The sequence below is a fragment of the Pseudomonas ovata genome, from assembly GCF_003131185.1.
In the GTDB taxonomy this organism is placed as follows: domain Bacteria; phylum Pseudomonadota; class Gammaproteobacteria; order Pseudomonadales; family Pseudomonadaceae; genus Aquipseudomonas; species Aquipseudomonas ovata.
Window position 1 is genome coordinate 1 of sequence record NZ_QFFU01000022.1, and the last position, 110,023, is coordinate 110,023.

Sequence of the window (110,023 nt, forward strand, 5' to 3'; positions counted from 1 at the left end):
GTAAACCTTTTCAACTTTACTGTCGGGTCGCATCATGGCGGGCGGGCTCCAAAGAAATCGGGAGCACAGCATCGGGCATCAACATTCGGTTTTGAATGTGGAGGTGGTGGAGCGCTTACCCTTCAACAGCATCTCACCACAGGCAGCACCGCAAGCTGTAGGAGTGGATTGCTTTACCACGTTAGGGTTAGCAACCTCGTCCAAAACATTCCAAGTCCCACCAGCCCCAGCCTGTATTTCTTTTGCACCTAGCCTTTCTCAACCTTTATTTAAACGCAGAATCATTATTCAACTGAAAGAAATTATTCTTTTTTCTAAGAAATCGATAAAGTTCTTCGCATACAAACTAGAAGTTTTATCAGAAAGTTCAAGCCTATAAACAGGATACTCCCCATCATTAAGACCATCGTCCGTGGCAAAATAAAATGATTCCCCTGCACCCGGCGGTTCGCAGATAAATAGCCTCTCCTTCCCACACAACCCATTTCGACCGTTAACGATTGACATATAAACGATATCACCCCCCCTTACACTATCAAAATCCATTTCGTAGATACTATAAATCTCCTCCCCAGATATTTCCCCGCCAGAATAACACTTCAGCCACCATTTATAGCTATCAGGCAACTTCAACCCAAGACGAGCTTCAGCTTTATAAATCCACTCATCAGCAATCCCGTCACCATATTCAGCAAACTCAACGAAATCCGACTCTTTAATAAGATTAATGATTCTCGAATAATCCACGCCTAATCACCCCCGCTCCGAGCCCGCAACTTCCAACATTCTGACTGATAAGAGTTAAATTCTTTAACCTACCTTATCAAGGCTTTTGCATTCAAACCCGGAAAAACTTAACCCGCCCCCTTTTGCACCATCAACTTACCCAGGAAAGGTGATCCTCATCTAAATAATATAGTTTCTCAAGCCTTCCTGAAATTTCAGGCAGTTCAAGAAGACATTCTGAAACATATGAAAAAGGAAGTCCACTCCTTAGCTCTTGAGCTCTTGCAGAGTAGTCTGCCCAAGACGGCTCAACCATCCCATTCCAGAATGTAACAAAGGAGCCATCTTCAAGAAGAATGACAGGCTTTAAGTCCTCAACTTCCCCACCGCCATCCCAGTACAGATAGCCTAAGTAACTAGAACCACCCCCCCAACAAAACCAGCGCGAACAATTACTTGAGCGTCAGCACAAATTTCCTTATCAATTAGAGGGCGGACTGTTAGCTCATCTTCTGCAGACTCATCCATAGGAAAGTACCAAACACCAAAACAAGCAAGATCATTAATGCCCAATTCATACATCTGTTTATCAGTCATGCTTGCATACCTATTTAATCAAGTGCTTGATTGAACCAAACAATTCGGGCCGCCCTATATCGCCATAGGCTTTCTGCAATCCCGAGCTTATTTTCCCAGAAGTATACGTAGCCGGCTTACCACCTACCATGGGAGGCAAATACTTACTGATAGCTTTATGCATAGCATCAGGATTCACCTTTCCCGTATGAGAGTACTGGGTAATTAGAGTCGCTGGGTGATCCAGCATGTCATTTTTCGTACAACCCAACATCCTCCCCCAAATATTGAGGCAAGGTGTGATGCGCCTGGAATCCTTTGTTTAATCCCTGAAGCTCTCGATAAGTAGGACTAATTACGTCAGGTACAATCTGGCCTGTCGCTTTTGGACCGTTAGCTCACCATCTCCTTTAAGAAATGCAGCCCACCTTCATCCCGAATCGCATAGGCACTTTCATACTGAAAAGAAAGAATAAATCTACAACTTTTCTCCTCAGATAAAACACTCAGGAAGCGTTTAATATCATCAGAGCTTTCAGCAAGAGAATCAACCGGACAATGAAATGCACCCCTGACTCCCACAGCCCAACCTACACTCACCCCTTCAGTCACAACCTCATCAAAACCATCGCACTCACGAAATACAAAGTAAGTTTTAGAAATATTAAAATTTCCTGACACGCCGTTGCTATCGACACAGAGCTCAGCCCCGAGCTCAGATAGCACCCAAGAAATTTCACTCATGGAAATGCCAGACTCTATTTCAAGGCTCATAGTAATTTTCATTTCGCGACCTCAATCACCTTGAACTCCCCATTCTTCATGATGTATAGCTTCTTCAGACCTTCAACTGGCTTAAGGCTCAAGGCATTTCCCACTTGATTGATAGTTAGAGGAGAGTCAGCCAAGTTGATCACTACACTGCTGGCTTGCTTTTTGACCTTATCATTAACTGTCATCAACACGGAGCCGACACTGCCAGTTCTCGGAGATGCAACATCAGCCAGCTCTCCATTAATTCGTAAATCTGGATTGGCTCCTTTCTTACCAGTATTAGCTAGCTGCTCAACATCATAACCACCTCTAGCAAGACTCTTTGCAGCCTCATTTTGGCGCTCAATTGAGCGAACCATATCTGGACTTGCATTCTTTGGTGGCAGTTCTGGCTCACCCTTCAACGAGCCAATCTTGGGCAATCCGGTAGTGCCGGCCTCAGCATCTGTAATTGCGCTAGCTGAGTTCGGATTCTTCGTGGATACCTCTTTTGGACCAGCGCCACCAGTAGCTTTTGCACCTATGCCATCAAACCCAGAAAAAATCGGGTTTAATCATGTACTCAACTCCAACTCCAGCAAGAATTTTTCGAACTCTTAATACGTCTACAGCCTGTCCAGAAAAAATCCTAAACAGGCCCTGCTGAAGTAATTTTCTAGACTCTAAAAAATTAGACCCAAACACCTCGGACACAGCCATTATATGTGTTTTATTTTTATAATCACCAGCACAAAATACCTCATATACCTCTTCATCAATCTTAATACCAGACATATTTGTAGTAACTAACGACCAGCCACAAACGGAGCACCTTACCCCTTGAGCGCTATTTTCCTCAAAATTTACCAAGCTACCGCCACATAGCTCGCACACAGCTAATGAAATAGCCACTATGGTTTACCTGGATTAAAAATCTTGAACTCACCTTGATTCGATAAGTCCGGAAAATTTGGATTCGAAGGAGATCTCGGAGCGACTACCATTCTTCCATCGCCGTAGGCCCATACCAAGTTAGTTGGAGCCTTCACCGAAACACCCATTTTATTCGCAAGACTCTGAGCAAACCCGGCATCACAAGCTCCAGTATCACAAGATAACAAACGAATTGGCTGCCCACTATAAGCAGGGTTGTTTTCGATAAGTCGAGAGACTACACGCTGATCCGCCATAATAGTTCCACCGGGAGTAACAACTTCAATTTTTTGTGTACTCCCATGAGCGATAACGTCAAAATAACCGTTCGAATCTATATCAGATCTTTTAGATACATTTTTAAAAAATTGATCGGATTCGCCCATAAAATTGGCTGCACCCGGCGCCGCTTGGCCTGCTGCTGCATCAGCACTTGCGCCTTTTGGACCATCAACTATCTTGGGTCAATATTTTTATAAATTTCTCAAATGCCTGAGAGACAGATTCTTTCTCTTCTGGAGAAAGCAATACATTCATAACCTGACCATCAAGAGCACAGTCATATATATCAATACCCACCCAACCTTTAGACCAAAACTCTACAGTTCCTAGCTTATTAAAACCTTCCAACTCTATCCTTTCAAGGTCACCAAAATCTCCATCAGCAAATGATGAGTACTCTAAAGCAAACCCCTTCAAAAGTGGTTTTACGCGTTCATTAAACCAAGTTCCATCCATAATGGTCTCTCACTTCTTATCTAGAACTTCAATACCTTTGATCGCCGGAAGATATTCGCCGCCCTGCTTATTAAGTAAGAACTGCTGAGACTTACCTGCATCAGGGCCAATCATTTTAAACCAGCCATCTTTCCCGCCTTGCAGCAAGCTGTTAGCTGAAACATCAAACTCAACATATACAGAGTCTTTGGGTGCAGCCCCTTTAAAGTCGGCGATGCCATTAGTCGAAATAAAGGTTTGTCCTCCACCGCCCTGCACCACTCTATTTGTATTTTGCATCTGCGCCAGCTCATCAGCGGACATCCACCTTCCTACACGAGTCATACTGACATCGTTGATTACCCTGGTTTCGCCGAGTTTTAACGGAGAACTGACTGGTGCTTTTGGACCACTCACAGCCTTAACCGGATGCGAATACGGCATACCCGCTTCAGCATCTGGCGAGAATAGTGCAGAGCTTGGTGCTTTGCTACCTGCCGTGGCCGGCGAACCCTTGCCTACGTTCGTAACCGTCTGGGGAATGCCCACCGTGGCCATTCCCAATGCCCCCATCACCATATTTCCAGCGGCATTCCAGCTATCACCTTCAACCGCTTGCTTGCCACCTTGAGCAAATTGCAGTGCACCATTGGTCGCTGCAGCTGCACGGATTGCGCCACCCAGCGGACCGGCCAGGAAGTAAAGCGCGGGATTGCCCACTTCCGCAGCCGCCCGCTGATTTGCATCAATGAGCAGCAGACCTTTGGCACTGTCGTAGGTCTTCTCATTGGTGCTTTTATCCCGCCCCAGATATCGGCCTACCGAGCCCAGCTCAGCATCGACCCAAGCCGATTTATCCTCACCAAGGCCTGCATAGGGGTATCCATAGACAGGAACCCGACTGCCATTGAGCAATTGATTGAGATTGATCTGGGCTGCCTGCTCGCCGCCTGCCAAGGTTTGTTCGTGAACATAAACCTGCAGATAAGCGCTCAGCTCTGCCATGTCGTCTTTGGTCAGCAACGCGGGATTGCGTTGATAGGCTTCCAGCAGGTTGTCACTGCGATGGTCTGCACCTTCAAGACCGATCAGTTCCCTGGCTTGTTGTGCTGTGCCTTCCTGTCGGTATTTTTCACGCACTTCATCACGCTGCTTCGCAGAGTGATCACCCAAGAAGTTGTATTGGGTGGCGTTCTTGGCGACCCACGTGGCTTTCTCCAGCGCGCGCTGCGTCACAGGACTTGTTGTTCAGAGGGGGCTGATCGCGCTGTCGGCTAATGATCTTTCAGTTGATGTTTGCCAAGGTAATAAATAATTACACGCCACTGAATAGTGGCTTGACCTGGGTGCCATCCACCCCGCTGCGCACGCTCTCCCTGCTCTCGGCTATCCTGCGCGCATGACTCTATTTCCGACCCTTATCGACCTGCCCCGCCAACTGCGCCACCCTCAGGTGCGTGACCTGGCCTGGGTGATCATCGCGCCGCCGATGCTGGCGCAGACGCCGTGGCCACAGCGCCATCCCTTGAGCGGCAGTGACTGGGTGCAGGCCCCGCAGGCCCTGGCGGATTTTCTGCTGGCCCTGGACCGGGCACCGGCGCCGCTCGAACAGTGGCTGGCGCAGGCGACCACCCAGCGGCTGGGACGCTATTACGAACGGCTCTGGCAGTTTGCGGCCGGGCAGGCACCGGGGGTGGCGATCATTGCCGCCAACCTGCCGATCCGGGCCGATGGCCTGACACTGGGCGAGCTGGACCTTGTGTTGCGTGATCGTGACGGGGTGCACCATGTGGAACTGGCGATCAAGCTGTATCTGGGTCCGCAGGACGGTGACGGCCATGACCCGGCCACCTGGCTGGGGCCTGGCTCCAATGACCGGCTGGACCGCAAACTGGCGCACCTGAGCGGGCATCAGTTGCCGATGTCGGCACGCCCGCAAGGCCGGGCCAGCCTGGGTGAACTGGGGATCGATGAATTCAGTGCCCAGCTGTGGCTGGGCGGTTACCTGCTGTACCCGTGGCCCGGTCAGGCACAGCCGCCGCTGGGGGCTCACCCGCACCACCTCAAGGGCCGCTGGCTGCATCAGCGTGACTGGCCAGCCTTCATTGCCCAGAGCCTGCCGGGCCATTGGCAGCCCTTGCCACGCCAGGCCTGGCTGGCACCGGCGCGTTATCAACAGGTGTGGAGTGCCGGGCAGATGCAAGCCTGGCTGGAACAGCTCGACCCGCTGGCCCCGGCGCAGTTACTGGTGCGCCTGGAGCAGCAGGCTGACGGTGACTGGCACGAGGCCGAGCGGCTGTTTCTGGTGGCCGATGCCTGGCCGGCGCTGGACGACACCGCCCGCCGCCCGCTGGACGCTACAGCCCGCTGATGTACGCCGCCCGGCTTATTTCTTCATGCGTGGCAGCAGCACCGTGAGGATGCCCAGCAGCGGCAGGAACGAGCACAGGTGGTAGACGTAATTGATGCCATGGCTGTCGGCCAGCAGGCCCAGGGTTCCGGCGCCGATGCCGCTCAGGCCGAACATCAGGCCGAAGAAGATCCCGGCGATCATGCCGACGTTGCCCGGCACCAGTTCCTGGGCGTAGACCACGATGGCCGAGAACGCCGAGGCCAGGATGAAGCCGATGATCACGCTCAGCACGCTGGTCCAGAACAGGTCGGCATACGGCAGCGCCAGGGTGAATGGCGCCGCGCCCAGGATCGAGAACCAGATCACCGCCTTGCGCCCGATGCGGTCGCCGATCGGGCCGCCGAAGAAGGTGCCCGCCGCCACCGCGCCCAGGAACAGGAACAGGTGCAACTGCGAACTGGCCACCGACAGCTGGAATTTCTCGATCAGGTAGAAGGTGTAGTAGCTGGTCAGGCTGGTCATGTACCAGAACTTGGAGAAGATCAGCAGCGCCAGGATGATCAGCGAGAAGATGACCTGCCGGCGCGTCAGCCCATGGGTCGCGGCCTGGCCGGACTTGAGCTTGAACAGGGTCAGGTGCGCCTTGTACCAGCGGCTGATGGCCCACAGCAGGCCCAGCGCCAGCAAGGCAATCACGCCGATGAAGATCACGTTGCCCTGGCCGAACGGAATGATGATCGCCGCCGCCAGCAACGGGCCGATAGCGGTGCCGGTGTTGCCGCCGACCTGAAAGGTCGACTGCGCCAGGCCGAATCGCCCGCCCGAGGCCAGCCGGGCAATGCGCGAGGCTTCGGGGTGGAAGGTCGAGGAGCCGATGCCGATCAGGGCCGCAGCCAGCAGGATCATTTCGAAGCTGTTGGCCTGCGACATCAACACGATGCCCACCAGGGTGCACACCGACCCCATCGGCAACACCAACGGGTTGGGATGGCGGTCGGTGTAATAGCCCACCCAGGGTTGCAGCAGCGAGGCGGTTATCTGGAATGTCAGGGTGATCATGCCGATCTGGGCAAAGCTCAGGTCATAGCTGGCCTTGAGCATGGGGTAGATCGACGGCAGGATCGCCTGGATCAGGTCATTGATCAGGTGCGCCAGGGCCACCGCACCAATGATGCGCATGACCAGCGGGCTGGATTGGGGGGTCGTCGAAGCCGCCGCAGGGGCGGATTGGGCGCTGAGCGACATGAAGAATCTTCCATAGAATCAAGTGGCAGAGGCCCTTGAAGGGATGATTACAAAATGTGTCATTCGCTCAAGAGGCGCGCCAATGTGCCATTTTTTGCTATTGAAGCGCCATGTTTTATTGCCGGTTCTGCGACAGGGGGCATCGTCCTTGATGGCCTGCCGCTGCGGTCTGTTGACCGTTTCACGCGATGGAGCGCGCCACCCCGGGCTTGTCCATCGACGGCACGTCATGCAAGGAGATCCGCGAGGTTTCCGGCAGCGCCAGCCCGCCGATCAAGGCCAGCAGCGCAACGGCCACCAGATAGAAGGCCGGGGCCAGGTTGCTGCCGGTGGTCGCGATCAGCCAGGTGGCCACCAGCGGCGCGGTGCCGCCGAACAGGGTGTAGGCCATGTTGTAGGTGATGGCCGAGGCGGTGTAGCGGGTGCGGGTCGGGAAGACTTCCGACAGCAGCGCGGCGGTGACCACGCCGCTGAGCACTGCGCCCACCGCCAGCAGCATCACACCGGCCACGGAAGCGGCGAACGAGCCGGAGCTGGCCATCAGGAATGACGGCAGCACCGCCACGATCAACAGTGCGCAGGTGGTGACAATGGTCTTGCGTCGCCCGACCTTGTCGGAAAATGCCCCGGCCAGCGGGCAAATGGCGGCGGCGAACAGCAAGGCGATCAGCGCCACCAGCAAGGCGGTGGCGCGGCTCAGGCCACCGGCCACTTGCAGGTAAGTGGCGAAATAGGTGGTGAACATATAGAACGACAGCGCCGTCAGCGAGACGAAGGCGCCCAGGCACAGCATGGGCCGGGCTTGCCGGGTCAGGGTTTCCTTCAACGGCGAATGGGCCACGGCGTGCTCGTCGCTGACCGCCTGGAAGGCCGGGGTTTCTTCCAGTTGCCAGCGCAGGTACAGACCGATCAGGCCCATGGGGGCGGCAATCAGGAACGGCAGGCGCCAGCCCCAGCTGGCCATCACTTCAGCCGACAGCGAGGCTTCCAGTACGTAGGCAAAGACCGCAGCGGTGGCAAATGCCGAGAAGGTCGACACCGGCAGAAAGCTGCCATACCAGGCACGCCGGTCATTGGGCGCATGCTCCATGACATAGGCACAGGCCCCGGCGTATTCGCCACCGGCCGAGAAGCCCTGGGCGCAGCGAATCAGGGTCAGCAACACCGGCGCCATTACGCCGATGCTGGCGTAGGTCGGCAGCAGGCCGATCAGGGTGGTGGCGGCGGCCATCAGCAGGATGGTCATGGCCAGGGTGCGCTTGCGCCCGATACGGTCGCCCAGCATGCCGAAGAAGATGCCGCCCAGGGGCCGGAAGGCAAAGGCCACGGCGAACACGGCGAAGGTCTTGAGCAGTGCCACGCTGGGGTCGCCGCTGGGGAAGAACAGCAAGGCAATGGTGGTGGCCAGAAAGCCGTACACGGCGAAATCGAACCATTCGACGAAGTTGCCAATGGCCGCGGCGACGATGACTTTTCTCAGGGTGGCAGGATCGACCTGCTCGACAGCAGTGGTTGTCATGTGGACCTCGGCGCGTTGATCGGGACTGAATCGATTATCCGCAGCCTGCAAGCCCCGCCTCGCTCTGAAAGGGGCGTCGACGTAGTCAAGACCGACATGCTTGCTACATGACAGCCACCGTAGGAGCGCGCTTGCCCGCGACCGAGTGCGCAGCGCTCGCAAAAATTGTGTGGCCGCTGAAAATTTACGACTGCTGCGCAGCCGGTCGCGGTGGTCCGGCATTCCGGCAGAGCGCAGCGCTCGCAAAATTGATTAAACGCCACAATTTTACGACTGCTAACGCAGCCGGTCGCGGGCAGAGCGCGCTCCTACCGCGGTCCTATGGTGGATGCGCGGGTGATCTGGGGCTTATGGGCGGTGGCCTTGCAGGCCGCCGGTGTGGATGAAGATCAGGCGGGTGCCGGGGGCGAAGCGGCCCTCGCTGACGGCATCGTGCAGCGCCAGCAGGGCCTTACCGGTGTACAACGGCTCCAGCGGCACGCCGCTGTGCGCTTCGCACTGAGCCATGAACGCCAGTAGCCGGGCATCGGTTCTGGCAAAGCCGCCGCGGCTGGCGTCGATCAGTTGATAGCCGCTGCCGGCGTGCTCAACCAGTGCCGCGACATTTTCCGCCACGCCATGATCAGCCGGCACCGCCAGCGCGCCGTAGACCGGATGCGCACCGGCCTCGGCGCGCACCAGACCGGCCAGGGTGGTGCCGGTGCCGGCAGCCAGCCACCAGCCGTGATAATCGCGCCAGCCCAGGCCGGCCAGCTGATTGCGCGCCAGGGTCACGATGTCCGCACAGCCGACCGTGCCGGCCAGTCCGCCGCCGCCCTCGGCAATCGGGTACAGGCCGGGATACTGCGCCTGCCAGGGTTGCCAGAAACCGGCCTGGTGACGCTCCCGGTAACCGGCGTAACCCAGCCAGTGCACGTGCATGCCGAACGCTTGCAGGTCCTGCACGGTGGGCGTCTGTTGCGCATGGCCGCGCAGCAGGCCGACGGTCGCAAAGCCGAAGCGCTGGCCGGCGGCGGCCAGCGCGTGCAGGTGGTTGGAATGCGCGCCGCCCAGGCTCATCAGGCCGGTCGCGCCTTGCTGTACGGCGCAGTGCAAGTGTTCGCGCAGCTTGAACCACTTGTTGCCGCTGATCAGCGGATCGATCAGGTCCAGGCGCAGGATCGCCATCTCGACCCCGGCCACGTGCAGCCAGGGCAGCGTCAGCGGTTGCAACGGTGCCTGGGGGTGCCAGGCCAGGGCAGTGTAGATCATGGCAGGTCGGTCGGTGACAGGGCGCGCCAGTCTACAGGTCTACAGGGCCGTCGCCAGTCGTGACCCCTGGTCGATGGCCCGTTTTGCATCCAGCTCGCTGGCCACGTCGGCACCGCCGATCAGGTGCACGCGCTGCCCGCCTTCGACCAGCGCGTCATGCAGCTCGCGCAACGGGTCTTGTCCGGCGCAGATGACGATGTTGTCCACCGCCAGCACCTGCGGCTCACCCTCCCCCACGCGGATGTGCAGCCCGGCGTCGTCGATCTGCAGGTACTGCACGCCGCTGATCATCTGCACCTGGCGGTTCTTCAGGCCGGTGCGATGAATCCAGCCGGTGGTCTTGCCCAGCCCGTCGCCGACCTTGGAGGCCTTGCGCTGCAAGAGAAATACCTCGCGGGCCGGTGCTTCGATCTCGGGCTTGATGCCGGTGACACCGCCGCGTGCCTGCAAACGGGTGTCGATGCCCCACTCTTTCCAGAACGCCTCACGGTCCAGGCTGGTGGAGGTGCCCTGGTGCACGAGAAATTCCGACACGTCGAAACCGATGCCACCGGCACCGATCACCGCCACTCGATGCCCGACCGGGCGATGCTGGCCGATGACCTCCAGATAGCTCAGGACCTTGGGATGCTCAATGCCGGGAATCGCCGGCAACCGCGGGGTGATGCCGGTGGCCAGCAGCACCTCGTCGAAGCCCTGGGCCAGCAGCTCTGGCGCGGTGACGCGGGTATTGAGGCGCACCTCGACCCCGGTGTTTTGCAGTTGGCGGCCAAAGTAGCGCAGGGTTTCGAAGAATTCTTCCTTGCCCGGAATCTGCTTGGCGATATTGAACTGCCCGCCAATCTCGCCGGCCGACTCGAACAGTGTCACCCGGTGGCCGCGCCCGGCCGCCACGGTGGCCGCTGCCAGCCCGGCGGGGCCGGCGCCGACCACGGCGATGCGCCTGGGCTGTTGGGTGGGCAGGTAGTTAAGTTCGGTTTCATGGCAGGCGCGCGGGTTGACCAGGCAACTGGTCAGCTTGCCGGCAAAGATATGGTCCAGGCACGCCTGGTTGCAGCCGATGCAGGTATTGATGTCGGCGGCGCGCCCGGCAGCGGCCTTGTTGATGAATTCAGGGTCGGCCAGGAACGGCCGGGCCATGGACACCATGTCGGCATCGCCTTCGCGCAGCACCTGCTCGGCGACCTCGGGGGTGTTGATGCGGTTGGTGGTGATCAGCGGAATCGAGACCGCGCCCTTGAGGTGTGCGGTGACCTTGCTGAACGCCGCACGCGGCACCTTGGTGGCAATGGTCGGGATGCGCGCCTCGTGCCAGCCGATGCCGGTGTTGATCAGGGTGGCGCCTGCCTGCTCGACCGCCTGGGCCAGCCGCACGATTTCTTCCCAGTCACTGCCGCCTTCGACCAGATCGAGCATCGACAGGCGATAAATGATGATGAAGTCCTGCCCTACCGCCTCGCGCACCCGGCGCACGATCTCCACCGGCAGGCGCATGCGGTTCTCATAGCTACCACCCCAGCGGTCGGTGCGCTGGTTGGTGCGTGCGGCCAGGAACTGATTGATGAAGTAGCCTTCGGAGCCCATGATTTCGACGCCGTCATAACCGGCCTCGCGGGCCAGGCGGGCGCAGGTGACAAAGTCCTGGATCTGCTTTTCGATGCCTTCTTCGTCCAGCTCACGCGGTGTGAACGGGTTGATCGGCGCCTGGATCGCGCTGGGGGCCACCTGCCTGGGGCTGTAGGCGTAGCGCCCGGTGTGCAGGATCTGCATGCAGATCTTGCTGCCGGCGGCATGCACCGCGTCGGTCACCACTCTATGCCGGGCCGCCTCTTCGGGGGTGGTCATCTTGGCCGCGCCCTTGTAGGTCACGCCTTCTTCGTTGGGGGCGATGCCACCGGTGACGATCAGGCCGACGCCACCCTGGGCGCGCTCAGCAAAGTAGGCCGCCATGCGCTCGAACCCGCCGGGCTGTTCTTCCAGGCCGGTGTGCATCGAGCCCATCAGGGCGCGGTTGCGCAAGGTGGTGAACCCCAGGTTCAGCGGGGCGAGCAGGTGCGGGTAGGCGGCGGTGCTCATGGTCAGGCTCCAGCTAGGTCATCACGGAAAGGGGTGGGAGTCTGGGCTCCCTTATCGCTATGTATCGGTATGTATCGCTATGTTGCCCACAGTAAATAGCGCAGTCGCTGCGCTCAATGACCGAAACTGACAACTCACTGATCAGGATGCGCAACCCGGGCTTGGCAAGCTGCCAGCCGCGCCCTACCCTAGTCGGCAACTTTCCAACGGCAGCGGCAGGGCTTCATGCGTAAAATTCTCGGTCTCTGCCTGACAGTGCTGGTCGCGGCCCTGCTGGTCAGCTATGGCGTATGGACCACCCAACGGCCCATGGGTCACTACCTGTCGGACCTGCGCATTCAACTGGTGGCCAACGAAGGCACGCCCGCCGGGCGCGGCAACCTGCTGGGCATCGAGGCCCGGCTGTACCCCACCGACTATCAGGACCTGAACCGCCTGCACCGCAAACTGGCCGCCTGGCTGCAACAGGCCCGGGATCAGGGTTTGCTCAATGACAAGACCCTGGTGGTATTGCCTGAGCACATCGGCACCTGGCTGTACGCGGCCGGCGAGAAGAATCAGTTCTACCAGGCCGACACGGTCGGGCAAGCCATGCACTGGCTGGCCTGGAGCAATCCTGTGCAGTTTTTGCGCGCCATGGCACAGGCAGAAGGCCAGCCCCGGCTGGCGGATGCCTACCTGCGCATGAAGGCCAGCGGCATGGCCCACGACTATCAACAGGTGTTCGGCGGCCTGGCGCGCGAGTTTGGCGTGACGCTGGTGGCCGGCTCCGTGGTGCTGCCTGACCCGCGGCTCGAAGACGGCCAATTGCACATCGGCTCCGGCCCCTTGTACAACGTCAGCCTGGTCTTTGGCGCCGACGGCCAGCCGCTGGGCCAGCCGCAACGCCAGATGGCCCCGGACAATCACCAGCGACGCTACATCAAGGCCGCAGATCCCGCCGCGCTGCAAGTCTTCGACACCCCGGCCGGACGCCTGGGCGTGCTGATCGGCAGTGACAGCCTGCATGCCGACTACTATGCGCGGCTCAACGACCAGGCGGTGCAATTGATTGCCGTGCCGGCCTTCCTGCCCAATCGCGAGCGCTGGAACCAGCCCTGGCGCGACCGCCGCGGTGTCGACCTGCCAGCCGGCAGCCTTACCGAGGCCCAGGCCTGGCGACACCTGACCCTGACCGGCCAGGCCCCGCGCAGCACGGCAAAGGCCGGGATCAGCGTGTTCATGCAGGGTCAGTTCTGGGACCAGAACAGTGCTGGCGAAAGCTTTACCCACGCACCCAGGGCCGTGCCGGCAGGACAACCGGTTGAACAGCGCAGCGACGGTGCCCGCATGATCAATGTGTGGCTGTGAACGCCCCCAGACCGACACTGCGCCTGGGTGACCTGTCGGTGGGGTTTATCCACAGCCTGAGCGATGCCGTGCGCAGTTATGGCCATGACCCGGTCTTGATGCTCGAACAATACGGACTGACGGCAGCCCGACTGGGCCAGGCCGGTGCACGGTTGTCGATCCCGCGCTACATGCACTTGGGGCATGCGGCCATCGCGCTGACCGGCCAGCCCGGGCTGGGCTTGCGCATGGGCCGGCTCAGCCGCCTGCCGCAGCTCGGGCTGGCCGGTGTCACCGCCGCCCAGGCCCCCACGGTGCGCGAGGCGGCGCGCACCCTGCTGCGCTTCGAGCCGTTGTACGCCTCCAACTACCGGGGCCAGTCAGTGTTCGAGGAAGACGCCGAGGGCGCGTGGCTGAATTTTTATTCCATCAGCCCGTACAACGCCTATAACCGTTTTGTCGTCGACTCGGTGTTCAGCGGCTGGCTGGCGCAATTGTCGGCCGTGGCCGGGCAAGCGCTCAAAGCCCAACGCATCGAAATCGAATGCGCAGCGCCGGACTATGCAGGCGACTATTCCCCGCTCAGCGAGCAATCCATCGTTTTCGATGCGAGCGCCAATCGGCTGCGGCTGGAACGTGCCTGCCTGCAGTTGCCCAACCCGGCGCACTGCCCCGGTACGTTCGATCACTTGCAGCAATTGTGTGAACAGGAACTGGAGCGCCTGACCCGCACACGCAGCCTGCGCGAGCGCATCATCGGCCTGTTGGGGCCGCTGCTCAATGGTGGAAGGGAACCGGATCTGGAAGCGGTGGCGACCCTGCTCAAGCTGCCGACCTGGACCTTGCGGCGCAAGCTGAGTGATGAGGGCACGCGCTTTCGGGACATTCTCAACGACACCCGCCGCGACCTGGCGATGGCGTATATCCGCGACACGGAACTGGCGTTCGGCGAGATCGCTTATTTGCTGGGGTTTGCCTCGGCAGAGGCCTTTCAGCGCGCCTTCAAACGCTGGAGCGGGCAGACGCCGGGAGAGTTTCGCCGCCACCAGCGCCAAAGCGCTCGATAATCACAGTTCGGTCGCGTCGTCGGCCGGCTCTACCGGGTCGAGTTCAAAGGCGCGCGATTCAAGCAGTTCTTCCTGGTATTCGTCCATGTGGCTAGCCCTCTTGGCTGAAGTTCTTTTGATCTGCCCTCGTTGTCTTGGGCGTTGGGTGTACTGACCGCAGGCTTGACAGTAAGGTTCGCCGATGAAGAAAAAATGTCAGTTCAGGTAAATATACGTGTCCACAGGCGGACAATTTAGCGTTGCCCTGCACTGTCGAGGTGCATGGCGTCTGCCATGGAACACGATGAAGGCACATTGCTGCTTGACCGGCTTGACGTGCAGCCCCTTCACACCCTACCCTCGCGGTCATGCCTACATTCAAGCAAAACCTCGGCCAGATTATTATTACCGTCATTCCAGTCATGGCGGGTTAGCCGACGTTTGCAAAAAAAACCCGCCCTGGAGGCGGGTTTTTTTCTGCCTCCCGGGTCTCGATACGTGAACCAGGAGTCAGCCATGATCGCCATCCTTCGCTCTATCGCCTCGCCTGCCAGCCCTGTGCGCTTTTCAGCCGTCGCCCTTCGCTCGTTCACTCTGGACAAGGAAACGCCGCGATGAGCCATGACCTGCTGAACCATTACATGCGCAAGATCCTCACCTCGCGCGTCTACGACGTCGCCATCGAAACCCCGTTGCACGGTGCCCGGCAACTGTCCGAGCGCCTGGGCAACCAGGTGCTGCTCAAGCGCGAAGACCTGCAGCCGGTGTTTTCCTTCAAGATCCGTGGCGCCTACAACAAGCTGGCGCAGCTGAGCCCCGCGCAAATGGCCTGCGGCGTGGTCACCGCCTCCGCCGGCAACCATGCCCAGGGCCTGGCCCTGGCGGCCCGCGAGCTGGGCATCAAGGCCGTTATCGTGATGCCCAAGACCACCCCGGAAATCAAGGTCGAGGGCGTGCGCTCACGCGGCGCGCAGGTGGTGCTGCATGGCGACTCGTTTCCCGAGGCGCTGGCGCATTCGCTCAAGCTGGTCGACGAACAGGGCCTGGTCTACATCCACCCCTACGACGACCCCGACACCATCGCCGGCCAGGGCACGGTGGCCATGGAAATCCTGCGCCAGCACCCCGGCCCGCTGGACGCCATCTTCGTGCCGGTCGGCGGCGGCGGGCTGATCGCCGGCATCGCCGCCTATGTGAAGTACCTGCGCCCGGAGATCAAGGTCATCGGCGTCGAGCCGGACGACTCCAACTGCCTGCAGGCCGCGATGGCCGCCGGTGAACGCGTGGTGCTCAGCCAGGTCGGGCTGTTCGCCGATGGCGTGGCGGTGGCGCAGATCGGCCAGCACACCTTCGAGGTCTGCCGCCATTACGTCGACGAGGTCATCACCGTCAGCAGCGACGAAATCTGCGCCGCCATCAAGGACATCTACGACGACACCCGCTCGATCACGGAACCGGCCGGCGCCCTGGGCGTGGCCGGCATCAAGAAATACGTCGAGCAGCGCGGTGTCCAGGGCCAGACCCTGGTGGCCATCGACTCGGGCGCCAACGTCAACTTCGACCGCCTGCGCCATGTCGCCGAGCGCGCCGAACTGGGCGAAGGCCGCGAGGCCATCATCGCGGTGACCATCCCCGAGCGCCCGGGCAGCTTCAAGGCCTTTTGCGAGGCGGTCGGCAAGCGCCAGATCACCGAATTCAACTACCGCTACCACACTGACCGCGAGGCGCACATCTTCGTCGGCGTGCAGACCCACCCGGACCGCGACCCGCGCCACGCGCTGATCGACAGCCTGACCGCACAGGGCTTTCCGGTGGTCGACCTGACCGACAATGAACTGGCCAAGCTGCACATCCGCCACATGGTGGGCGGGCATTCGGAGCGGGTCAGCGACGAGCTGGTGCTGCGCTTCGAGTTCCCGGAGCGGCCGGGGGCGCTGTTCAACTTCCTCAACAAGCTGGGCGGGCGCTGGACCATCTCGATGTTCCACTACCGCAACCACGGCGCCGCAGATGGCCGCGTGGTGGCCGGGCTGGTGGTGCCGGAGGACGAACACGACCTGGTCAAGGACACGTTGCAGGAGATTGGCTACCCGTATTGGGACGAGACGCATAATCCGGCGTACCGGCTGTTTATGGGGTAGAACCGAGTCGCGACCGTGGGTCGCTATAGAAATAACTGAGCGACCCACGGTCGCGAAAGGGCCGGGGCACACACTGAATCTGTTGCGCCTGATCGTGAGTCTTCGCGACCGCTGGTTGCTCCTACGGGGAACGTGACACGGTGGTGTCTGCAGATTTTTGGCACCTGTAAACGCGGCGAGGGTCCATGAAGATATCCCCTTCCGGACCTGAACGTCATGCCTGACGCCATCGCCGCCGAACAGCTTCCCAGCGACCTGCATTATGTCGACGACAGCCAGCCTGGCTTCAGTCGCAAGATCCTGCGCGGCAAGTTTGCCTACTTCGACCTGGACGGCCAGCGCATCCGCGACCAGGCCGAGATCGAGCGCATCAATGCGCTGGTCATTCCGCCCGCCTACACCGATGTGTGGATCTGCGCCGACCCTCGCGGTCACCTGCAGGCCACTGGCCGCGATGCGCGAGGGCGCAAGCAGTACCGTTACCACCCACGCTGGCGGGAAATTCGTGACCAGGACAAGTACACGCGCATGATGGCGTTCGGCTCGGCACTGCCGAAGGTGCGCAAGCAGCTCGAAGCGCAGATGGGCGTGCCCGGCATGGGTCGCGACAAGGTGATCGCGGCCGTGGTCATGCTGCTTGACGCCACCCTGATACGTATCGGCAATACACGCTACGCACGGGATAACCGTTCGTTCGGCCTGACCACCCTGCGCAACAAGCATGTGGACATCAAGGGCAGCGAGATCCTGTTTCAGTTCCGGGGCAAGAGCGGCGTCGAGCATCAGATCAGCATCAAGGACAAGCGCATGGCGCGCATCATCAAGCGCTGCCTGGAGCTGCCCGGCCAGAACCTGTTCCAGTACCTGGACGAAGACGGGCAGCGCCACGCCATCACCTCATCGGACGTCAACGCCTACCTGCACACCCTCACCGGCGCTGACTTCACCGCCAAGGACTATCGCACCTGGGCCGGCAGCGTCATGGCCCTGACCACCTTGCGCAAGCTGGACTGGGAGCCGGAAGCCGATGCGAAAAAGCACATCGTCGAGATGGTCAAGAACGTGGCCAGGGAGCTGGGCAACACGCCGGCGGTGTGCCGCAAGTGCTACATCCACCCGGCGGTGCTGGAAGGGTTTGTGCTGGGCCAGTTGGCGAAGCTGCCGCGGGTGCGCAAGCGCCAGGGCCTGAGTGCCGAAGAGGTCGCCTTGACGGCATTTCTCCAGCAACTGCACGAACAGAGCCTGGCGCAGAAGGGCTGACGCGGTTACGGGATCGGCATGGCCTGGATCGGTTCCGACGGCGGCTTGTTGGACGCAGGTTCCGTGGACAACGACTCGATGACCGGCTGTTCGGCGGCAGGTGGCTCTGCCGCTGGCTGAACCTCTTCAACGGGCGCCTGGGCCGGTGTTTCGACAGCCTCGACCTTGATCGACTCCGACTCCACAGGCGCCGCCTGCGGCTGACTGCTCACGTCGGTGGCCGGTGAATCGCTGACAGCCGCCGGCGCGGGCGTTGCATCAGCCGGCACCACCGCCGGGGTCGCCGGAGCCGACAGCGCCGCCGGTGCGGCAGGTACGGGCGCGGCAGCCGGAGCCGGAGCCACTTCAGGCACGCCCATGTCCGCCTTGGGTTTCTCGACGATATGCGCCGCCTGCTTGACCTCGGCCGGCAGGAAGTTTTCCACCAGGCCGAAGAAGCGCTCGTAGAACTTGTCTGACGCCACGGTTTCGCTGGCCACCTTGACCATCGAGTCGTCGGTGGAGCCGATCGGCATCGACACCGACCCCAGCACGCCGACGCCCAGGCTGGCCGAGGTGTTGGTTTTCTTCAACGCGTAGCGGTCCTGCAGAGCGTTGGCGAACATGCTCGAGGTACCAGGACTGGAGTCATCGGCACAGACCACGTTGAAGCTGATCTCGATATGGGTGTCGCCGGTCTGCTGGAAGCTCTTGCGCCCGCCGATCATCTTCGGGTCGTTGCTGGTGATGATGTAGCCCTGGCTGAGCAAGGCGCGGCGCGCCGCTTCGCAGGACGCTACGTCGCTGGCCGGGTAACTGCGCGAATACGTGCCGGCATCGTCGAAATGCTCGTGATCGTAAAGCGCCTGCTTCTTGGGAGACGTGCAGCCGGCAGCCAGCAGCAGGGCAGTCACCCAGCAGGCGGTGCGCACATTCAGAAAATTGACCATCGAGGATCCTGGAGAGAGTAGCGACAAGACGACAAAGCAAAAGAGGCGCCAAGTCTGCAACAAGGCAGGCAGAGGATCAACGCAGAGTTGGCATGGATGACGATACATTTTGTGTTTCATCAACCTTCGCGACAGACGTACCCGTCACTCGACGCTTGCGCATCAGAAAGGTGCAAAAACACCAGGCAATAAAAAAGCCACCCTGAGGTGGCTTTTTTATTCGCTTCAAGGAGTTCAAGGCCTTGAAGCTTTGTATGGCGCAGCGGACGGGACTCGAACCCGCGACCCCCGGCGTGACAGGCCGGTATTCTAACCGACTGAACTACCGCTGCGTATCGCTTGTGACGCTTACAACACTTTAATCGGCCTGAAATAAACTTTCGGTAGTTTGCATCACTGCCTGACTGATCAGCCCTTGGGCTTTTCAGTCCCGGACCCGGCGAACCCGGTCTGGATGATATGGCGCAGCGGACGGGACTCGAACCCGCGACCCCCGGCGTGACAGGCCGGTATTCTAACCGACTGAACTACCGCTGCGCATTCAGGACTTTCACCCTGGTTTTGAAACCTTGAAGACCCTCGTGAAACAGCCTTCAAACTCAACGATGGTGGGTGATGACGGGATCGAACCGCCGACCCTCTGCTTGTAAGGCAGATGCTCTCCCGGCTGAGCTAATCACCCTTTGCTTCGCTGAGGCCGCGAAATTTACGCACCTACAGAACCTAAGTCAATACCCTGATTGAAGTTTTTTAAAATCTCTCCAGATCAGAGCGCTTTTACCTGTCGCTGACAACTTGCCGCTTGCCACTATTCTACGTAGACCATCTTGCGGCTCATGCCGCCGTCGACCACGAACTCCTGCCCTGTCACGAAACCGGAGTTGCGCGACAACAGCCAGGCGACCATGGCCGCTACGTCTTCAACGGTGCCGACCCGGCCAACCGGGTGTTGCGCATGATCGGCATCGGCCAGCGGTTCGGCACGCCGCACGGAGGGATCACGGGCATCGATCCAGCCGGGACATACGGCATTGACACGGATCTCCGGCCCCAGGCTCATCGCCAGGGCATGGGTCAGGGCCAGCAGGCCACCCTTGCTCGCCACATAAGCCTCGGTATCAGGCTCGGACTGATGCGCACGGGTCGAGGTCAGGTTGACGATGCCGCCGCCGTGGGCACGCAGGTAAGGCGCACAGTGCTTGGCCAGCAGCATCGGACCACTGAGGTTGACCGCCAGCACCCGGTTCCAGCGCTCCAGGTCCAGGCTTTCGAGTGTGCCGTTGTGCGCCTCGGACACCGCCGCGTTGCACACCAGCGCATCCAGACGCCCGAACTGGCGCAGCACCTGGGCCACGCCGCCCACCACCTGGCTTTCACTGGCCACGTCCATGCAAATGAACAGGGCATTGTCACCCAGGCTTTCGGCGACCCTGGCACCGCGCATGCGGTCCACGTCGGTCAGCACCACTTGCCAGCCCTCGCTGATCAGCCAGGCGGCGATGCCCAGGCCGATGCCGCGAGCGGCCCCGGTGACCAGCGCCACCCGACCGTTGCTGTTGCTGTGGACCGGCAGCGTCCAGTCACTCACAAGGCTGCCAGCCCGCGTGCCAGGTCAGCCTGCAGGTCGGCCACTTCTTCCAGCCCGACAGCCACACGGATCAGACTGTCAAGGATGCCCGCCGAGGCGCGCTCCTGAGGCGACAGGCGACCATGGGAGGTGGTGGCCGGATGGGTGATGGTGGTCTTGCTGTCGCCCAGGTTGGCGGTGATCGACACCAGTCGGGTCGCGTCGATAAAGCGCCAGGCGCCCTCCTTGCCACCCTTGACCTCGAAACTCACCACCGCCCCGAAGCCTTTTTGCTGGCGCTGAGCCAGGGCGTGCTGCGGATGGCTCTTGAGGCCGGCGTAATGCACCTTCTCGATGCCGTCCTGCTGCTCCAGCCACTCGGCCAGGGCCTGGGCGCTGGCGCAATGGGCACGCATGCGCAGGCTGAGGGTTTCAAGGCCCTTGAGAAAGATCCAGGCGTTGAACGGGCTCAGGGTCGGGCCTGCGGTGCGCAGGAAACCGACCACTTCCTTCATCTGCTCGCTGCGACCGGCAACCACGCCGCCCATGCAACGGCCCTGGCCGTCGATGAACTTGGTGGCCGAATGCACCACGACATCGGCGCCCAGTTTCAGCGGCTGTTGCAAGGCCGGTGTGCAGAAGCAGTTGTCGACCACCAGCATCGCGCCCTTGGCATGGGCGACTTCAGCCAGCGCGGCGATATCGACCAGTTCGGCCAGCGGGTTGGACGGTGATTCGACGAACAACAGTTTCGTGTTGTTCTTGATCGCCGCATCCCAGCCGGCCAGTTCGGCCAGCGGCACGTAGTCGACTTCGACGCCGAAGCGCTTGAAGTACTTTTCGAACAGGCTGATGGTCGAGCCGAACACGCTGCGCGACACCAGCACATGATCGCCGGCGCTGCACAGGCTCATCACCACAGCCAGGATGGCGGCCATGCCGGTGGCCGTGGCCACCGCCTGCTCGGCGCCTTCGAGGGCGGCAATGCGCTCCTCGAAGGAGCGCACGGTCGGGTTGGTGTAGCGCGAATAGACATTGCCTGGCACTTCACCTGCGAACCGGGCGGCGGCATCGGCCGCCGTACGGAACACATAACTGGAGGTGAAGAACATCGGATCACCGTGTTCACTCTCCGGCGTGCGGTGCTGGCCGGCACGTACGGCCAGGGTATCGAAGCCTGCGCCGTCCAGATCACTGTCCAGGCGCCCTGCATCCCATTGCTCAGACATGCGCGTATTCCTTGTCGCAATCAGTTGTTGTACAGATCGATGATCGCACTTACGGCCTGGGTCTTGACCTTGGCCGCGTCGTTGCGCGCATCTTCGATCCGGTTCAGGTAATGCTCGTCGATGTCGCCGGTCACGTATTTGCCATCGAAGACCGAGCAGTCGAAATTGTCGATCTTGATCTTCTTGCTGCCGCTGACCGCTTCGATCAGGTCGCTGAGGTCCTGGTAGACCAGCCAGTCGGCACCGATCAGGTCGGCCACTTCCTGGGTGCTGCGGTTGTGGGCGATCAGTTCGTGGGCGCTCGGCATGTCGATGCCGTACACGTTCGGATAACGCACAGCAGGCGCCGCCGAGCAGAAATACACATTCTTGGCGCCGGCTTCACGGGCCATCTGGATGATCTGCTTGCAGGTGGTGCCGCGCACGATCGAGTCGTCGACCAGCATCACGTTCTTGCCGCGAAATTCCAGCTCGATGGCGTTGAGCTTCTGGCGCACGGACTTCTTGCGGGCCGCCTGGCCGGGCATGATGAAGGTACGGCCGATGTAGCGGTTCTTGACGAAGCCTTCGCGGAACTTGACGCCCAAGTGGTTGGCCAGCTCCAGCGCCGCCGTGCGGCTGGTGTCAGGAATCGGGATGACCACGTCGATGTCGTGCTCGGGACGCTCGCGACGGATCTTGTCGGCCAGCCGCTCACCCATGCGCAGGCGCGCCTTGTACACCGAGATGCCGTCGATGATCGAGTCCGGACGCGCCAGGTAGACGTGTTCGAAGATGCACGGTGCGTACTTGGGGTTCGGCGCGCACTGACGGGTGTAAAGCTTGCCGTCGTCAGTGATGTACACAGCCTCGCCCGGTGCCAGGTCGCGAATCAGGGTGAAGCCCAGCACGTCCAGAGCCACGCTCTCGGAGGCGATCATGTACTCCACACCTTCGTCGGTGTGACGCTGGCCGAACACGATCGGACGAATGGCGTCCGGGTCACGGAAGCCGACGATGCCATAACCGGTGATCATCGCCACCACGGCGTAGCCACCACGGCAACGCTTGTGCACGTCGGTGACGGCCGCGAAGATGTCTTCTTCGGTGGGCTGCAGCTTGCCGCGCACGGCCAGCTCGTGGGCGAACACGTTGAGCAGCACTTCCGAGTCGGAGTTGGTGTTGACGTGACGCAGGTCAGACTCGTAGATCTCCTTGGCCAACTGCACGACGTTGGTCAGGTTGCCGTTGTGCGCCAGGGTAATGCCATAAGGCGAGTTGACGTAAAACGGCTGGGCCTCGGCCGAGGTCGAGCTGCCCGCTGTCGGATAGCGCACATGGCCGATGCCCATGTGCCCGACCAGACGCTGCATATGACGCTGCTGGAACACATCGCGCACCAATCCGTTGTCCTTGCGCAGGAACAACCGGCCGTCATGGCTGGTCACGATACCGGCAGCATCCTGGCCGCGATGCTGCAGGACAGTCAGCGCGTCATAGAGCGCCTGATTGACATTCGACTTACCGACGATTCCGACGATGCCACACATGCGACACAACCCCTACTTAATGGAACTGGATTTACCAAGCACGTCCTGCGCCGCTTCCGGCGACAGGACCTGCTCCTTGAACGGTAGCTCAGCAGGAATGCTGATACCGCTGGCGGACCACTGACCGGACATCCCGAGAACCAGGTTTTTCGACCAGTCAGCGACCATGAGAAATTGCGGGAGCAGACGCGATTGCTGCCACCATTGATCCTGTTGCACCGGCCCCAGGCTCATCAGCCCGACGGCGATGACGACCAACAGGCCACCGCGCGCGGCACCAAAGACCATGCCCAGGAAACGATCGGTCCCGGACAGCCCGGTGACGCGAATCAGTTCGCCGATGAGAAAATTGACCATGGCGCCTACCAGCAGGGTGGCGACAAAAAGAATGACACAACTGGCAATGATGCGCGCAGAAGGCGTTGCGATGTAGTCAGCCAGGTGGTGGGCCAGCCCCGCGCCGAACATCCAGGCGACCGCACCTGCAATGATCCAGGTCAGCAGCGACAGGGCTTCCTTGACGAAGCCGCGCTTGAGACTGATCAAAGCGGAGATGGCGATAATCGCAAGAATCGCCCAGTCAACCGGAGTAAATGACACGTTGCAGCCTGCAGACGGATAAGGCGGCGCATTTTAGCAGAGCGCTCGGCCCTCGGTAAGCTGCGATTATCGGTGCAGGGATTTTTATCCAGAACGGACCAGGAAACTGGCCCGTATTACGCAGAAATGCAGGAGAGTCAGCCGCGCTCAGGCTGGAAGCGCACCACGATGCCCTTGAGCTTTTGCTGCTTGTCGAGCTGATCGCGCAGGCGGTCGGCCTCGGCACGCTCGATCAGCGGCCCGACGAACACCCGGTTGACCTCGCCTGCAGTGCGGATGTAGGCGTTATAGCCCTGGGCACGCAGGGTCTTTTGCAGGTTGTCGGCATTGGCCCGGTTCGACAGGCTGGCCAGTTGCACCGACCAACTCACCGACAGGCCGTTGGCATCGACACCACTGGGCGCCGCCGGTTTGGCGGGCGTGGTCGCCGGGGCCGTGGCGGCAGGCACCGAAGCGGTGGTCACAGGCGCCGGGGTCGGCTTGGCAGCGGGCGCAGGCCTGGGCGCCGGTGCGCTGGCAACCGGTGCCGATGCTTGCGCAGAAGCGGTGGGTGCCGGTGCAATCGGCATCGACGGCGGCGCAGTGCCAGTGGGCGCATTATCAACCAGCGCCTCCTGCTGCTCAGGCACCGGGACCGGCTCTACCTGCAAAGGCTGCACCGCCGGTGCCTGGGGGGCTGCCGGGGCGTCGACCTGCACCGAACGGGTCTCGTCCTGGCGGGTAAACAACATCGGCAGGAAGATGACCGCCAAAGCGATCAATACCAGCGCACCCACCATCCGCTGCTTGTAAGCCTTATCCAGAAACGCCATGTGCAGCTTCCTCAATCCTCAATCGGTGTGCCGGGCCAACCACGCCAGCGCCTCGGACACACAATAAAAAGACCCGAACACCAGGATCTCGTCATCGGCTGTCGCCTGCACGCACTGTGCTTGCAGCGCCTGCGCGACATCCTGATAAGACGTCACATTCGCGCCAAGGTTCTGCAGGGTCGACTGCAATTGCACGACCGGTCGGGTACGCGGCGTCGGCAAAGGCGCCACCGCCCAGTGCCGGATGCTGCCCTGCAACTCACCCACCACGCCCTCAAGGTCCTTGTCGGACAGCAGGCCGAATACGGCCAGGCGCCCGGCAGACAGCGGTCGCTGGGCCATGCGCTGCGCCAGGAAGCGGGCAGCATGCGGGTTGTGACCGACGTCCAGCAGCAACGTGAGGGGCTTGCCCTGCCAGCGCACGACCCGCCGATCCAGCCGCCCGACGATACGCGCATCCCTCAGCGCCTGACGCAATACATCAGCCTGCCAGGGCAGGTCGAGCTGGGCATAGGCCTGCAAGGCCAGGGCGGCATTTTCCATCGGCAGGTCGAGCAAGGGCACCTCACGCAGTTCAAGCGGGTGCCCTGCCCGGTCACGCCCCTGCCAGTGCCAGCCCCGCGCCTCGATGCTCAGATCGAAATCGCGGCCGCGCAGTGACAACGGACACGCCAGCTCGGCAGCACGCTCAAGCAATGGCGCCGGTGGATCGAGATCACCACACAGCGCCGGCACACCGGCGCGCAAGATCCCGGCCTTTTCAAATGCCACCGATTCGCGGGTGTCGCCCAGCCAGTCGGCATGGTCCAGCCCGATGCTGGTCACCAGCGCCAGATCGGCATCGACCAGATTGACAGCATCCAGGCGCCCGCCCAGGCCGACTTCCAGTACCACGGCATCCAGTTGCGCCTGCTCGAACAGCCAGAACGCCGCCAGGGTGCCCATCTCGAAGTAAGTCAGGGTGATATCACCACGCGCAGCCTCGACAGCGGTAAAGGCTGCGCACAACTGTGCATCGCTGGCCTGCTCGCCCTGCACCTGCACACGCTCGTTGTAGCGCAGCAGGTGCGGCGAGCTGTAGACGCCGACCTTCAGGCCCTGCGCCTGCAACAGAGCTGCCAGGAAGGCACAGGTCGAGCCCTTGCCGTTGGTGCCGGTCACGGTAATCACCCGCGGTGCCGGCCGGGTCAGGCCCAGCTGGCGAGCGACTTGCCGTGAACGGTCCAGCCCCATGTCGATGGCCGACGGGTGCAGTTGCTCCAGATAGGCAAGCCAGTCATCCAGCGTGCGCGCGGTCATACGGTGGCCAGGTCCGGCTCGGCGGCAACGGCCTCAAAGACCGGCTTTGGTGTCTTTGGCGACGGCAGGCCCAGCATCTGTGCCAGCAGCCGGGCCATGCGCACGCGCAGTTCCTGGCGCGGGATGATCATGTCGATGGCGCCATGCTCGATGAGGAACTCGCTGCGCTGGAAACCTTCGGGCAGTTTCTCGCGCACGGTCTGCTCGATGACGCGAGGACCGGCAAAGCCGACCAGCGCCTTGGGTTCGGCAATGATCACATCGCCCAGCATGGCCAGGCTGGCGGAAACGCCGCCGTAGACCGGGTCGGTCAGCACGGAGATGAACGGAATGCCTTCTTCGCGCAGACGTGCCAGCGCCGCCGAGGTCTTGGCCATCTGCATCAGGGAGATCAGCGCTTCCTGCATGCGCGCACCGCCGGAGGCCGAGAAGCAGATCATCGGGCAGCGGTGTTCAAGCGCGTAGTTGACTGCGCGTACAAAGCGCTCGCCAACGACAGCGCCCATCGAACCGCCCATGAACGAGAATTCGAACGCCGACACCACGACAGGAATGTCCAGCAGCGTACCGCTCATGGAAATCAGGGCGTCTTTTTCGCCGGTCTGCTTTTGCGCAGCGACCAGGCGGTCCTTGTACTTTTTGCCATCGCGGAATTTCAGGCGGTCCACAGGCTCCAGGTCGACACCCAGCTCATTGCGGCCCTCGGCATCGAGGAAAATGTTCAGGCGCGCGCGCGCACCAATGCGCATGTGGTGATCGCACTTGGGGCAGACATCCAGGGTCTTTTCCAGTTCGGGGCGATACAGCACCGCTTCGCAGGAGGGGCACTTGTGCCACAGACCTTCAGGGACCGAGCTTTTCTTGACCTCGGAACGCATGATCGAAGGGATCAGTTTGTCTACCAACCAATTGCTCATGCTTTGCTTCTCCAGTACCGGTTCGGTTCCAGCACCTGACGCCTGTGCGTCGGGTGCATGCCCTTGACTAAATTCGTGATGTTGGCCGAAACAGACAGCCTGCGGCCGGCGCCTGGCCAGACCCGCCTGCTTTCGACCATGGTATTTACAATCCGGCCAGCGCCCATCAGGACCTGACCTGCTCAATAAGACCTGCCGATGCGGTTCGACACAGGGACAGGCTAATGGACGGCAGCACTTTGGCAACCGTCACATCAGGCCCCACGCACAGCACGCATGAAAGCCCGTACCTTGTCGTGATCCTTGATGCCCTTGCGCAACTCCACCCCGCCACTGACATCCACCGCATAAGGCCTGACCTGTGCAATGGCCTGCGCCACGTTGTCCGGAGTCAGGCCACCGGCCAGAATCACCGGCTTTGCCAGGTCCTCGGGAATCAGGCTCCAGTCAAAGGCTTCTCCGGTGCCGCCCGGCACGCCGGGCACATAGGCATCGAGCAACAGCCCGCTGGCCTTGGCGTATGTCCTGCAAGCGGCGGCGATGTCATCGCCAGGCCTGACCCGCAGCGCCTTGATGAACGGCCGGTGGTAACCGGCGCAGTCCTCGGGTGATTCATCGCCATGAAACTGCAGCAGGTCGAGCGCCACGGCCTCGAGGGTCTCGTTGAGCTCGCACCGGGTGGCATTGACGAACAACCCGACCGTGGTGACGAACGGCGGCAAGGCGGCAATGATTGCCCGCGCCTGCAACACAGTGACCGCACGCGGGCTGGGCGGATAAAACACCAGCCCGATGGCATCTGCGCCGGCATCCACGGCAGCCAGTGCATCTTCCATGCAGGTAATCCCGCAGATCTTGCTTCGAACGGCTGACATGTCGCGAAACCTCAGTCCTTTCGGAAAGTGCCGGATGTTAACAAATGCTGCTGCGATCGTCAGCCGGCAAGGCCAGTGAAGCCGGTGAGAAAATGCGGACCGATGTAACGTTCCGGCAAGGCGAACTCATCGTGGTACTCGACCTGCACCAGGTACAGGCCGAAAGGATGCGCCGTGACCCCGCCATTGCGCCGCACCCGGCTCTGCAAGACTTCCAGGGCCCATTGCGGCGGCCGCTCGCCGGTGCCGATGGTCATCAGGACACCTGCAATATTACGGACCATGTGATGCAAGAAGGCGTTGGCCCGCACATCAATGACAATCATCTTGCCGTGACGGGTCACACGCAGGTGGTGCATTTTCTTGATGGGTGACTTGGCCTGGCATTGCCCGGCACGGAAGGCACTGAAATCGTGGGTACCAATCAGGTATTGCGCCGCCTCGGCCATGCGCTCGACATCCAGCGGCCGGTAGTTCCAGGTGACCTCCTGGCCCATGTGCGCCGGGCGGATCGGGTCGTTGTAGATCACATAGCGATAACGTCGGGCGATGGCCTTGAAGCGCGCATGAAAATGCGGCGGCATGACGCGCGCCCAGGTCACACTGACATCGTGCGGCAGGCTGGCATTGGTGCCCATGACCCAGGCTTTTTCAGAGCGCTCGACCGTGGTATCGAAGTGCACCACCTGACCGCAGGCATGCACCCCGGCGTCGGTGCGGCCGGCGCACTGCAGCGAGACGGGCGTTGCCGCCACCTTGCCAAGGGCATTTTCGAGAATTTCCTGGACGGTGGTCGCACTGCTGAGCTGACGCTGCCAGCCGTTGTAGCGCGAGCCCTTGTATTCGACGCCCAGCGCAATGCGGTAAACGCCCTCGGCAGCCGTTTCGGCAGCCGGGTTATCGATATTGGCCAAGGATTACAGCCTGAGAGGGTTACAAAAAGGGCGGCCATTATAAGGCGGCGGACAAAAGACGCCAGCCGCCCCGATGCATGATGTCAGGTCAGGCCTGCCAACAGCTCCCGCGCTTCGCTTTTCTGCCCTTCGTCACCCTCGTCGACTACTTCGCCAAGAATGTCGCGCGCGCCGTCGGCATCGCCCATGTCGATATAAGCCCGTGCCAGGTCCAGCTTGGTTGCCGCCTCGTCGGTGCCTGAAAGAAAATCGAATTCAGGCTCGTCATCGAAGGCCAACGCATCGTCGCTGGTGAAAGGCGCCGGCTCGTTGCGCGTGAAGGCCTGTTCTTCGAGCGGTGGGTTCTCCAGGCTCTGCGACAGACGATCGAGTTCGGCATTGACGTCGTCGATCTCGGAGGCAAAGGCTTCGCTGGCGTGCTCGGTTTCAATTTCGTCGGCCAAAGACAGGTCGAAATCCTCGGGCAGTTCCAGGTCAACGTTGGCGTGCTCAGGCTCGCTCGCACCCAGGTCCAGCGGATCTTCACCCAAGCCTGCCAGGAAATCGTCCTCGTGACTGAGCACCGGATCATCGTCGGCCAGATCAAGGTCGAAGTCCGACAGATTGTCAGGCTCGGGGCTCACCGCTGACAGCGGCTCGTCCATGACCGGCGTATCGCTGGCACCTGGCGCGTCGTCGAGCAGCAGGTCATCCAGGTCGTCCACCGTGACCACATGATCTTCAGGCGCCGACTCAAGGGCATCCAGGCTCAGGTCAAACTCGTTTTCCAGCGGGTCGACTTCAGCCTCGTCCTGCGCCACGGCTGGCGGCTCAACGACTGGCTCGACCACCGGCGCCTGCTCGGGCTCGTCATCGGCCAGCAGTTCTTCCAGGTACTTGGCATCCAGTTCCGTCGACAGCGCCGCCGTAGTGGCGGCGACTGCGGCGGCAGCGGCAACGGCGGCCACAGGCGCTGCGGTATCGGCCACTTTAGGCTCTACAGGCAATGGCACAACGGCCGGCGCCAGCGCCGGCCCGGCCTCAGCTTGAAGCTTTCCCGCCGCCACCAGCTTTCGTTCATGAGCCGCGAACGCCTTGTGGTTGCCTTGCTCGGCGTAGATTTCCATCAGTTTCAGACGCAGATCGTCGCGCTGCGGCTCTTCTCTGACCGACTCTTCCAGCAGTTCCACAGCCTGGTTCATGCGGCCATAGGCAATATGGATCTCGGCTTGCACCAGAGGATCGGTCGGTCGGTCGCGCGAGGCATTGGCAGCAGCGGCGGCCACGGCAGCCGGGGCCATTTTGTAGCTGGGCGAAGCGACGTCCAGGCCATCGAAGCTGTCGGCCGGCGCATTGAGTTCCATGTCGTTGGTGAACTGCGCTTCTTCGGCCAGGGCACGCGCCATGCGCTTGTGCTTGTCTTTCTCGGCCTTGGCATTGCGACGACGCGCCAGAAACAGCAGCAGCAAGGCCAGGACCAGCAAGGCGGCACCGCCAATCAGGCCAAGCATCACCGGGTTGTCGAGCACGGCCTTGAGCGGATCGGATTCAGGCTCGGCAGCCACAGGCTCCACCGCCAGCGGCTGATCGGCTGGTGGTGTGGCCACCTGGGCTGCCGCCAGGGCGTCTTCAGGTGCAACCTCACCGGCCGGCTTGATCGGCGCACCGGCGGCATCGACAGCAGTGGCCGGCAACGGTGCGACAGCCGGGGTGGCCGGCGCGGCCGGTGCGTTGGCTCCGGCCTGCATCTTGGCCAGTTGATCGTTCTTGAGTTCCATCAGGCGCTGCAGCTTGTCGAGCTGGCTCTGCAGATCGCCCATGCGGCTTTGCAGCTCGGCATTGTCACGACGCGTGGTGTCGAGCGCTTCCTGGGTCACCGCCAGCTTGTTGGCCAGGTCGGCATCGGCCGCCGCGCCTTTCTGGGCGGCGGGGCCGGCCGCGACCAGGCTGAGGTTATCCCTGGCTTCGACCTGGGCGGGGGCTGCGCCTGCACTGGCGCGGCGAGTGGCATCCACCTGACGACTGCCGGCAGGCGTCCTGCGGCCTTCGCGCCAGGCGCGGTATTGCTGGGCCACTTCGGCCACGGCCTGGCTTTGCGGCAAGGCGGTGGCCTGCGGCGCAGTCGGCAAGCGCAAGACCTGGCCTTTCTTGAGGCGGTTGATATTGCCATCGATGAACGCATCCGGATTCAGTGCCTGGATGGCCAGCATGGTCTGTTGAATGGTGCCGCCATTGCGCACCTTCGCCGCGATTTCCCACAGGGTATCGTTGTTGGAGGTGACGTAGCGGGCCGCCTTGTCGGCGCTCGGTGCCGGCAAAGGCGCCTCGGCAGGCGCTGCCGCAGCGGCCGCCGGGGCTTGCGGTGCCGGTGCAGCCACCGGCGGTGTCACCGATGGCAGTTGCGGGGCGGCCGCCGCAGGCACGGCTGCCGGCTTCTCGGCAGGCGCGGCAGCCGTTTCGAATTTGGGCGGGTCCAGCAGCAGGCTGTACTCACGCTGAGCACGGCCATTGGGCCACAGGACCTGTACCAGAAACTTTACGTAAGGATCACGCACCGGCTTGCTGGAAGTAATGCGCAAGACGCTCTTGCCACCGGGATTGATCACCGGGGTAAAGGTCAGGTCACTGAGAAAGGCCTGCCGGGTCACGCCTGCCTGGGCGAAATCGGCCGTCGTGCCCAGGCTGGGCACCAGTTGCGAGGCGTTGATGCCCTTCGCATCCGTCAGCTCGATTTCAGCCAGCAGTGGCTGGTTCAGGGTCGACTTGACCGACAACTCACCAAGCCCCAACGCATGCACCATGCCCGATGACAGTGCCGAAGCTGCAGCGATTGCTACTACCAGTTTACGAACCTGAACCATAGCCCATCCCTTGTTAAATATTCCCCGAAGCTGAAGAACTTAGTTCCGCAATGGGTCTAAAGCGTGTTGTTGCTAGAGTATTTCTGCAAATTACCGACAAGTATCTTTTACACATGGTCTTTTATCAACAATTCACCCAACTGCACAGCATTGAGCGCAGCACCTTTGCGTGCATTATCTGACACAAGCCACAAACCGAGCTGCTTGGGGTCGTCCATCGAGCCACGCACCCGACCAACATAGACCACATCCTGACCCACTGCGTCGCCTACCGGCGTTGGATAGTCACCCGCCTCGACCCACTCGATCCCGGCTGCCGCCTCAAGGCGTTCATTGATGGCCTGCAGGTCGACATCCCTGGCGCCTTGCAGCGAAACGCTGAAGCTGTCGCCAAAAAACACAGGGACCTGAACGCAACTGGCCGCAACCTTCAGCAAAGGCAGACCCAGCAGTTGGCGCAACTCCAGGATCAGGCGTTTTTCCAGGGCCACATGACCGTCGGCATCGGGCGTGCCCACCTGCGCAAGCACGTTGAAAGCCACCTGGCGATCAAAAAAGCGCGGTTCCAGTGGACGGACATTGAGCAATTCGGCGGTCTGGCGTGCCAGCTCGCTGACGCCTTCGCGGCCCACGGTAGAGACGGCCAGGCAGGCCGTGACATCGACGCGCTGAATGTCCAGCAAATCCTGCAAGGGTGCCAGGACCAGGGCCAGCGCAGTGGCCGACGGACTCGGACTGGCCACCAGGCACGCACCCGACAGGCCCGCCAGTCGTGCCGCATTGATTTCAGGCACCACCTGCGGCGCCTGGTCAGCCGGGAAAGCACCGGACAAATCGACCACCGAGCAGCCCGCTTGCAGCGCACGCGGGGCAAAACTCAGGCTGACGGCGGGACCGGCGGCGAAAAACGCCAGGCGCACGCGAGAAAAATCGAAGGCATCGACTTCACGCACTCGTACGTTCTTGCCGCGAAAGGGCACTGAACTGCCGGCAGATTCGGCGCTGGCGAGCAAATGCAGCTCACCCACCGGAAAATCGCGCTCTTCAAGAATCTGGACAATGGTTTCGCCGACAGTACCGGTGGCGCCAATCACGGCGATATCAAAGGACTGGCTCATGCAAAAACCTCAGGAAAAAACAGGGAGCGGCACTTTACGCGGGCAACGCCTGTCAGGCAAACGAGGTCACGGCTCCAGGCCGAGGCAGAAAAAGGCCCCATGGCTCCAGACACCCAGCCAGCGCTGGCCGTCGATCTCACGCACCACCGCCAGCTCGACCAGTTGGTAGAACACATTGCGATGAATCAGGGCCTCGAGGTTGTCACGCACCAGCACATACGGCGCAGGCTCCTGGGTCAGCGGGTCGGTGTGAACACGCAAGGGATGACCGGGGCCGACTTCGACTTCATCGTCGACGTGGGTCAGCAAGCGCAGGACCTGGGTTTCACCTTCGCCCGTCACCTGCAGGATCACGGCCACGAAGGGTGCGTCATCGACCTGGATGCCGACCTTTTCCACCGGCGTGACCAGGAAATAATCATCACCGTCGCGGCGAATGATCCGGGAAAACAGCCGCACCATCGGCTTGCGACTAATGGGCGAGCCCAGGTAGTACCAAGTGCCGTCGCGAGCGATACGCATGTCGATATCACCGCAGAATGCCGGATTCCACAGGTGCACCGGCGGCAATGCACCACTTTTCGGAATCTGCCCCAGCAGATCGTTAACCTTGCCTGAATCACTCATGATGAGTCCTAACGGGAAAGTCCCAACAGACTGCGAGCGTAGTCTTCCAGGGGCGGACCAAGCAAATCTTCAGGACGGGTATCGTAAAGCGTCAGCAATCCGCCGCGACTGCGAATACGGGCGCTGTCGATCAGATAACGCGTACTGGTTTCAACCAGCATCAACTGGATGACGCCGCTGTCGATGCCCATGCGATCCAGTGCTTCTTCGTCTGCCCACTGATCATAGGTGCCGATCCGGTCGTCAGCCCTGGCAAAACGCGCGTAGAGCAGATAGTGAGCACCGGCACTGCGCGCCTCGGTCAAGGCATCGTCAAGGCCGAGCGGCCCACGAGCACGGCGGACCATGGGAAAGAACTCAACAAAGTTATCGAAGGCCTCTTCAGCCACCACATTGGGGCGCGGGTAAGCCTTGCCAGGCGGCACGAAAGCGCCCTGAGCGATGTAGATGAAGGAGTCGGGTTGCAGGCGAAAGTTGCTGGTGCGCCGGGTCTGGCTATGATCGAGCAGGCCGGCATCGCTGAACTGCTCGCGCACCCCCTCCCCCATGTCACTCACTTTCATGCAACCGCCCAGCGCCACAAGCGCCAGCAGCAAGACCAGGCTACGCATCATATTCCTCCCAGAGGCCGGTGACGAAAAACCGGCGAATGGTCGCCTGATGCAGCTTCCGCGCCATTTCCACCCGGATTGCAGACAGATTCGACCGGCCGCCTTATTTATCGGCAGGATCGAGTGCTGGCTCAGGATGGCTGTCGGCATCACGCTTGCGCTTGTTGCCCATGCGCACGCCAATGTCCATCAGGAACTGGAAAAACCCCTCCTGGTCTTCGAGCACATTGCTCCAGAACGGCGAGTGGTACAGCGCCACGGCGCCGTGCACCAGCGCCCACGCCGCGCAGTAATGGAAATACGGGGGAACGTCTTCAAGCTTGCCTTCGTTGATCCGTCCCTTGATCAGCAGGGTCAGGTGCTCGAAGTTGGACGCGCGGATGCGGTGCAGTTCTTCGACCAGTTCGGGCACCTGATTGCCCTTGACGACCTTTTCTTCAAGACGATCAAACAACCGGTAACGCTGCGGGTCACGCATACGGAATTCGAAATAGGCGCGCGACAGCGCTTCCTTGTCCTTGTCGACATCGGCCGAATGCAGCAGCGTATTCAGGTCGCGCTCATAATCAAGCATCAGGCGCAGGTAGATTTCAGCCTTGGATTTGAAGTGCTTGTAGATCGTCCCTTTGCCGATGCCGACCGCGTCGGCAATCATTTCGACGGTGACGCTGTCTTCGCCCTGTTCCAGAAACAGCTTTAGCGCAGTGTCGAGGATTTCCTGCTCACGACGGCGAAATTCACGGACCTTTCGAGGTTCTTTTTGCATAGTGAGTCAATCTGCAAGGCTTAAATCGAAGCCCGGTATTATGCCTGTCTGGCGCGAAATTGCACGGATCATCCACGCGCTGCGACAGTGCGCAACCGGCAAATCTGCCGGTGTTTCAGCCCACATTCAAGGTGTCAGTGCGCAAAAACCGGCGACGCGCCGCCAATGAACTCCATGTAGCCGGTCACGACGACATAAATGGCGAAGTAGGCAAAAATCAATGCCGAGGCGATATACGACCACTTGAGCATGCGCTCGCCGAGCAAGCGTCCACCCTGGTGGGCCAATGCGCACAAGGCAAACGACCAGCAAAGCCCGGCCATGAAGAACCCGCTCAGAAAAGCCGACGCGCCGCCCAGGTCTGCCCCCTGGCGGGCAATGATCGCCCCACCCACTGCAGCGAACCACAAAATGGCGGTCGGTGACGACATGGCCAGGAAAATGCCGCGAAAGAACAAGGTGCGATTGCTGTCGTTGCCGACACGCTCCGGGGTCTGCAACACCGCCGTGGCCGACATCGCGCTCATGATCATCTTGATGCAGAACCAGGTCAGCACCGCCGTGCCGCCCAGCCACAACACATAACGCACCGCCTCATACTGCAACAGCACCGCCATGCCGGTCATGGCCAGCACCGCATAGGCCAGGTCACCGAAACAGGTGCCAATGCCCAGCCATAAGCCCTTGGAAAAACCACGTTGCATGGCCAGGGTCATCATGGCGATATTGGCCAGGCCAATGTCCAGGCATAACGACAGGCTGAGCAGAAAGCCGTTGGAAAACTCCATTTTTCATCGCCTCACATAAAACGGCACGCCAAAGCGCCCTGAAAAACCGCCCACAAGCGCCGATGAGTGGCCTACAGACCATTCATCAAGCTCTGAAGCGATGGTTTGCTATTCCAAAACTGTTTAAAAAATGATCAAAGACGACTGGACGCCATCGTATCCTCATCAATACTTAAAGCGTTGGTGCGCATTCCCCCAAATGTCGCGCCAGTAAAGGCAACCATGGATGACCCTGCCTTTGTTTTACTCCTAATGGTCTTGAACCCGGATTCCCCCCCCAGAACCCGGGTTTCTTTTTGCCTGCGGTTTACGGCTTGTGCGGCAGGCTTCAGGCCTGCACTCGGGCCAGGGGGAACAAGCGGGCAAAGTTGGCGGTGGTCTGCTCGGCAAAACGCTCATAGGGTTCGCCGCGTAGCATGGCCAGAAACTCGGCCACTTCACGCACGTATTGCGGCAGGTTGGGCTTGCCACGATAGGGAATCGGCGCCAGATAAGGCGAGTCGGTCTCGACCAGCAAGCGATCGGCCGGCACCTGGCGCGCGACATCGCGCAAGGCATCGGCATTGCGGAAGGTCACGATGCCGGACAGCGAGATGTAAAAGCCCAGGTCCAGGGCAGCCTTGGCCATCTCCCAATCCTCGGTAAAACAATGCAGCACGCCGGCCTGCGGCAACGCGGCTTCGCGCAGCAGCGCGAGGGTGTCGCTACGGGCCGCACGGGTATGCACGATCACCGGCTTGCCGGTGACTTGCGCAGCCTGAAGGTGCAGGCGAAACGAGTCCTGTTGCACCTCGGCCGCCTCGGGCTCGTAATGGTAATCCAGACCGGTTTCACCGATGGCCACCACCCTGGGGTGATCCAGTTCGCTCAACAGCCACTGCAAGGCTGGCGCCCCGCCCGGTGTCACGTCCAGCGGATGAATGCCCACCGAACAGTCGACATCGCTGTAGCGCTCGGCCACGGCCTTGACCACGGCGGCGTTGTCGGCACTGACGCCGATGCATAGAAAGTGGCCGACGCCGCGGGCGCGGGCGGCCTCCAGCGCAGCGTCCAGCGACCCCGCGTGCGAGGTCAGGTCAAGGCGATCAAGGTGACAATGGGAATCTACAAGCATGGGCAAGGACACAACTACATCGTGTGGGTGGGACGGTCGGACTTCAGGGCACCGGCCAGATGGGTTTCGATCAGGTTGCGGGCGGTATTGTCACCGTCGCTGAATTGCACACCGACGCCGGCGGCGCGGTTGCCCTGTCCGCCCTTGGGCGTGATCCAGATCACGCGCCCGGCGACCGGGACTTTTTCCGGCTCGTCCATCAGGTTGAGCAGCATGAACACCTCGTCACCCAGCTTGTAGTTCTTGCCCGTCGGGATGAACAGGCCACCGTTCTTGACGAAGGGCATGTAGGCGGCATACAGCACGGACTTGTCCTTGATGGTCAAGGACAGAATGCCGTTACGCGGACCAGGACTGATCGGCAAGCTCATTGCAGCTCCTCAAGGTGACATTCAACGCAGTCTACCCTTGTCCGGGCAAGCCTGCCCACTGCACCAGCAAGGCTTCGAGCAGCAGCACGCGATTGAGATTGGCCTTGCCCATGACCTTCTGGCGCTGGGCCAGTACCCAGTCCTGCATGGCCAGCACTTTGTTGCGCGTCGACTTCTGCGCCAGGTATTGCACCACCTTGCGCATGTCCGCCAGGCCCAGGCCCTCTTCGTCCTGGGTCAACTGGTAGCGCAGCATCAGGTACGACCAGTCGCAGAACCAGTCGAACAGCAGCAACAACGGCACGTCTTTCCAGGCTTCGGCCAACTGGGTCGGTGATTGCTGCTGCTTGAGCAGTTTCTTGACGCCGTCGACCACCAGCGCCCGCTGCTCACTGACGCCCTGGGCCTGCAGCTTGACCGCCAGCAGCGGCGAACCGGCGGCCAGGGTCAGCAACTCGATCCGCAGTGACTCACCGGCATCCGGCAGGGCTGCCTGCAACCAGTCCAGGCTCATGCGCTCGCCCGGCAGGGGGCAGGCCTGTTGCACGCAGCGACTCTTGATGGTGGGCAGCAAACGGCTCGGCTGGTGACTGACCAGCAGCAGCACGGTGTTGCCCGAAGGCTCTTCCAGGCTTTTGAGCAAGGCATTGGCAGCATTGATGTTCATCGCCTCGACCGGCTCGATGAGCACGACCTTGCGCCCGCCCATCTGTGCCGTCTGCACCACGAAGCTCACCAGGTCGCGCACCTGATCGACCTTGATGGGTTTGTCGGCCTCTTCAGGCTCCAGGATGTAATTGTCAGGATGGCTGCCGGCGACCAGCAACAGGCACGACTTGCACTGCCCACAGGCCTTGAGCGCCTCGGGCCGCTGACACAGCAGGTGCGCCATCAACCGCTCGGCCAGGGCCCGCTTGCCGATACCGGCCGGTCCGTGCAACAGGTAGGCATGCGCATGCCGGGGGCGGCCGGCCAGTTGCTTCCACAGCGCATCTTGCCAGGGGTAGGCCTCAGCCACGGCAACGGTCCAGCAAGGCGGGCAGCAGCGCATCGAGCGAGCGCTGGACCTGTTCGAGCGACTGCGCGGCATCGATCAGTTGATAGCGTGCAGGTTCAGCGTGTGCGCGTTGCAGGTAGGTGTTGCGCACCGCCTCGAAAAACGCCCGGCCTTCCTGCTCGAAGCGATCCAGCCGACCCCGGGCCGCTGCCCGCGACAGACCGATTTCCACCGGCAGGTCGAATACCAGGGTCAGGTTGGGTCGCAATGCGCCTTGCACAAACTGCTCGAGAATGGCGATGCGCTCATGAGACAGGCCGCGCCCACCGCCCTGATAGGCGTAGGTGGCATCGGTAAACCGATCGCACAACACGACCGCACCACGCGCCAGCGCCGGGCGAATGACCTCGGCCACATGCTGGGCACGCGCCGCAAACACCAGCAGCAGTTCGGCATCGGCACTCATCACCTCGGCACTGGGCGCCAGGAGAATTTCGCGAATTCGCTCGGCCAGTGGCGTGCCGCCCGGCTCGCGGGTCATGACCACATCGACACCCTGGGCACGCAGCTGCGCCGCCAGGTACTCACGATTGGTGCTCTTGCCGGCGCCTTCAGGGCCTTCTAGGGTGATAAACAGGCCAGTCACAAAAAATCCTTGAGGGTCATGGCGCCACCGGCTCGTCGCCGGACGCTTGTTCAGCCTCGGCAGGATCGGTTGGCGCAGGGGTTGAACCGGTGGCCGGTGGCGCCAGGGGCGCGGGGCTCGACCGGTAGTCGGCGCGGCGCTTGATCTGGTACTCGCGCACGGCGGCATTGTGCTCATCCAGACTGGCAGAAAACACATGGCTGCCATCGCCCTTGGCCACGAAATACAGACTGCGCCCGGCTACCGGGTGCAGGGCGGCGTTGATGGCTTCACGACCGGCCAGGGCGATCGGGGTCGGCGGCAGACCGGCAATCACATAGGTGTTGTAAGGCGTGGGTTCCTTGAGGTGCGCGCGGGTGATCTTGCCGTTGTAGCGCTCACCCATGCCGTAGATCACGGTCGGGTCGGTCTGCAGCAGCATGCCGATCTGCAGGCGGCGCACGAACACACCGGCAATCTGGCCACGCTCATGGGGCACGCCGGTTTCCTTCTCGACCAGCGAGGCCATGATCAGCGCCTGGTACGGATCGACATACGGCAGGTCCGGGGCTCGCTGTCGCCATTCGTCGTCCAGCACCTCTTCAAGGCGCTTGTAAGCCAGCTTGAGCAGCTCGGCATCGGTCATGCCACGCACATAGCGGTAAGTGTCCGGAAAGAACCGGCCTTCGGGCACGACACCCGGATAGCCGAGGCGCGTCATCAGTTCACTGTCGCTCAGGCCCTGCAGGGTCTGCTCCAGCTTGTCCTGGCGCGCAAGTGCTGCACGCACCTGACGAAAATTCCAGCCTTCGACCAGTGTCACGCTGTATTGCACCACTTCCTTGCGTTTCCAGACGCCGAACAGGTCCTGGACACTCATGCCTGGTGTCAGGCGATATTCACCGCTGTGCAAGGGCTGGCCCGCGAGGTTGAAGCGCCAGTACAAGCGCAGCCAGAACGCGCCATCAATGACGCCTTCACCCTCAAGGCGATTGAGCACGCCCGACGGCGTGGAGCCATTGGGCACGTCCAGCAGGCGCTCCTGGGCGACATTCAACGGTTGATGCAAGGCCTGGTTCTGCTCCCAGAGCGCATAGCCGAGCCCCAGGACGACCAGCACCACGGCAGTTTCCAGCAACACCAGTAATTTTCGGATCACGAATCAGTTACCCAGAAGCACGCGCGCAATAGACTGCAGTTTACGGGTGAGCGGTCCGACCGGCCAGTTCAACTGCGCAAACCCACGCACCGGCCAGATGCCATACACGCTATTGCACACAAAGAGTTCGTCCGATTGCTCAAGGTCGGACATCGACAGATCGCGTATATCGACCGCAATACCCAGCGTTTGTGCCTGATCGAGCAGTTCACCGCGCATGACGCCAGCCACGCCACAGCGGCTCAGCGCGGCAGTAAGCAACACGCCGTTACGAATCAGGAACAGATTGCTGTACACCCCTTCGACCGGTCGCCCCGAGGTGTCGCGCATCAGCCCCTCGGCATAACGGGGGTCGCGCCATTCGGCACGGGCCAGCACCTGTTCAAGACGATTGAGGTGCTTCAGGCCGGCCAGCAGTGGCTGCTCGGCCAGGCGGGTCTGGCATTCGAACAGTTGCACGCCCTGCTCGTAATGTCCGGCCGGGTATGACGGGGCAGCGGATCCTTGCAGGATGCGCCGTGCCGGCGCATCAGGCGCCGGGGCATAACCGCGCAGGCTGTCGCCACGGGTCAGGATCAGTTTCATGACCCCTTCATCCAGTCCGGCGGCGAAGCGAACCATCTCGTCCCGCACCCGCGACAGGTCAGGCTCGATGGCCAGCCGTGCGCAGGCAGCCTCGAGGCGCTGCAGGTGACGCTCGAACAACACGGGCCGACCGGCCCTGACGGCAACGGTCTCGAACAGGCCATCGCCGTAGGCCAGCCCCCGACTGGTCAGCGACAGGGCGTCAGCCGGGCAGCCGTCGACCCAGGCTTGCATCACTCGCTGAACCGACGGAACACCAGCGAGCCGTTGGTACCGCCAAAACCGAAGGAGTTGGACAGAACCACGTCGATCGGCAGACGCCGGGCCTCATGGGCCACGAAGTCCAGGTCGCAGCCTTCATCGGGCTGGTCGAGGTTGATGGTCGGCGGCGCCACCTGATCGAGCAAGGCCAGTACGCTGAAAATCGCCTCGACGGCACCGGCTGCACCCAGCAGGTGACCGGTCATCGACTTGGTGGAGCTGACCGCCAGTCGGTAGGCATGATCGCCAAATACGCTCTTGATCGCCTGGGCTTCGGCAAGGTCGCCGGCCGGGGTCGAGGTGCCGTGGGCGTTGATGTACTGCACCTGCTCGGGGTTGACCCGCGCATCACGCAGGGCGTTGGTGATGCAGCGCGCAGCACCGGCCCCACTGTCGGGTGGCGAGGTCATGTGGAAGGCATCGCCGCTCATGCCAAAGCCGACCAGTTCGGCCAGGATGGTTGCACCACGCGCCTTGGCGTGCTCAAGCTCTTCGAGCACCATCGCCCCCGAGCCGTCGGACAGCACGAAACCGTCGCGCTCCTTGTCCCAGGGCCGGCTGGCACGCGCCGGTTCGTCATTGCGGGTCGACAACGCACGGGCCGCGCCGAAACCGCCCATGCCCAGACCGCATGCGGCCATTTCGGCGCCGCCGGCAATCATCACGTCGGCTTCACCGTAGGCAATATTGCGGGCCGCCATGCCAATGCAGTGGGTACCGGTGGTGCAGGCCGTGGAAATGGCGTAGTTGGGTCCCTGTGCACCCAGGTGGATGGACAGGAAGCCGGAAATCATGTTGATGATGGAGCCTGGCACGAAAAACGGAGAAATCCGCCCTGGCCCCTGCTCGTGCATCAGACGACTGCTGTTCTCGATGTTGGTCAGGCCGCCAATGCCCGAGCCCATGGCAACGCCGATGCGCTCACGGTTGGCATCGGTCACTTCAAGCCCGGCGTTACGCACTGCCTGAAAACTGGCCGCCAGCCCATACTGAATAAAAAGGTCGACCCGCCGCGCCTCCTTGGGCGCCAGGTATTGCGTGACATCAAATCCTTTCACCGACCCACCGAAGCGTGTAGTGAAAGCCGACAGGTCAGTGTGTTCGATCAGATCAATACCACTGCGGCCTGCCAGAATGCCTTGCCAACTGCTGGGCACATCATTGCCCAGTGGCGATATCATTCCCATCCCGGTGACCACGACGCGTCTACGCGACACAGGACTCTCCTTCTCTCTCGTTGGCGAAACATCTTCATCGTTTCAAAGAAAAAACCGCACGCCGGTAAAAGCAGTGCGGTTTTCCCATGACAACAGGCAGCGATTACGAAGAATCAGGCCTGGTGGCTGTTCACGTAGTCGATGGCAGCCTGAACGGTGGTGATCTTTTCCGCTTCTTCGTCAGGGATTTCGGTTTCGAATTCCTCTTCCAGAGCCATGACCAGCTCGACGGTGTCCAGGGAGTCAGCGCCCAGGTCTTCAACGAAAGAGGACTCGTTCTTCACTTCCTCTTCCTTGACGCCAAGTTGCTCGGCAACGATTTTCTTGACGCGCTCTTCGATGGTGCTCATACCTAGTTTTAACTCCTAGTGGAAATGTTCAGGCATCTGGCCAGTGGGTAAGTGTATAGAAGAGGTTTTGGCTTTTTCAAGCTTGTCGCACCCCTCCGGCTCCCCACCGGCCCTGTACCTACTGAAAGATTGCAGCTTTATAACGGATTTTAGACAGCTCGTATTACATTTTTTTGAAACGAACCGTCGCAATCAGCTCACATGTACATCCCGCCGTTCACCGGGATCGTAGCCCCGGTCACATAGCCTGCACCCTCGGACGCCAGAAATGCTACTACGTTGGCAATTTCCTGCGCCTGCCCAAGGCGACCCAGAGGAATCTGGGTCAACAGCGCTTCACGCTGGGCGTCGGGTAATTCGCGGGTCATGTCCGTATCGATAAAGCCTGGCGCTACCGCATTCACGGTCACGGCACGAGAACCGAGCTCACGCGCCAGGGCACGACTGAAACCTTCCAGCCCAGCCTTCGCGGAAGCGTAGTTTACTTGACCGGCGTTGCCCATGGCACCGACAACTGAACCAATATTGATGATTCGGCCCCAACGCGCCTTGGTCATGCCACGCAACACGCCCTTGGACAGGCGGTACAGACTGGTCAGGTTGGTATTGATTACGTCATGCCATTCGTCGTCTTTCATGCGCATCATCAGGTTATCGCGTGTGATGCCGGCATTGTTGACCAGGATCAACGGCACGCCCACCCGCGCCTGGATGGTCGCCAGGACAGTTTCGACGGACTCGGCATTGCATACGTCCAGCGCCAGGCCGAAACCTTCGATGCCATGTTCCTTGAGGGTTGCGCTGATGCACTCTGCACCGGCTTCGGATGTCGCCGTACCGACAACCACAGCACCGTTGCGCCCCAACTCCAGGGCGATGGCCTGGCCAATACCTCGGCTGGCGCCGGTCACCAGTGCAACTTTACCTTGCAGACTCATGCAGGTTTCTCCTTATTCAAGCCAGTGCCGCACGGGCGGCAGCAAAGGCATCGGGTGTATCCAGGTTGTAGGTCACCACGCCGTCGGCGCAGCGTTTGTTCAGGCCGGCGAGCACCTTGCCCGGGCCACACTCCACCAATTGGGTCACACCGAGACCGGCCAGGCACTGGATGGACTCGACCCAACGCACAGGCTTGTACAACTGCTCCAGCAAGTCACGCTTGAGCGTAGCCAGATCGGTGACGGCTGCAGCACTGACGTTCTGCACCAGGGCAATGCGCGGCTCCTGCCACTCGATCGCCTCGACAGACGAGGCAAAACGCTCGGCCGCAGGACGCATCAGCTCACAGTGCGACGGCACGCTGACCGGCAGCGGCAGTGCACGCTTGGCACCTCGCGCCTTGCACAACTCCATCGCACGCCTGACTGCCTCGGCGCTGCCGGCGATGACGACCTGGCCTGGCGAGTTGAAATTCACCGCACTGACCACTTCACCCTGCGCCGCCTCGGCACACACGGCGATGACATCGGCATCATCCAGCCCCAGGATCGCCGCCATGCCACCCTGCCCGGCCGGCACGGCCTCCTGCATCAGTTGGCCACGGCGCTCGACCAGCCTGACGGCATCTTCCAGCGCCAGGCTTTGCGCGGCGACCAGGGCACTGTATTCACCCAGGCTGTGACCGGCGACATACGCAGGCACGGCACCGCCCTCGGCCAGCCACACATGCCACAGGGCAATGGAGGCGGTCAGAATGGCCGGCTGGGTCTTGTCGGTGCGATTGAGGTCTTCGGCCGGACCCTCCTGAATCAGTTTCCAGAGGTCATAGCCCAGGGCTTCGGACGCCTGTTCAAAGGTATCGAGGATCAACGGATGCTGCGCGCCTTGTTCGGCAAGCATGCCGAGCGATTGCGATCCTTGACCCGGAAAGACGAATGCGAGGGATGCAGACATGTAACAGGCCCCTGAGTGGTTATCTTCGAAATGAGCCGCCGGCAGGACCGACGACATGATGCAAACTGGCACGACTGAACGGTTTGATGACGCACCCGCAGGCAGCGTCACATTTGCCCGCGCTCGCGCAAAAGCGCCTCAAGCCGCCCGCCAAGACGTTGCGGCAGGTTTTCCTGGACTTGCACCACGGCGCGCTGGATTGCGCTTTGCAAGCCGTCGACACCGGCGGCGCCATGACTCTTGACCACGATACCCTGCAACCCCAGGAGGCTGGCACCATTGTGCCGGGCCGGCGCAAGGTCGCTTTTCAGGCGCCGCAGCAGCGGCAAGGCCACCACACCCGCCATCCGGCCCAGCACACCCTGAGTGAACAAGGCCTCGATCCGGTCGGCAATCATGGTGGCCAGGCCTTCGCTGGACTTGAGCAGCACATTGCCGACAAACCCGTCGCACACCACCACATCCGCCTCGCCCCGGTACAGGCCATCGCCCTCGACGAAGCCGATGTAATTGAGCATCGGTGCCGCCTGCAGCAGCGCAGCCGCCTGGCGGACCTGCTGGTTGCCCTTGATGTCTTCGGTGCCGACATTGAGCAGTGCGACCCTGGGTCGCGGCTTGCCCAGCACTTCGGCGGCCACCGCCCCCATGACGGCGAACTGGTACAGGTTTTCGGCACTGCAGTCGACGTTCGCGCCCAGGTCCAGCAACTGGCAATAGCCGCTGCGGGTTGGAATCGCCCCCACCATCGCGGGTCGGTCGATCCCCGGCAGGGTCTTGAGCACGAAACGCGACAACGCCATCAGCGCGCCGGTGTTGCCGGCGCTGACACACGCCTGGGCATGACCGGCCGCCACCAGCCCGAGCGCCACGCGCATCGAAGAATCAGGCTTGCCGCGCAAGGCCTGGGAAGGCCGCTCATCCATGGTGATAACTTCGCTGGCATGCACAACGTGCAGGCGCGTACGGTCCACACCCTGTTGGCGGGCGATCAGTTCTTCAAGGAGGGGGGCTTGGCCGACAAGGACCAGATGCAGCGAGGGGTTGGCAGTCAGGCAGGCGAGGCTTGCCTTTACAATGCTGCGGGGACCGAAGTCCCCGCCCATTGCGTCGATCGCGATGATCGGAGCGGACAAGAAATTACTCGTCAGCGCCCTTGTCGATCACTTTGCGGCCACGGTAAACGCCTTCAGGCGATACGTGGTGACGCAGGTGAACTTCACCGGTGGTTTTCTCAACCGACAGAGCGCTGGCATCGAGGGCGTCGTGCGAACGGCGCATGTCGCGGGCAGAGCGGGATTTTTTGTTCTGCTGAACAGCCATAATTGATTAACTCCTAAACGTTTGGGTCACGCTTTAACTGCGCCAATACACTGAACGGGTTGGACCGTGTTACCTCGTCCACGCTCGGTTCGGGCTCATCGAGACCCGCCGGTTGCTGGCATTCTTCCGGTTGATGAGCCGGCACAATGGGCAAGGCGAGCAGAAGCTCCTCCTCGATCAGTGCCAGCAGATCCAATGGATCTTCGCCCAGTTCCAGTACGTCATAACCTTTCGGCAACGACTGGGTATTCGCACCCTCCTTCACCACGATGTAGGTACATTCGCTCTGGATCGGCAGGGTGACCAGCTCAAGACAGCGCTGGCAAACCATTTTGACCGCGACCTGCAACTGGGTGTGGAAAACCACCGACCGGCGCTCATCTCGCTCGAAAATGAATTTCGCTTGTACCGTGCCGACACTGTCGGCCAACGGGTCGCACAGCCTCTCCAGATCGGCCAGCTGCACGTTTCCTTCAAGGGAAGTGCCGCGATCAGCCAATTTGCGAGGGTCAACGTGAGGTGGAATCTGGTCATTCAACATAGGCGCAGCATTCTAGGGATCACCCCATGGCATGTCAAAGGAAATTCGGCCTGTCAGCAAGGACCGGCCTTGATTAGAATTCAGCGTTCAATCCTTGGAGAATCGCATGCCTTCCCTGCTTCTTGCCTCCAGCTCGCCGTACCGCCGCGAACTGCTTGCCCGCCTGCGCCTGCCCTTCACCTGCAGCTCGCCCGACATCGACGAAAGCCGCCGACCGCACGAGAGCGCCATCGAGCTGGTGCAACGCCTGGCCCGGGAAAAGGCCCAGGCCCTGGCAGGCAGTCATCCGGACCACCTGATCATCGGCTCCGACCAGGTGGCCGTGCTGGACGAGCAGATCCTCGGCAAGCCCCACACCTTCGAGCGCGCTCTGGCGCAACTGTCGTCCGCCAGCGGCAAACGGGTCACGTTCCTCACCGGCCTGACGCTGCTCAACAGCCGCACCGGCCAGTGCCAGGTCGATTGCGTGCCGTTCAGCGTCACCTTTCGCGAACTGGAACCCGCCACCCTGGCGCGCTACCTGCACGCCGAGCAGCCCTACGACTGCGCCGGCAGCTTCAAGGCCGAAGGCCTGGGAATCAGTCTGTTTCGCAGCACCGAAGGCACGGACGCCACCAGCCTGATCGGCCTGCCGTTGATCCGGCTGGTCGACATGCTGTTAAAGGAAGGCGTCAGCGTGCCCTGATAAAAAAGCCCGACCAGCGGCCGGGCTTTAGCGCAAGCTCGGCCCGGTAAAGCCGGCCCACATGGCCAGGCGCTCGGCGATGCTGGTGCCCAATTTCTTGGAGAACCGGTCGAACGGCGATTCCTGAATCGTATAGTCGACAATGTCCTTGGCCCCGATCACTTCGCGCGCCACATAGCTCGAACTGCCCAGCGCATCGACCAGGCCCAGCCCCACGGCCTGCTCACCGGTCCAGATCAGGCCGGAGAACAGCTCGGGATGCTCCTTGTCCTTGAGGCGATCACCACGCCCCTGCTTGACGCTGGCGATGAACTGACGGTGCGTGGTGGCCAGCACTTCCTGCCAGAACTGCGCCTCATCGGCCTTGGGCGGCTGGAACGGATCGAGAAAGGCCTTGTGCTCACCCGAGGTGTAGGTGCGCCGCTCCACACCCAGCTTCTCCATTGCGCCCACAAAGCCGAAACCGGCCGCAGTCACACCGATCGAACCGACCAGGCTGGCCTTGTCGGCATAGATCTGATCGGCTGCGCTGGCAATGTAGTAGGCGCCCGAGGCGCCCAGGTCACTGATCACGGCATAGACCTTGATGGCCGGCTTCTCGGCGCGCAGGCGACGAATCTCGTCATACACATAGCCCGACTGCACCGGACTGCCACCGGGGCTGTTGATACGCAGGATCACGCCACGGGTATTGGCATCCTCGAAAGCTGCACGCAGGCTGCCGACAATATTGTCGGCACTGGCCGACTCCTTGTCGGCGATCATGCCCTGGATCTCGATCAGTGCGGTGTGGCTGCCCGAGCCCGATACCTTTTTATCGCCAAACAGCGGCATGAACAGCATCAGCGCCGTGAACAGATAGGCAAACGTCAGAAACTTGAAAAAAATACCCCAGCGCCGGCTGCGGCGCTGCTCCTGAACACCAGCCAGCAGGGTCTTCTCCAGCAGCTTCCAGCTCTTGGCGTCTTCCGGCGATCCGTCCCGGTCCTGCGACAGTGCGTTCCATTTATCAGACATGGCTCATCTACCCCTGCTGCAAAAGCGAGTGGCTGCGCTTGCCCAACCAGGCACGCAGTTCGGAAAAATGCTCAATGGCCAATCGTGGCTGGTAGGCACGCAGCGACTCCAGCGACTGGGCGCCATAGCCCACCGCCACCGAATCCATGCCGGCATTGCGGGCCATCAACAGGTCGAAGGAAGCATCGCCAATCATCAGCGAACGCTCGGGCGGCACATCGCAGTGCGCCATGATTTCGTGCAGCATCAACGGATCAGGCTTGCTGGCCGTTTCGTCGGCCGCCCGGGTGATGTCGAAATACTCCAGCCAGCCATGCGCACCCAGCACCCGATCCAGCCCGCGCCGCGCCTTGCCGGTGGCCACCGCCAGGCGGTAGCCCTCCTCGCGAAAGGCCTGCATCGATTCCAGCACGCCGTCAAACAGCGGCGAAGCCACCTGATCCATGGCCATGTAGCTGTCGGCATAGCGCTGGCGAAAATCCAGCAGCGCATTGGGAGAAATGTCCGGATACAGCGTGCGAATGGCTTCGGGCAGGCCGAGGCCGATGATGCCCTTGATCGCCAGCTCGTCACGCACCGGCATGTCACCGGTCAGCGCCGCCTCGCTCATGGCCTGGACAATACGCCCGATGGAATCGGCCAGCGTGCCGTCCCAGTCGAAAATCAGCAGGTCATAGTCACGGCGCACTCAAACGCTCCACGGTCTTGGCCCACATCTCATCGACCGGCGCCTGCAACTGCAGCAGACCACCATCGGGCAGCGGTACATTAAGCATATAGGCATGCAGGAACAGGCGCTTGCCGCCCAGTTCGCGGATCTCACGGGAGAAATCCTCGTCTCCGTACTTGGTGTCACCGGCAATGCAATGCCCGGCATGCAGGGTGTGCACGCGAATCTGGTGGGTGCGACCGGTCACCGGCTTGGCCTCGACCATGGTGGCGAAATCGCCGAAGCGACGCAGCACCTTGAACAGCGTCAGGGCCTCCTTGCCTTCATCATTGACTTCGACCATGCGCTCGCCCGAACGCAGGTTGCTCTTGAGCAACGGGGCGCGCACCTGCTTGCAACTGGTCGCCCAGTTGCCACGTACCAGCGCCATGTAGCGCTTGTCGACCCCGTCGCCGCGCAAGGCTTCGTGCAGGTGCCGCAGCATGCTGCGCTTCTTGGCGATCATCAGCAGACCTGAGGTGTCGCGGTCCAGACGATGGACCAGTTCCAGCTCCTTGGCATCGGGGCGCAGCTGGCGAAAAGCCTCGATCACGCCAAAACTCAGGCCGCTGCCGCCATGCACGGCGATACCCGCCGGCTTGTTGATCACGATCAGCGCCTTGTCCTCATGGACAATCGAGGCCTCCAGGCGCTGCAGCAGGGCCTGTGCCACCGGCACCGGCTCGTCACGCTCAGGCACCCGCACCGGCGGAATGCGCACGATATCACCGGCCTGCAGCTTGTACTCGGGCTTGGTGCGCCCCTTGTTCACCCGCACTTCGCCCTTGCGCACGATGCGGTAGATCAAGGTCTTGGGCACGCCCTTCAGGTACGTGATCAGGAAATTATCAATACGTTGACCGGCAAGTTCCGGCGCAACCTCGACCAGCTGGACGCCGGGGGTTGGGGGGGCAATATTCGTCATGCCGCGAATCATAACAATTTTTTATGGATTTGAAGCACTTAATGATTGCTGCTATAGTCGCGAACGCCGCCAAAAGCGGTCGGACAGCGGACAAACGGTTGACAACCGGCCCTGACCAACGCAATTCACAGGGCGGGAGGCCGCCCTGCAAGGCTCTCGGTGATAACGAAGCCCCCTGGAAATGTAACAAGCGCGCGTGACATGAGGCCTGAAATACGCCGGATCGCTGAGTCGATACTCGCCTTCCCGAGCGAAGAACCCACGGCCAGTTCACAAGGTGCAGTCGCTTCCGGGCGCTTTGAGCGAAGCCTTACGAACAACGCCTCGAGCCATGATGCGCGACCTTCCACGGGAAGATCGCGGTAAATGCCAACCCGCTGCGGATTCTGCGCACGGCAGCACCCGAATTATCAGGGATACGTGTAGGGCGGAGACGCACGACCATCGGACTGTGTAGCAACAACGCTGTTCAAGACGCTTCATCTCGTCCGCTACCGATGGCCGATTCCTCCTCCTGATCAAGCTTTTGCTGGCTGGGTGCCTTATGTCACCACAGCAAACAGGATACGTCGTTGCGACTTTCCGGCCCTGTTGGCCGGAATCTTCGCCAGAAACTGGAGTACCCCGGTACTCCTGACGTGCTCTGACACCGACCGTGAGAAGTCGTGTGTGCCGAACGCCGTTTCCGGCAGCCCGGAAACCGACGGTACTACATGAAAAGAATGCTGATTAACGCAACTCAACCCGAAGAGTTGCGTGTTGCCCTGGTAGATGGCCAGCGCCTCTACGACCTGGACATCGAGTCCGGTGCCCGCGAGCAGAAAAAGGCCAATATCTATAAAGGCCGCATCACTCGCATCGAGCCAAGCCTGGAGGCCGCCTTCGTCGATTTCGGCTCCGAGCGCCACGGCTTCCTGCCCCTCAAGGAAATCTCCCGCGAATACTTCAAGAAAAATCCTGAAGGCCGCGTCAACATCAAGGACGTCCTGAGCGAAGGCCAGGAAGTCATCGTTCAGGTCGAGAAAGAAGAACGTGGCAACAAGGGCGCCGCCCTGACCACCTTCATCAGCCTGGCCGGCCGTTACCTGGTGCTGATGCCCAACAACCCGCGTGCCGGCGGCATCTCGCGCCGCATCGAAGGCGAAGAGCGCAACGAGCTGCGCGAGGCCCTTAACGGCCTGATCGCACCGGCCGACATGGGTTTGATCGTACGCACTGCCGGCCTGGGCCGCAGCAGCGAAGAAATGCAGTGGGACCTCGACTACCTGCTGCAGCTGTGGACCGCCATCAAGGAAGCGTCCCTGGATCGCTCCGCCCCTTTCCTGATCTACCAGGAAAGCAATGTCATCATCCGCGCCATCCGCGACTACCTGCGCCAGGACATCGGTGAAGTCCTGATCGACAGCATCGAGGCCCAGGAAGAAGCCCTGACCTTCATCCGCCAGGTGATGCCGCAGTACGCCAGCAAGATCAAGCTGTACGAAGACAGCGTGCCGCTGTTCAACCGCTTCCAGATTGAAAGCCAGATCGAAACCGCCTTCCAGCGCGTGGTCGAACTGCCGTCCGGCGGCTCGATCGTGATCGACCCGACCGAAGCCCTGGTGTCCATCGACATCAACTCGGCGCGCGCCACCAAAGGCAGCGACATCGAAGAAACCGCCCTGCAGACCAACCTGGAAGCGGCCGAGGAAATCGCCCGCCAGCTGCGCCTGCGTGACATCGGCGGCCTGATCGTCATCGACTTCATCGACATGACGCCGGCCAAGAACCAGCGCGCCGTGGAAGAGAAAGTCCGCGAAAGCCTGGAAGCCGACCGCGCCCGCGTTCAGGTCGGGCGCATCTCGCGCTTCGGCCTGCTGGAAATGTCCCGTCAGCGCCTGCGTCCTTCGCTGGGCGAAAGCAGCGGCATTGTCTGCCCACGCTGCAACGGCACCGGCATCATCCGTGACGTCGAGTCCCTGTCGCTGGCCATCCTGCGCCTGATCGAAGAAGAAGCCCTGAAGGACCGCACCGCCGAAGTCCGCGCCCAGGTGCCGATTCCGGTCGCAGCGTTCCTGCTCAATGAAAAGCGCAACTCGATCACCAAGATCGAACTGCGTACCCGCGCCCGTATTGTCATTCTGCCGACCGATCATCTGGAAACGCCGCATTTCGAAGTGCAGCGCCTGCGTGACGACAACCCGGACGCCAACATCAACACCAGCTACGAAATCGCTGCGGCCGCCGCCGAAGTCGAAGAGGTCGTGCCCCAGGTCAGCGCCACACGCACCCTGGTTCGCCAGGAAGCGGCGGTCAAGACCGCGCCGGCCCGCGCCAACGCCCCGATGCCAGCCGAAGAGGCAGCCCCTGCCCCCGCGCCTGTCGCAGCACCGACACCGGTGCATGAGCCCAGCCTGTTCAAGGGCCTGGTGAAATCGCTGGTCAGCCTGTTTGCCACCAGCAAGCCGGAGCCGGTCGCGCCAGTCGCGGCTGAAAAGCCTGCCGCCACCGAGCGCCCGGCACGCAATGACGAGCGTCGTAACGGTCGCCAGCAGAGCCGTGGCCGCAACAACCGTCGCGACGAAGAGCGCAAGCCACGCGAAGAGCGTGCCGAGCGCGCCCCGCGTGAAGAGCGTGCGCCTCGTGAAGAACGCGCCCCACGCGAAGAGCGTGCGCCTCGTGAAGAACGCGCCCCACGCGAAGAGCGCGCTCCACGTGAAGAACGTGCACCTCGTGAAGAGCGCGCACCACGCGAAGAACGTGCCCCTCGCGAGGAACGTGCACCGCGTGAAGAAAACGGCCAGCGTGAAGAACGCCCGGCCCGCGCCCCGCGCGAAGAACGCAACTCTCGCGACCGCAAGCCGCGTGAAGAGCGTGTGCGTGAACTGCGCGAACCACTGGATGCCGCACCGGTCGCCGCTGCACTGGCAGCCGATGCCGTCGCTGCACCCAGCGCCGAAGCACCGGTTCGTGAAGAGCGCCCTGAGCGCGCACCGCGTGAAGAACGTCAGCCACGCCCACCGCGTGAAGAGCGTCAGCCTCGCGTCGAGCAGGACACCGACACCGCTGAAGAAGAGGCTCTGAGCAGCGAAGAACAGGCCCACGACGATCAGCAGGAAGGCAACGAGGGTGATCGCCCGCGTCGTCGCTCGCGTGGTCAACGTCGTCGCAGCAACCGTCGTGAGCGTCAACGCGATGCCAACGGCAACATCATTGAAGGCAGCGAAGAAGCCGGTAACGATGACAACAGCGACGCCCTGGCCGCCGGCCTGGTCGTAACGGCTGCCGTCGCAGGCGGCGTGCTTAGCGCGCCAGCCGAAGCCGATGCCCATCAACAGGCCGAACGTGCCAGTGATGTTACCGTGCAAACGACCGAGCCTGCAGCAGAGACGGTTGCCGGCAGCACTGAAACTGCAGCGCCTGCCCGGGTGGACACTCAGGCAGCAGTGGCCGAAGCGCCAGCCGCCGACGAGCCTGCCCGCTTTGAAGCGCCGGTCACAGATGTCACCGCCAGCGAGGCGCCGGTTACTCAGGCCCCTGCAGCAGACATCGTTCCGGTAGAAGCGCCGGTGGTTGAACGTTTCGAGCCTGCACCCGCAAGCCCGGCCGTTCCAGACGTCGAGCTGAACACCGAAGCGCCTGCCCCGGTCGTGATTGCCGATGACCAGCCTGCTGCACGGTTCACGCCGACACCCGAGCCGACACCTGAAGTCGAAGCCCAGGTTGAAGCCTCCAGCATCACCGATGCTCCGGCAACCGAATCGGCTGAACTCGTGCCTGTCGCCCAGACCGAGCCTGTCGTCGAAGCCCCTGCTGTCGTCGAGGCACCGGTAGTCGAGACTGTCGCGGTCGAGGCATCAGCCGTTGTGACGCCAGCCATTGAAACCCCGGTGGTTGAAGCGCCGGTCATCGATACGCCTGCCGTCGACGTGCCAGCCCCTGTCGAAGCCCCGGCCCTGCCGGTCAGCAGCTCGGGCCGCGCGCCTAACGATCCACGCGAAGTGCGTCGTCGCAAGCGTGAAGCGGAGGAGCAGCGTCGCCTGCAAGCTGAAAACCAGGCAGCACCTGTGGCGCCGGTCGAGGCCCCTGTCGTCGAAGCCCCTGTGGTTGAAAACGCGGCAATCGAAGCACCAGCCGTAGAGCCTCTGGTCAGCACCGAGGCTCCCGTGGCACAGGACACCGTAGAGGAAAAGGTCGAACCGACCGCTCCTCGCAAGGCCCTGACTGAGGAAGAAACCAGCGAAAGCAAACCGCTGGTCTGATCGACCTCATGAAAAAAGCCCCGCCTGCGCAAGCAGACGGGGCTTTTTTTTGGTCTGTGGTATGACCCGCCAGTTGGCTGCCTCCTTCCCTACACGAGTTTCTTCATGCCCTCCCCCTTGAAAGGCTTCACCGATGCCGACGTCCCGGACCAGTCCGGCAAATGCTTTATCGTCACCGGGGCCAACACCGGACTCGGCTACGAAATAACACGCGTCCTGGCTGTACGCGGTGCACGTGTCCTGCTCGCGTGCCGCGACCCGGTCAAGGCCGAGCAGGCCATGACGCGCCTCAAGACGCTGGCGCCACAGGCTGACCTGGCCTTCCTGCCACTGGATCTCAGCGACTTGCCCAGCATCCAGGCAGCGGCCCGCCAGGCGACAGGCGAACCACGCCTGGACGCATTGATCAATAATGCCGGCGTCATGACACCACCGCTGATGCGGACCCAGCAAGGCTTTGAACTGCAATGGGGCGTCAATCACCTTGGTAGCTTTGCCCTGACAGCCCTGTTACTGCCCAAGCTGGGTGAAACACCTGGCGCCAGGGTCGTGACCACTTCCAGCCTGGCCCACCGGGGCGCCAGCATCGACTGGGAGGACCTCAATGCCGAGCGCCGCTACAGCCGAATAAAGCGCTATGGCGCCAGCAAACTGGCCAATGCCTTGTTCTTTTTCGAGCTTGACCGACGCCTGCGTGCCACAGGGTCGAAGGTGATGGCAGTGGGCTGTCATCCAGGCATCGCCGCCACCGAACTGGGACGTTTCATGGGGCCCATGAAGGTTTTCGGGCCCATGGTGGGGTGGCTGCTCAACACGGCGCAAAAAGGCGCATGGCCTGCATTGCAAGCAGCAACAGCAATAGTGAAGCCAGGTGCTTACTATGGCCCGACCGGCCTGGGTGAAGCCCGAGGCGCCTCAGGCGAGGCGTCACGCTCGGCGCAGGCGCAGGATCCTGTAATGGCGCGACGCCTCTGGGAGCAGTCGATCAGCATGACCGGAATTGATCCCGGCCTGCCGCCTGCACCTTGAGCCTGAAGCTCAATACAGATTAGGCTCCATCTCCAGGCTGACACCGAAGCGCTCGATGACATCGGCCTGTATGCGCTGCGCCAGGCTCAACAACTGCAGGCCGCTGGCCTGGCCATGGTTGACCAGCACCAGCGCCTGCAAGCGATGCACACCGGCATCCCCGTCACGAAAGCCCTTCCAGCCAGCCTGCTCGATCAGCCAGCCGGCAGCCAGCTTCACCTGCTCATCACCTTGCGGGTAAGCCACCAGTTGCGGATAACGCGCCTTGAGGGCTTCGGCCTGGGCAACCGGCACCAGCGGGTTCTTGAAAAAACTGCCGGCATTGCCCAGTACGGCCGGGTCGGGCAGTTTCTCGCTGCGAATGGCACAGATGGCCCGGCTGACATCCAGCGGGGTCGGCTGTTCAATACCCTGCTCGACCAAGCGCTGACGCACAGGGCCATATTCCAGGTGCAGGTGCGCCTGACGGCTCAGGATGAAACGTACGCGCAGAATGATCCAGCGCCCGGCCTGTTGCTTGAACACGCTGTCGCGATAACCGAAGCGGCACTGCTCCAGGGAAAACTCGTGCAACTCGCCGGTTTCACGCTCCAGGGCGACCAGGCTGTGGAACACATCCTTGAGCTCGACCCCATAGGCACCGATGTTCTGCATCGGTGCAGCACCCACGGTGCCAGGGATCAGGCTGAGGTTTTCCAGCCCTGCCAGGCCCATCTGCAAACAGGTCTGCACGAAGGGGTGCCAGGGCTCGCCCGCCTCGGCCTCGACCACCACCCGCTGCGGCTCATCGCTCAGGATACGCACGCCGCGACTGGCCATGCGCACCACCAGCGCCTGCACATCAGCAGTCAGCAACAGGTTGCTGCCACCGCCGATCACCAGCAACGGCACCTGAAGCTCACGGGCACAGGCCAGGGCCTGGCGCACCTCGTCGTCATCATGGGCCTGGGCAAACAACCGGGCCTGGACATCGACGCCAAAGCTGTTGAACGGCTTGAGCGAAACTGCAGGCTGCACATCAAGGCTCATGCGCTGTGCCTCTTCAGAACCCACCTCAACCCTCCAGCAAGCGCCGTACGCGCTCCAGGTCTTCAGGGGTGTCGACGCCCGCCGGCGGTGCCTCGACGGCATCGGCGACATGAATACGCACACCGTGCCAGAGCGCTCGCAACTGCTCCAGCGACTCGGTATTCTCCAGCCAGCACGGCCCCCACGCCACGAAATCATGCAAGAAACCCGCACGGTACGCGTAGATGCCGATATGGCGACGATAGGGTACGCCCTCTGGCAGCACATCACGGCTGGCCGCCAGCGCATCGCGCGCCCAGGGCAGCGGTGCGCGGCTGAACGTCAGGGCCAGGCCGTTGAGGTCGGTCGCGACCTTGACCACATTGGGATTGAACAGGCTGGTGACATCCTCGAGCGGCTCGGCCAGGGTGGCCATGCCGGCTTCGGGGTGTGCCGCCAGATTGGCGGCTACCTGATCGATCACCGCAGGCGGAATCATCGGCTCGTCGCCCTGCACATTGACCACGATGGCATCCGCCGCCAGGCCCAGCTTGCCGGCCACCTCGGCCAGACGGTCAGTGCCGGAGTTGTGATCTTCGCGGGTCAGCAGCACTTCGGCGCCAAAGCCCTGACAGGCTTCGACGATGCGTGCGTCATCGGTGGCCACGACCACACGTTCGGCGCTGCTCTTGCGGGCCTGTTCCCAGACATGCTGGACCATCGGCTTGCCGGCAATGGTCTTGAGCGGCTTGCCAGGGAATCGGCTGGAGCCGAAACGCGCCGGAATCACCACGGTAAAAGGGGCGGTCATTTCTCCAGACGCTCCTCGGCGGTCAGGGTGCGCGCTTCGCTTTCGAGCATCACCGGAATGCCGTCGCGGACAGGATAGGCCAGGCCCGCGCCCTTGCTGATCAACTCGGTCTTGTCAGCGCTGAGTTTAAGAGGCCCCTTGCAGATCGGGCAGGCGAGGATGTCGAGCAGTTTGGTATCCATGAAAGGTCCCGTCATTGAATAAGAAGTGCCAGCCGCTCGTCGAACCAGCTGACGAATGCTGCAGACGGCTGGGCGTCCACAGCCAGGTACCACCAGTCTTCGGCGGCAAAGGAACGGCATTTCACCGCATCCTTCTCGGTCATGACCAACGGCAGTGCCGGTGTGAACGCCAGCGCTTGTGCGTCAAATACGGCATGGTCGGCGAAGGCATGCGGCACAGGCCGCCAGTCTAGCCTTTCGAGGGTGGTGAAGAAACGTTGCGGGTTGCCGATGCCAGCCACCGCGTGCACGGCCTGCCCGGGCGGAAAATGCGCCACGCCGACGCGCTGGCCGGTACGCAGGTTGACCAGGGCCGAAGGCTGGAGGGTAAAGGCGAAACCATCCTCGCGATCGCTCGGCGCACCGTTGTAGAGCAACGCATCGACGCCTTGCAGGCGCTCGACCGGCTCACGCAGGGGACCGGCCGGCAGGCAGCGACGGTTACCCAGCCCGCGAGCGGCATCGATCAACACCAGCTCCAGGTCTCGGGCCAGGCGGTAATGCTGCAAGCCGTCGTCAGAGAGAATCAGGTCGAGCGGTTCGGCGTCGAGCAGCGCCTGCACGGCGCGCCCGCGATCAGGATCGATCATCAGCGGTACGCCGGTGCGCTGCACGATCAGCAAGGGTTCGTCGCCGGCCTCGGCTGCGCTCTGCCCGGCCTGCACCCGCCATGGCAGGCTCGGTGGCCTGGCGCCATAACCACGGCTGACCACCCCGACCTTCAGGCCACGGCGGCGACACTGCTCGATCAGCCAGAGGATCATCGGCGTCTTGCCGGTGCCACCCACTGTGATATTACCCACCACGATAACCGGCACTGACGCCTTGTAGATCGTGCCGTCGCCTGCCAGAAAGCGCGCTCGCTTGTTGTTGACCACTCGCCGATACAGACACTCCAGCGGCCGCAACAGCGCCAGGGCCGGATGCCCCTGATACCAGGCGGCAAGCAAGCGATCGGAAAGCGCCATCAGTTAGCCTGAGCGGCCTGAACGGTGGTCATGCGCAGATGGCTGAAACCCAGTTTGCCGGCCGCATCCATGGCCGTGACCACCGCCTGGTGCGGGGTCTTGCCATCGGCACTGATCGACAGTGGCAGGCTGGTGTCACCGGCGGACTCACGCTGCAAGGCGTCGATCAGGCTGGCCAGGTCATTGCTGGGCAACATCTGGTTGTTCACCGAAAAGATGCCGTCGGCATTGATCGCGATGTCCACCTGCTTGCGAGCGGCGTCGTCGTTCGAAGCCCCGGTCACCGCCTGTGGCAGGTCGACACGCAACTGCGTCTCACGGGTAAACGTGGTGGTCAGGATGAAAAACAGCAGGAGGATGAACACCACATCGATCAAGGCCACCAGATTGATGTCGATGATGTCGCGCTGCTTGCGGCGACGGAACTTCACTTTCTCTTGCCCCCGGTCTTGGCCAGGGACCTGAGATCGACCGGCGCATCGACCAGATCCACTTCGCGGTCGCCCTGCACCACTTCAACCAGGCGGATGGCCTGCTGCTCCATGCCGACCACCAGTTCATCGACCCGGCCTTGCAGGAAGCGATGAAAGAAGATCGTCGGGATGGCGACCATCAGGCCCGAAGCCGTACAGATCAGCGCCTTGGAAATACCGCCGGCCAGGACCACGGCATTGCCGGCCGTGCCGGTGGCGTTGAACGAAGCGAAAATGTCGATCATGCCCAGCACCGTACCCAGCAGACCGAGCAATGGCGCCATTGCACCGATCGACCCCAGGGCACTGAGGTAGCGCTCCAGTTCGTGGATAACGCGCGCGGCGGCCTCTTCGATACTTTCTTTCATGATCTCGCGACCATGCTTGGAGTTGGCCAGGCCTGCGGCCATGATCTCTCCCAGCGGCGAGTCGGCACGCAGTTGCTTGAGCTTTTCGCCATCCAGCCTGTTTTCCTGGATCCACTGCCAGACCTGCCCCAGCAGGTGCGGCGGCGTGATACGGCTGCTGCGCAGCGTCCAGAGGCGCTCAACGATGATGCCGGCTGCGACGATCGAACTCAGAATGATCGGTAGCATCATCCAGCCACCGGATTTGACCAGTTCCCACACAGTGCCGTCTCCCCTGAAAAATTGGCGCCACTCTAACACGACCGATGGCCGGTATCGACGCATCAATCTCGCCAGAAACGCCGCTGCGCACGTACAGCCTCCGGCTCGCCGAACGCCCCCAGGCGCAGACGGATCGCGCCGGCCTCGGCGCTGTCATGAACGCCGATGCCCAAAGCCTTGTAGCGGGCCATGACCAGAGGGTGCGGGTGGCCGAACGTATTGTGCCGTCCGCGGGAAATCAGTACGCCCCTGGGGGCCACGCGCTCCAGCAGACGCCGCGAGGACGAGGTGCGGCTGCCATGGTGCGGCGCCTGCAACCAGTGGGCCTGCAAGTCAAAGTCCGCCGCCAGCAGTGCACGTTCGGCACCGGCTTCGATATCACCGGTCAACAGCAAGCGCTCGCCATTGGCCTCGACACTCAGCACACACGAGGACTCGTTGCTGCTACGTGCGTCTTCCCAGCGCCAGGTCGCGAACTGCACGCCATTCCATTGCCAGCGCTCCCCGGTACGGCATGACTGGGCTGCCAGTGAAGCCGGCAGGGCCTCGGCCTCACCGCTCACCACCCGCTTGACCGGCATGCCACGCTGCACCGCCAGGGCCCCGCCGGCGTGGTCGGCATGCGCATGACTGATCAGCATCAGGTCCAGTTGGCGCACCCCGGCCTTGCGCAGCACGGGCAGCACCACGCGCTCGCCGAGATCGCCTCCGGCCGTGGCAGGGCCGGCGTCATACAGCAGCGTGTGGTCGCGGGTGCGCAACAGGACCGCCAGGCCCTGGCCGACATCCAGCTGCAGCACCTCCACATGTCCGTGCGCAATCCTGTCTGGCGGTGCAAAGACACATAAAAGCAGTAACGGCCAGCCCAGTGGCCGCAAGGGCAAGCCTGCTGGCAACAACAGCAACAGCGCGCCGATCAGGCTCAAGCCCCAGGCCCACAAAGGTATGGTCGCCGGCACCCAGACCGGCACTTGCCCGGCCAGCCAGCCCAGCGCCACGAACAGCATGTGCAAGGCACCGCCGGCCAGCCATAACAGCGCTTCCCCCGCCCCCGGCACTGGCAACAACAGTGTGCCCAGCAGCGCCAGCGGCAAGACAACCAGACTCACCCACGGCACCGCCAGCAGATTAGCGAAAGGCGCACTGAGACTGACCGGCAGGTTCAACGCCAGCAACACAGGCAACAGCCCGATAGCGATCAACCACTGCGCCCGGGTCCAGGCCTGCCACCAGCGCCAGGCACCCAGCCGTGCGCCGAAGGTCAGCATCAGCACGCCCACCGCCGCAAATGACAGCCATAACCCCGGCTGCAGGCTGGCCAGCGGCTCGAAGAGCAGCACCAGGTTGAGCGACACCAGCCAGGGCCACAGCAGCCCCAGGTGTCGAAAGCGCAAGCGCCACAGCAAGACCATGGCGACCATCGCACACGCCCGCCGCACCGGCACCTCGAAGCCCGCCAGCAGCCCATACCCCAGGGCCGCCGCAAAGGCCAGCCCGCATGCCCAGGGCAACCAGGGCCAGGCGCGCGGCCACAGGCCCCAACGCGCCAGCGCAGCGATCAGGAAATACACCGCGCCAGCCAGCAACCCGACATGCTGGCCCGAGATCACCAGCAGGTGCACCGTGCCGGTCTCCTGCAACACCTGCCAGTCGTCACTGCCCAACCCGGCGCCGTCGCCCAGTACCAGTGCCGCCAGCGCGCCCTCGCGCCCTTGTGCATCGACCGCCAACAACCGCTGGCGAATGGCTTCGCGCCAGGCGCCCTGCCCGGATGCCAGTAACTGACCATCGACCACCGTACCGCTCGCACCGATACGCCGCGCCAGCAGCCAGGCCGGGTAATCGAAGGTCCCTGGATTGACCAGCCCGTCCGGGCGCCGCAACTTGACCGCCAGCCGCCAGCGTTCACCACTGCGCACCTGTGGCCCGCCCTGCCAGCTCACCCGGATGCGCTGCGGCAACCGGGCACGCCGTGAGTGAGCGTCCTTGAGCTCGAAACGGACAACGCCCTCACTGGCGCTCGGCAATCCGCTCACCTCGCCCTGCAGCCACAGTGTCTGGCCATCGAGCCTGGGCAACAGCCGGTCATCCAGCGCCCATTGCGCCGACAGGCAGGCCCAGCTCAACCCCAACAGCCATAGCGCCAGCGGATAGGTGCGGTACGGCAACAGCATCAAGGCCAGCACCGGCATCAGCAGCAACAGCCAGCCCGGCGGCAAGGCCGGCAAAAAACGCAGGGTCAACAGACCCAGTGCAAGCGCGACCATCCCTGTGCGCATGAGCATTCCTCAGGCAGAAAAGCCTTACAGAATGGCGGCGAAACACCGGCTGTACAGCCGCAGAGTGTTGCAGCGTTTAAGTAGTAAAAGCCCTGCCTGTATAGGTCCTTTTTCTTACACAGTCCGCAGAAATGCCCGGCTTTTTTCTACGTGCTTCATGGCTAGCCTGCCAGGTCTTTTCGATTCAACGACTGCCAGGAACCCATGCATGCTCGCCACCGATGGTCATTTCAACCTGTACCTCGACACGCTCGGCCATGACTTTCAAGTGCTGTCTTTCGACGGTGAGGAAGCGATCAGCCAACCGTATCGGTTCACGGTGGAACTGGTCAGCGAACGCCCGCAACTGAAACTTGCCTCACTGCTGCATCAAATGGCGTTCCTGGCGTTCGATCGCACCGGGGCGGGCATTCATGGCCAGGTCCAGCGCATCGTGCAACGCGACAGCGGCCAGCGCCTGGCGCACTACAGCCTGACCCTCGTGCCGCGGCTTGACTGCCTGCAGCACCGTATCAACCAGCGCATCTTCCAGAAAAAGTCGGTGCCAGAGATCATCGAGGCGATCCTCAAAGAGCACGGGCTGTTCAGCAACACTTGCCAGTTCAGGCTCGCCGACAGTTACAGCGCCCGGGAATACTGCGTGCAATACGCTGAAAGCGACCTGCATTTCATCCAGCGCCTGTGCGAAGAAGAGGGCCTGCACTTTCACTTCCAGCACAGTCGCGAAGGCCACGTCCTGATCTTTGCCGACCACCAGAGCATGTTCAACACGCTGGACTTTCCACTTTCCTACCACCCACCCAGCGGTCAGCCAGCACAGCAACCGGTGATGCAGCACCTGAGCCTGCGCCTGCAAGCACGCACCAGCCGCACCACACGACGTGACTACGACTTCCAGAAAGCCAGCCGACAACTGGAATATGAGTCCCCTGCCGATCCGGACATCCTGCAGCCTGACCTCGAAGACTATGCCTGCCCCGGTGGCTTCGAGGGTCAAGAGCGCGGCAAGCCGCTGACCCGGCGGGCGCTGGAGCGACGACGCACCGACTACTGCCTGGCCGAAGGCGGCAGCGATCATCCGCAACTGCGCAGCGGCCACTTTGTGAGGTTTGCCGATCACCCACGCCCGGAGTGGAATACCAAGTGGCTGCTGAGCCGTGTCGAGCACCAGGGCAAACAACCTCAAGTGCTGGAAGAAAACGCCCTGGGCACCGACGACCTTGACGGTTTCAGCCAGGGCTACCGCAACCGTTTCACCGCCACGCCCTGGGACACCTTCTTTCGCCCGGCCCTGCGTCATCCCAGGCCCCGCATACTCGGCAGCCAGACCGCCCGGGTCACCGGCCCGGCCAACGAAGAGATCTATTGCGACGCGTACGGGCGGGTCAAGGTGCAGTTTCACTGGGACCGTCATGGCCAGTACAACGAAGCCAGCAGTTGCTGGCTGCGGGTGGCCTCCAACTGGGCGGGCAACGCCCATGGCAGCGTCACCATTCCACGCGTCGGCATGGAAGTGCTGGTGACCTTTCTGGAGGGTGACCCCGACCAGCCGGTGATCAGCGGTTGCCTGCCCAACAGCATCAACCCTGTGCCCTACCCACTGCCGGCCCACAAGACCCGCAGCGTGTACCGCAGCCGCAGCACGCCGCAGGGCACCGGCTACAACGAACTGCATATCGAAGACCGCACCGGGCAGGAGCTGATCTACCTGCATGCGCAGCGCGACCTGGAACAGAAGATCAACAACGACAGCCGCCTGGAGGTGGGCAAGGACCGGTTGGAAACCATCAAGGGCAACAGCATCAGCCAGGTGGAAGGCGAAGCGCAGTGCACAGTGGCGGCTGATCGCAAGACTCACCTCAAGGCCGACGACTACCTGCACATCGAGGGCAACAGCTACACCCGCACAAGCCAGGTGCTGGCCATCGAGGCCGGTCAGCAGGTGCACCTCAAGTCCGGGGCCAACCTGATCATCGATGCCGGGGCCAGCATCACGCTCAAGGCCGGAGGCCAGCACCTGCTGATCAGCGCCGCCGGCCTGTTCAGCAGCAGCCCGATCCTGACCGGCGGCCCGGCACTGGCCGGCATGCCCGCCTTGTCAACGTTACCGGTGCAGGTTGCCGCGTTGCTGACACTGACCCTCAACGTGCAGAAACAAGCTTTCATCAATGCGGCCAACAGCGCAGCCCCCGTGTGCGCCATATGCCAACAGCTCAAGGCGGCCACCGCATGAGACGCGCCTATCTGTTGCTCGACAGCGCCCTGATCGAGAACCTGCCCCGGCACCTGCTGAGCCTGGGCCAGTTCATGCCCTGCCACCCGCTTTACCTGACGACCGACTACGCCGAACTGGCCGATTGCGGACCGTTGCTGGTCCCGGTGGTGCCAGACAGTCCGTTGGCACAGTTATTCAATGCTCAGTGGCGCCTGCAGGCCGGTCTCTGGCTGGAAACCGAGGCGCCGGAACCGGTCTTGCTCGATCACTTGCGCAGCCTGGTGCATGCCAGCCTGGACGGTGATGTCACGACGTTCTTTCGTTACCACGACCCGCGCATCGCCCGTGTATGGCTGCAAGACCTTGCCCCTGCCGAGCGCGGCCGGGTCATGGGGCCTATCCAGTCGATTCGCCTGCCTGCCGAGGACGGCAGCGAGCTGTCGATCATCAACACCGACCCGATGCCAGGGCAGCGCTATGCACCTATTCCCTGGCTGCGCTTGAGCGCGGCACAGCTTGAACACCTCAGCGCGGCGCGGTACCGGCAATTCGACCAACACCTGATCGAGCACTGCCAGCGCTATTTTCCGAATGCACTCAAAGGACTGGACAGCCCCGCGCAATACGCCTGGGCCAAGGCTTGCCGGGACAGCGCCAAACGTCATGGCTACAGCACGAAAGACGAGATCACCCGCTGGGTCAGCCTGTACGCGCTTCTGGGCGCTCACTTCCCCGATGAACCTGTGCCCCAGGCCTACCGCAAGATTCTTGCAACCAGAGGCCGCTCCCCTGCGCAGCGCCTCGATGACCTGATCGACGAACTGACCCTGCAATGGGTCCGCCGCCTGGAGCCCCACGCATGAGCACCGACCCAAACGAAACCGCCCTGCTCAACCTGTGCAATGCCGAGCGCGCAGCCAGGGAGCAGCCCCATGAAGACATCGACAGCCCGGTGGCCGCCTGCCCGGCCAGGCAGGACACGATCTTCGTGGTGCCGGTGCGTTACGCCCTGGCCGAAAAAGCCGCCCGCCACCCAGGCTGCCAGCCCGGTGTCGAAACCAGGTCCCACGCCATGGCCGCCCGCCGACTACGGGGCGGTTACCTCTACCTGTGGCAGGGCAACGGCCCGCTGCAACGCTTTGGCGTGTGCCCGGAAGGCAGGCTGGACCCGGACCCTCTGGATGGCGATGACACGCTGATCCAGTGCGGCACCCTGACAGGTCTTGCCCTGAACAAACACCAGCCGGCCTGGCTGATGTACACCGAATACCCGCTCGACCAGCAACGCTGCGCGGAACTTGCCCAACCGGCCACACGGCAAAGACGCATGCGCCTGATCGACCTGCCGCAGGTCGCCAATCATTTGCAGGCCCCCCATTGCCCGCCGCTGCAGGATGCCGAGAAGGTCATCGCCGAACTGATGCCGGAAACCTTCAGCCGGGGGGCGGCCAGCGAACATCAACGCCGTGGCGAGGCCGAGCGGCGCAAGGCCGAACAACTGTACGACACGATGATCAAGCACCACACGGTTGAAACCGCCAAGGCCTACACCGATGCCATGAACCGGATCAGCACACGCGAGGAGCTCCTCGCCAGGTACCCCGACGCCGACAAAGACCGCCCTGCCCCCGGCCAGTGGAGCGCCCACCCCTGGAATGCCCTGACCACCTACCATTGGCTGCGAGCGGCGAGGCAGGAAGCAAAAGAGCTGTGGGCGGTACTCGCCTGCCTGGACGATGACCTGGGCGTGCTGCGCGACATCGATCACGAACAGGATCATCTGGAAATCAGCCATCAGCAGTGGATCGGTGACAACCAGATCCGCCTGACGGTGGGCGGGTTCGTTCGCAGCTTGCTGAAGGAAGACGGGGCGGAGGTGGCAAACCGGGTCAATTACCGCTTCGCGCCGCATAAACCCAATGTAACGCCTGAACAGGGTGAAACCTTGCTGGAGATCAGTCGCCAGCTGGAGCCGTTACGTGCTGAAAAGGCCAGGATCATAAAATTCAGCAGGGTGCGTACGCAGGCCAGGGCTCAAGCAAGACTGGCCGACATCGACGATGAAATCGAACACGTGAGAGCCCCTATGGACTCGTTCCTGCCCAGGGAAATAGACAAGGACGATCTGGAAAGCGAAGTACGCCGTTATCGCCAGCAGAAAAAGCACAACAACAAGAATGGCATTCTTGACGGGAAAATCGGTGAATACGTCGACCTGCCGACCATGAACCACTGGCTGGACGTCACGGCCCCCGACCATTACCGACACATAGAAGACCGCCAGCAACGACTCTATGCCGACCGTGGTGTCTTCCTGCTCCGCCATGACAGCGGTACATGGTTCGTGAACCATGACGATGCCGGCCACCGCACCTGGCTGAATGAGCTGGCGGAAAGTTGCCTGACGGCCCAATGCATACGCAGCCAGGGCGCCCAACAGTACGCCGACTATGTGCGCAGCAAGGACCCGGGCGCCTTGCGGCAGTTGTTCTTCTCCTGGAGCCCGAGCCTGGAGGCGGCACTCAATAGCGAGACGCGCCTGGGAGAAATACTGGCGGCGCTCAGCGACGAAAACATCGCCAATACCAAAGCCTTGTTATCAAAAATCCTGGGGACCGAAGGCCAACCCGTGCTGGCCCATATGCAGGCCATGGCCAATAACAGCCAGTGGACCGCCATGGTCAATCGACTGAGCCCGGCCGTGCTGCAACTCAAGAGCAACCAGGTGGATCGCCTGAGCGCTACTTGGGTAAGCCTGATGACCTTTGCCCGCCTCAATTCCCAACTGGGCTTTCGCTGGGTACAGCAGCAGAACGTTCGCACACTGGAAGCTTTTGGTCAGAACGTCGATGAAGTACGGCACTGGGCAGCCCGAACCGGTGCTGCAATTGGCAAGGGGCGTGTGGCCGACATCGTCAATAGCCGTGCGGTGCAGGACAGTGGCGGGCTGACGCCGTTGATCGTGTTGATATTGAATATATGGAATGCCAGTCGGTACTTGGCACAGGCCGGGGTTGTGGAAACGATGGATAAGCAGCGTTTTCATGACACCTTGTCGGCAACGCTTTATACGGCAGCCGCATTGGCCGCCGTGGTGGACAATAGAGTGCGCAAAGGCGCAGGTATAACACAATTCAATACACGGTCAGGCACACTACTCGTCCCGCCATTATTTATAGCCATCATTGGATCGCTTTCAGCAGGTGCGGCCTATAGCGAGTTTCAATCTCTAGCATTCCAGATAGAAAGATCCCAAGACTTCGTCGATCCGTGGCTTGAATTTCGAAAGAATATCGTCGGCGCACAAACTGCTGTTTATGCTGCTCAAGCAATAGCCGGTACGTTTTATACGTTCGCCGCCTTCACAGGCCTCATGTCGGCAGGCGCTGCCCTTACCGGTCTTGGCATAGCGCTGGCGCCTATCATTTTGATTACTGCAATCCTGGGTGTGATTTACCTTGTGGCCTCGCTGTTTCAGCGCACGCCACTGCAGAATTTTTTATCCCACAGTTGCTGGTCACATGCCAAGGCCAAAATACCGGGACCTATCGATGGAAAAAGCCAACAAGAAGAGATGAATCATCTGTTGACGCTTATTTATACCCCTCAGATCAGCCATGAACACATTTTCGATTATGCACTGACCGACAGCAGGGATGGCATGAAGCAGCACGCTTATATTTCAGGTTTGCGCATCGACCTGCCGGGTGCGACACCGGAAACCATGAACCTGCAAGTGGCATTGACCGGTGATCCCATCATTTACGACGCCTGGGTGGACAGTCGCGGTAAAACGGCTCTTGGCAGTCCCGTTCACAGGATGCGAGACATCGGCGAGTATTGGTTGAAAGACCTGCGCTGCCAATGGATCCCTCATGAACAAGGCCAGGGCCTGCGCTTGAGCGGGCCGTTTAAACTGATAACCGGCACATTCCTGTCCCTTCCTCGCCAACTGTATCTGCGAGTGAAATACAGCACGCCACTGACAACAATGCTTGAGATAGACCCATATCTAGGAGGCAAACACGGCCTGGCCTTCGCCCTGTCGGCCGACGGCGGTGTCATCCCGTTACGCAGCTCAGGCACACCGGTGCTGGATCAGGCGCGCCTGCATAACATTCGCATTCAGGATAATTCGATGATCTCGCTCCCCAAGGAGAAGCCATGAGCCTTCCTCCATCTGGCACCTGTAAAAAAGGCTTTTTTTCCAGGCAGGATTATCTGGCCCCCCTGCCTTTACCGACAGGACAAAAACCCAGTGACGGTATGCGGATCATCTGGCGTAAAAATGATGTCTTCATGGACATCAGCAACTACAGCATCGGCTCGGGCATCATGATACTTTGGCCTATTATTATTATTTTTTGCAGCCTGGCCTATTTCACGGACGATATTAACTTTCTGATTCTGGGAGCCGTCATAACAGTACCCTCCTGCCTGAGACTGATCTATTTACTCTTTCGTCCCACCCCTCTTCCTATCCGTTTCAATCGGCAACGTCGCGAGGCCTGTTTTTTGAAAAGAAGTGGTGAATACTGGATTGTCCCCTGGGAAAGTGTCGTGGCTGCCGCCACCCAAGCCTCCTCGACCAGCCAAGGTGGAAAGATGACCTACGGCATGCTGGTTGTCAGCCTTGAAAACCCTGACCCAAACGCTACTAAAGACAACCAACACTTCACGATGGGCTTCGGCTGTGGCGGCGGTGAAGCAGCCATGGCGTTATGGGAGTGCATTCGTTGCTACATGGAAATCGGCCCCGACGCGGTCGAGGACCAGACGTTTCAATACAATCGGCCAGGCAAAAATATATTCACCTGTTACAAAGAGGACTTTATCGAATTCGCACACAGACGTGGCTGGGTGCTCGCCTTTCTATGGGAGGGTCTGGTGGGCCTGTTCATCTTCAATTCGTTATTAATCTATGCCGTTGTAAAGTTGAAAATCTCCCCACCGCCCGACCTCGACCACCCCGACATCATCGAATGGTCCAGACCCCTGCCCCCCGAACAATGGGCCAAACCCTCCGCCGAACTACAAGCGGCCCTGGCTGAAATGGGTCTGGAAGCGGAAGTTAAGATATGAATACACCGGCAGCTGGCACCTGTAAAAAAGGCTTTTTTTCCAGGCAGGATTATCTGGCACCACTCCCTGTACCCACAGGACAGACACCCAGTGATTCAATGGGAATTATCTGGCGTAAAAACGACACGTTTCTGGATATAAGCCATTACAGCATCGGTACAGGCATCATGCTGCTCTGGCCGCTTCTCGTGCTTTTTTCCAGTATGGCCTATGCGCTGGACGACATCGCCATCCTGATCATGGGCGCTGTGATAACGGTGCTGCCCTGTTTGATGCTGATCTACTCACTCTTTCGCCCCACGCCTCTCCCCATCCGTTTCAACCGTCAGCGCCGCGAGGCCTGTTTCTTGAAAAGAAATGGCGACTACTGGATCGTTCCCTGGGAAAGCGTCGTGGCCGCCGCCACCCAGGTTTCCTCAACCAGCCAGGGCGGAAAAGTTACCCAAGGCATGCTGTTTATCCGCCTTGAGAACCCCGCCCCAAACGCGACGAAAGATAACCGAAACTTCACCATGGGTTTCGGCTGCGGCGGCGGCGAATCCGCCATGGCTCAGTGGGAATGCATACGTACTTATATGGAGGTTGGCCCTGATGCCGTCACCGACAATACCGCCAGACTTGCTCATACCAAAGGCATCCTGGCCAGTTGCCTGGATGACTTAAAGGACGCAGCTCAGCGCAAGGGTTGGTTCATGGCCTTGCTCTGGGATGGTTTTTTCGGCGTGTTCATTTTCAACACATTGCTGGCCGATCTGCTGGAGCGCTGGAAGCTCTACCCGCTTCCCGACCTCGACCACCCCGACATCATCGAATGGTCCAAACCCCTGCCCCCCGAACAATGGGCCAAACCCTCCGCCGAACTACAAGCGGCCCTGGCTGAAATGGGTCTGGAAGCGGAAGTTAAGATATGAATACACCGGCAGCTGGCACCTGTAAAAAAGGCTTTTTTTCCAGGCAGGATTATCTGGCACCCCTGCCTTTACCGACAGGACAAAAACCCAGCGACGGTATGCGGATCATCTGGCGTAAAAATGATGTCTTCATGGACATCAGCAACTACAGCATCGGATCGGGCATCATGATGCTCTGGCCTCTTGTTATCATTTATTGCAGCTTGGCTTATATGATGAACGATGTCATCGTCCTGATGATGGGGGCTGTCGTAACAGGTTTACCTGGCCTTATGCTGATCTATTCACTCTTTCGCCCTACTCCCCTTCCCATTCGCTTCAATCGGCAACGACGCGAGGCCTGTTTTTTGAAAAGAAGCGGTGAATACTGGATCGTTCCCTGGGAAAGCGTCGTAGCCGCCGCTACCCAATTCTCCTCAACCAGTCAGGGCGGAAAAATCACTCATGGCATGCTGGTTGTCAGCCTTGAAAACCCTGACCCAAATGCTACTAAAGACAACCAACACTTCACGATGGCCTTCGGCTGTGGCGGCGGTGAAGCAGCCATGGCGTTATGGGAGTGCATTCGTTGCTACATGGAAATCGGCCCCGACGCGGTCGAGGACCAGACGTTTCAATACAATCGGCCAGGCAAAAATATATTCACCTGCTACAAAGAAGACTTTATCGAGTTCGCACACAGACGTGGCTGGGTGCTCGCCTTTCTATGGGAGGGCCTGGCGGGCCTGTTCATCTTCAATTCGTTATTAATCTATGCCGTTGTAAAGTTGAAAATTTCCCCACCGCCCGACCTCGACCACCCCGACATCATCGAATGGTCCAGACCCCTGCCCCCCGAACAATGGGCCAAACCCTCCGCCGAACTGCAGGCCGCACTGGCCAGATGGGAAGCCGACCAGCAAGCGGCTTGATCCGGATGGGTCACCGGGCCGAAGACCCGGTGATCCATCACTTGATCAGTGGCGCATGCCGCGGCCGCTGACCAACAGACGAATGCAGAACAGGTACAGCACCACGCTGGCCACGACCATGAAGGCCAGGGCGATGCTGATGCGGATGTCGGACACGCCCAGGATGCCGTAGCGGAAGGCGTTGACCATGTGCAGCACCGGGTTGGCCAGCGAGACGGTCTGCCAGAACGGCGGCAGCAGGCTGATGGAGTAGAACACGCCGCCCAGGTAGGTCAGCGGGGTCAGGACGAAGGTCGGGATGATCGAGATGTCGTCGAAGTTGCGGGCAAACACCGCGTTGACCAGGCCCAGCAGCGAGAAGATCGTCGCGGTCAGCAGCACCACCACAATGGTGACGCCCAGGTGGTGCACTTGCAGGTCGGTAAAGAACATCGACAGCACCGTCACGATCACGCCCACCATCAGGCCGCGCAGCACGCCACCCAGCACGTAGCCGATGAGGATGGTGTGCGGCGAGACCGGCGAGACCATCAGTTCTTCAATGGAATGCTGGAACTTGGCGCCGAAGAAGCTCGACACCACGTTGCCGTAGGAGTTGGTGATGATCGACATCATGATCAGCCCCGGCACGATGTATTGCATGTAAGTGAAGCCGCCCATGTCGCCGATCTGTCGGCCGATCAGGTTACCGAAGATGACGAAGTACAGGACCATGGTGATGGCCGGGGGCAGCAGGGTCTGCGGCCAGATACGGGTGAAACGCCGCACTTCGCGGTAGACGATGGTGTTCAGGGCCACCAGGTTGGGGCGCAATTCGCCGCCTTGCTTGTTCATTGGGCCACCTTCGCCAGATTTTTCTCCACCAACGACACGAACAGCTCCTCAAGGCGATTGGCTTTGTTGCGCAGGCTCAGCACGTCGATGCCCTGCTGGGCCAGTTGGCTGAACAACGCGGTGATGCCTACGTTCTTGTCGACCTGCACTTCCAGCGTATGGTCATCGATCAGCTTGCAGGGGAACCCGGCCAAGTGTGGCGCGGCCGTGTGCGACTGCTTGAGGTCGAGCACGAAGGTTTCCACTGTCAGGGTGCTGAGCAGTTGCTTCATGCCCATGTTCTGCACGATCTCACCGTGGTCGATGATGCCGATGTTGCGGCACAGCTGCTCGGCCTCTTCCAGATAATGGGTGGTGAGGATGATGGTGATGCCCTTCTGGTTCAGTTCGGTCAGAAAGGTCCACATCGAGCGGCGCAGTTCGATGTCCACGCCGGCGGTGGGCTCATCGAGAATCAACAGGCGTGGCTCGTGCACCAGGGCACGGGCAATCATCAGGCGCCGCTTCATGCCGCCGGACAGCGAACGTGAAGGCACATCGCGCTTGTCCCACAGCCCGAGCTGGGTCAGGTACTGCTCGGCGCGCTCCTTGGCCACCTTGGCCGGAATGCCGTAGTAACCGGCCTGGGTCACGACGATGTCGAAGGTCTTTTCAAACTGGTTGAAGTTGAATTCCTGCGGCACCACGCCGATCGAGCGCTTGAGTGCGGCCGGATCGTGGTCCAGGTCGTGGCCGAAGATATTGACCGTCCCGCCACTCTTGTTCACCAGCGTCGAAAGAATGCCGATGGTGGTGGACTTGCCCGCGCCGTTGGGGCCGAGCAAGGCAAAAAAGTCGCCTTCGGCAACGTCCAGGTTGATGCCCTTGAGGGCCTGGAAGCCGTTGCTGTAGGTCTTGGTCAACTGTCGGATGGACAGGGCTGAACTCATAGCTAAAAACGCACCCATCTGGAGAAATAAGGAAGGTCCATGGTGGCCCGATCAAACCATGGTGCTGGGCCGGGCCACCCAAGTACAGACACATTCATTAATAATAAGTATTAAACAGACACAAAAAAGCCCGATGAACCGTAGCGGGCCGTACAGCCCCACCCGTCTTCAGGGTGCCCTTCAGGTCAGCGGCGTCATGACCGCCTTGCGATACGCCGCACGGGCTGTCAGGCGCTCATACCAGGCCTGCAGGTGGGGCAAATCGGCGCGTGCAACAGGCATCCCGAACCAGGCATAGGCAAAGCAGCCCAAGGGGATATCGCCCATGCCCAGCTCATCGCCAGACAGGTAAGGCTGCTGCGCCAATGCAGCATCGACGATGGCCCACAGTTCATTGAGGGCTTGCACACCCTGATCAATTTCCGCCTTGTCCTGCTGTTCGGCCGGAGTGCGCACCAGGCCCCAGAACACCGGGCGAAACGGCCCGGCCAGGGTCGAGCTGGCCCAGTCCATCCATTTATCGGCCTGGGCGCGGGCTTGCGGGTCGGCCGGGTACAGGGCCGAGCCGGCACCGTGAACGGCCGCCAGGTAGCGCACGATGGCATTGGATTCCCACAGGATGAACGCGCCGTCCTCGATCATCGGCACCCGGCCATTGGGGTTCCTGGCACGGTACTGCGGTGTGTCCACCAGGCCGAACTCGCCCCCTGCGTTGAGCGATTCGTAAGGCACGCCGAGTTCTTCGGCAATCCACAGCGCCTTGCGCACATTGGTGGAATTCTGACGTCCCCAGATCTTGAGCATTACGTTCTCCTCCTTGGCAGTTCGGGCAATCACGGCCTGCCAGTCTACCCTGAGAGGGGCACAACGTCCCCGTCGCAACTTCCAGGGTCACGCAGGGTCACTATCGAGATTGCCCGCTGTCGGGCATCCAGCCTTTGATAACGCTCGAGCCGTTGTCATCACGGAGGATTTCTTATGCTGTTGTTGTGGATTGCAGGACTGGTGGCCGGCATTGCCTGGCTGGCCCACCGGCGCATCACACCCATTGCCACGCTGGGCATTGTCGCGGTCTATCTGCTGGCCATGGGCGCCTGGAGCCATGCACCGGGCTGGCTGCTGGTGATCTTCTGGCTGCTCTGGCTGGCCGTGCTGCTGCCGCTGGTGCTGCCGGACCTGCGCCGCCAGTACTTCAGTGCGCCGATGTTCCGCTGGTTCAAGAAAGTCCTGCCGCCGATGTCCGAGACCGAGCGCGACGCCATCGAAGCCGGGACGGTCTGGTGGGACGGCGAGCTGTTCAGCGGCCGCCCGGACTGGAACACCCTGCTGGCCTACCCACCGGCACGCCTGACCGAAGAAGAACAAGCCTTTATCGACGGCCCCACCAACGAACTGTGCGCCCTGGTCAGTGACTGGCAGATCGGCCAGGACATGGACCTGCCACCGGCGGCCTGGGCCCATATCAAGGAACACGGTTTCTTTGCCCTGATCATTCCCAAGGAGTATGGCGGCAAAGGCTTCTCGGCCTATGCCCACTCACAGGTGGCCATGAAACTGGCGACCCGCAGCGGCGACCTGGCTTCCACGGTCATGGTCCCCAACTCGCTGGGCCCTGCCGAGCTGCTGCTGCACTACGGCACCGATGAACAACGTAACCATTACTTGCCGCGCCTGGCGCGGGGCGATGACATCCCCTGCTTTGCCTTGACCGGTCCTTTGGCCGGCTCCGATGCCGGCGCCATGCCCGACAAGGGCATCATCTGCAAGGGCCAGTGGCAGGGCGAAGAAGTCATCGGCCTGCGCCTGACCTGGGAAAAGCGCTATATCACCCTCGGCCCGGTTGCCACCCTGCTCGGTCTGGCGTTCAAGGCCTATGACCCCGACCACCTGCTGGGCGAAGAGGAAGAGCTGGGCATCAGTCTGGCGCTGATTCCGACCGACACCCCTGGCGTCGAGATCGGCCGGCGTCACCTGCCACTGGGCGCCGCCTTCATGAACGGCCCCAACTCCGGCAAGGACGTATTCGTACCCCTCGACTACCTGATCGGCGGTCAGGCAATGCTCGGCAAGGGCTGGATGATGCTGATGAACTGCCTGTCGGTCGGCCGTTCGATCTCGCTTCCGGCGGTGGGCACCGGTGCGGCCAAGTTCACCAGCCTGGTCACCGGCCAGTATGCGCAGGTGCGCGAGCAGTTCAATGTGCCGCTGTCGGCCTTCGAAGGTATCCAGGAAGCGCTGGCCCGTATCGGCGGCAATGCCTGGCTGATGGACAGCGCCCGCATCCTGACCGCCAACGCCGTGGATCTGGGCGAAAAGCCCTCGGTGCTGTCGGCAATCCTCAAGTACCACCTCACCGAGCGCGGCCGCGAATGCATCAGCCACGCCATGGATGTGCATGGCGGCAAAGGCATCATCATGGGCCCCAACAACTACCTGGGGCGCAACTGGCAGACCGCGCCGATCTTCATCACGGTCGAGGGCGCCAATATTCTTTCGCGCAACCTGATGATCTTCGGCCAGGGTGCGATTCGCTGCCATCCGTTCGTGCTCAAGGAAATGGCGCTGGTCGGGCGCCAGGATCAAGAGCGGGCGCTGTACGAGTTCGACGACTTGTTGATGCGCCATATCGGCTTTGCCGTGGGCAACGCGGCCAGCACCCTGATGCTCAACCTGGGCCTGGGGCATTTCGACCGCCTGCCCGGCGACCGGATCAGCCAGGGCTATTTCCGCGCCTTGAACCGCCAGGCGGCAGCCTTTGCGTTGCTGGCCGACCTGAGCATGATGCTGCTGGGCGGCGAGCTTAAACGCCGCGAGCGCTTGTCGGCCCGTCTGGGCGATGTGCTGAGTCACCTGTACCTGGGTTCGGCGGCGCTCAAGCGCTACCACGACCTGGGCTCGCTCCAGGACGTACGTCCCCTGATGCGCTGGGCGATGGAAGAAAGCCTGGGCGAAGCGGAACGGGCGCTGGACGAACTGCTGCGCAATTTTCCCAACAAGTGGCTGGGCTGTGCGCTGCGCGTAATCGTGTTCCCGTTCGGGCGCCGACACAAAGGGCCGAGCGACGCACTGGATGCCGAGGTGGCGCGCCTGCTTGGCCAGTCAAAAGGCGATCCGGCGCTGGAGCAGTTGCTTACCGGCTGCTACCGTCCGCAATCGGCTGACGATCCGGTCGGCGCTCTGCAACAGGCCCACGACCTGCTTCAGGCCGCGTACCCGGTGCGGCGCAAGCTGGCGCATGCGCTCAAGAGCAAGCAACTCACTGTGGCACCCGGCGAGTCGCCGGTGGCCGCCGCTGTGCAGGCCGGCATCCTGCAGGCCAGCGAAGCGCAGACCCTGGAAGAGGCCGAGCACGCGCGGCGCAAGGTGATCGACGTGGACGACTTTGACAAGGAGCAGTTGACGCTGGCCCCCGGCAAGACTCGCTGAACCGGCAAGCCATCGGGTGCTTCTGAAGACGCCGTGCGTTTTTAGAAGTGTCCAATCCGCACAGCGGGCGCGCAGAGCCTTATACTCTCGCGCCCTTTTTTGCCTTTGAGGAATTCATCATGGCCGGCACCATCATCGACCATCACCTGGGCCTGCTGGCTCACCTGCGCAGCATTCTGGTGGCGCTGGGCGAGGCAGAACAGGTGCCTGAAGAAAGCCACGCCCTGTTTCTGGAGCGTTTCGACGAACTGGTCGAGCAATTACCGCAGGACCCGATCGAAAGCCAGTACCTGGGCCAGGACATCATGTGCCAGGTCATCCAGCGCTACCCGCAGATCGCCCACCTGGTGCCGCGCGACCTGCTGTGGTTCTTCGGCGGCGACTGCCTGCATTTCATGCCCGACGATGAAATCGACCTGTACCAGGCGCTGGAAGAACGCCGCTTCGAGGCCGAACAGAACGACGAGCCTTTTGACTGGCTGCAGGAAAAACAGTTGCTGGCCTTGTCGACACAGGGTCAGGGACACTAAGACGCTGCAGCGACGTGGGTTTACTCCAACACTGTTCACTCAGGTGCCTATTGCTTCTGCAGGAGCGACTTTAGTCGCGAAATGGCCAGTAACGTCAGCGCACCTGTAGCGAACCTACCGCCCTCTTCGCGGCTAAAGCCGCTCACAGGTCTAACTGAACAATATTGGGGTTTACTCCAGACCGGCCAGCAGATCGCTGGCCATCTGCTGATGCGCCTCGTCAGACTCTTTGATCACCTGTAACAGCAAGCGCCGCGCCTGCTCGATCTCGCCTTCGTCGATCAGCAACTGCGCCTGATTGATCAGGGTCAGCGGGGCTTCATCCAGGTCCAGCAAGTCGAACTCCATGCCTTCATCGCCGGCAAAGCTGTCGAGGAAGGCATCGTCCAGTTCATCACTGGCGGCCGGTTCGATGATTTCGAGCGCTTCGATGCCTGAAGCGCTCAGGTCGTCAAAATCACTCAGGCCAGAACCGATAAATGAATCATCGATGCGTACTGGCGGCTCGTCGATCATCACCGGCTCGGTCAGCTCGATCGATTCGGGCTCGGTGGTTTCAGGCGCCGACAGATCCCCCAGGAACTGGTCGTCCTGCAATTCGAAGACTTCCGGCAATTGATTGAGATTGGAGGAGAACCCTGGATCGACCTCGACCGGGGGTGCAGCTGCCTGGCGAGCGGCAGGGTTGTCGAAAGGGTCGACCAGATCCCAGTCGGCGTCCATGGACAGGTCGTCGAGGTTGAGCTGAAACTCATCGGGGTGCTCGGGGTTGAGTGCGGCCGCTGCTGTTTCGTCGAGTTGCGCAGGTGCCTGGTCTTGTACCCGGGCGGCCGTGACAGCCACTGCTGCAACGCCCACTGCGGCGGCGATCGGTGCAGCGCTTGCCAGCGGTGCAGGGGTAACCGGCGCCGGCTTGAGTTGTGGATAGCGATTGCGAATGGCCTGGATCTGGTCATCGCCCATGCCGTTGTCCAGCGCAGCCTGGACTTCACGTTCGAAGCCTGCGGTATCGCCCTGTTCGGCCAGCAGCTCGAGAATGCGTACGCGGATGTCTTCGCGCTCGGGTTGTTTGTCCAGCGCTTCACGCAGGATGCCCAGGGCCTCGTTGAAGCGACCGTAGGCGATATAGATACTGACGCCATCGAGTGCATCGGGGGCGGTGCCGGCCAGGCGCCTGGCCGGCGTCGGGTTTTTTTCCAGCACAGGAGACGCGGCCTGGCCCGGCACCGGCTGCGGCGCCACCGCCGGAATCTCGTAGACCGGCAATACGGTCGACTGCGCCGGCTTGATCAGCGGTTCGTCAGGCGCCGATACAGGTGCTACAGGCGCTCTCTGCACCTGGGCATGGCGCTTGCGGCGCAGGTAGACAAGTCCCAGCAATAATAGAATCGCCAGTAATGCGCCCAGTAACAGCGGCAGGCTGAACAGTGGATTGTCCTCGACAGGCGGCGCAGCCGGTACAGCGACAGGCACCGCCGGCGCGGCCGGGACCGGGGCCGCTACGGGCAAAGGCGCAGGCGTTTCAGTCAGGCGTGCCTGTAGCACCGATACGGCCTTGTCCCTTTCAATCAGTTGTTCCTGCAGGCTCTGGTTCTGCGCCTTGAGGTCTTCAAGGCTGCGCGCCAGTTGCTGGTTTTCCAGGGCAGCGCCCGCCAGCTCCGTAGCCGCGCGCTGAACGTCGGCGGCTGCCGCTGCCGGGACAACCGCCGTCTGACTGTCTGGCGCAGGGCCTGCCGGTGCCGGCAGTACTGCCGCATCCGGCACTAGCAGGCTTTGTCCGGCTTTCAACCCGGAACGAGCGCCATCGGCAAATACCTGGGGATTCAAGGCCTGGATGCCGTCGGCCAACTGCGCGGCAGAGACCTTGCTCCCGGCGCCTTGCAAGCGACGTGCAATAGCGCTCAGGGTGTCACCGCGAGCCACGGTGTAGTGCTTGCCCTGCACCGCAGGCGGCGGCGCCACCGGCAGACGTGATGCAGATGCTGCAGCTGTCTGTGCCTTGGCTTCTTCCTGTCGGCTGCGGGTCGCCGCCAGCCCCTGGGGCGAGGTGGCCGGGTCGAGCAACACGGTGTATTCATGCAGCAAGTCGCCATTGGATTGTGCGACTTGCACCACAAAGCTCAGGTAAGGCTCGATGACCGGCTTGCTGGACACCACCTGGATGAAACTGCGATTACCGCGAATGACCGGTGAAAAGCGCAGGTCATTGAGAAAGAACGCACGCTCGAGGCCGGCCTTGGCAAACGCCTCGGGCGAGGCCAGCTTGACGACCAGGTCCTCACTGCTCAAACCGTCGGCCTCGATCAGGGCGATCCGGGCGTTGAGCGGCTGGTTCAAGGCTGAATGCAGGGTGATGTCACCCAGGCCCAGCGCCGACGCCAGGCCCGACCAGGACAACGCTGCCAGCGCAATGGACAATGCCTTCGCAGCCTTGCCGATACGGCCACGAACAATAGCCCTGGCGTCGTTCTCGACCACGACCTGAGATCTTTTCAGCATGCGTCCCCTTCAGGAAACCGGACACGGCTTCTCACGCTTTGAATAAGTGTAATAAGTATGAGCGAGAACCGGCAGGCGTGCCTCAGGTTCTTTCCAGGTTAGCCAGTATGCGGGCGTGCACGTTCATGCACAGTTGCAGCTCGCTTTCATCGATGCCGGTCAGCAGCTCGGCACGCAAGGTATTGGAGATGGCTTCGATCTGCGCGATCAGCGGCGTGGCGCTGTCACTGAGCAGGATTTTCTTGGCGCGTCGGTCTTCCAGCACCGCCTGGCGATGGACCAGACCCTGGCTTTCGAGGCTGTCGAGCAGACGGGCCAGGGTCGGGCCCTCGACGCCGACGCTCTGGGCCAGTTCACGCTGGGTCGGCGCGTCATCGAAACGGGCCAGATGCAGCAGCACCAGCCAGCGGGCCTGGGACAGCCCCAGGCTGGCCAGGCGCCGATCCAGCTCGGCACGCCAGCCGCGGGTCAGTTGGGCCAGTTGCATCCCGAAGCGGTGTTGATCTGTCAGTGGCATGGCAAACTCTTGGTTGAAACAATTGTTAGGCAGCTAAGCATGTTCACAGAAGGGTATCAAGGCTGGGGTAGCGTCCTTTCGTCACCGCCTGTTACGCCTCGAACTCCGATTGCAGGGCCGCCCGTACGCAATACAGGACACCGTCCGGCACCCGTCCGCTGAACTGCGCAGCCACTTCGCCCACGGCGGGCAACTCGCCTTCACCGTCGAGAAACGCATCCTGGATTTCGCTCAACAGGTCTTCGGGCAAGTCCAGCGCCTGCTCCACCGACAGTTGCTGCTTGCCAATGGCTTCAGCCAGCAGGCTATAGACATTCTTTTCCGAACACTGCAATTGCCCGGCGATCTGCGCAGGGGTCATGCCGGCGCGGGCCAGGCTGATCAGCTCATGCCGCAGGTCGGTGACCAACCTCGGCGCTTCGGCCTTGCCGCTGAGCACTTCAAGAAAGGCTTCGCCGTAGCGCTCCAGTTTGCGCGCGCCCACGCCGCTGACCCGGGCCATGTCGGCCATGGAGCCAGGCTGGCTGCGCAGCATCTCCAGCAGGGTCGAATCAGGGAAAATCACATAAGGCGGCACGCCGTGCTCTTCGGCCAGACGCCGGCGCAGGGTACGCAACGCTTCCCATTGCTCGCGCTCTTCGCCGCGCACCAGTTGGCTGGCAGGGCTGGCGCCACTGGTCTTGCTGCTGGTCTGCGGCTTGAGGTCACGACGCAATTGCAGGCTGACTTCACCGCGCAACAACGGCCGGCAGGTGTCGGACAGGCGCAGCCCGCCGTAGCCTTCCAGGTCGATATCGGCCAGACCGCGGGCCACCAACTGGCGGAACAACGAACGCCATTCGCCTTCGGAATGGGCCTTGCCGACGCCGAACACCGACAAACGCTCGTGGCCGAAGCTCTGCACCTTGTCGTTGCTCTTGCCCAGCAGCACATCCACCAGATGGCCCACGCCGTAGCGCTGGCCGGTGCGGAAGATTGCCGACAAGGCCTGACGCGCAGGTTCAGTGGCGTCCCAGGTCTGCACGCCATCGACGCAGTTGTCGCAATGCCCGCAGGGCTGGGGCAGGTCTTCGTCGAAATAGGCCAGCAAGGCCTGGCGGCGGCAGCGGGTCTCTTCGCACAGCGCCAGCATGGCATCGAGCTTGTGATGCTCCAGGCGTTTGTGCCGTTCGTCGCCTTCGGAGCTTTGCAGCATCTGCTTGAGCATCAGCACATCCTGCAGGCCGTAGGCCATCCAGGCATCGGCGGGCAGGCCGTCACGCCCTGCCCGGCCGGTCTCCTGGTAATAGGCTTCCAGCGACTTGGGCAGGTCCATGTGCGCGACGAACCGCACGTTGGGCTTGTCGATGCCCATGCCAAAGGCAATGGTCGCGACCATGATCAGGCCTTCCTCGTTAAGGAAGCGCTTCTGATTGGCGGCTCGGGTCTCGGCCGGCAGGCCCGCATGGTACGGCAGCGCCGGGTAGCCGTTATCGCTCAGGAAGGTGGCAGTTTCATCGACTTTCTTGCGCGACAGGCAATAGACGATGCCGGCATCGCTGCGCCGCTGCGACAGGAACGCCAGCAACTGCTTGCGCGGCTGTTCCTTGGGCACGATGCGGTAAAAGATATTGGGGCGGTCGAAGCTGGACAGGAAGCGTTCGGCGTTCTGCAAGTGCAGGCGGGTGACGATCTCTTCGCGGGTCCGCTTGTCGGCCGTGGCGGTCAGGGCGATGCGCGGCACATCAGGGAACAGTTCGGCCAGTTGCCCCAGTTGCAGGTATTCGGGACGGAAATCATGGCCCCATTGCGAGACGCAGTGGGCCTCGTCGATGGCGAACAGGGCAATCTTCAGGTTTTGCAGGAACGCCAGCATGCGCGGCTGAACCAGACGCTCGGGCGCCAGGTAGAGCATCTTGATCTCGCCCTGGCGGATCCGTACGGCCAGGTCGCGCTGCTGCTCGGCGCTCAGCGTGGAATTCAATGCTGCGGCCGACACGCCCAGTTCATCCAGGGTCGCCACCTGGTCATCCATCAGGGCGATCAGGGGCGAAACCACCACGCACAACCCGTCACGCAACAGTCCCGGTACCTGGAAGCACAGCGACTTGCCGCCGCCGGTGGGCATCAGCACCAGGGCATCGCCGCCCTGGGCCACACGCTCGATGATCGCACCCTGGCTACCCCGAAAACTGTCGTAGCCGAAGATGTCCTTGAGAATGTGTTGAGCCTGTTCGAGCATAAATACCCCGGTTGTCCTGCCACAGCAGGCCGCAGCGGTCGAGTCGCCCGGCCATAAACGCGGCAGTATACCCGACCCTTCGGGGCAAGGGACGCCCGGGACATAAGCGGTCGAATATCAATCCGGGCCACCTCGCGGCTGGCGCGCCGGGCGCTCAGGGCCTAGAATTCAGCATCGTTTATTTCCTAGGTAGTCCGTCCATGTCCTTCGCTGAGCAACTTACCCGCCTGCAAGTCTTCCTCGATGCAGATGATCTGCACGATGAAGCACTGGACTACGTGGCCGCTCATGGTTTCATGACGGCCTTGTCGGTCTGCGCCGAAGAAGTGCCGGAGCGCGAGTGGATCGACGCCCTGTTCTCCGAGCCGCCGCAGTACTCCAGCGACGCACAGCGCGAAGAAGTCGAAACCACACTGGTGCTGCTCAAGGCCCATATCGCCCGCCAGCTGGCATCGGATGAAGAGTTCGAGCTGCCATGTGACCTGGACCTGGGCGACGACCCGGATGACTCCGACCTGCGCGGCTGGTGCATCGGTTTCATGGAAGGCGTCTTCCTGCGCGAAGAAGCCTGGTTCGAACAGGCCGAGGAAGAAGTCAGCGAAATGCTCCTGCCGATCATGGTCGGTTCCGGTCTGTTCGACGAGCAGCCTGAATTTGCCGATATCGCCCAGGATGCCAACCTGATGGACGACATGATCGTGCAGATCCCCGAAGCCCTGACCGCGCTGTTCCTGCTGTGCCAGGCCCCCGACGAGAAACCGGCGATCCTCAAGCCTCGCCACCACTGAGGTGACGCAAGGCCCGCCACGCACCAGCCGCCCTGCGCTGGTGCGCTACGCGCTGCTGGCCGCCGGCTGGCTGAGCGTGGCGCTGGGCATCATCGGCATTTTCCTGCCGGTGCTGCCCACCACCCCCTTCCTGCTGCTGGCTGCTGGCTGTTTCGCGCGCAGCTCTCCCCGTTTTTACCACTGGCTGGTCGATCACCCACGGCTGGGTCCGTGGATCCGTGACTACCTGAACGGCCATGGCATTCCATTCAAGGCCAAGGTCTACACCATCGCCCTGATGTGGGTCAGCATTGGCTTGTCGTGCTGGTTCGTGCCGTTGACCTGGGTACGCATTGTGCTGCTGGTGTGTGCCACGCTGGTGAGCGTCTGGATCCTGAAGTACAAGACCGCGCAGCAACCGTGACGCCCTGGCACAGGGTAGCCCGCATGAAAACGGCATAAGTCTTATGCAAAAACCGTCTGGTGCTGTTGAAAAATTGTTCTTAGCTGTTGTTGCACGCCTGTAACGCCTGGGTTTGAGGCGTTACAGGCGTGCATCACTCCGCTGATCAGCAAGGACCCTCCTCATGCGCGATGTTCCACCACTTTACAGTGCGATCCTGAAATCGCTGGCCGAAGCATTCATGTCTGGAAAGTTTGCTGAATGTTCAGGATCCTGCAGTCGTCACCGAACGACCGGGACTCCCTGCAACAATTCGCTGGTCAATCATGACCAGGCTGCACCCGCCCTGGACAATTCGACATTTCGGCCCTTGCAAGGGTAGGCGTCATCAAGTGGCGAACAGGCTGTCCAGTGAGCGATCCACCAGCATTTTGGCCATTTGCGACAAATGCAGGACTGCCAGGTTCAAGTCGCGATTTGGGCCTTGGCTGGCTTCAATGCCCTCACCTGCAGTCGCGATGATACAGCGCAACAAGTCAGAGGCATGGTTGAGTGCAGCTTCCGGGGTTACGGTATCCATAATTGAAAAGAGGCAGGATGTGGTTGGCTTTAACTCAAGCATGAGCGTTCTCCATAAGGCTTGCGACGGCCAGCATCCTTGTCGACCAGATTTAGCGTCGCGGCGGACCGCGAGCTGCAGACCTTGCGTAGACGGCTACAAAGGCAGCCGACCTGCCGCGACGGGCGCAGATTAGGGAACCTATACGCCAGGTGCAAGGCATCCATAAACTCTAGGACATTTCATGCAAACGAATCGGAAGCATCTGCCAATACTTCCGACCTGACCGTCCACTGCCGCACCGTGTTTCCTGTGCAGGCTACTTTTTCCGGTCTTTGGCAAACGCCGCTTCCAGCGCTTCGTTGAGCGTGCGCAGGACCTTGACCCGTGCCCAGCGCTTGTCGTTGGCTTCCACCAGGGTCCAGGGCGCGATTGAGGTGCTGGTGCGGTCGACCATATCGCTCACCGCCTGACGATACTGCGGCCACTTGTCGCGATTACGCCAGTCATCTTCGGTGATCTTGTAACGCTTGAAGGGAATGGTCTCCCGAGCCTTGAACCGCTCCAGCTGGGTCTGCTGATCAATGGCCAGCCAGAACTTGACCACGACCACGCCAGCCTCGGTGAGCTGTTCTTCGAAATCATTGATTTCGCCATAGGCACGCAACCAGTCGGTGTCGCTGCAAAAGCCTTCGACCCGTTCCACCAGCACTCGCCCGTACCAGGAACGATCAAAGATGGTGAACTTGCCACGCGCCGGAATCTGTCGCCAGAAACGCCACAGGTACGGTTGCGCCCGTTCATCCTCGGTGGGCGCGGCTATCGGCACGATATGGTACTGACGCGGATCGAGTGCGGCCGCGGCGCGGCGGATCGCACCGCCCTTGCCGGCCGCATCGTTGCCCTCGAACACCGCGACCAATGCATGGCGCTTCATGTGCTTGTCACGCAGGTTGCGCGACAGCCGGGCCTGTTCGGCGATCAGTTGGGCCTCGTACTCGTCCTTTTCCAGCGACAGGCTCAGGTCCAGGCTGTCAAGCAAGGTCAGGTCGTCGTCATGCGTAGCGCGTGGCCCCACCGTCAAGGCCTGTGGCTCGACCTGCGGGGTCTTGAGCGCGGCCTGCATGCCTTCGAGCAGCAAGCGACCGACCGTCAGGCTGCGGTAGTTGGCATCCACACCCTCGATCACATGCCAGGGGGCATATTCGCGGCTGCTGCGCCGTAGCACACGCTCGCCGAAGCGCACGAACCGGTCGTAGGTCTTCGATTGCTGCCAGTCCAGCGGGCTGATGCGCCAGCTGTGCAACGGGTCGTCGCGCAGGCTCTTGAGCCGGTGTTTCATCTGTTTGCGCGAAAGGTGGAACCAGAACTTGAAGATCAGCGCGCCTTCATCACTGAGCATCTTTTCCAGCCGCTCGGCACCGCTGATCGCCTGGTCGAGCTCAGGGTCCTTGATCAACCCGTGAACCCGGTCCTGCAGCATCTGGCTGTACCAGTTACCAAAGAAAATCCCCATTCGGCCCTTGGCCGGCAGTTGCCGCCAGTAGCGCCAGGCCTTTGGATGGTCGAGTTCTTCGTCGGTTTTCTGATCGAAGGTACGCACCTCGATCAGACGCGGGTCCATCCACTCGTTGAGCAGCTTGACGGTTTCGCCCTTGCCCGCGCCCTCGATGCCGTTGATCAACACAATGATCTGGCGCTGGCCCTGCTCGTGCAGGTCGTACTGGGCCTCAAGCAAGGCCTCGCGCAAGGCCGGCACCTGGTCCTCGTAGGTCTCATCGTCGATGACATGGCCGATTTCGGCGGATTCGAACATCAGAAACTCCCTTATGCCAACCCTGATTGATAGCGCTTTGCCCATTAAGACCACCAATGGGACAGATGGGTCAATTGCGTTTACCTCCCGAAGTGATCAGCCGGTTAAACTGCAGCGGTTTTTCTGCCTGCCCCGTGACCGAGCCCGACATGACCCGCCCTTTGCACCACGCCCAGATCGTCTGGGATGAACATGGCAACCCCACCTCCAGCGAATTTGGCGATGTGTACTTCGCCACCGGCGCAGGCCTTGAAGAAACCCGACACGTGTTCATGATCCAGAACAACCTGCGCGAGCGCTTTTCGGCACTGCCGGCGGGTGGACGCCTGGTCATCGGCGAAACCGGCTTTGGCACGGGGCTGAATTTTCTCTGCGCCTGGCAATTGTTTAATGAATGCGCCCCGGCGGATGCGCACCTGCAGTTCATCAGCGTCGAAAAATTCCCGCTGAGCCGGACCGACCTGCAACGTGCCCTGGACCTGTGGCCGGAACTGACCGCCCAAGCCGGACCCTTGCTGGCGCAGTACGTGGCGATCCACCCGGGATTCCAGCGGCTGGTGTTCGAAGATGCGCGCGTAACGCTGACGCTGCTGATCGGCGATGCGCACGCGATGCTGACGCAACTGGACGGGCAGATCGATGCCTGGTTTCTCGACGGTTTCGCACCGGCGAAGAACCCGGACATGTGGAACGATGCGCTGTTTGCCGAACTGGCCCGACTGTCGGCGCCACAGGCCACCCTGGGCACCTTCACCAGCACCGGCTGGGTCCGACGCGCCTTGAAGGCGGCCGGCTTTGCCATGAAGCGCATCCCCGGCATCGGCCACAAGTGGGAAGTCATGCGCGGCACATTCGCCGGCTGGCCGGCCGAAACCACACCGCCGGCAGCGGTCAAACCGTGGTTTGCACGCCCACCCCGCCTGCCCGGTGAGCGTCATGCGCTGGTGATCGGCGGTGGCCTGGCCGGCTGCAGCACCGCCCGCAGCCTGGCCATGCGTGGCTGGCACGTCAGCCTGCTTGAGCGTCATGACGCTCTGGCCGGCGAGGCCTCGGGCAATCCGCAAGGCGTGCTGTACCTGAAGTTGTCGGCCCACGGCACGGCCCTGTCGCAGTTGATTCTCAGCGGTTTCGGCCATACGCGCCGCCTGCTGGAGCGCTTGCAGCGCGGTCATGAATGGAATGACTGCGGCGTGTTGCAACTGGCCTTCGATGCCAAGGAAGCGCAGCGCCAGGCGCAACTGGCCCAGGCCTTTCCAGAAGCGCTGCTGCACCGGCTGGATCAGTCGGCAGCCGAGCAGCAGGCCGGCATCGGCCTGGGCAGCGGCGGACTGTTCTACCCTGAAGGCGGCTGGGTGCATCCACCGGCGCTGTGCCAGCAACAGGCCGCCCACCCGAATATCCAGACCCTGCTGCACCATGAGGCGCTTGAACTTCGGCGGGTCGATGGCCAGTGGCAAGCCTGGGCGGGCGCGCAGTTACTGGCCAGCGCCCCGGTGGCGATCCTGGCCAATGCCGCGCAGATCAAAGCGTTCGAGCAAAGCGCTGAACTGCCGCTCAAGCGCATTCGCGGGCAGATCACCCGTCTGCCTGCCACCGACGCCAGCCACCGTCTGAGTACCGTGGTGTGCGCCGAAGGCTACGTGGCACCGGCGCGTGATGGCGAGCACACGCTGGGCGCCAGCTTCGACTTTCATAACCAGGACCTGGCCCCGACCCTTGCAGAGCATCAAGGCAATCTGCACTTGCTGGAGGAGATTTCGGCTGATCTGAGCGAACGCCTCGATGCCGCCCATTTGGACCTTGAGCAGTTGCAAGGCCGGGCGGCCTTTCGCTGCACCAGTCCCGACTACCTGCCGATCGTCGGCCCGCTGGCCGATGGTCAGGTCTTTGCCAGCACCTATGCCGCGCTGACCAAGGATGCCCGCCAGGTGCCATCGCTGCCCTGCCCTTGGCTGGACGGCCTGTACATCAACAGCGGCCATGGCTCACGCGGGCTGATCACCACGCCCCTGGCTGCCGAGCTGCTGGCAGCCTGGCTGGATGACGAACCGTTGCCTGTACCGCGCAGCGTGGCCGAGGCCTGCCACCCCAACCGGTTCGCCCTGCGCAGCCTGATTCGTGGGCCGAAAAGCCAGGCCAGAGGTTAGATTCTGCGCCGATCTGTAACAGACAATTGCAGCAAGACCTTTGACCTGAGCGGTGATTCACCCTACGGTGAACACCTGCACAGTGCTGAAAATGGAGACTTGCATGCTGTTCCGTCAATTGTTCGACAGCCAGACATCCACCTACAGTTACCTGCTGGCCGACCACGGCCAGGCCATGCTGATCGACCCGGTCAAAGAGCACCTGGACACCTACCTGCAGTTGCTTTCGGACCTGGACCTGCAACTGATCATGGCCATCGATACCCACACCCACGCCGATCACATCACTGCGCTGGGTGACCTGCGCGATGCCACCGGCTGCAACACCGGCCTGGGCCAGGAAAGCCAGGTGCCCTGCGCCAGCTTCACGTTCCACGACGGCCAGAGCCTGGCGTTGGGCAGCCGCGAATTGAAGGTCTGGCACACACCGGGGCACACCCGCGACTCCTACTGCTTCCTGCTGGCCGCGCGCGGTCGCCAGCCTGCCTGGCTGTTCAGCGGCGACACCCTGCTGATCCGCGGCAGCGGGCGTACGGACTTTCAGAACGGCAGCGCCCGTCAGCAGTGGACCAGCCTGCAACGCCTGCTGGACCTGGGCGATGACACCCTGGTATTTCCGGCCCATGACTACAAGGGCTGGACCTGCTCGACCATTGGTGAAGAGCGCCGCCACAACCCGCGTCTGCAAGTGGCCAATGCCGAAGAATACGCCGCCTTGATGGACGACCTGCACCTGCCACCGCCGCGCCTGCTGGACGTCGCCGTAGCCGCCAACCGCGCGTGCGGGCAGACCTGACCTGTTCCTTGACCCGAGTCATCCGCCATGTTGCAGGTTGTCGATCTGCTCAAGCACTACCCCACCGCCCAGGGCCCGTTGCAGGTGCTCGACGGCGTCAGCCTGCAACTGGCGCAAGGGGAAACCCTGGCCCTGATGGGTGAGTCCGGCAGTGGCAAAAGTACCCTGCTGCACCTGGTCGCCGGGCTGGACCGTGCCGACGGCGGGCATATCGAAATCGACGGCCAGCGCCTGGACGGCCTCACTGAAGCTGGCCTGGCGCACTGGCGACGCACCGGCATCGGCCTGGTATTCCAGCAGTTCAATCTGATCGGCAGCCTCAAGGTCGCCGACAACCTGGCCTTTCAGGCGCGCCTGGCCGGGCGCCATGATCCGGCCTGGCAGGCCCAACTGGTCGAGCGCCTGGGGCTGGGCGATCTGCTGAGCCGTTACCCCGAACAACTGTCCGGCGGCCAGCAACAGCGCGTGGCCATCGGCCGCGCCTTGGCTTCGCGCCCGGCCCTGCTGCTGGCCGACGAACCCACCGGCAACCTTGACGAAGCCACCAGCGATGAAGTCCTCAAGCTGCTGCTGGAGCTGGTCGCCGACAGCCCCACCAGCCTGTTGATGGTGACGCACAGTCCGCGCATTGCCGCCCACCTGATGCATAGGGTGGTATTACACAAGGGGCGGCTGGTCAGCGCCGGGCCCCGCTGAATGGCCGTGCTCTATTGGACGCTACGCGCCTTGCTCAGTCATTGGCGTCGCCACCCGGTGCAACTGTTCAGCGTGCTGACCGGCCTGTGGCTGGCCACCGGCCTGCTCACCGGAGTACAAGCCCTCAACAGCCAGGCCCGCGACAGCTACCAGCGCGCCAGCCAATTGCTCGGCACGCAACCGCAAAGCTGGCTGAGCAGCCCCTCGGCGGCACCGTTCCCACAGCAGGTGTTTGTCGATCTGCGCAGGGCGGGCTGGCCGGTGTCACCGCAGTTGCAAGGGCGCATCACCCTTAATGGCGAACGCCTGCAACTGCTTGGCATCGAGCCTTTGACCCTCCCTCGCGACCTGGAACTGGCCGGCCAGCGCCAGGACCTCGGGCAGCTACTCGACTTCTTACATCCCCCTGGCGTCACCTGGATCGCCCGCGACACCTTGCAGGCACTGGGCTTGCAGGAAGGTCAGCAACCGGTGACGGACAGCGGCCAGGCACTGCCCCCGCTACGCGGCCGGCCAGATATGGCGCCTGGCGTGCTGCTGACCGATATCGGCCAGGCCCAGCGCGTGCTGGCGATGCCCGGGCAAGTCAGCCGCCTGTTGCTGAGCGCGGATTTCGCGGCGACCCAGCCGACCTTGCCGGACGCGCTGGCCGACCTTCTGGTGCTGCAACACGGTGATGCGGCAGACGACCTGGACCGGTTGACCAAGAGCTTTCATCTCAACCTGGATGCCCTGGGCGCCCTGTCCTTCGTGGTCGGCCTGTTCATTGTGCACGCCGCCATCGGCCTGGCGCTGGAACAGCGCCGTGGCCTGTTGCGCAACCTGCGCGCCAGCGGGGTCAGTGCGCGTTTGCTGATCGGTGCGCTGGTTGTTGAGCTGACGGGTATGGCCCTGCTGGCCGGGCTGGCGGGCGTGATCAGCGGCTATCTGCTGGCCGGCTGGCTGCTGCCGGACCTGGCTGCCAGCCTGCGTGGCCTGTATGGCGCACCGGTGGCCGGGCAACTGAACCTGGGGTTGTCATGGTGGTTAACCAGCCTGGGCGTGGCCTTGCTGGGCGCGCTGCTGGCCGGGGCCAGCAGCGTGTTGCGCGCCGCGCGTCTGCCATTGCTGGCCCTGGCGCGTGCCCAGGCCTGGCGTCAGGCCCATGAGCGCTGGCTGCGCCGTCAGGCCTGGGTGGCCGCCGCAGCACTGGGTGTGGCGCTGCTGGCCTGGACCGGCAACAGCCTGCTCAGCGGTTTCATCATGGTGGCGGCCATTCTGCTCAGCGCCGCGCTGGGCCTGCCGGTGTTGCTCGATGCGGTGCTGGGTACGGCCTTGCAGCATACGCGGTCGGTGCTGGGCCAGTGGTTTGTGGCCGACTGCCGGCAACAGCTGCCGGCCTTGAGCCTGGCCTTGATGGCGTTGCTGCTGGCACTGGCCGCCAGCATCGGTGCGGGCGGCATGACCTCGGGTTTTCGCCAGACGTTCGGTGACTGGCTCGACCAGCGCCTGAGCGCCGAACTGTATGTCACCACCAGTAATGCCGAGCAGGCCCAGAACCTCTACACCTGGCTGGCACAACAGCCAGCGGTCAGCGCCGTACTGCCCGACTGGCAGGTCAGCCTGCGCCTTAAGGGTTGGCCGGCCGACCTGCACGGCGTGGTCGAGCACCGGCACTATCGCGATCACTGGCCCCTGCTGGCCGCCGGCGCCGGCGATGCCTGGCAGCGCCTGGCACAGGACGACACGGTGATGATCAGCGAACAACTGGCACGGCGCCTGGACCTGGACGTGGACGATACGCTCGACATCCCGGTGCCTCAGGGCCGCTGGACGCCACGCATCGTCGGTCTTTACGCCGACTACGGCAACGCCCGCGGACACCTGCTGGTCGATGCCCGGCACCTGTTGCAGCACTGGCCGGCCCTGGCGCCGGGCCGCTTCAACCTGCGCCTGGCCCCTGCCGACATCCCGGCCCTGACCGCACAGTTGCAGACGCACTTTGCCCTGGACGACAGCCGCATCATCGATCAGCAGCAGCTCAAGTCATGGTCCAGCCGTGTGTTCGAACGCACGTTCGCCGCCACAGCCGCACTCAACAGCCTGACCCTGGGGGTGGCCGGTATCGCCTTGTTCATCAGCCTGCTGACCCAGAGCCAGGACCGCCTGGGACAACTGGCGCCGCTCTGGGCGCTGGGGGTTACCCGCCGGCAACTGATGGCTCTGAATCTGGGCCAGACCTGGCTGCTGGCAAGCCTGACCCTGCTGGCCGCCTTGCCGCTGGGCGTGCTGCTGGCCTGGTGCCTGAATGCCGTGATCCAGGTGCAGGCCTTTGGCTGGCGCCTGCCTTCGCACCTGTATCCGGGACAATGGCTGAACCTGACCGCCCTGGCGCTGCTCGCCACCTTGTTGGCCTCGGCCTGGCCGCTGTGGCGCCTGTATCGCAGTCAACCAAGCGACCTGCTGAGGAGCTTCGACCGTGAAAATTGAGTGGTTGGCCCTCCTGTTCGGCGCCTGGTTGCTCAGTGGCTGCGACGACTCTGCGCCAGCCCCGCAAGGCTTTGCCGGGCTGGGCGCACAGACCGGCGACTTTACCGAGGTGACCCCCGGACGCCGGTTTGTCTTCCCCCAGGACCACGCGCCGCACCCGGGTTTTCGGATCGAGTGGTGGTACATCACCGCCAACCTGCAGGACGCCAGCGGCCAGCCCTTTGGCGTGCAATGGACCCTGTTTCGCAGTGCCGGGCAACCCGGTCCGGCCAGGCAGGACTGGGACGACCCGAACCTGTGGATGGGCCATGCCGCCGTGACCTCGGCCACCCGACATTACGCCACCCAGCGCCTGGGGCGCGGCGGCATTGGCCAGGCCGGGGTGACCCTGACGCCCTTGAGCGCCTGGATCGACAACTGGTCGCTGAGCAGCACGCTACCGGCCGACAGCCATGCCGACCCCATGACCCAGGTGCGCCTGCAGGCCAGCGGCCCGGCCTTCGACTACGACCTGCACCTGAGCACCGACCGGCCGCTGGTGCTCCAGGGCGACCAGGGCTACAGCAGCAAATCCGAGCAGGGCCAGGCTTCGTATTACTACAGCCAGCCGTTCTTTACCGTGCAGGGCCAACTGCGGATCGATGGCCAGGACCATGCCGTCACAGGCCAGGCCTGGCTGGACCGCGAGTGGAGCAGCCAGCCCCTGACCGCCGATCAGCGCGGCTGGGACTGGTTTTCCCTGCACTTGCGTGACGGCACCCGGCTGATGCTCTACCGCATTCGCCATGACAACGGCGCACACTACCTGATCGGCACCTGGATCGGCCCCGAAGGCCAGTCGCAGCCCCTGGCGGCCAGCGACATCCGGCTTGAGCCCCTGCAGACGACCGAGGTCGCTGGCAAGGCCGTGCCCACGCGCTGGTCGATCAAGATCCCCGGCAAGCACCTGGCAATCACCACCGAGGCGCTCAATCCCAAGGCGTGGATGGACCTGGACGTGCCGTACTGGGAAGGCCCGGTAACCGTCAGTGGTAGCCAACAGGGCGTCGGCTACCTGGAAATGACCGGTTACTGAGCCTGGCAGTCCTGCTCAGGCCAGAGGGTAGGTACCGGTTACCGAACGGCCTTTTTCATCGCCCTGCGGCAGTGGCACTTCCAGGCGGCGAACCGGCAGGCCCTGCTCATCCACCGCCAGGACGAACGACAGCGTTTCGAGGGTCTGGCCGGGGTCCGAGCAGGTCAGGCGAAAATGCGTGTCTCCCGGCGCGTAAATGTAAGAACAAGGCTGCTCAGGGAAAAATATCCGCCCGCCAACGCCTCCCGGATCAGGCCGCTGGGGCTTGAAGAAAGTGCCCAGCACCCGATTGTCCAGGGCGATCACATGCACGTCGATATCGGGTCCTTTGACTGACCGGGACATCTGCGTCCAGTCAAAGCCATCAGCGGGCCGGACTTCATACAGGTAGCTGGCATTCTCGTACTCCGGATGATTGATCCAGAGTGAAAACACCTTGTGTTCAACAAGCGCCGGAGAGCCACTGGTGTTGATCTGCGACCAGGCGCCACTGCGCTTTTCTACCTGCAAGGTAATGCTGGGTGGCATCCATCGCACGCCGAAGATGTACAGCAAGCCGTCGTGCAACACTTGATGGATATTTGACGAGGTGATTGATTCACCCTCCAGCAACACGGATCTGTTGCCCTGGTAATCCCAGTACTGGACCTCCCCGCGCGCCTTGCACTGATTGACGCTGGTGATCACCGGATGCGATTGCGGCGCACGGTTGATGCGTGAGCCAATGCAGTAAATCCGGTTATCGAGTGCGATGACTGTCTTGAGCGCATGGGTAACGTTGCCCCTGGACAGTTCCATGGACAGCACCGCGTTGTCGCCATCGCATGCACCGCCAGCAAAGTCATGGTTGCCCCAGGCATTCTGCCCCCAGTTGATCAGCGGAAAGTCGAAGCCGGGCACTTGCTCGGCAGTGACCCCGGGCAGGCGCTGCCAGTCCCAGACTGGCTGGATGCCTTCGTACTCCAGGCCATCACGGCTCAGAAAGCAGGTGCCGGCGCCCATGTAATACCCCTTGAGGTTTTCTCCGTTGCCGCTCTCGCAACCGACCGTGCGGGTAGAGACCGCCTTGGCCCAGCAGCAGAACCCTGTCCCCAGATAGGCCAGATAATCATTGACCCAATACAGCCGCGCGCCAAGGTAATGGCGATTGGCTGATTCGTCGCCGCTGGCGCGCCGGGTCAATTCTTCCAGCGCCCGCCTGCCGGGCTCATCGGCGTGAGGCAACAGTGCCTGGACCCAGGCGCTGTAACCGGGGCTGAGGTTGACGCCACGACTGATCGCCCGGCCACACACCTGAAAATCCAGGTGACGGGCGTAGCCCATCCAGCCAATGCCTTGCACCAGCACGTCGATCAACGCCTTCAAGGACGCCTCGGCCAAGGCAAACGCGCCGTTGAGCAGGGTCACGTTCTCGAAGATCCGTGACAGCAGGACCACCCCGTAACTGCCAGCGTACAGCTGGCTCAAGTAACGCTCCTGACGGAGCACATTGTGCTGACTGATGGAATAATCGACGCTGATGCCATTACCGTGCTCCGCCCCGTCACGCGTCACCGGCAGGCACAAGCCGGACAAGGCATCGGCGGCGGCGCGAAGGTAGAGCAAGTACGGGTCACCTGCACCGTTCTTCCAGGCGCACAGGCTCCAACTGATCTGGACACTGGCAAAGTCGGCCAGGTTGGCACCGCTCTGGACATGATCGAACGTGCTGGTGTTCTTCATCGCGTGCGGCACGAAGACGCTCATCAACGCGTGCGCCGGCAGATGCCTGGCCAGCAGTAGCCCGGCAGCACATGCCCGCCTTGCCAGGCCGATCTGTCGTTCCCACCAGTTGCTGGTCTGATAATCCTGCGTCGCATAGAAATCCAGCGCCTGGACAGCACTGTTCAGGTAGCGGGCAGGCGACGGCACCGCTTGTTTGAACAGATAGGCGGCGATGCGCTGGGTCCGCTCCAGATGCGTGGCCAACACAGTCGTATCACTGACCGGCTTGTCGTTGGGCGGATAGACAAGATCCTGATAGCGCCCCTCTGCGAAGCCTTGCAGCCAGCCATCGATCACTTCGGGGGCTGGTACGTTGCCGGCCAGGCGTGCGCCCAGGGTGTCATAGATCTGCGCAGCGCACGCCCGGGTGCTGTCGGACATGACGACTTCCCGCTGCACCTTTAACGTCAGGCCGACAGGCGCCCAGAGGCGATTACGGTAGCTGCTGCCGATCGGCGTGATGGTCTTGGTGTCCTGGTTTTTCTCCCCGGAGCGCAGCAGGCCTGCCCAGGCATTGATGAAGTGGCTCAGGTGCACAGGCCAGGCATAACGCCCGCCCTGGCTGTCGGGCATGCTCCAGGTCAGCTCCTGATAGGTCACCTCACTGTTGGCGCTCGACAGTCGGCACGCAATGGAAGTCCCCGTCGGCAGCGAGCCGATCGAGCGGATTTCACCCAGGTCGGCCCAGCCCGCCAGGTTGCAGGCGGTGGACAGCACCACGCTGGAGGTGGCGCTCCGGGTCCAGAGAGTGTTCAGGTAGGTGCTGAACTGAGGCATGAAACTGCCGTCGACGCTCTGGGTGCCCGCGCGCAGGTATGCGGCTGTGGCGTTGATGTGTCGGGCCAGGGCATGGGGCCAGCGATACAGCCCCAGGTCGGTGGCCGATGGCTCGAACTCGACCGTCTCGATCACGGCTTCAGTCTGGCTGTCGATGACCTTGATGTGCAGTTTTTCACCGGCGCTCAGCGCCCGCTCTGAAGAAATCCGTCCTGATGACGTCCATGTCACCGCGCTTTCCATGACCCGCTCCCTGGTTCTCTGGCCTGATTGACAAGCATGCAACTGAAGAACGCTGCCAGGAAACTGGCAGTTCTGCCAGGGTCTGCTGTGCCTGCATCGACCTGAAGCTGTCCGGGAGAAAAGTGACCGTCAAGCCCGTCGAAACCCGATGACGAACGCTGCCCAGAGGGTCTCTCGATCAGCAAAAAACACTTGGCCAATCCTGCTTATAACTAGTTGATCTAAAACTCCTTCTTCTTCATCGGGTCAGTTCCTGAGTGGCCGCATTCATGACGGTCACCTCCCCAACGGAAACCCGGTAAGGACTTATGTGCGGATTAGCAGGCGAGTTGCGTTTTGACCATCAACCAGCGGATCTTGCCGCTGTTGAACGAATCACCCATGAACTGGCGCCTCGTGGCCCGGACGCATGGGGCTTTCACAGCCAGGGGCCGATTGCCCTTGGTCATCGCCGTCTGAAGATCATGGATCTGTCCGACGGCTCGGCGCAGCCGATGATCGACAATCATCTCGGTCTGTCGCTGGCCTTCAATGGCGCGATCTACAACTTCCCCGAACTGCGTGCCGAGCTGGAAAGCCTGGGCTATGCGTTCCATTCCGGTGGCGACACCGAAGTCTTGCTCAAGGGCTACCACGCCTGGGGCAAGGACTTGCTGCCCAGGCTCAATGGCATGTTTGCCTTTGCCATCTGGGAGCGTGACAGCAAGCGCCTGTTCATTGCCCGCGACCGCCTGGGCGTCAAGCCGCTGTACCTGTCGAAAACCGACAAGCGCCTGCGCTTCGCTTCCAGCCTGCCGGCGCTGCTCAAGGGCGGCGACATCAGCGGTATGCTCGACCCGGTCGCGCTCAACCATTACCTGAACTTCCATGCCGTGGTGCCCGCTCCGCGCACGCTGCTGGCAGGCGTTGAAAAACTGCCGCCGGCCAGCTGGCTGATGATCGATGCCGATGGCAAGAGCGAGCAACAGGTGTGGTGGACGCTGCCTTATGGTCCGCATGAAGACGAGCGCAACCTGAGTTTCGAAGACTGGCGCGGTCGCGTGCTGGACAGCACCCGCGAGGCCGTTGCGATTCGTCAGCGTGCCGCGGTGGATGTCGGGGTGCTGCTGTCGGGCGGTGTCGATTCCAGCATGCTGGTAGGCCTGTTGCGTGAGGTGGGTGCCGAGAACCTGTCAACCTTCTCCATTGGCTTTGAAGATGCCGGTGGCGAGCGTGGCGACGAGTTCCAGTATTCGGACCTGATCGCCAAGCACTACGGCACCCGTCACCATCAGTTGCGCATCCAGGAAAGCGAGATCATCGAGCAGTTGCCAGCGGCCTTCCGGGCCATGAGCGAGCCGATGGTCAGCCATGACTGCATTGCCTTCTATCTGTTGTCGCGTGAAGTGGCCAAGCACTGCAAGGTGGTGCAAAGCGGCCAGGGCGCCGACGAGCTGTTTGCCGGCTACCACTGGTACCCGCAAGTGGATGGTGCCAGCGACCCGGTGGCGGCCTACCGCGCCGCGTTCGTTGATCGCAGCTACGAAGAATATGCCGCCACCGTGCAACCGAAATGGCTGCTCGACCATGATGCGGCCGGTGATTTCGTTCGCGATCACTTTGCCCAGCCGGGTGCCGATGCAGCCGTGGACAAGGCGCTGCGCCTGGACAGCACAGTGATGCTGGTCGATGACCCGGTCAAGCGGGTCGACAACATGACCATGGCCTGGGGCCTGGAAGCACGTACGCCGTTCCTGGATTATCGCCTGGTCGAACTGTCGGCCCGAGTGCCTGCGAAATTCAAGCTGCCCAATGGCGGCAAGCATGTACTCAAGGAAGCGGCACGCCTGGTGATTCCGGCCGAGGTGATCGACCGCAAGAAGGGTTATTTCCCGGTGCCGGGCCTCAAGCACCTGGAAGGCAATACCTTGAACTGGGTACGCGAGCTGCTGCTTGACCCCAGCCAGGATCGCGGGCTGTTCAATCCGTCGATCGTCGACACCTTGCTGACCAACCCCAAGGACCAGCTCACACCTCTGCGCGGCTCCAAGCTGTGGCAACTGGCGGCCCTGAACCTGTGGTTGAGCGAACAAGGACTCTGAGTGATGAAATCCACTTACAGCCAGCGCCTGCTGCGACGCCAGTCGCCCTCCTATGAACGCTTGCAGGCGCAGTTTGCCGAAGACGGCAACCAGCCCGAAGGCGGGCCACTGGCCCTGCACTGCGGCTGGGGGCGACTGCTGGTCGGCCACACCTACCCGGAGCCGGCGGCGCTGGCCCAGGAATTGCTGAACGAAAAGCCCGGCGAGCGCGACATTGCCTTGTACGTGGCCGCTCCGCAGCAGGTCCTGGCCCAGGCACCGCAACAGCTGTTTCTTGATCCGTCCGACACGTTACGCCTGTGGTTCAGCGATTATCGTCCGGCGCAGCGGGTGTTCCGTGGCTTTCGTATCCGCCGTGCGCAGAACGAGGCTGACTGGCAGGCTATCAATAACCTGTACATCGCCCGCGGCATGTTGCCCATCGACCCGGCCCTGCTGACGCCGCGCCACGAAGGTGGCCCGGTGTACTGGCTGGCCGAGGACGAGACCACCGGCGCGGTGATTGGCAGCGTGATGGGCCTGAACCATTTGAAGGCGTTTCACGACCCGGAAAAAGGCAGCAGCCTGTGGTGCCTGGCGGTCGACCCCAATTGCACCCGCCCCGGTGTGGGCGAGGTGCTGGTACGGCATCTGATCGAGCACTTCATGAGCCGTGGCCTGAGCTACCTTGATTTGTCGGTACTGCATGACAACCAGCAGGCCAAGGCGCTGTATGCCAAGCTGGACTTCCGCACGCTGCCGACGTTTGCCATCAAGCGCAAGAACGGCATCAACGAGCCGTTGTTCCTGGGCCCCGGCCCTCAGGCCGACTTCAACCCCTATGCGCGCATCATTGTTGAAGAGGCTCATCGTCGCGGCATTGATGTGCAGGTCGACGATGCCGATGCCGGCCTGTTCACGCTCAGCTATGGTGGACGCCGCGTGCGTTGCCGCGAATCGCTGAGCGACCTGACCAGTGCGGTCAGCATGACGCTGTGTCAGGACAAGAGCCTGACCCACCGTGCGCTGAAGGCGGCGGGCTTGAACCTGCCGGCCCAGCAGCGCGCGGGCAACGCCGATGACAACCTGGCGTTTCTGGAAGAACACAGCCGTGTGGTGGTCAAGCCGCTGGACGGCGAACAGGGCCAGGGCGTGGCCGTGAACCTGAGTACGATCGAAGATGTGCAACAGGCCATCGAACGGGCCCGCCAGTTCGACACCCGGGTGATCCTGGAAAGCTTTCATGAAGGCCTGGACTTGCGCATCGTGGTCATCGGCTTTGAAGTGGTGGCCGCTGCCATTCGTCGTCCGGCAGAGATTCTGGGCGACGGTCGACACACCATCAAGCAGTTGATCGAAGCCCAGAGCCGTCGTCGTGCGGCGGCCACCGGGGGCGAAAGCCGTATTCCGATGGATGAAGAAACCGAACGCACGGTGCGTGAGGCCGGGTTCGACTACGACAGTGTCCTGCCCATGGACCAGCGCCTGGCCGTGCGCCGCACAGCCAATCTGCACACCGGCGGTTGTCTTGAGGATGTCACTGCCATTCTGCATCCGGTGCTGGTCGATGCCGCCGTGCGCGCTGCACGTGCGCTCGACATCCCGGTGGTTGGTCTGGACCTGATGGTGCCGGCCGCCGATCAGCCTGACTATGTGTTCATCGAGGCCAACGAACGGGTAGGCCTGGCCAATCATGAACCGCAACCCACCGCTGAACGCTTTGTTGATCTACTGTTTCCCCATAGCCTGCCCGTCCATAACTGACTGCAGCCTCAAGCGGCAAGCCGCAAGTGGCCTACCACTGCTTGCAGCTTGCAGCTTCAAACTTGCCGCTGCGCCGAAGGAGCCTCCACCATGCCTGATGCAAATATCCCTGATCCGGATCTGAATTATCTGCAGAAAGTCCTGCTGGAAATGCTCGCCATCCCCAGCCCGACCGGTTTCACCGACACCATCGTGCGCTATGTCGCCGAGCGCCTGGAGGAAATGGACATCCCTTTTGAGCTGACGCGACGCGGCACGATTCGCGCCACGCTCAAAGGCCGCAAGAACAGCCCGGACCGTGCAGTCTCGGCGCACCTGGACACCATTGGCGCGAGCGTGCGCGAGGTGAAGGACAACGGCCGCTTGTCACTGGCGCCCGTTGGCTGCTGGTCAAGTCGCTTTGCCGAAGGCAGCCGGGTCAGTGTGTTCACCGACACCGGCGTGATCCGTGGCAGTGTGCTGCCATTGATGGCCTCCGGGCATGCCTTCAATACCGCCGTCGATCAGATGCCGGTCAGTTGGGACCACGTCGAACTGCGCCTCGACGCCTACAGCGCAACGCGGGCCGACTGTGAATCGCTGGGCGTGGGCATTGGTGACTTTGTCGCCTTCGACCCGCTGCCGGAGTTCACCGAGAGCGGCCATATCAGCGCTCGTCACCTGGATGACAAGGCCGGTGTAGCGGCCTTGCTGGCCGCCCTCAAGGCCATCGTCGACAGTGGCGCGCAGCCTGTGATCGACTGCCACCCGCTGTTTACCATCACCGAAGAAACCGGTACGGGTGCCGCCGGTGCCCTGCCATGGGACGTCAGTGAGTTCGTCGGCATCGACATCGCCCCGGTCGCGCCCGGCCAGCATTCCAGCGAGCACGCGGTCAGTGTGGCCATGCAGGATTCCGGGGGGCCCTACGACTACCATCTGTCGCGGCATCTGCTGCGTCTTGGGGTCGATAATGAATTGCCGGTGCGCCGCGACATATTCCGCTACTACTTCAGCGATGCCCATTCGGCCGTCACCTCCGGGCACGATATTCGTACCGCCCTGCTGGCGTTCGGCTGCGACGCGACCCACGGTTACGAGCGTACGCATATCGACAGCCTGGCCGCCCTGAGCAAGTTGCTCAGTGCCTACATGCTCAGCCCGCCGGTATTTGCCAGCGATGCGCAGCCAGGCAAGGCCTCGCTCGAAAGTTTCAGCCATCAACTGGAACATGAAACGCAAATGGAACCGGAAACCCGTGTACCCCCGGTGGACAGCCTGATCGGCCAGGGCCGCGAGGAGTAAAACAGCGGTCACCGAATCATTGCACTGCCCGGCCCGAGCCGGGCGGTGCAAGGCAGGTGCATGCCGATGCGCGCTGCACTATCATCCCCGGCCCTGCCGTGAGAGCCCTCCATGCTGATTCCCTACGACCAACTCGAACCTGAAACCCTGACCCGCCTGATCGAGGACTTCGTGACCCGCGACGGCACCGACAACGGTGACGAAACGCCTCTGGAAACCCGCGTGCTGCGAGTGCGGCATGCCTTGACCAAAGGCCAGGCGGTGATTTTCTTCGATATGGACAGCCAGCAGTGCCAACTGATGGCCCGTCACGAAGTGCCTCGGGAAATGTTCGACTGACACGCCTCAGGCCGCTGGCGACTGCGGCCGTTCCTGCGGCTGCGACAAGGTGTTGGCAATGCGCCGGAACACTTCGGCGCGATGAATCTTGATGTGCTTGGGCGCTTCGAAGCCAAAGCGCACCTGATTGCCACTTACGCCGAGAATCTGCACGGTGATTTCATCGCCGATCGAAAAGGTCTCACCCACTTCCCGCGTCAATACCAGCATAGGGCTGCTCTCTTGTTATCAAGTAAGCAGGCAGAGTGCCGTGCATGGCACAGTGCTTCAATGCGGCAAGGAAAAATCAGTCATGTCCTGCAAGCCAGACGGATCGGACTGAAGGAAACGTCCTACCGGCGCCGCAAACGCGTGAGCACCCATGCGTAGGCCAGCACATTGATCACCAGGACGACAGCCCCTAACCAGAGCTGGATGGACATTGTCAGACCAGCAGGATAGATCAGCGCAATGAGGTAGTGCTCGACGAAACCGCCTCCATAGCCCTGCTCGCCGGCTTGCTTGCGCAGGCTGTTTTCCAACGGTGTGAGCGGGCAGTACAAGTGCAGGAACTCCACGGCCATGCCCCATGCGGCTGCCGGCAGATGCACGATTGCCAGCCAGGGTTTCCAGGCCACCAGCAAGGCCCCGAACAGTACGAACAGGATAAATAACAAATGAAAGACAACCACCAGGTCGGCGGCCAGGCTGATCAACATGCGGGGGGTATCCTTGTCGGCGAAAACCAGTAAGCCAACGCAGATACCTGAGTACCCTACAAGTTCAATATTTCGCTGACTTATTAAAAAGCCCCGAAGAGTACCGAACAGGCTAATAATTCAAAAAACCTTTTAAAAACAGCTATTTAAAAAATTGTAAAAAAATATTCATGCCCCCTAGAACCTTTCGGAAATGCCCAGGGTCGGAGTATTCAAGAAGCCTGCAAACTTGATGCCTATCGGCTCAGGTATTGAAGGCGATCCTTGCCTCCACCATTGAAAGAAGGAACTCGTCATGGGCATCAGTACAATTCTTATCATCGTCTTGATCTTGCTGCTGGTTGGCGGTCTGCCTGTATTTCCCCACTCGCGCAGCTGGGGTTATGGTCCATCGGGTGTGGTCGGTACCATCCTGATCATTCTGCTGGTCCTGGTACTGCTGGGCAGGATATGAATCCAGGGAAGAAGTGAGGCCCATTCGCGCCTGACGCGAACGCCCACCCAAATGAAAAAAGCAGCCCTGAGGCTGCTTTTTTCGTTCTGGCGGGCTTACCTTTTAGTGCGAAACCGCACCGCTGGCGCCCAGGCCGGTTTGTGAGCGGACAAATTGTGGAACGAACAGCGCACGCTCGTCAGCAGCAGCCTTGGACTTGTCGGTGATCGAGAAGAACCAGATACCGACAAAGGCAATGATGATCGAGAACAGCGCCGGGTATTCGTACGGGAAGATCGGTTTGGGGTTGTGCAGGATCTGCACCCAGATGGTCGGACCGAGCACCATCAACACCACCGCACTGATCAGGCCCATCCAGCCGCCGATCATGGCGCCACGGGTGGTCAGGTTTTTCCAGTACATCGAGAGCAACAGCACAGGGAAATTGCAACTGGCCGCGATCGAGAACGCCAGGCCGACCATGAACGCGATGTTCTGGCTCTCGAAGGCGATACCCAGAATGATCGCCACAACGGCCAGGGCCATGGTGGTCATCTTCGACACACGGATTTCGTCTTTCTCGTTGGCCTTGCCTTTCTTGATCACGCTGGCATACAGGTCATGCGACACCGCCGAAGCACCGGCCAGGGTCAGGCCCGCCACCACCGCCAGGATCGTGGCGAATGCCACTGCCGAGATGAAGCCCAGGAACAGACTGCCGCCCACCGCATTCGCCAGGTGCACCGCCGCCATGTTGTTGCCACCGATCAGGGCACCGGCGGCATCCTTGAACGCAGGGTTGGTGCTGACCAGCAGAATGGCGCCAAAGCCGATGATGAAGGTCAGGATGTAGAAGTAACCAATGAAACCGGTAGCGTAGAACACCGACTTGCGGGCTTCCTTGGCATCGCTCACGGTGAAGAAGCGCATGAGGATGTGTGGCAGGCCGGCGGTACCGAACATCAGCGCCAGGCCCAGCGAGAACGCCGAGATCGGATCTTTCACCAGGCCGCCCGGGCTCATGATCGCCTCACCCTTGGGGTGCACGGCAACGGCTTGGGCAAACAGCTGGTTGAAGTCGAAGTTGACGTGCTTCATGACCATCAGGGCCATGAACGAGGCACCGGACAGCAACATCACTGCCTTGATGATCTGTACCCAGGTGGTGGCCAGCATGCCGCCAAACAGGACGTACAGGCACATCAGGATACCGACCAGGATCACCGCCACGGTGTAGTCCAGGCCGAACAGCAGCTGGATCAGCTTGCCGGCACCGACCATCTGCGCAATCAGGTAGAACGCCACCACCACCAGCGAACCGCAGGCGGACAGGGTACGGATTTCCATCTGCTTGAGACGGTAGGAGGCGACGTCGGCAAAGGTGTACTTGCCCAGGTTGCGCAGGCGCTCGGCGATCAGGAACAGAATGATCGGCCAGCCCACCAGGAAGCCGATCGAGTAGATCAGGCCATCGTAGCCAGAGGTGTACACCAGCGCGGAAATACCCAGGAAGGACGCCGCGGACATGTAGTCACCGGCGATGGCCAGACCATTCTGGAAACCGGTGATCTTGCCGCCTGCCGCATAGTAGTCGGACGCCGATTTGTTTTTCTTCGACGCCCAATAGGTGATGTAGAGAGTGAACAGAACGAACGCCACGAACATGACGATCGCCGGAACGTTCAGCGGTTGCTTCTGCACGGCACCGGTGAGGGCATCGGCCGCCAGCAAGGCGGGCGCAAACGCTGCAAGACCAAGACCTGCCAGGAGACGACGGATCATTGCTGGATCTCCTTGAGCACGGCGTTGTTCAGGTCGTCGAACTCGCCATTGGCGCGGCGCACGTAGATACCGGTCAGGATAAAGGCGGTGATGATCAGGCCGACCCCGATCGGCATGCCCCAGGTGATGGTCGATGCAGGACTGAGCTTGGCGCCCAGGATATGCGGTCCATAAGCAATCAGAAGAATGAAGCAGGCGTAGATTCCGAGCATGATCGCCGAGAGAATCCAGGCGAAGCGTTCTCGCTTGGCAACCAGCTCCTTGAAGCGCGGGTTGTTCTGTATCGTTTGATAGATGCTGTCGTTCATTGTTTTTGTCCTCGCAGCACGGAAGATATGACACAACTTTACTTTAGTCCGCTGCGGGCCCGACTCCAGACGACCTTAGTATTAGAACGACATTAATTACGCGAGCCTGGCCGAAATGGCCTGCCCCTGAAACGCAAAAAACCACCGGGCGCCAGCGCCAGATGGTTTTCGCAGGGCGGCCCGCAGGCCGCTTGAAGAGGGGGAAGTCTTACTTGGCGGTCCAGGCGGCAACACGCTCAGGGTTCTTGGCGACCCAGTCCTTGGCTGCAGCCTCGGGCTTGGCGCCGTCCTGGATGGCCAGCATCACGGCACCGATCTCGTCCTTGGATTGCCACTGGAATTTTTTCAGGAAGGCGACCACATCAGGCGCTTTCTTTTCCAGGCTCAGGCTGCCGACGCTGTTGACGGTTTCGGCGGCGCCATACACGCCTTTAGGGTCTTCCAGGAAACGCAGTTTCCATTTGGCGAACATCCAGTGCGGCACCCAGCCGGTCACAGCAATGGATTCATTGCGTTTTTCGGCACGGGTCAGCTCGGCAATCATGCCGGCTCCGGAGCTGGCCTGCAGTTTGTAGCTGTCCAGGCCGTAGTCCTTGATCGCCTGGTCGGTCTTGAGCATTACGCCGGCACCGGCATCGATCCCTGTGATCTTGTTCTTGAAGGACTCATCGGTCTTGAGGTCGGCAATGCTGATGGCCTTGACGTACTCGGGGACGATCAGACCGATCTTGGCATCCTTGAAGTTGGGACCGTAGTCGACCACCTGGTCCTTGTACTTGGTCATGTACTCGCCATGAGTGCCCGGCAGCCAGGCCGACAGAATCATGTCCAGTTTATCGGTGGCCACCGCCTGCCACATGATCCCGGCGGCAACCGATTGCAGTTTGACGTCATAGCCCATCTTCTGTTTGAGCACTTCGGCGGCGACAAAAGTCGTGGCGACGCTGTCGGACCAGCCTTCGACATAACCGATGCTCACGGTCTTGGTTTCGGCACTGGCCAGCGTGGAGCCGGCAGCCAGCACCAGAGCGGCACCCGCCCCCAGGAGTTTGCGCATATTCATCATTACTTCCCCGGTAGAGTCCTGCACCGACAAAGGTCGGGCATCGTTGACGTTGTTCTCAAGGCCGCGCACCACGCCCGGAAACGGGGCCATGTGCGTCCTTCACGTTTCAAGCACTCTTGCGCGCAGTCAGAGGCACTGCATCGACCTGTTGATCATCTGCCCCATGGCTCAAGCGACATGCTCTGTCAGCGACTCCCAGGCAACGGTAAACGACATCACAGAGCCATCAGCGACAAAGCCGAAAGAATCAACGCCGTAACATGGTGTCAGGCCGTGAACAGCCTTGTATTTCGAGGCTTGCCTGAGGCGCCCTTTCCTGTAATCGCATGCGGTCATGCCACAACGCGCGCACTTCAGAATGGATCATTATCGAACGTTGCGCGAACCGACCCGAGGAAGAAACACAATGTGTTACCGGGCCTTGCGCTGACCACGGGCCAACGGGTAACACGGAAACACACCAAGGGTAGAAACGACCTGCCTGCCGAGAACTATTTTCTTAAGCGATTGATTTAAAAGGATTTTAAAAAGTTGGCACAGCACCTGCTATATCTCAGGCACAACAAGAACAAAAACAAGCAGCAACCCAATAAAAACAAGACGTAACGGCTCTGACATAACAAGAACAACACGGACAGAGACGCAGCCAACTGATTTTTTTGGAGTCGATGGGCTTCACCGGGTCTTTTGCGGAAGACCACGCAACCTTGCACAGAACAATAAAACTACCTTCAGGTAGCACCGCACGGGTTGGATCAGGCTGTTGTGCAGACAGTCGATTGAAGCTGGGTCAGCGCTCAAAAAAATACGTTTGCTCTTGATCCCGTATGGGGACAAAAAGAATGCAGTGAAGGGTCAGCCGACAAAAACAACAACAGGCCGCCCTATAAAAATAAAAAGAGCACGTAAAACCACTGGAAAGGGAGCCTTAGGGCTCCCTTTGTGCGTCTGGGCCCCGGATGATGCAGGCCCGACTTGAGCGGCTTTCTCGGCTGAAGCGGATCGCCACCCAGCCGCACCTGCGGTTGTGCGATTCAAGGCGTTTCTCAAAAAAAACGCACATCGCTACATTCCGCAAACGCGGGAGCGTGTATCGTTTCACCCATCTTACAAAGATCGCTTGCCGATGCGGCACTTTGGCAGCATGCCGAAGGTCATAGGCTGCGAACCTAACCTGCTCTTCTTTCCATGGGATTCAGTCATGCTCCGTCTCCTGCGTTTCGCTGCAGTCCTGGGTGGCCTCTGTATAAGTACGGCCGCCCTGGCGAAAACCGTCGATCCAGCCACTTATGGCTATCCGCTGACTAATCCGTTCGAAGCGACCATCGCCACAACGCCACCTGACCTGCGGCCCGACCTGCCGGCCGATGATGATATCGATCAGGACGATTACACCCTCAACCTGCACCCGGAACGCGAGTTCACGCTGCCCGACAACTTCTGGGCGGTCAAGAAACTGCGTTACCGCCTGGCGAAACAGGATCACGCCGCCCCGCTGATCTTCCTGATTGCCGGCACCGGGGCGCCCTACAACAGCACGCTCAACGAGTTTCTCAAGAAGCTGTACTACGGCGCCGGCTACCACGTGGTGCAACTGTCGTCGCCCACCAGCTATGACTTCATGAGTTCGGCCTCACGCTATGCCACCCCGGGCCTGTCCAAGGAAGATGCCGAAGACCTGTACCGGGTCATGCAGGCCATCCGCGCACAGAATGCCGAGCTGCCGATTACCGACTTCTACCTGACCGGCTACAGCCTGGGCGCGTTGAATGCTGCGTTCGTCAGCAAGCTGGACGAAACCCGCCGCAGTTTCAACTTCAAGAAAGTGCTGCTGCTCAACCCGCCGGTCAACCTGTACACCTCGGTGTCCAACCTCGACAAGCTGGTGCAGACCCAGGTCAAGGGCGTCAACAACACCACCACCTTCTATGAGCTGGTGCTGGCCAAGCTGACCCGTTACTTCCAGCAAAAAGGCTACATCGACCTCAACGATGCCCTGCTCTACGACTTTCAGTTGTCACGTGAGCACCTGAGCAACGAGCAGATGGCCATGCTGATCGGCACCTCCTTCCGCTTCTCGTCGGCCGACATCGCCTTTACCTCGGACCTGATCAACCGTCGCGGCCTGATCATTCCGCCGAAATTCCCGATCACCGAAGGCACCAGCCTGACCCCGTTCCTCAAGCGGGCCATGCAATGCGACTTCGACTGCTACATGACCGAGCAACTGATTCCGATGTGGCGCGCACGCACCGACGGCGGCAGCATGCTGCAACTGGTCAACCAGGTCAGCCTGTATGCCCTCAAGGATTATCTGCAAGGCAGCAGCAAGATTGCGGTGATGCACAACGCCGATGACCTGATCCTGGGATCAGGTGACCTGGGCTTCCTGCGCCAGACTTTCGGTGATCGCCTGACCGTGTACCCGCATGGCGGGCATTGCGGCAACATCAACTACCGCGTCAACAGCGACGCCATGCTGGAGTTTTTCCGTGGCTAAACGTCTCTTGCTTCTGGCCGCCCTGCTGGCTGCCGGTACGGCGCATGCCGAAAAAACCGACATCTCCCATGCCACCAAGGATGAAGCCACGGTTGTGCCCCGGTACGATGCCGACGGGTTTACCCAGCCGCTCAAGGCGCTGAAGTTCAACCCGGGCCTGGACCAGCGTGAATTCGAACGTGCCTCGATCAATGCCCTGGAAGTCTTCGACCCGCTGGAGTCGTGGAACCGCCGGGTCTACCACTTCAACTACCGTTTCGATGAATGGGTGTTCCTGCCGGTGGTCGATGGCTACCGCTACATCACCCCAGGCTTCGTACGCAGCGGCGTCAGCAACTTCTTCGGCAACCTGGGCGACGTCCCCAACCTGGTCAACAGCCTGTTGCAGTTCAAGGGCCAGCGCTCGTTGCAGACCACCGGCCGCCTGCTGCTGAACACCACGATCGGCGTGGCCGGCCTGTGGGACCCGGCCACCCTGATGGGCCTGCCACGCCAGAGCGAAGATTTCGGCCAGACCCTGGGCTTCTATGGCGTACCGGCAGGCCCTTATATCGTGCTGCCATTGTTTGGTCCTTCCAACCTGCGCGACACAGGCGGGCTGATCTTCGACGTCGCCGCCGAAGCGCAGATCAACTTCCTCAATGTGGCCCAGGTCAGCAGCGACCACCCGGAAATCCTGTTGTTGCGGGCGATCGACCGCCGCTACACGACCAGCTTCCGTTATGGCCAGATGAACTCGCCGTTCGAGTATGAAAAGGTCCGCTACGTGTACACCGAGTCACGCAAGTTGCAGATTGCCGAGTAGATCGACCGGTCATGAAAAAGGCCAACCCGAGCGATCTGGTTGGCCTTTTTCATGGTGTCCTGTAAGCGCTGCTCACTCAAGGGCACCTCTAAAAACTACCTGCGTTGTCATCGCTGCGTTAAAAACAGGCTCGTGCGCGAGTACGATCGTGCGCGATCCCGGTCAAAATGCTCATTTACAACGCGTAAAGTCGAACGCGACGCCGACTGTTCTGCGCCTGTTTTTGTTGGGCCGCCATCGGTATTGCGCTGACTGCCTCGCCCACGTTTTTAGAGGCACCCTCAACGCTCAGGCATTGGTCCAAAACGGTTATCACCCTTCGTGCCGGGCATGAACACCAGCACAAGCAAAATGAACGGTCCTACAAAAGGAATGAAACCGATCAGGGAATACCAGCCACTGTAGTCGGCATCATGAAGACGACGAATCTGCAACGACAGGCTGGTCAAGTAATTCACGACAATGAACACCAAGACCCAAGGCCCGATGTGCCACTCAGCGCCATACTCGACAGGGCGATAGTCGACGATGAAAAGTGCCGTTGATACGACAACAAAATAGATCAGAAAAAATCCGAACTCACGAATACTTGATCGTCCGCCAAAGTCGAACGTCCGCTTATAAACATCAATAACTGTTTTCATTCAACCTGCTTTTATCGAGTGATGTGCGATTCATCTGAGCCCTTTCAATACCGAGGCGGCAGACCATAATAGTTTTCTTCGGGGTCACCTTTACTCATCAGCATCCAGACATGAATCACAACGCCACTGAAAGGGACGAGCCACGCCAGCACTACACAGGCGCTGCAGCCAATGTCGTGGACTCTGCGTACGATCAGCGCACTCAACGGCACTATGCACAACCAAAACCCTGCATTCATGGAGGCGCTGCTCTCGGCCCGCATAGACAGACCAGGGTACTCGACACCCCCATTCAGAAAGTACACGCTGCAGACAAAAACAAGATAGAACAGCAGTTCCCTTCGACTTGCACGCCCCTTGAAATCAAAAGTCTTAAGCACTGTTCTCACAAGCGTGATCATCATGAAAAACATCCTGCCGGCAAGCCACTGAACAATCGAACCCGCAACTTTTACACCTCATAAAAACAGGCACTCTCAAAACCCCTTCAAACCCAAGCGACCAATATACAGACAGCCACATATCTTCCTATCGGATAGCCACAGCAGAGTCCGTAGGAAATTTCAGCAAATCATGTCCTCCGAAAAAATTGAAAACCCTTACCCGCCCCTTAAAACATCAAAAAAGCCGATTGATCAGATAAAAATTTCAACCTCATCTATCGACTCAATACATTTATCCTTGCAGGCATCGTCACAAGATCAAGGAGCACCGCCCCATGAATCAATTTCGCAAGGTCCTGTCGATTCACAACGGCCAGCCCACCTCTGATGGCGCAGGTGTACGCCTGACCCGCGTGTTCGGCGGCGCAGGCGTCGAGCAGTTCGATCCATTCCTGATGCTCGACGAGTTTGGCTCGGACCAGCCCGATGACTACATTGCCGGCTTCCCGCCGCACCCGCATCGTGGCTTCGAGACCGTGACCTACATGCTTGAAGGCCGCATGCGTCATGAAGACCATATGGGCAATATCGGCCTGCTGCAGGGCGGTGGCGTACAGTGGATGACCGCAGCACGCGGCATCATCCACAGCGAAATGCCTGAACAGGAAGAAGGCGTGATGCGTGGTTTTCAGCTCTGGCTGAACCTGCCGGGCAAGCACAAGCTGATGGATGCCAGCTATCGGGACATTCAGCCGCAGGACATTCCACGCCTGACCACGGCCGCCGGCATCGATGTGGTGGTGATTGCCGGCCGCTTCGACGATGGCCAGGTGCAGCAGGACGGCGCCGTGCAACGTCCGGACACCGAGCCGCAGTACTTTGATCTGCACTTGCCCGCTGGCAGTCAGATCAGCCCGCAGATTGCCCAGGGCCACCGGGTGTTGCTCTACGTGTATGAAGGTCAGGTCGAGGTGGCCGGCTGCCCGCAGCCGGTGGCAGCCAGTCGCCTGGTGCGACTGGGTGACACCGGTGAGCTGCGCATCGACAGCGCCGCAGGTGCACGGGTACTGCTCATTGCCGGCAAGCCGCTGGGCGAACCGATCGTGCAATACGGGCCGTTCGTGATGAACACCCGTGAAGAGATCGAGCAGGCGCTGCGCGATTTCCGTGATGATCGATTGACGGCGTGAAACGTGGTTTTTGCCGCTCTGTCCGCGCCTACGGGGTAATGCCGATCAGTTCAGCCAAATTTCGTTGAACGCTGAACGTATGGGAGGGCGCTCTGCTCGCGACAGGGCCATTGAGGCCGCTGCACCTGCTGCGTCTGTCACCTGGCCATCGCCAGCAGAGCTTGCCTGCCACAGTCAGGTGCCAGGCACGAGACCTTGGGCGACATCAATCCTGTGGGAGGCGGCTTGCTGCGGGCGGCGATCCGACGATGAGGCCAGCAAGGCCCCTACACCTGCTGCGCCTGACACATAGCCATCGCCGGCAAGCCGCCTCCCACAGTCTGATCTGCACCCCAAAAGTTGGACACCAATCTGACTTCCTGGGGGTTTTTTCATGGGCAAGTACTCTACGCAGTTCAAAATCACA

At 61.4% G+C, this 110,023-nt stretch carries 98 protein-coding genes, 3 tRNA genes and 1 pseudogene; 31 read left to right on the forward strand and 71 right to left on the reverse strand.

What is annotated here, in order from left to right:
- Window positions 1-288: 288 nt before the first annotated feature.
- The 8 genes from DGA31_RS22620 to DGA31_RS29695 all read right to left on the reverse strand — a co-directional run bounded on the left by DGA31_RS22620 (window position 289) and on the right by DGA31_RS29695 (window position 4,941).
- Window positions 289-747 (reverse strand): SMI1/KNR4 family protein, encoded by a 459-nt coding sequence (locus DGA31_RS22620; protein WP_057405972.1) that lies wholly within the window; start codon window positions 745-747, stop codon window positions 289-291.
- A 387-nt stretch (window positions 748-1,134) separates the two neighbouring features.
- On the reverse strand, window positions 1,135-1,323 hold the full coding sequence (locus DGA31_RS30350; RefSeq protein WP_236709456.1) for a hypothetical protein: 189 nt from the start codon (window positions 1,321-1,323) through the stop codon (window positions 1,135-1,137).
- 372 nt (window positions 1,324-1,695) lie between these two features.
- Complete coding sequence (locus DGA31_RS22630) at window positions 1,696-2,088, reverse strand: hypothetical protein (RefSeq protein ID WP_109514051.1); 393 nt, start codon at window positions 2,086-2,088, stop codon at window positions 1,696-1,698.
- On the reverse strand, window positions 2,085-2,498 hold the full coding sequence (locus DGA31_RS29680; protein ID WP_152035066.1) for a CdiA C-terminal domain-containing protein: 414 nt from the start codon (window positions 2,496-2,498) through the stop codon (window positions 2,085-2,087). The genes DGA31_RS22630 and DGA31_RS29680 overlap by 4 nt, the downstream gene beginning before the upstream one ends.
- Window positions 2,499-2,604: 106 nt before the next feature.
- Window positions 2,605-2,967 carry a hypothetical protein gene (locus DGA31_RS29685; protein WP_141562196.1) on the reverse strand — a complete coding sequence of 121 codons (363 nt, stop codon included), beginning with the start codon at window positions 2,965-2,967 and terminating at the stop codon, window positions 2,605-2,607.
- A complete protein-coding gene (locus DGA31_RS29690; RefSeq protein WP_152035067.1) occupies window positions 2,967-3,374 on the reverse strand; it encodes a hypothetical protein in 408 nt (135 codons plus the stop codon). The genes DGA31_RS29685 and DGA31_RS29690 overlap by 1 nt, the downstream gene beginning before the upstream one ends.
- Window positions 3,375-3,438: 64 nt before the next feature.
- Window positions 3,439-3,726, reverse strand: a complete 288-nt coding sequence (locus DGA31_RS22635) for a hypothetical protein (protein WP_082481719.1) — start codon at window positions 3,724-3,726, stop codon at window positions 3,439-3,441.
- 9 nt (window positions 3,727-3,735) lie between these two features.
- Window positions 3,736-4,941 carry a TreTu family toxin gene (locus tag DGA31_RS29695; protein ID WP_152035068.1) on the reverse strand — a complete coding sequence of 402 codons (1,206 nt, stop codon included), beginning with the start codon at window positions 4,939-4,941 and terminating at the stop codon, window positions 3,736-3,738.
- 163 nt (window positions 4,942-5,104) lie between these two features.
- Here DGA31_RS29695 and DGA31_RS22650 point away from each other — a divergent pair, with 163 nt between their 5' ends.
- Window positions 5,105-6,076, forward strand: a complete 972-nt coding sequence (locus tag DGA31_RS22650) for a DUF1853 family protein (protein ID WP_109514054.1) — start codon at window positions 5,105-5,107, stop codon at window positions 6,074-6,076.
- Between the two features lie 15 nt (window positions 6,077-6,091).
- Here DGA31_RS22650 and DGA31_RS22655 read toward each other — a convergent pair whose 3' ends face one another.
- The 4 genes from DGA31_RS22655 to DGA31_RS22670 all read right to left on the reverse strand — a co-directional run bounded on the left by DGA31_RS22655 (window position 6,092) and on the right by DGA31_RS22670 (window position 12,149).
- On the reverse strand, window positions 6,092-7,303 hold the full coding sequence (locus DGA31_RS22655; RefSeq protein WP_109514055.1) for an MFS transporter: 1,212 nt from the start codon (window positions 7,301-7,303) through the stop codon (window positions 6,092-6,094).
- Between the two features lie 181 nt (window positions 7,304-7,484).
- Window positions 7,485-8,822: an MFS transporter gene (locus DGA31_RS22660; protein ID WP_056840445.1), complete on the reverse strand. Its 1,338-nt coding sequence runs from the start codon at window positions 8,820-8,822 to the stop codon at window positions 7,485-7,487.
- 348 nt (window positions 8,823-9,170) lie between these two features.
- Complete coding sequence (locus DGA31_RS22665; protein ID WP_109514056.1) at window positions 9,171-10,073, reverse strand: 1-aminocyclopropane-1-carboxylate deaminase/D-cysteine desulfhydrase; 903 nt, start codon at window positions 10,071-10,073, stop codon at window positions 9,171-9,173.
- A 39-nt stretch (window positions 10,074-10,112) separates the two neighbouring features.
- Entirely contained in the window at window positions 10,113-12,149 is a 2,037-nt protein-coding gene (locus DGA31_RS22670; protein ID WP_109514057.1) for an NADPH-dependent 2,4-dienoyl-CoA reductase, read from the reverse strand.
- Between the two features lie 225 nt (window positions 12,150-12,374).
- Between DGA31_RS22670 and DGA31_RS22675 the strand changes: the two genes are divergently transcribed.
- Together DGA31_RS22675 and DGA31_RS22680 are read left to right on the forward strand one after the other, a co-directional pair.
- The gene (locus DGA31_RS22675; RefSeq protein WP_109514058.1) at window positions 12,375-13,499 is read left to right on the forward strand and encodes a nitrilase-related carbon-nitrogen hydrolase; all 1,125 of its coding nucleotides are present in this window, start codon (window positions 12,375-12,377) and stop codon (window positions 13,497-13,499) included.
- Window positions 13,496-14,545 carry an AraC family transcriptional regulator gene (locus DGA31_RS22680; protein ID WP_109514100.1) on the forward strand — a complete coding sequence of 350 codons (1,050 nt, stop codon included), beginning with the start codon at window positions 13,496-13,498 and terminating at the stop codon, window positions 14,543-14,545. Before DGA31_RS22675 ends, DGA31_RS22680 begins: the two co-directional genes overlap by 4 nt.
- On the opposite strand, the pseudogene DGA31_RS30895 reads toward DGA31_RS22680, so the two are convergent.
- A pseudogene (locus DGA31_RS30895) lies at window positions 14,546-15,042 on the reverse strand (hypothetical protein).
- A gap of 96 nt (window positions 15,043-15,138) precedes the next feature.
- On the opposite strand from DGA31_RS30895, the gene ilvA reads away from it, so the two are divergent.
- The gene (gene ilvA, locus DGA31_RS22690) at window positions 15,139-16,665 is read left to right on the forward strand and encodes a threonine ammonia-lyase, biosynthetic (RefSeq protein WP_109514059.1); all 1,527 of its coding nucleotides are present in this window, start codon (window positions 15,139-15,141) and stop codon (window positions 16,663-16,665) included.
- Window positions 16,666-16,881: 216 nt separating this feature from the next.
- Window positions 16,882-17,925: a DNA topoisomerase IB gene (locus DGA31_RS22695; protein ID WP_109514060.1), complete on the forward strand. Its 1,044-nt coding sequence runs from the start codon at window positions 16,882-16,884 to the stop codon at window positions 17,923-17,925.
- Window positions 17,926-17,930: 5 nt separating this feature from the next.
- On the opposite strand, the gene DGA31_RS22700 is transcribed toward DGA31_RS22695, so the two are convergent.
- The 32 genes from DGA31_RS22700 to DGA31_RS22855 all read right to left on the reverse strand — a co-directional run bounded on the left by DGA31_RS22700 (window position 17,931) and on the right by DGA31_RS22855 (window position 45,779).
- Complete coding sequence (locus tag DGA31_RS22700; RefSeq protein ID WP_109514061.1) at window positions 17,931-18,854, reverse strand: DUF2242 domain-containing protein; 924 nt, start codon at window positions 18,852-18,854, stop codon at window positions 17,931-17,933.
- Between the two features lie 255 nt (window positions 18,855-19,109).
- Window positions 19,110-19,186 (reverse strand) — tRNA-Asp (locus tag DGA31_RS22705).
- A gap of 128 nt (window positions 19,187-19,314) precedes the next feature.
- A tRNA-Asp gene (locus DGA31_RS22710) sits at window positions 19,315-19,391 on the reverse strand.
- Window positions 19,392-19,460: 69 nt separating this feature from the next.
- Window positions 19,461-19,536: transfer RNA gene (locus tag DGA31_RS22715), tRNA-Val, on the reverse strand.
- A 126-nt stretch (window positions 19,537-19,662) separates the two neighbouring features.
- Window positions 19,663-20,442, reverse strand: coding sequence for an SDR family oxidoreductase (locus DGA31_RS22720; protein ID WP_109514062.1), 780 nt, complete (start codon window positions 20,440-20,442; stop codon window positions 19,663-19,665).
- Window positions 20,439-21,650, reverse strand: coding sequence for an O-succinylhomoserine sulfhydrylase (locus DGA31_RS22725; protein ID WP_109514063.1), 1,212 nt, complete (start codon window positions 21,648-21,650; stop codon window positions 20,439-20,441). The genes DGA31_RS22720 and DGA31_RS22725 overlap by 4 nt, the downstream gene beginning before the upstream one ends.
- 20 nt (window positions 21,651-21,670) lie before the next feature.
- Window positions 21,671-23,179 carry an amidophosphoribosyltransferase gene (gene purF / locus DGA31_RS22730; protein WP_056836804.1) on the reverse strand — a complete coding sequence of 503 codons (1,509 nt, stop codon included), beginning with the start codon at window positions 23,177-23,179 and terminating at the stop codon, window positions 21,671-21,673.
- 12 nt (window positions 23,180-23,191) lie between these two features.
- On the reverse strand, window positions 23,192-23,779 hold the full coding sequence (locus tag DGA31_RS22735) for a CvpA family protein (RefSeq protein WP_056836807.1): 588 nt from the start codon (window positions 23,777-23,779) through the stop codon (window positions 23,192-23,194).
- A 137-nt stretch (window positions 23,780-23,916) separates the two neighbouring features.
- On the reverse strand, window positions 23,917-24,591 hold the full coding sequence (locus DGA31_RS22740; protein ID WP_109514064.1) for an SPOR domain-containing protein: 675 nt from the start codon (window positions 24,589-24,591) through the stop codon (window positions 23,917-23,919).
- Window positions 24,592-24,609: 18 nt separating this feature from the next.
- A complete protein-coding gene (gene folC, locus DGA31_RS22745; RefSeq protein ID WP_109514065.1) occupies window positions 24,610-25,890 on the reverse strand; it encodes a bifunctional tetrahydrofolate synthase/dihydrofolate synthase in 1,281 nt (426 codons plus the stop codon).
- Window positions 25,887-26,807, reverse strand: coding sequence for an acetyl-CoA carboxylase, carboxyltransferase subunit beta (accD, locus tag DGA31_RS22750; RefSeq protein WP_056836813.1), 921 nt, complete (start codon window positions 26,805-26,807; stop codon window positions 25,887-25,889). The genes folC and accD overlap by 4 nt, the downstream gene beginning before the upstream one ends.
- A 254-nt stretch (window positions 26,808-27,061) precedes the next feature.
- Window positions 27,062-27,682 carry a phosphoribosylanthranilate isomerase gene (locus DGA31_RS22755; RefSeq protein WP_109514066.1) on the reverse strand — a complete coding sequence of 207 codons (621 nt, stop codon included), beginning with the start codon at window positions 27,680-27,682 and terminating at the stop codon, window positions 27,062-27,064.
- A 59-nt stretch (window positions 27,683-27,741) separates the two neighbouring features.
- A complete protein-coding gene (gene truA / locus DGA31_RS22760) occupies window positions 27,742-28,596 on the reverse strand; it encodes a tRNA pseudouridine(38-40) synthase TruA (RefSeq protein ID WP_109514067.1) in 855 nt (284 codons plus the stop codon).
- Window positions 28,597-28,679: 83 nt separating this feature from the next.
- Entirely contained in the window at window positions 28,680-31,436 is a 2,757-nt protein-coding gene (locus DGA31_RS22765; RefSeq protein ID WP_109514068.1) for a motility hub landmark protein FimV, read from the reverse strand.
- Between the two features lie 107 nt (window positions 31,437-31,543).
- Window positions 31,544-32,554 carry an aspartate-semialdehyde dehydrogenase gene (locus tag DGA31_RS22770; RefSeq protein ID WP_109514069.1) on the reverse strand — a complete coding sequence of 337 codons (1,011 nt, stop codon included), beginning with the start codon at window positions 32,552-32,554 and terminating at the stop codon, window positions 31,544-31,546.
- A gap of 66 nt (window positions 32,555-32,620) precedes the next feature.
- Window positions 32,621-33,181, reverse strand: a complete 561-nt coding sequence (locus DGA31_RS22775) for a DUF1285 domain-containing protein (protein WP_056836825.1) — start codon at window positions 33,179-33,181, stop codon at window positions 32,621-32,623.
- An 8-nt stretch (window positions 33,182-33,189) separates the two neighbouring features.
- Window positions 33,190-33,792: a DUF4823 domain-containing protein gene (locus DGA31_RS22780; protein WP_056836828.1), complete on the reverse strand. Its 603-nt coding sequence runs from the start codon at window positions 33,790-33,792 to the stop codon at window positions 33,190-33,192.
- A gap of 103 nt (window positions 33,793-33,895) precedes the next feature.
- Entirely contained in the window at window positions 33,896-34,558 is a 663-nt protein-coding gene (locus DGA31_RS22785; protein ID WP_056836830.1) for a TetR/AcrR family transcriptional regulator, read from the reverse strand.
- 134 nt (window positions 34,559-34,692) lie between these two features.
- Entirely contained in the window at window positions 34,693-35,346 is a 654-nt protein-coding gene (locus DGA31_RS22790; protein ID WP_056836831.1) for a LysE family translocator, read from the reverse strand.
- Between the two features lie 328 nt (window positions 35,347-35,674).
- Window positions 35,675-36,460, reverse strand: a complete 786-nt coding sequence (locus DGA31_RS22795) for a TatD family hydrolase (RefSeq protein ID WP_056836834.1) — start codon at window positions 36,458-36,460, stop codon at window positions 35,675-35,677.
- Window positions 36,461-36,474: 14 nt separating this feature from the next.
- Window positions 36,475-36,831 carry a PilZ domain-containing protein gene (locus DGA31_RS22800; RefSeq protein WP_056836836.1) on the reverse strand — a complete coding sequence of 119 codons (357 nt, stop codon included), beginning with the start codon at window positions 36,829-36,831 and terminating at the stop codon, window positions 36,475-36,477.
- Window positions 36,832-36,862: 31 nt separating this feature from the next.
- Window positions 36,863-37,849: a DNA polymerase III subunit delta' gene (locus tag DGA31_RS22805; protein WP_056836837.1), complete on the reverse strand. Its 987-nt coding sequence runs from the start codon at window positions 37,847-37,849 to the stop codon at window positions 36,863-36,865.
- On the reverse strand, window positions 37,842-38,474 hold the full coding sequence (gene tmk / locus DGA31_RS22810) for a dTMP kinase (protein ID WP_109514070.1): 633 nt from the start codon (window positions 38,472-38,474) through the stop codon (window positions 37,842-37,844). Before tmk ends, DGA31_RS22805 begins: the two co-directional genes overlap by 8 nt.
- 16 nt (window positions 38,475-38,490) lie before the next feature.
- Complete coding sequence (gene mltG / locus DGA31_RS22815; RefSeq protein ID WP_056836842.1) at window positions 38,491-39,612, reverse strand: endolytic transglycosylase MltG; 1,122 nt, start codon at window positions 39,610-39,612, stop codon at window positions 38,491-38,493.
- Between the two features lie 3 nt (window positions 39,613-39,615).
- Entirely contained in the window at window positions 39,616-40,431 is an 816-nt protein-coding gene (gene pabC / locus DGA31_RS22820; RefSeq protein ID WP_109514071.1) for an aminodeoxychorismate lyase, read from the reverse strand.
- Window positions 40,431-41,675: a beta-ketoacyl-ACP synthase II gene (gene fabF / locus DGA31_RS22825; RefSeq protein ID WP_056836845.1), complete on the reverse strand. Its 1,245-nt coding sequence runs from the start codon at window positions 41,673-41,675 to the stop codon at window positions 40,431-40,433. The genes pabC and fabF overlap by 1 nt, the downstream gene beginning before the upstream one ends.
- Window positions 41,676-41,788: 113 nt before the next feature.
- Window positions 41,789-42,025, reverse strand: a complete 237-nt coding sequence (acpP, locus tag DGA31_RS22830) for an acyl carrier protein (RefSeq protein WP_010223225.1) — start codon at window positions 42,023-42,025, stop codon at window positions 41,789-41,791.
- 197 nt (window positions 42,026-42,222) lie between these two features.
- Window positions 42,223-42,963: a 3-oxoacyl-ACP reductase FabG gene (gene fabG, locus DGA31_RS22835; protein WP_109514072.1), complete on the reverse strand. Its 741-nt coding sequence runs from the start codon at window positions 42,961-42,963 to the stop codon at window positions 42,223-42,225.
- Window positions 42,964-42,979: 16 nt separating this feature from the next.
- Window positions 42,980-43,918 carry an ACP S-malonyltransferase gene (gene fabD, locus DGA31_RS22840; protein ID WP_109514073.1) on the reverse strand — a complete coding sequence of 313 codons (939 nt, stop codon included), beginning with the start codon at window positions 43,916-43,918 and terminating at the stop codon, window positions 42,980-42,982.
- A 107-nt stretch (window positions 43,919-44,025) separates the two neighbouring features.
- On the reverse strand, window positions 44,026-45,051 hold the full coding sequence (gene plsX, locus DGA31_RS22845; protein WP_082481438.1) for a phosphate acyltransferase PlsX: 1,026 nt from the start codon (window positions 45,049-45,051) through the stop codon (window positions 44,026-44,028).
- 4 nt (window positions 45,052-45,055) lie between these two features.
- Complete coding sequence (gene rpmF, locus DGA31_RS22850; RefSeq protein WP_056836854.1) at window positions 45,056-45,238, reverse strand: 50S ribosomal protein L32; 183 nt, start codon at window positions 45,236-45,238, stop codon at window positions 45,056-45,058.
- 13 nt (window positions 45,239-45,251) lie between these two features.
- Window positions 45,252-45,779 carry a YceD family protein gene (locus DGA31_RS22855; protein WP_056836855.1) on the reverse strand — a complete coding sequence of 176 codons (528 nt, stop codon included), beginning with the start codon at window positions 45,777-45,779 and terminating at the stop codon, window positions 45,252-45,254.
- A 106-nt stretch (window positions 45,780-45,885) separates the two neighbouring features.
- Here DGA31_RS22855 and DGA31_RS22860 point away from each other — a divergent pair, with 106 nt between their 5' ends.
- Window positions 45,886-46,464, forward strand: coding sequence for a Maf family protein (locus DGA31_RS22860; RefSeq protein WP_109514074.1), 579 nt, complete (start codon window positions 45,886-45,888; stop codon window positions 46,462-46,464).
- Between the two features lie 27 nt (window positions 46,465-46,491).
- Here DGA31_RS22860 and DGA31_RS22865 read toward each other — a convergent pair whose 3' ends face one another.
- From DGA31_RS22865 to rluC, 3 genes are read right to left on the reverse strand one after another with little or no spacing between them, the layout of a single operon-like run.
- Window positions 46,492-47,481 (reverse strand): S49 family peptidase, encoded by a 990-nt coding sequence (locus DGA31_RS22865; RefSeq protein ID WP_109514075.1) that lies wholly within the window; start codon window positions 47,479-47,481, stop codon window positions 46,492-46,494.
- 7 nt (window positions 47,482-47,488) lie between these two features.
- Entirely contained in the window at window positions 47,489-48,169 is a 681-nt protein-coding gene (locus tag DGA31_RS22870) for an HAD-IA family hydrolase (RefSeq protein WP_109514076.1), read from the reverse strand.
- On the reverse strand, window positions 48,159-49,115 hold the full coding sequence (rluC, locus tag DGA31_RS22875) for a 23S rRNA pseudouridine(955/2504/2580) synthase RluC (RefSeq protein ID WP_056836890.1): 957 nt from the start codon (window positions 49,113-49,115) through the stop codon (window positions 48,159-48,161). The genes DGA31_RS22870 and rluC overlap by 11 nt, the downstream gene beginning before the upstream one ends.
- 713 nt (window positions 49,116-49,828) lie before the next feature.
- Here rluC and rne point away from each other — a divergent pair.
- Window positions 49,829-53,356, forward strand: coding sequence for a ribonuclease E (rne, locus tag DGA31_RS22880; protein ID WP_421958004.1), 3,528 nt, complete (start codon window positions 49,829-49,831; stop codon window positions 53,354-53,356).
- A 105-nt stretch (window positions 53,357-53,461) separates the two neighbouring features.
- Window positions 53,462-54,385 (forward strand): oxidoreductase, encoded by a 924-nt coding sequence (locus tag DGA31_RS22885; protein WP_109514077.1) that lies wholly within the window; start codon window positions 53,462-53,464, stop codon window positions 54,383-54,385.
- Window positions 54,386-54,394: 9 nt separating this feature from the next.
- Here the strand turns inward: DGA31_RS22885 and murB are convergent, their stop codons facing one another.
- From murB to DGA31_RS22920, 7 genes are all read right to left on the reverse strand, one after another.
- Complete coding sequence (gene murB, locus DGA31_RS22890; RefSeq protein WP_109514102.1) at window positions 54,395-55,414, reverse strand: UDP-N-acetylmuramate dehydrogenase; 1,020 nt, start codon at window positions 55,412-55,414, stop codon at window positions 54,395-54,397.
- A 25-nt stretch (window positions 55,415-55,439) separates the two neighbouring features.
- Window positions 55,440-56,204: a 3-deoxy-manno-octulosonate cytidylyltransferase gene (gene kdsB, locus DGA31_RS22895; protein WP_109514078.1), complete on the reverse strand. Its 765-nt coding sequence runs from the start codon at window positions 56,202-56,204 to the stop codon at window positions 55,440-55,442.
- Window positions 56,201-56,386 carry a Trm112 family protein gene (locus tag DGA31_RS22900; protein ID WP_109514079.1) on the reverse strand — a complete coding sequence of 62 codons (186 nt, stop codon included), beginning with the start codon at window positions 56,384-56,386 and terminating at the stop codon, window positions 56,201-56,203. Before DGA31_RS22900 ends, kdsB begins: the two co-directional genes overlap by 4 nt.
- 11 nt (window positions 56,387-56,397) lie before the next feature.
- Window positions 56,398-57,393, reverse strand: a complete 996-nt coding sequence (gene lpxK, locus DGA31_RS22905; RefSeq protein ID WP_109514080.1) for a tetraacyldisaccharide 4'-kinase — start codon at window positions 57,391-57,393, stop codon at window positions 56,398-56,400.
- Complete coding sequence (locus DGA31_RS22910) at window positions 57,393-57,824, reverse strand: ExbD/TolR family protein (protein ID WP_056836874.1); 432 nt, start codon at window positions 57,822-57,824, stop codon at window positions 57,393-57,395. Before DGA31_RS22910 ends, lpxK begins: the two co-directional genes overlap by 1 nt.
- On the reverse strand, window positions 57,821-58,495 hold the full coding sequence (locus DGA31_RS22915) for a MotA/TolQ/ExbB proton channel family protein (RefSeq protein ID WP_056836877.1): 675 nt from the start codon (window positions 58,493-58,495) through the stop codon (window positions 57,821-57,823). The genes DGA31_RS22910 and DGA31_RS22915 overlap by 4 nt, the downstream gene beginning before the upstream one ends.
- A gap of 62 nt (window positions 58,496-58,557) precedes the next feature.
- Window positions 58,558-60,774 carry a DNA internalization-related competence protein ComEC/Rec2 gene (locus DGA31_RS22920; protein ID WP_109514081.1) on the reverse strand — a complete coding sequence of 739 codons (2,217 nt, stop codon included), beginning with the start codon at window positions 60,772-60,774 and terminating at the stop codon, window positions 58,558-58,560.
- Window positions 60,775-60,982: 208 nt separating this feature from the next.
- On the opposite strand from DGA31_RS22920, the gene DGA31_RS22925 reads away from it, so the two are divergent.
- Genes DGA31_RS22925 through DGA31_RS22950 form a run of 6 tightly spaced genes read left to right on the forward strand, consistent with a single transcriptional unit; the run spans window position 60,983 to window position 69,893 of the window.
- On the forward strand, window positions 60,983-63,007 hold the full coding sequence (locus DGA31_RS22925) for a type VI secretion system Vgr family protein (protein WP_056836880.1): 2,025 nt from the start codon (window positions 60,983-60,985) through the stop codon (window positions 63,005-63,007).
- Window positions 63,004-63,852, forward strand: coding sequence for a DUF4123 domain-containing protein (locus tag DGA31_RS22930; protein ID WP_109514082.1), 849 nt, complete (start codon window positions 63,004-63,006; stop codon window positions 63,850-63,852). The genes DGA31_RS22925 and DGA31_RS22930 overlap by 4 nt, the downstream gene beginning before the upstream one ends.
- Window positions 63,849-67,157, forward strand: coding sequence for a toxin VasX (locus DGA31_RS22935; RefSeq protein WP_109514083.1), 3,309 nt, complete (start codon window positions 63,849-63,851; stop codon window positions 67,155-67,157). The genes DGA31_RS22930 and DGA31_RS22935 overlap by 4 nt, the downstream gene beginning before the upstream one ends.
- Window positions 67,154-68,071, forward strand: a complete 918-nt coding sequence (locus DGA31_RS22940) for a DUF6708 domain-containing protein (RefSeq protein ID WP_109514084.1) — start codon at window positions 67,154-67,156, stop codon at window positions 68,069-68,071. The genes DGA31_RS22935 and DGA31_RS22940 overlap by 4 nt, the downstream gene beginning before the upstream one ends.
- Window positions 68,068-68,982, forward strand: coding sequence for a DUF6708 domain-containing protein (locus tag DGA31_RS22945; RefSeq protein WP_109514085.1), 915 nt, complete (start codon window positions 68,068-68,070; stop codon window positions 68,980-68,982). The genes DGA31_RS22940 and DGA31_RS22945 overlap by 4 nt, the downstream gene beginning before the upstream one ends.
- Window positions 68,979-69,893, forward strand: a complete 915-nt coding sequence (locus DGA31_RS22950) for a DUF6708 domain-containing protein (protein WP_109514086.1) — start codon at window positions 68,979-68,981, stop codon at window positions 69,891-69,893. Before DGA31_RS22945 ends, DGA31_RS22950 begins: the two co-directional genes overlap by 4 nt.
- A 45-nt stretch (window positions 69,894-69,938) precedes the next feature.
- Here the strand turns inward: DGA31_RS22950 and DGA31_RS22955 are convergent, their stop codons facing one another.
- The 3 genes from DGA31_RS22955 to DGA31_RS22965 all read right to left on the reverse strand — a co-directional run bounded on the left by DGA31_RS22955 (window position 69,939) and on the right by DGA31_RS22965 (window position 72,460).
- Window positions 69,939-70,727, reverse strand: a complete 789-nt coding sequence (locus DGA31_RS22955; protein WP_056835293.1) for an ABC transporter permease — start codon at window positions 70,725-70,727, stop codon at window positions 69,939-69,941.
- On the reverse strand, window positions 70,724-71,656 hold the full coding sequence (locus DGA31_RS22960) for an ABC transporter ATP-binding protein (protein ID WP_056835291.1): 933 nt from the start codon (window positions 71,654-71,656) through the stop codon (window positions 70,724-70,726). The genes DGA31_RS22955 and DGA31_RS22960 overlap by 4 nt, the downstream gene beginning before the upstream one ends.
- Before the next feature lie 180 nt (window positions 71,657-71,836).
- Entirely contained in the window at window positions 71,837-72,460 is a 624-nt protein-coding gene (locus tag DGA31_RS22965) for a glutathione S-transferase family protein (RefSeq protein WP_109514087.1), read from the reverse strand.
- A 174-nt stretch (window positions 72,461-72,634) separates the two neighbouring features.
- Here DGA31_RS22965 and DGA31_RS22970 point away from each other — a divergent pair, with 174 nt between their 5' ends.
- Together DGA31_RS22970 and DGA31_RS22975 are read left to right on the forward strand one after the other, a co-directional pair.
- A complete protein-coding gene (locus DGA31_RS22970; RefSeq protein WP_109514088.1) occupies window positions 72,635-75,082 on the forward strand; it encodes an acyl-CoA dehydrogenase in 2,448 nt (815 codons plus the stop codon).
- 119 nt (window positions 75,083-75,201) lie between these two features.
- Window positions 75,202-75,612, forward strand: coding sequence for a PA2817 family protein (locus tag DGA31_RS22975; RefSeq protein ID WP_056835285.1), 411 nt, complete (start codon window positions 75,202-75,204; stop codon window positions 75,610-75,612).
- A 171-nt stretch (window positions 75,613-75,783) separates the two neighbouring features.
- Here DGA31_RS22975 and DGA31_RS22980 read toward each other — a convergent pair whose 3' ends face one another.
- From DGA31_RS22980 to recQ, 3 genes are all read right to left on the reverse strand, one after another.
- Window positions 75,784-78,111 (reverse strand): type IV pilus assembly protein FimV, encoded by a 2,328-nt coding sequence (locus tag DGA31_RS22980; RefSeq protein WP_109514089.1) that lies wholly within the window; start codon window positions 78,109-78,111, stop codon window positions 75,784-75,786.
- Window positions 78,112-78,193: 82 nt separating this feature from the next.
- Window positions 78,194-78,628: a transcriptional regulator SlyA gene (gene slyA / locus DGA31_RS22985; protein WP_056835281.1), complete on the reverse strand. Its 435-nt coding sequence runs from the start codon at window positions 78,626-78,628 to the stop codon at window positions 78,194-78,196.
- Window positions 78,629-78,719: 91 nt separating this feature from the next.
- A complete protein-coding gene (gene recQ / locus DGA31_RS22990; protein WP_109514090.1) occupies window positions 78,720-80,849 on the reverse strand; it encodes a DNA helicase RecQ in 2,130 nt (709 codons plus the stop codon).
- 200 nt (window positions 80,850-81,049) lie between these two features.
- Between recQ and DGA31_RS22995 the strand changes: the two genes are divergently transcribed.
- Both DGA31_RS22995 and DGA31_RS23000 read left to right on the forward strand, forming a co-directional pair.
- Window positions 81,050-81,637, forward strand: coding sequence for a UPF0149 family protein (locus tag DGA31_RS22995; protein WP_056835276.1), 588 nt, complete (start codon window positions 81,050-81,052; stop codon window positions 81,635-81,637).
- A gap of 1 nt (window position 81,638) precedes the next feature.
- The gene (locus DGA31_RS23000) at window positions 81,639-82,040 is read left to right on the forward strand and encodes a YbaN family protein (RefSeq protein ID WP_109514091.1); all 402 of its coding nucleotides are present in this window, start codon (window positions 81,639-81,641) and stop codon (window positions 82,038-82,040) included.
- Window positions 82,041-82,407: 367 nt separating this feature from the next.
- Here the strand turns inward: DGA31_RS23000 and DGA31_RS23005 are convergent, their stop codons facing one another.
- Together DGA31_RS23005 and pap are read right to left on the reverse strand one after the other, a co-directional pair.
- Window positions 82,408-82,641, reverse strand: a complete 234-nt coding sequence (locus tag DGA31_RS23005) for a DUF6124 family protein (protein ID WP_056835273.1) — start codon at window positions 82,639-82,641, stop codon at window positions 82,408-82,410.
- A 256-nt stretch (window positions 82,642-82,897) separates the two neighbouring features.
- The gene (gene pap, locus DGA31_RS23010; RefSeq protein ID WP_056835270.1) at window positions 82,898-84,394 is read right to left on the reverse strand and encodes a polyphosphate:AMP phosphotransferase; all 1,497 of its coding nucleotides are present in this window, start codon (window positions 84,392-84,394) and stop codon (window positions 82,898-82,900) included.
- 149 nt (window positions 84,395-84,543) lie between these two features.
- On the opposite strand from pap, the gene mnmC reads away from it, so the two are divergent.
- The 5 genes from mnmC to DGA31_RS23035 all read left to right on the forward strand — a co-directional run bounded on the left by mnmC (window position 84,544) and on the right by DGA31_RS23035 (window position 91,577).
- Entirely contained in the window at window positions 84,544-86,541 is a 1,998-nt protein-coding gene (gene mnmC / locus DGA31_RS23015) for a bifunctional tRNA (5-methylaminomethyl-2-thiouridine)(34)-methyltransferase MnmC2/FAD-dependent 5-carboxymethylaminomethyl-2-thiouridine(34) oxidoreductase MnmC1 (RefSeq protein ID WP_109514104.1), read from the forward strand.
- Window positions 86,542-86,644: 103 nt separating this feature from the next.
- The gene (locus tag DGA31_RS23020) at window positions 86,645-87,337 is read left to right on the forward strand and encodes an MBL fold metallo-hydrolase (RefSeq protein ID WP_056835267.1); all 693 of its coding nucleotides are present in this window, start codon (window positions 86,645-86,647) and stop codon (window positions 87,335-87,337) included.
- A 27-nt stretch (window positions 87,338-87,364) separates the two neighbouring features.
- On the forward strand, window positions 87,365-88,033 hold the full coding sequence (locus DGA31_RS23025) for an ABC transporter ATP-binding protein (protein ID WP_109514092.1): 669 nt from the start codon (window positions 87,365-87,367) through the stop codon (window positions 88,031-88,033).
- Window positions 88,034-90,502 carry an ABC transporter permease gene (locus tag DGA31_RS23030; RefSeq protein ID WP_109514093.1) on the forward strand — a complete coding sequence of 823 codons (2,469 nt, stop codon included), beginning with the start codon at window positions 88,034-88,036 and terminating at the stop codon, window positions 90,500-90,502. It abuts the gene before it with no gap.
- Entirely contained in the window at window positions 90,492-91,577 is a 1,086-nt protein-coding gene (locus tag DGA31_RS23035) for a lipocalin-like domain-containing protein (protein WP_109514094.1), read from the forward strand. The genes DGA31_RS23030 and DGA31_RS23035 overlap by 11 nt, the downstream gene beginning before the upstream one ends.
- Window positions 91,578-91,592: 15 nt before the next feature.
- Here the strand turns inward: DGA31_RS23035 and DGA31_RS23040 are convergent, their stop codons facing one another.
- On the reverse strand, window positions 91,593-94,361 hold the full coding sequence (locus DGA31_RS23040) for a polysaccharide lyase family 8 super-sandwich domain-containing protein (RefSeq protein WP_161959220.1): 2,769 nt from the start codon (window positions 94,359-94,361) through the stop codon (window positions 91,593-91,595).
- A 308-nt stretch (window positions 94,362-94,669) separates the two neighbouring features.
- Between DGA31_RS23040 and DGA31_RS23045 the strand changes: the two genes are divergently transcribed.
- The 4 genes from DGA31_RS23045 (at window position 94,670) to DGA31_RS23060 (ending at window position 99,808) form a co-directional block, all read left to right on the forward strand.
- On the forward strand, window positions 94,670-96,442 hold the full coding sequence (locus tag DGA31_RS23045) for an N-acetylglutaminylglutamine amidotransferase (RefSeq protein ID WP_056835258.1): 1,773 nt from the start codon (window positions 94,670-94,672) through the stop codon (window positions 96,440-96,442).
- A gap of 3 nt (window positions 96,443-96,445) precedes the next feature.
- Window positions 96,446-98,185 carry an N-acetylglutaminylglutamine synthetase gene (gene ngg / locus DGA31_RS23050; RefSeq protein ID WP_056835256.1) on the forward strand — a complete coding sequence of 580 codons (1,740 nt, stop codon included), beginning with the start codon at window positions 96,446-96,448 and terminating at the stop codon, window positions 98,183-98,185.
- Window positions 98,186-98,275: 90 nt separating this feature from the next.
- On the forward strand, window positions 98,276-99,469 hold the full coding sequence (locus DGA31_RS23055; protein WP_056835254.1) for an osmoprotectant NAGGN system M42 family peptidase: 1,194 nt from the start codon (window positions 98,276-98,278) through the stop codon (window positions 99,467-99,469).
- A gap of 111 nt (window positions 99,470-99,580) precedes the next feature.
- Window positions 99,581-99,808 carry a YheU family protein gene (locus tag DGA31_RS23060; RefSeq protein ID WP_056835252.1) on the forward strand — a complete coding sequence of 76 codons (228 nt, stop codon included), beginning with the start codon at window positions 99,581-99,583 and terminating at the stop codon, window positions 99,806-99,808.
- Window positions 99,809-99,814: 6 nt separating this feature from the next.
- On the opposite strand, the gene csrA is transcribed toward DGA31_RS23060, so the two are convergent.
- Both csrA and DGA31_RS23070 read right to left on the reverse strand, forming a co-directional pair.
- Window positions 99,815-100,018 carry a carbon storage regulator CsrA gene (gene csrA, locus DGA31_RS23065; protein ID WP_056835250.1) on the reverse strand — a complete coding sequence of 68 codons (204 nt, stop codon included), beginning with the start codon at window positions 100,016-100,018 and terminating at the stop codon, window positions 99,815-99,817.
- 122 nt (window positions 100,019-100,140) lie between these two features.
- Window positions 100,141-100,506 (reverse strand): DUF2784 domain-containing protein, encoded by a 366-nt coding sequence (locus tag DGA31_RS23070; RefSeq protein WP_109514095.1) that lies wholly within the window; start codon window positions 100,504-100,506, stop codon window positions 100,141-100,143.
- 295 nt (window positions 100,507-100,801) lie between these two features.
- Between DGA31_RS23070 and DGA31_RS23075 the strand changes: the two genes are divergently transcribed.
- Window positions 100,802-100,960, forward strand: coding sequence for a DUF3309 family protein (locus DGA31_RS23075; protein ID WP_082481286.1), 159 nt, complete (start codon window positions 100,802-100,804; stop codon window positions 100,958-100,960).
- A 102-nt stretch (window positions 100,961-101,062) separates the two neighbouring features.
- On the opposite strand, the gene DGA31_RS23080 is transcribed toward DGA31_RS23075, so the two are convergent.
- The 3 genes from DGA31_RS23080 to DGA31_RS23090 all read right to left on the reverse strand — a co-directional run bounded on the left by DGA31_RS23080 (window position 101,063) and on the right by DGA31_RS23090 (window position 104,092).
- On the reverse strand, window positions 101,063-102,721 hold the full coding sequence (locus tag DGA31_RS23080) for a cation acetate symporter (protein WP_056835247.1): 1,659 nt from the start codon (window positions 102,719-102,721) through the stop codon (window positions 101,063-101,065).
- Window positions 102,718-103,029 carry a DUF485 domain-containing protein gene (locus DGA31_RS23085; protein ID WP_109514096.1) on the reverse strand — a complete coding sequence of 104 codons (312 nt, stop codon included), beginning with the start codon at window positions 103,027-103,029 and terminating at the stop codon, window positions 102,718-102,720. Before DGA31_RS23085 ends, DGA31_RS23080 begins: the two co-directional genes overlap by 4 nt.
- 208 nt (window positions 103,030-103,237) lie before the next feature.
- Window positions 103,238-104,092 (reverse strand): glycine betaine ABC transporter substrate-binding protein, encoded by an 855-nt coding sequence (locus DGA31_RS23090; protein ID WP_056835374.1) that lies wholly within the window; start codon window positions 104,090-104,092, stop codon window positions 103,238-103,240.
- A gap of 1,204 nt (window positions 104,093-105,296) precedes the next feature.
- Here DGA31_RS23090 and DGA31_RS23095 point away from each other — a divergent pair.
- A complete protein-coding gene (locus tag DGA31_RS23095) occupies window positions 105,297-106,595 on the forward strand; it encodes an alpha/beta fold hydrolase family protein (RefSeq protein ID WP_056835372.1) in 1,299 nt (432 codons plus the stop codon).
- Window positions 106,588-107,400 carry an MlaA family lipoprotein gene (locus DGA31_RS23100; protein WP_056835241.1) on the forward strand — a complete coding sequence of 271 codons (813 nt, stop codon included), beginning with the start codon at window positions 106,588-106,590 and terminating at the stop codon, window positions 107,398-107,400. The genes DGA31_RS23095 and DGA31_RS23100 overlap by 8 nt, the downstream gene beginning before the upstream one ends.
- Before the next feature lie 281 nt (window positions 107,401-107,681).
- Here the strand turns inward: DGA31_RS23100 and DGA31_RS23105 are convergent, their stop codons facing one another.
- The gene (locus DGA31_RS23105; RefSeq protein ID WP_109514097.1) at window positions 107,682-108,044 is read right to left on the reverse strand and encodes a DUF805 domain-containing protein; all 363 of its coding nucleotides are present in this window, start codon (window positions 108,042-108,044) and stop codon (window positions 107,682-107,684) included.
- A gap of 44 nt (window positions 108,045-108,088) precedes the next feature.
- Window positions 108,089-108,448, reverse strand: coding sequence for a DUF805 domain-containing protein (locus DGA31_RS23110; protein WP_161959221.1), 360 nt, complete (start codon window positions 108,446-108,448; stop codon window positions 108,089-108,091).
- Between the two features lie 314 nt (window positions 108,449-108,762).
- Here DGA31_RS23110 and DGA31_RS23115 point away from each other — a divergent pair, with 314 nt between their 5' ends.
- The gene (locus tag DGA31_RS23115) at window positions 108,763-109,617 is read left to right on the forward strand and encodes a pirin family protein (RefSeq protein WP_109514099.1); all 855 of its coding nucleotides are present in this window, start codon (window positions 108,763-108,765) and stop codon (window positions 109,615-109,617) included.
- The last annotated feature ends 406 nt before the right edge of the window (window positions 109,618-110,023 follow it).

Coding starts and splice junctions, on each gene's coding strand:
- DGA31_RS22975 (WP_056835285.1), top strand. CDS start 75,202: ATGGCCGGCACCATCATCGACCATCACCTGGGCCTGCTGGCTCACCTG.
- DGA31_RS22980 (WP_109514089.1), bottom strand. CDS start 78,111: ATGCTGAAAAGATCTCAGGTCGTGGTCGAGAACGACGCCAGGGCTATT.
- DGA31_RS22995 (WP_056835276.1), top strand. CDS start 81,050: ATGTCCTTCGCTGAGCAACTTACCCGCCTGCAAGTCTTCCTCGATGCA.
- DGA31_RS23090 (WP_056835374.1), bottom strand. CDS start 104,092: ATGAATATGCGCAAACTCCTGGGGGCGGGTGCCGCTCTGGTGCTGGCT.
- DGA31_RS29690 (WP_152035067.1), bottom strand. CDS start 3,374: ATGGGCGAATCCGATCAATTTTTTAAAAATGTATCTAAAAGATCTGAT.
- DGA31_RS22655 (WP_109514055.1), bottom strand. CDS start 7,303: ATGTCGCTCAGCGCCCAATCCGCCCCTGCGGCGGCTTCGACGACCCCC.
- DGA31_RS22945 (WP_109514085.1), top strand. CDS start 68,068: ATGAATACACCGGCAGCTGGCACCTGTAAAAAAGGCTTTTTTTCCAGG.
- DGA31_RS22765 (WP_109514068.1), bottom strand. CDS start 31,436: ATGGTTCAGGTTCGTAAACTGGTAGTAGCAATCGCTGCAGCTTCGGCA.
- ilvA (WP_109514059.1), top strand. CDS start 15,139: ATGAGCCATGACCTGCTGAACCATTACATGCGCAAGATCCTCACCTCG.
- DGA31_RS22885 (WP_109514077.1), top strand. CDS start 53,462: ATGCCCTCCCCCTTGAAAGGCTTCACCGATGCCGACGTCCCGGACCAG.
- fabD (WP_109514073.1), bottom strand. CDS start 43,918: ATGTCTGCATCCCTCGCATTCGTCTTTCCGGGTCAAGGATCGCAATCG.
- rluC (WP_056836890.1), bottom strand. CDS start 49,115: ATGACGAATATTGCCCCCCCAACCCCCGGCGTCCAGCTGGTCGAGGTT.
- DGA31_RS23055 (WP_056835254.1), top strand. CDS start 98,276: ATGCCTGATGCAAATATCCCTGATCCGGATCTGAATTATCTGCAGAAA.
- DGA31_RS22950 (WP_109514086.1), top strand. CDS start 68,979: ATGAATACACCGGCAGCTGGCACCTGTAAAAAAGGCTTTTTTTCCAGG.
- DGA31_RS23075 (WP_082481286.1), top strand. CDS start 100,802: ATGGGCATCAGTACAATTCTTATCATCGTCTTGATCTTGCTGCTGGTT.
- murB (WP_109514102.1), bottom strand. CDS start 55,414: ATGAGCCTTGATGTGCAGCCTGCAGTTTCGCTCAAGCCGTTCAACAGC.
- DGA31_RS22795 (WP_056836834.1), bottom strand. CDS start 36,460: ATGCTTGTAGATTCCCATTGTCACCTTGATCGCCTTGACCTGACCTCG.
- rne (WP_421958004.1), top strand. CDS start 49,829: ATGAAAAGAATGCTGATTAACGCAACTCAACCCGAAGAGTTGCGTGTT.
- DGA31_RS23040 (WP_161959220.1), bottom strand. CDS start 94,361: ATGGAAAGCGCGGTGACATGGACGTCATCAGGACGGATTTCTTCAGAG.
- DGA31_RS23115 (WP_109514099.1), top strand. CDS start 108,763: ATGAATCAATTTCGCAAGGTCCTGTCGATTCACAACGGCCAGCCCACC.
- recQ (WP_109514090.1), bottom strand. CDS start 80,849: ATGCTCGAACAGGCTCAACACATTCTCAAGGACATCTTCGGCTACGAC.
- DGA31_RS22960 (WP_056835291.1), bottom strand. CDS start 71,656: ATGAGTTCAGCCCTGTCCATCCGACAGTTGACCAAGACCTACAGCAAC.
- mnmC (WP_109514104.1), top strand. CDS start 84,544: ATGACCCGCCCTTTGCACCACGCCCAGATCGTCTGGGATGAACATGGC.
- DGA31_RS22700 (WP_109514061.1), bottom strand. CDS start 18,854: ATGGTCAATTTTCTGAATGTGCGCACCGCCTGCTGGGTGACTGCCCTG.
- DGA31_RS23060 (WP_056835252.1), top strand. CDS start 99,581: ATGCTGATTCCCTACGACCAACTCGAACCTGAAACCCTGACCCGCCTG.
- DGA31_RS22780 (WP_056836828.1), bottom strand. CDS start 33,792: ATGCGTAGCCTGGTCTTGCTGCTGGCGCTTGTGGCGCTGGGCGGTTGC.
- DGA31_RS22920 (WP_109514081.1), bottom strand. CDS start 60,774: ATGCGCACAGGGATGGTCGCGCTTGCACTGGGTCTGTTGACCCTGCGT.
- pap (WP_056835270.1), bottom strand. CDS start 84,394: ATGTTCGAATCCGCCGAAATCGGCCATGTCATCGACGATGAGACCTAC.
- csrA (WP_056835250.1), bottom strand. CDS start 100,018: ATGCTGGTATTGACGCGGGAAGTGGGTGAGACCTTTTCGATCGGCGAT.
- DGA31_RS22650 (WP_109514054.1), top strand. CDS start 5,105: ATGACTCTATTTCCGACCCTTATCGACCTGCCCCGCCAACTGCGCCAC.
- DGA31_RS23025 (WP_109514092.1), top strand. CDS start 87,365: ATGTTGCAGGTTGTCGATCTGCTCAAGCACTACCCCACCGCCCAGGGC.
- DGA31_RS22900 (WP_109514079.1), bottom strand. CDS start 56,386: ATGGATACCAAACTGCTCGACATCCTCGCCTGCCCGATCTGCAAGGGG.
- DGA31_RS22790 (WP_056836831.1), bottom strand. CDS start 35,346: ATGGAGTTTTCCAACGGCTTTCTGCTCAGCCTGTCGTTATGCCTGGAC.
- DGA31_RS23105 (WP_109514097.1), bottom strand. CDS start 108,044: ATGAAAACAGTTATTGATGTTTATAAGCGGACGTTCGACTTTGGCGGA.
- DGA31_RS22970 (WP_109514088.1), top strand. CDS start 72,635: ATGCTGTTGTTGTGGATTGCAGGACTGGTGGCCGGCATTGCCTGGCTG.
- DGA31_RS23110 (WP_161959221.1), bottom strand. CDS start 108,448: ATGATGATCACGCTTGTGAGAACAGTGCTTAAGACTTTTGATTTCAAG.
- DGA31_RS22800 (WP_056836836.1), bottom strand. CDS start 36,831: ATGAGCTTGCCGATCAGTCCTGGTCCGCGTAACGGCATTCTGTCCTTG.
- DGA31_RS22740 (WP_109514064.1), bottom strand. CDS start 24,591: ATGGCGTTTCTGGATAAGGCTTACAAGCAGCGGATGGTGGGTGCGCTG.
- DGA31_RS22785 (WP_056836830.1), bottom strand. CDS start 34,558: ATGCAAAAAGAACCTCGAAAGGTCCGTGAATTTCGCCGTCGTGAGCAG.
- DGA31_RS22770 (WP_109514069.1), bottom strand. CDS start 32,554: ATGAGCCAGTCCTTTGATATCGCCGTGATTGGCGCCACCGGTACTGTC.
- DGA31_RS22635 (WP_082481719.1), bottom strand. CDS start 3,726: ATGGATGGAACTTGGTTTAATGAACGCGTAAAACCACTTTTGAAGGGG.
- DGA31_RS22670 (WP_109514057.1), bottom strand. CDS start 12,149: ATGAGCACCGCCGCCTACCCGCACCTGCTCGCCCCGCTGAACCTGGGG.
- DGA31_RS23045 (WP_056835258.1), top strand. CDS start 94,670: ATGTGCGGATTAGCAGGCGAGTTGCGTTTTGACCATCAACCAGCGGAT.
- lpxK (WP_109514080.1), bottom strand. CDS start 57,393: ATGGCGCTTTCCGATCGCTTGCTTGCCGCCTGGTATCAGGGGCATCCG.
- DGA31_RS23080 (WP_056835247.1), bottom strand. CDS start 102,721: ATGATCCGTCGTCTCCTGGCAGGTCTTGGTCTTGCAGCGTTTGCGCCC.
- slyA (WP_056835281.1), bottom strand. CDS start 78,628: ATGCCACTGACAGATCAACACCGCTTCGGGATGCAACTGGCCCAACTG.
- fabG (WP_109514072.1), bottom strand. CDS start 42,963: ATGAGTCTGCAAGGTAAAGTTGCACTGGTGACCGGCGCCAGCCGAGGT.
- purF (WP_056836804.1), bottom strand. CDS start 23,179: ATGTGTGGCATCGTCGGAATCGTCGGTAAGTCGAATGTCAATCAGGCG.
- DGA31_RS22965 (WP_109514087.1), bottom strand. CDS start 72,460: ATGCTCAAGATCTGGGGACGTCAGAATTCCACCAATGTGCGCAAGGCG.
- DGA31_RS23085 (WP_109514096.1), bottom strand. CDS start 103,029: ATGAACGACAGCATCTATCAAACGATACAGAACAACCCGCGCTTCAAG.
- DGA31_RS22630 (WP_109514051.1), bottom strand. CDS start 2,088: ATGAAAATTACTATGAGCCTTGAAATAGAGTCTGGCATTTCCATGAGT.
- DGA31_RS22860 (WP_109514074.1), top strand. CDS start 45,886: ATGCCTTCCCTGCTTCTTGCCTCCAGCTCGCCGTACCGCCGCGAACTG.
- DGA31_RS30350 (WP_236709456.1), bottom strand. CDS start 1,323: ATGACTGATAAACAGATGTATGAATTGGGCATTAATGATCTTGCTTGT.
- rpmF (WP_056836854.1), bottom strand. CDS start 45,238: ATGGCTGTTCAGCAGAACAAAAAATCCCGCTCTGCCCGCGACATGCGC.
- DGA31_RS23030 (WP_109514093.1), top strand. CDS start 88,034: ATGGCCGTGCTCTATTGGACGCTACGCGCCTTGCTCAGTCATTGGCGT.
- DGA31_RS23070 (WP_109514095.1), bottom strand. CDS start 100,506: ATGTTGATCAGCCTGGCCGCCGACCTGGTGGTTGTCTTTCATTTGTTA.
- DGA31_RS22955 (WP_056835293.1), bottom strand. CDS start 70,727: ATGAACAAGCAAGGCGGCGAATTGCGCCCCAACCTGGTGGCCCTGAAC.
- DGA31_RS22660 (WP_056840445.1), bottom strand. CDS start 8,822: ATGACAACCACTGCTGTCGAGCAGGTCGATCCTGCCACCCTGAGAAAA.
- DGA31_RS22940 (WP_109514084.1), top strand. CDS start 67,154: ATGAGCCTTCCTCCATCTGGCACCTGTAAAAAAGGCTTTTTTTCCAGG.
- DGA31_RS22725 (WP_109514063.1), bottom strand. CDS start 21,650: ATGTCTGAGCAATGGGATGCAGGGCGCCTGGACAGTGATCTGGACGGC.
- DGA31_RS23020 (WP_056835267.1), top strand. CDS start 86,645: ATGCTGTTCCGTCAATTGTTCGACAGCCAGACATCCACCTACAGTTAC.
- DGA31_RS22665 (WP_109514056.1), bottom strand. CDS start 10,073: ATGATCTACACTGCCCTGGCCTGGCACCCCCAGGCACCGTTGCAACCG.
- DGA31_RS22865 (WP_109514075.1), bottom strand. CDS start 47,481: ATGTCTGATAAATGGAACGCACTGTCGCAGGACCGGGACGGATCGCCG.
- DGA31_RS23005 (WP_056835273.1), bottom strand. CDS start 82,641: ATGCTTGAGTTAAAGCCAACCACATCCTGCCTCTTTTCAATTATGGAT.
- folC (WP_109514065.1), bottom strand. CDS start 25,890: ATGACCGCGCGCACGCTGGATGACTGGCTTGCCTATCTGGAGCAACTG.
- DGA31_RS22675 (WP_109514058.1), top strand. CDS start 12,375: ATGCGTAAAATTCTCGGTCTCTGCCTGACAGTGCTGGTCGCGGCCCTG.
- DGA31_RS22855 (WP_056836855.1), bottom strand. CDS start 45,779: ATGTTGAATGACCAGATTCCACCTCACGTTGACCCTCGCAAATTGGCT.
- acpP (WP_010223225.1), bottom strand. CDS start 42,025: ATGAGCACCATCGAAGAGCGCGTCAAGAAAATCGTTGCCGAGCAACTT.
- pabC (WP_109514071.1), bottom strand. CDS start 40,431: ATGCAAGCCTGGGTCGACGGCTGCCCGGCTGACGCCCTGTCGCTGACC.
- DGA31_RS22775 (WP_056836825.1), bottom strand. CDS start 33,181: ATGAGTGATTCAGGCAAGGTTAACGATCTGCTGGGGCAGATTCCGAAA.
- DGA31_RS22695 (WP_109514060.1), top strand. CDS start 16,882: ATGCCTGACGCCATCGCCGCCGAACAGCTTCCCAGCGACCTGCATTAT.
- ngg (WP_056835256.1), top strand. CDS start 96,446: ATGAAATCCACTTACAGCCAGCGCCTGCTGCGACGCCAGTCGCCCTCC.
- DGA31_RS23095 (WP_056835372.1), top strand. CDS start 105,297: ATGCTCCGTCTCCTGCGTTTCGCTGCAGTCCTGGGTGGCCTCTGTATA.
- DGA31_RS22755 (WP_109514066.1), bottom strand. CDS start 27,682: ATGTCAGCCGTTCGAAGCAAGATCTGCGGGATTACCTGCATGGAAGAT.
- kdsB (WP_109514078.1), bottom strand. CDS start 56,204: ATGACCGCCCCTTTTACCGTGGTGATTCCGGCGCGTTTCGGCTCCAGC.
- accD (WP_056836813.1), bottom strand. CDS start 26,807: ATGAGCAATTGGTTGGTAGACAAACTGATCCCTTCGATCATGCGTTCC.
- DGA31_RS22935 (WP_109514083.1), top strand. CDS start 63,849: ATGAGCACCGACCCAAACGAAACCGCCCTGCTCAACCTGTGCAATGCC.
- DGA31_RS22930 (WP_109514082.1), top strand. CDS start 63,004: ATGAGACGCGCCTATCTGTTGCTCGACAGCGCCCTGATCGAGAACCTG.
- DGA31_RS22925 (WP_056836880.1), top strand. CDS start 60,983: ATGCTCGCCACCGATGGTCATTTCAACCTGTACCTCGACACGCTCGGC.